Annotated in this window: 111 protein-coding genes and 1 tRNA gene (2 of these 112 only partly in view); 50 read left to right on the top strand and 62 right to left on the bottom strand. The window is 42.3% G+C overall.

What is annotated here, in order from left to right; all coding sequences use genetic code 11:
• Together F955_RS06575 and F955_RS06570 are read right to left on the bottom strand one after the other, a co-directional pair.
• Positions 1-115, bottom strand: partial view of an acylphosphatase gene (locus F955_RS06575; RefSeq protein WP_004892703.1) — the beginning only. It extends 176 nt beyond the left edge of the window; only the first 115 of its 291 coding nucleotides appear in the window; its start codon is at positions 113-115; the stop codon falls past the left edge of the window.
• A gap of 7 nt (positions 116-122) precedes the next feature.
• Positions 123-1,595 (bottom strand): bifunctional ADP-dependent NAD(P)H-hydrate dehydratase/NAD(P)H-hydrate epimerase, encoded by a 1,473-nt coding sequence (locus tag F955_RS06570; RefSeq protein ID WP_004892700.1) that lies wholly within the window; start codon positions 1,593-1,595, stop codon positions 123-125.
• A gap of 23 nt (positions 1,596-1,618) precedes the next feature.
• Between F955_RS06570 and queG the strand changes: the two genes are divergently transcribed.
• Both queG and F955_RS06560 read left to right on the top strand, forming a co-directional pair.
• Positions 1,619-2,713: a tRNA epoxyqueuosine(34) reductase QueG gene (queG, locus tag F955_RS06565; protein WP_004892697.1), complete on the top strand. Its 1,095-nt coding sequence runs from the start codon at positions 1,619-1,621 to the stop codon at positions 2,711-2,713.
• A gap of 106 nt (positions 2,714-2,819) precedes the next feature.
• On the top strand, positions 2,820-3,029 hold the full coding sequence (locus tag F955_RS06560; protein ID WP_004892694.1) for a hypothetical protein: 210 nt from the start codon (positions 2,820-2,822) through the stop codon (positions 3,027-3,029).
• Positions 3,030-3,178: 149 nt separating this feature from the next.
• On the opposite strand, the gene F955_RS06555 is transcribed toward F955_RS06560, so the two are convergent.
• Positions 3,179-3,424 carry a hypothetical protein gene (locus tag F955_RS06555; protein WP_004892692.1) on the bottom strand — a complete coding sequence of 82 codons (246 nt, stop codon included), beginning with the start codon at positions 3,422-3,424 and terminating at the stop codon, positions 3,179-3,181.
• Positions 3,425-3,910: 486 nt separating this feature from the next.
• Positions 3,911-5,422, bottom strand: coding sequence for an acetaldehyde dehydrogenase ExaC (gene exaC, locus F955_RS06550; protein ID WP_004892689.1), 1,512 nt, complete (start codon positions 5,420-5,422; stop codon positions 3,911-3,913).
• Between the two features lie 206 nt (positions 5,423-5,628).
• On the opposite strand from exaC, the gene F955_RS06545 reads away from it, so the two are divergent.
• Positions 5,629-6,810: a hypothetical protein gene (locus tag F955_RS06545; RefSeq protein ID WP_004892686.1), complete on the top strand. Its 1,182-nt coding sequence runs from the start codon at positions 5,629-5,631 to the stop codon at positions 6,808-6,810.
• 428 nt (positions 6,811-7,238) lie between these two features.
• Here F955_RS06545 and mdh read toward each other — a convergent pair whose 3' ends face one another.
• Together mdh and F955_RS06535 are read right to left on the bottom strand one after the other, a co-directional pair.
• Entirely contained in the window at positions 7,239-8,411 is a 1,173-nt protein-coding gene (gene mdh, locus F955_RS06540; protein ID WP_004892680.1) for an iron-dependent methanol dehydrogenase, read from the bottom strand.
• 211 nt (positions 8,412-8,622) lie between these two features.
• Positions 8,623-8,699 (bottom strand) — tRNA-Ile (locus F955_RS06535).
• A 778-nt stretch (positions 8,700-9,477) separates the two neighbouring features.
• On the opposite strand from F955_RS06535, the gene F955_RS06530 reads away from it, so the two are divergent.
• Together F955_RS06530 and F955_RS06525 are read left to right on the top strand one after the other, a co-directional pair.
• Positions 9,478-10,038 (top strand): 1-acyl-sn-glycerol-3-phosphate acyltransferase, encoded by a 561-nt coding sequence (locus F955_RS06530; protein ID WP_004815491.1) that lies wholly within the window; start codon positions 9,478-9,480, stop codon positions 10,036-10,038.
• Between the two features lie 256 nt (positions 10,039-10,294).
• On the top strand, positions 10,295-11,044 hold the full coding sequence (locus F955_RS06525; RefSeq protein ID WP_004815488.1) for a YebC/PmpR family DNA-binding transcriptional regulator: 750 nt from the start codon (positions 10,295-10,297) through the stop codon (positions 11,042-11,044).
• 135 nt (positions 11,045-11,179) lie between these two features.
• Here F955_RS06525 and F955_RS06520 read toward each other — a convergent pair whose 3' ends face one another.
• Positions 11,180-11,650: an Lrp/AsnC family transcriptional regulator gene (locus F955_RS06520; RefSeq protein ID WP_004815486.1), complete on the bottom strand. Its 471-nt coding sequence runs from the start codon at positions 11,648-11,650 to the stop codon at positions 11,180-11,182.
• 359 nt (positions 11,651-12,009) lie between these two features.
• Between F955_RS06520 and F955_RS06510 the strand changes: the two genes are divergently transcribed.
• A complete protein-coding gene (locus tag F955_RS06510; RefSeq protein ID WP_004892671.1) occupies positions 12,010-13,341 on the top strand; it encodes an autotransporter outer membrane beta-barrel domain-containing protein in 1,332 nt (443 codons plus the stop codon).
• A 53-nt stretch (positions 13,342-13,394) separates the two neighbouring features.
• Here F955_RS06510 and F955_RS06505 read toward each other — a convergent pair whose 3' ends face one another.
• Positions 13,395-14,159, bottom strand: a complete 765-nt coding sequence (locus tag F955_RS06505; RefSeq protein ID WP_004892670.1) for a glutathione S-transferase family protein — start codon at positions 14,157-14,159, stop codon at positions 13,395-13,397.
• 537 nt (positions 14,160-14,696) lie between these two features.
• Between F955_RS06505 and F955_RS06500 the strand changes: the two genes are divergently transcribed.
• From F955_RS06500 to ychF, 7 genes are all read left to right on the top strand, one after another.
• Positions 14,697-15,899 carry an SfnB family sulfur acquisition oxidoreductase gene (locus F955_RS06500; protein WP_004892667.1) on the top strand — a complete coding sequence of 401 codons (1,203 nt, stop codon included), beginning with the start codon at positions 14,697-14,699 and terminating at the stop codon, positions 15,897-15,899.
• A gap of 11 nt (positions 15,900-15,910) precedes the next feature.
• Positions 15,911-17,134 carry an SfnB family sulfur acquisition oxidoreductase gene (locus F955_RS06495; protein ID WP_004892664.1) on the top strand — a complete coding sequence of 408 codons (1,224 nt, stop codon included), beginning with the start codon at positions 15,911-15,913 and terminating at the stop codon, positions 17,132-17,134.
• On the top strand, positions 17,134-18,558 hold the full coding sequence (locus tag F955_RS06490; protein ID WP_004892661.1) for an LLM class flavin-dependent oxidoreductase: 1,425 nt from the start codon (positions 17,134-17,136) through the stop codon (positions 18,556-18,558). Before F955_RS06495 ends, F955_RS06490 begins: the two co-directional genes overlap by 1 nt.
• 19 nt (positions 18,559-18,577) lie before the next feature.
• The gene (locus F955_RS06485; RefSeq protein ID WP_004892658.1) at positions 18,578-19,408 is read left to right on the top strand and encodes a MetQ/NlpA family ABC transporter substrate-binding protein; all 831 of its coding nucleotides are present in this window, start codon (positions 18,578-18,580) and stop codon (positions 19,406-19,408) included.
• A 10-nt stretch (positions 19,409-19,418) separates the two neighbouring features.
• Positions 19,419-20,489 (top strand): methionine ABC transporter ATP-binding protein, encoded by a 1,071-nt coding sequence (locus F955_RS06480; RefSeq protein ID WP_017401426.1) that lies wholly within the window; start codon positions 19,419-19,421, stop codon positions 20,487-20,489.
• The gene (locus tag F955_RS06475) at positions 20,470-21,129 is read left to right on the top strand and encodes a methionine ABC transporter permease (protein WP_004892652.1); all 660 of its coding nucleotides are present in this window, start codon (positions 20,470-20,472) and stop codon (positions 21,127-21,129) included. The genes F955_RS06480 and F955_RS06475 overlap by 20 nt, the downstream gene beginning before the upstream one ends.
• 112 nt (positions 21,130-21,241) lie before the next feature.
• Entirely contained in the window at positions 21,242-22,333 is a 1,092-nt protein-coding gene (gene ychF, locus F955_RS06470; protein WP_004892650.1) for a redox-regulated ATPase YchF, read from the top strand.
• Positions 22,334-22,390: 57 nt separating this feature from the next.
• Here ychF and F955_RS06465 read toward each other — a convergent pair whose 3' ends face one another.
• The gene (locus F955_RS06465) at positions 22,391-22,936 is read right to left on the bottom strand and encodes an Mpo1 family 2-hydroxy fatty acid dioxygenase (protein WP_004892648.1); all 546 of its coding nucleotides are present in this window, start codon (positions 22,934-22,936) and stop codon (positions 22,391-22,393) included.
• A 102-nt stretch (positions 22,937-23,038) separates the two neighbouring features.
• Between F955_RS06465 and F955_RS06460 the strand changes: the two genes are divergently transcribed.
• Positions 23,039-23,734 carry a Crp/Fnr family transcriptional regulator gene (locus F955_RS06460; protein ID WP_004892645.1) on the top strand — a complete coding sequence of 232 codons (696 nt, stop codon included), beginning with the start codon at positions 23,039-23,041 and terminating at the stop codon, positions 23,732-23,734.
• Between the two features lie 68 nt (positions 23,735-23,802).
• Here the strand turns inward: F955_RS06460 and F955_RS06455 are convergent, their stop codons facing one another.
• Complete coding sequence (locus F955_RS06455) at positions 23,803-24,288, bottom strand: hypothetical protein (protein ID WP_004892643.1); 486 nt, start codon at positions 24,286-24,288, stop codon at positions 23,803-23,805.
• A gap of 105 nt (positions 24,289-24,393) precedes the next feature.
• On the opposite strand from F955_RS06455, the gene F955_RS06450 reads away from it, so the two are divergent.
• The 6 genes from F955_RS06450 (at position 24,394) to dapC (ending at position 31,098) form a co-directional block, all read left to right on the top strand.
• On the top strand, positions 24,394-25,146 hold the full coding sequence (locus F955_RS06450) for an AzlC family ABC transporter permease (protein ID WP_004892640.1): 753 nt from the start codon (positions 24,394-24,396) through the stop codon (positions 25,144-25,146).
• Positions 25,143-25,490, top strand: coding sequence for an L-valine transporter subunit YgaH (ygaH, locus tag F955_RS06445; protein WP_004892637.1), 348 nt, complete (start codon positions 25,143-25,145; stop codon positions 25,488-25,490). The genes F955_RS06450 and ygaH overlap by 4 nt, the downstream gene beginning before the upstream one ends.
• Before the next feature lie 77 nt (positions 25,491-25,567).
• Positions 25,568-25,732, top strand: a complete 165-nt coding sequence (locus tag F955_RS16580) for a hypothetical protein (RefSeq protein ID WP_017401425.1) — start codon at positions 25,568-25,570, stop codon at positions 25,730-25,732.
• Positions 25,733-25,996: 264 nt separating this feature from the next.
• Positions 25,997-27,211: a formate-dependent phosphoribosylglycinamide formyltransferase gene (purT, locus tag F955_RS06440; RefSeq protein ID WP_171058620.1), complete on the top strand. Its 1,215-nt coding sequence runs from the start codon at positions 25,997-25,999 to the stop codon at positions 27,209-27,211.
• A 27-nt stretch (positions 27,212-27,238) separates the two neighbouring features.
• Positions 27,239-29,911: a [protein-PII] uridylyltransferase gene (gene glnD / locus F955_RS06435; RefSeq protein WP_004892631.1), complete on the top strand. Its 2,673-nt coding sequence runs from the start codon at positions 27,239-27,241 to the stop codon at positions 29,909-29,911.
• Between the two features lie 17 nt (positions 29,912-29,928).
• A complete protein-coding gene (dapC, locus tag F955_RS06430) occupies positions 29,929-31,098 on the top strand; it encodes a succinyldiaminopimelate transaminase (RefSeq protein WP_004892628.1) in 1,170 nt (389 codons plus the stop codon).
• A gap of 31 nt (positions 31,099-31,129) precedes the next feature.
• On the opposite strand, the gene F955_RS06425 is transcribed toward dapC, so the two are convergent.
• From F955_RS06425 to msrB, 3 genes are read right to left on the bottom strand one after another with little or no spacing between them, the layout of a single operon-like run.
• Positions 31,130-31,582, bottom strand: a complete 453-nt coding sequence (locus tag F955_RS06425) for an energy transducer TonB family protein (protein ID WP_004892625.1) — start codon at positions 31,580-31,582, stop codon at positions 31,130-31,132.
• A 40-nt stretch (positions 31,583-31,622) separates the two neighbouring features.
• Positions 31,623-32,099 carry a glutathione peroxidase gene (locus tag F955_RS06420; protein WP_004892622.1) on the bottom strand — a complete coding sequence of 159 codons (477 nt, stop codon included), beginning with the start codon at positions 32,097-32,099 and terminating at the stop codon, positions 31,623-31,625.
• Entirely contained in the window at positions 32,096-32,515 is a 420-nt protein-coding gene (gene msrB, locus F955_RS06415; RefSeq protein ID WP_004892617.1) for a peptide-methionine (R)-S-oxide reductase MsrB, read from the bottom strand. The genes F955_RS06420 and msrB overlap by 4 nt, the downstream gene beginning before the upstream one ends.
• A 229-nt stretch (positions 32,516-32,744) precedes the next feature.
• Here msrB and F955_RS06410 point away from each other — a divergent pair, with 229 nt between their 5' ends.
• A complete protein-coding gene (locus F955_RS06410) occupies positions 32,745-34,175 on the top strand; it encodes a pyridoxal phosphate-dependent aminotransferase (RefSeq protein ID WP_004892614.1) in 1,431 nt (476 codons plus the stop codon).
• A gap of 41 nt (positions 34,176-34,216) precedes the next feature.
• Here the strand turns inward: F955_RS06410 and F955_RS06405 are convergent, their stop codons facing one another.
• From F955_RS06405 to F955_RS16975, 3 genes are all read right to left on the bottom strand, one after another.
• Positions 34,217-36,205, bottom strand: a complete 1,989-nt coding sequence (locus tag F955_RS06405) for an acyltransferase family protein (protein ID WP_004892611.1) — start codon at positions 36,203-36,205, stop codon at positions 34,217-34,219.
• An 86-nt stretch (positions 36,206-36,291) separates the two neighbouring features.
• Positions 36,292-36,843, bottom strand: a complete 552-nt coding sequence (locus F955_RS06400) for a M23 family metallopeptidase (RefSeq protein WP_004892610.1) — start codon at positions 36,841-36,843, stop codon at positions 36,292-36,294.
• Positions 36,844-37,018: 175 nt separating this feature from the next.
• Positions 37,019-37,153, bottom strand: a complete 135-nt coding sequence (locus tag F955_RS16975; protein ID WP_004892608.1) for a hypothetical protein — start codon at positions 37,151-37,153, stop codon at positions 37,019-37,021.
• Between the two features lie 245 nt (positions 37,154-37,398).
• On the opposite strand from F955_RS16975, the gene F955_RS06395 reads away from it, so the two are divergent.
• The 3 genes from F955_RS06395 to uraH all read left to right on the top strand — a co-directional run bounded on the left by F955_RS06395 (position 37,399) and on the right by uraH (position 39,672).
• On the top strand, positions 37,399-38,133 hold the full coding sequence (locus tag F955_RS06395) for a 3'-5' exonuclease (RefSeq protein ID WP_004892604.1): 735 nt from the start codon (positions 37,399-37,401) through the stop codon (positions 38,131-38,133).
• A gap of 233 nt (positions 38,134-38,366) precedes the next feature.
• Positions 38,367-39,158 carry a pseudouridine synthase gene (locus F955_RS06390; protein WP_004815429.1) on the top strand — a complete coding sequence of 264 codons (792 nt, stop codon included), beginning with the start codon at positions 38,367-38,369 and terminating at the stop codon, positions 39,156-39,158.
• Positions 39,159-39,276: 118 nt separating this feature from the next.
• Complete coding sequence (uraH, locus tag F955_RS06385; protein ID WP_004892601.1) at positions 39,277-39,672, top strand: hydroxyisourate hydrolase; 396 nt, start codon at positions 39,277-39,279, stop codon at positions 39,670-39,672.
• A 7-nt stretch (positions 39,673-39,679) separates the two neighbouring features.
• On the opposite strand, the gene F955_RS06380 is transcribed toward uraH, so the two are convergent.
• Both F955_RS06380 and F955_RS06375 read right to left on the bottom strand, forming a co-directional pair.
• Positions 39,680-40,399, bottom strand: a complete 720-nt coding sequence (locus F955_RS06380; protein ID WP_017401422.1) for a hypothetical protein — start codon at positions 40,397-40,399, stop codon at positions 39,680-39,682.
• Between the two features lie 62 nt (positions 40,400-40,461).
• Positions 40,462-42,165 carry a M61 family metallopeptidase gene (locus tag F955_RS06375; protein WP_004892595.1) on the bottom strand — a complete coding sequence of 568 codons (1,704 nt, stop codon included), beginning with the start codon at positions 42,163-42,165 and terminating at the stop codon, positions 40,462-40,464.
• Between the two features lie 175 nt (positions 42,166-42,340).
• Here F955_RS06375 and F955_RS06370 point away from each other — a divergent pair, with 175 nt between their 5' ends.
• The 3 genes from F955_RS06370 to slyD all read left to right on the top strand — a co-directional run bounded on the left by F955_RS06370 (position 42,341) and on the right by slyD (position 45,786).
• A complete protein-coding gene (locus F955_RS06370; RefSeq protein ID WP_004892590.1) occupies positions 42,341-43,645 on the top strand; it encodes a D-alanyl-D-alanine carboxypeptidase PBP6B in 1,305 nt (434 codons plus the stop codon).
• 233 nt (positions 43,646-43,878) lie between these two features.
• The gene (locus tag F955_RS06365; protein ID WP_004892588.1) at positions 43,879-45,165 is read left to right on the top strand and encodes an NAD(P)/FAD-dependent oxidoreductase; all 1,287 of its coding nucleotides are present in this window, start codon (positions 43,879-43,881) and stop codon (positions 45,163-45,165) included.
• Positions 45,166-45,303: 138 nt separating this feature from the next.
• Positions 45,304-45,786 (top strand): peptidylprolyl isomerase, encoded by a 483-nt coding sequence (slyD, locus tag F955_RS06360; RefSeq protein WP_004892585.1) that lies wholly within the window; start codon positions 45,304-45,306, stop codon positions 45,784-45,786.
• Positions 45,787-45,907: 121 nt separating this feature from the next.
• Here the strand turns inward: slyD and F955_RS06355 are convergent, their stop codons facing one another.
• The 6 genes from F955_RS06355 to F955_RS06330 all read right to left on the bottom strand — a co-directional run bounded on the left by F955_RS06355 (position 45,908) and on the right by F955_RS06330 (position 51,910).
• On the bottom strand, positions 45,908-46,678 hold the full coding sequence (locus F955_RS06355; RefSeq protein ID WP_004892583.1) for a M48 family metallopeptidase: 771 nt from the start codon (positions 46,676-46,678) through the stop codon (positions 45,908-45,910).
• A 113-nt stretch (positions 46,679-46,791) separates the two neighbouring features.
• Positions 46,792-47,100, bottom strand: coding sequence for a hypothetical protein (locus F955_RS06350; RefSeq protein ID WP_004892580.1), 309 nt, complete (start codon positions 47,098-47,100; stop codon positions 46,792-46,794).
• 164 nt (positions 47,101-47,264) lie between these two features.
• Positions 47,265-48,584 carry an adenylosuccinate synthase gene (locus F955_RS06345; RefSeq protein WP_004892578.1) on the bottom strand — a complete coding sequence of 440 codons (1,320 nt, stop codon included), beginning with the start codon at positions 48,582-48,584 and terminating at the stop codon, positions 47,265-47,267.
• 71 nt (positions 48,585-48,655) lie between these two features.
• Entirely contained in the window at positions 48,656-49,822 is a 1,167-nt protein-coding gene (locus F955_RS06340) for an ATP phosphoribosyltransferase regulatory subunit (protein ID WP_004892575.1), read from the bottom strand.
• A 589-nt stretch (positions 49,823-50,411) separates the two neighbouring features.
• Positions 50,412-50,708 carry a hypothetical protein gene (locus F955_RS06335; protein ID WP_004892573.1) on the bottom strand — a complete coding sequence of 99 codons (297 nt, stop codon included), beginning with the start codon at positions 50,706-50,708 and terminating at the stop codon, positions 50,412-50,414.
• Positions 50,709-50,884: 176 nt separating this feature from the next.
• A complete protein-coding gene (locus tag F955_RS06330) occupies positions 50,885-51,910 on the bottom strand; it encodes a type I glyceraldehyde-3-phosphate dehydrogenase (protein ID WP_004892570.1) in 1,026 nt (341 codons plus the stop codon).
• Positions 51,911-52,320: 410 nt separating this feature from the next.
• Between F955_RS06330 and alaS the strand changes: the two genes are divergently transcribed.
• From alaS to csrA, 3 genes are all read left to right on the top strand, one after another.
• On the top strand, positions 52,321-55,014 hold the full coding sequence (gene alaS, locus F955_RS06325) for an alanine--tRNA ligase (RefSeq protein WP_171058619.1): 2,694 nt from the start codon (positions 52,321-52,323) through the stop codon (positions 55,012-55,014).
• A gap of 64 nt (positions 55,015-55,078) precedes the next feature.
• Complete coding sequence (locus F955_RS06320) at positions 55,079-56,359, top strand: aspartate kinase (RefSeq protein WP_004892566.1); 1,281 nt, start codon at positions 55,079-55,081, stop codon at positions 56,357-56,359.
• A gap of 253 nt (positions 56,360-56,612) precedes the next feature.
• Positions 56,613-56,867, top strand: coding sequence for a carbon storage regulator CsrA (csrA, locus tag F955_RS06315; protein ID WP_004892562.1), 255 nt, complete (start codon positions 56,613-56,615; stop codon positions 56,865-56,867).
• Between the two features lie 109 nt (positions 56,868-56,976).
• Here the strand turns inward: csrA and rnhB are convergent, their stop codons facing one another.
• The 7 genes from rnhB to yaaA all read right to left on the bottom strand — a co-directional run bounded on the left by rnhB (position 56,977) and on the right by yaaA (position 63,129).
• Positions 56,977-57,570 carry a ribonuclease HII gene (rnhB, locus tag F955_RS06310; RefSeq protein ID WP_004892558.1) on the bottom strand — a complete coding sequence of 198 codons (594 nt, stop codon included), beginning with the start codon at positions 57,568-57,570 and terminating at the stop codon, positions 56,977-56,979.
• Positions 57,571-57,641: 71 nt separating this feature from the next.
• Positions 57,642-58,025: a hypothetical protein gene (locus tag F955_RS06305; RefSeq protein ID WP_004892554.1), complete on the bottom strand. Its 384-nt coding sequence runs from the start codon at positions 58,023-58,025 to the stop codon at positions 57,642-57,644.
• A gap of 123 nt (positions 58,026-58,148) precedes the next feature.
• Positions 58,149-58,496 carry a hypothetical protein gene (locus F955_RS06300; RefSeq protein WP_004892551.1) on the bottom strand — a complete coding sequence of 116 codons (348 nt, stop codon included), beginning with the start codon at positions 58,494-58,496 and terminating at the stop codon, positions 58,149-58,151.
• Between the two features lie 60 nt (positions 58,497-58,556).
• Positions 58,557-59,558 (bottom strand): adenosine deaminase, encoded by a 1,002-nt coding sequence (locus F955_RS06295; protein ID WP_004892547.1) that lies wholly within the window; start codon positions 59,556-59,558, stop codon positions 58,557-58,559.
• Between the two features lie 77 nt (positions 59,559-59,635).
• The gene (locus F955_RS06290) at positions 59,636-60,958 is read right to left on the bottom strand and encodes an NCS2 family permease (protein ID WP_004892544.1); all 1,323 of its coding nucleotides are present in this window, start codon (positions 60,956-60,958) and stop codon (positions 59,636-59,638) included.
• Between the two features lie 404 nt (positions 60,959-61,362).
• The gene (locus F955_RS16575; RefSeq protein WP_155756525.1) at positions 61,363-61,524 is read right to left on the bottom strand and encodes a hypothetical protein; all 162 of its coding nucleotides are present in this window, start codon (positions 61,522-61,524) and stop codon (positions 61,363-61,365) included.
• Positions 61,525-62,346: 822 nt separating this feature from the next.
• Positions 62,347-63,129 (bottom strand): peroxide stress protein YaaA, encoded by a 783-nt coding sequence (gene yaaA, locus F955_RS06285; RefSeq protein ID WP_004892538.1) that lies wholly within the window; start codon positions 63,127-63,129, stop codon positions 62,347-62,349.
• A gap of 124 nt (positions 63,130-63,253) precedes the next feature.
• Here yaaA and F955_RS06280 point away from each other — a divergent pair, with 124 nt between their 5' ends.
• Entirely contained in the window at positions 63,254-63,883 is a 630-nt protein-coding gene (locus F955_RS06280; protein WP_004892534.1) for an alpha/beta hydrolase, read from the top strand.
• A gap of 42 nt (positions 63,884-63,925) precedes the next feature.
• Here F955_RS06280 and F955_RS06275 read toward each other — a convergent pair whose 3' ends face one another.
• From F955_RS06275 to pheA, 4 genes are all read right to left on the bottom strand, one after another.
• A complete protein-coding gene (locus F955_RS06275) occupies positions 63,926-64,291 on the bottom strand; it encodes a hypothetical protein (RefSeq protein ID WP_004892531.1) in 366 nt (121 codons plus the stop codon).
• Between the two features lie 100 nt (positions 64,292-64,391).
• Positions 64,392-66,638 (bottom strand): bifunctional prephenate dehydrogenase/3-phosphoshikimate 1-carboxyvinyltransferase, encoded by a 2,247-nt coding sequence (locus tag F955_RS06270; protein WP_004892528.1) that lies wholly within the window; start codon positions 66,636-66,638, stop codon positions 64,392-64,394.
• 3 nt (positions 66,639-66,641) lie between these two features.
• A complete protein-coding gene (gene hisC / locus F955_RS06265) occupies positions 66,642-67,733 on the bottom strand; it encodes a histidinol-phosphate transaminase (RefSeq protein ID WP_004892525.1) in 1,092 nt (363 codons plus the stop codon).
• Positions 67,734-67,798: 65 nt separating this feature from the next.
• Positions 67,799-68,908, bottom strand: coding sequence for a prephenate dehydratase (pheA, locus tag F955_RS06260; RefSeq protein ID WP_004892523.1), 1,110 nt, complete (start codon positions 68,906-68,908; stop codon positions 67,799-67,801).
• 485 nt (positions 68,909-69,393) lie between these two features.
• Here pheA and F955_RS06255 point away from each other — a divergent pair, with 485 nt between their 5' ends.
• Positions 69,394-69,912 carry a DJ-1/PfpI family protein gene (locus tag F955_RS06255; RefSeq protein WP_004892519.1) on the top strand — a complete coding sequence of 173 codons (519 nt, stop codon included), beginning with the start codon at positions 69,394-69,396 and terminating at the stop codon, positions 69,910-69,912.
• Between the two features lie 82 nt (positions 69,913-69,994).
• On the opposite strand, the gene F955_RS06250 is transcribed toward F955_RS06255, so the two are convergent.
• Positions 69,995-71,137, bottom strand: a complete 1,143-nt coding sequence (locus tag F955_RS06250; protein ID WP_004815368.1) for an acyl-CoA dehydrogenase family protein — start codon at positions 71,135-71,137, stop codon at positions 69,995-69,997.
• A 168-nt stretch (positions 71,138-71,305) separates the two neighbouring features.
• The gene (locus tag F955_RS06245) at positions 71,306-72,649 is read right to left on the bottom strand and encodes a dicarboxylate/amino acid:cation symporter (protein WP_004892515.1); all 1,344 of its coding nucleotides are present in this window, start codon (positions 72,647-72,649) and stop codon (positions 71,306-71,308) included.
• Positions 72,650-73,063: 414 nt separating this feature from the next.
• Here F955_RS06245 and F955_RS06240 point away from each other — a divergent pair, with 414 nt between their 5' ends.
• On the top strand, positions 73,064-74,065 hold the full coding sequence (locus tag F955_RS06240; protein WP_004892512.1) for a glycosyl transferase family protein: 1,002 nt from the start codon (positions 73,064-73,066) through the stop codon (positions 74,063-74,065).
• A 58-nt stretch (positions 74,066-74,123) separates the two neighbouring features.
• Here F955_RS06240 and F955_RS06235 read toward each other — a convergent pair whose 3' ends face one another.
• On the bottom strand, positions 74,124-74,396 hold the full coding sequence (locus F955_RS06235) for a YeaC family protein (RefSeq protein WP_004892509.1): 273 nt from the start codon (positions 74,394-74,396) through the stop codon (positions 74,124-74,126).
• Positions 74,397-74,399: 3 nt separating this feature from the next.
• The gene (locus F955_RS06230) at positions 74,400-75,302 is read right to left on the bottom strand and encodes an NAD(+) kinase (RefSeq protein WP_004892505.1); all 903 of its coding nucleotides are present in this window, start codon (positions 75,300-75,302) and stop codon (positions 74,400-74,402) included.
• Between the two features lie 226 nt (positions 75,303-75,528).
• On the opposite strand from F955_RS06230, the gene mrcB reads away from it, so the two are divergent.
• Both mrcB and F955_RS06220 read left to right on the top strand, forming a co-directional pair.
• Positions 75,529-77,922, top strand: a complete 2,394-nt coding sequence (gene mrcB, locus F955_RS06225) for a penicillin-binding protein 1B (protein ID WP_004892502.1) — start codon at positions 75,529-75,531, stop codon at positions 77,920-77,922.
• 13 nt (positions 77,923-77,935) lie between these two features.
• Entirely contained in the window at positions 77,936-78,475 is a 540-nt protein-coding gene (locus F955_RS06220; RefSeq protein WP_004892500.1) for a tetratricopeptide repeat protein, read from the top strand.
• A 29-nt stretch (positions 78,476-78,504) separates the two neighbouring features.
• On the opposite strand, the gene F955_RS06215 is transcribed toward F955_RS06220, so the two are convergent.
• On the bottom strand, positions 78,505-79,404 hold the full coding sequence (locus F955_RS06215) for a thiamine phosphate synthase (protein WP_004892496.1): 900 nt from the start codon (positions 79,402-79,404) through the stop codon (positions 78,505-78,507).
• Positions 79,405-79,546: 142 nt separating this feature from the next.
• Between F955_RS06215 and hemP the strand changes: the two genes are divergently transcribed.
• Positions 79,547-79,717 (top strand): hemin uptake protein HemP, encoded by a 171-nt coding sequence (hemP, locus tag F955_RS06210; protein ID WP_004815360.1) that lies wholly within the window; start codon positions 79,547-79,549, stop codon positions 79,715-79,717.
• A 96-nt stretch (positions 79,718-79,813) separates the two neighbouring features.
• Here the strand turns inward: hemP and F955_RS06205 are convergent, their stop codons facing one another.
• The 4 genes from F955_RS06205 to F955_RS06190 form a co-directional block, all read right to left on the bottom strand.
• The gene (locus tag F955_RS06205; protein WP_004892493.1) at positions 79,814-81,124 is read right to left on the bottom strand and encodes a sensor histidine kinase; all 1,311 of its coding nucleotides are present in this window, start codon (positions 81,122-81,124) and stop codon (positions 79,814-79,816) included.
• A 7-nt stretch (positions 81,125-81,131) separates the two neighbouring features.
• Complete coding sequence (locus tag F955_RS06200; RefSeq protein WP_004892490.1) at positions 81,132-81,797, bottom strand: response regulator transcription factor; 666 nt, start codon at positions 81,795-81,797, stop codon at positions 81,132-81,134.
• A gap of 119 nt (positions 81,798-81,916) precedes the next feature.
• Positions 81,917-82,279 carry a NirD/YgiW/YdeI family stress tolerance protein gene (locus tag F955_RS06195; protein WP_004892488.1) on the bottom strand — a complete coding sequence of 121 codons (363 nt, stop codon included), beginning with the start codon at positions 82,277-82,279 and terminating at the stop codon, positions 81,917-81,919.
• A gap of 103 nt (positions 82,280-82,382) precedes the next feature.
• Complete coding sequence (locus tag F955_RS06190; RefSeq protein WP_004892485.1) at positions 82,383-84,140, bottom strand: type IV pilus assembly ATPase TfpB; 1,758 nt, start codon at positions 84,138-84,140, stop codon at positions 82,383-82,385.
• Between the two features lie 210 nt (positions 84,141-84,350).
• Between F955_RS06190 and F955_RS06185 the strand changes: the two genes are divergently transcribed.
• On the top strand, positions 84,351-85,610 hold the full coding sequence (locus tag F955_RS06185) for an MgtC/SapB family protein (RefSeq protein ID WP_004892481.1): 1,260 nt from the start codon (positions 84,351-84,353) through the stop codon (positions 85,608-85,610).
• 43 nt (positions 85,611-85,653) lie between these two features.
• Here the strand turns inward: F955_RS06185 and tsaA are convergent, their stop codons facing one another.
• Entirely contained in the window at positions 85,654-86,361 is a 708-nt protein-coding gene (gene tsaA / locus F955_RS06180; protein WP_004892479.1) for a tRNA (N6-threonylcarbamoyladenosine(37)-N6)-methyltransferase TrmO, read from the bottom strand.
• Between the two features lie 105 nt (positions 86,362-86,466).
• On the opposite strand from tsaA, the gene F955_RS06175 reads away from it, so the two are divergent.
• Entirely contained in the window at positions 86,467-87,246 is a 780-nt protein-coding gene (locus tag F955_RS06175; RefSeq protein WP_004892477.1) for a ferredoxin--NADP reductase, read from the top strand.
• 62 nt (positions 87,247-87,308) lie between these two features.
• Here the strand turns inward: F955_RS06175 and F955_RS06170 are convergent, their stop codons facing one another.
• Positions 87,309-87,923, bottom strand: a complete 615-nt coding sequence (locus tag F955_RS06170; protein WP_004892475.1) for a cation efflux transmembrane domain-containing protein — start codon at positions 87,921-87,923, stop codon at positions 87,309-87,311.
• Between the two features lie 85 nt (positions 87,924-88,008).
• Here F955_RS06170 and F955_RS06165 point away from each other — a divergent pair, with 85 nt between their 5' ends.
• The 3 genes from F955_RS06165 (at position 88,009) to F955_RS16310 (ending at position 90,220) form a co-directional block, all read left to right on the top strand.
• Positions 88,009-88,425 carry a Cd(II)/Pb(II)-responsive transcriptional regulator gene (locus F955_RS06165; RefSeq protein ID WP_004892473.1) on the top strand — a complete coding sequence of 139 codons (417 nt, stop codon included), beginning with the start codon at positions 88,009-88,011 and terminating at the stop codon, positions 88,423-88,425.
• 128 nt (positions 88,426-88,553) lie between these two features.
• Complete coding sequence (gene trhP / locus F955_RS06160; RefSeq protein WP_004892471.1) at positions 88,554-89,963, top strand: prephenate-dependent tRNA uridine(34) hydroxylase TrhP; 1,410 nt, start codon at positions 88,554-88,556, stop codon at positions 89,961-89,963.
• Positions 89,964-89,965: 2 nt separating this feature from the next.
• Positions 89,966-90,220 carry a YfhL family 4Fe-4S dicluster ferredoxin gene (locus F955_RS16310; protein WP_004892469.1) on the top strand — a complete coding sequence of 85 codons (255 nt, stop codon included), beginning with the start codon at positions 89,966-89,968 and terminating at the stop codon, positions 90,218-90,220.
• 268 nt (positions 90,221-90,488) lie between these two features.
• Here F955_RS16310 and ahpF read toward each other — a convergent pair whose 3' ends face one another.
• From ahpF to rnk, 5 genes are all read right to left on the bottom strand, one after another.
• Entirely contained in the window at positions 90,489-92,054 is a 1,566-nt protein-coding gene (gene ahpF, locus F955_RS06150) for an alkyl hydroperoxide reductase subunit F (protein ID WP_004892467.1), read from the bottom strand.
• A gap of 238 nt (positions 92,055-92,292) precedes the next feature.
• The gene (locus F955_RS06145; protein ID WP_004892465.1) at positions 92,293-93,213 is read right to left on the bottom strand and encodes a hypothetical protein; all 921 of its coding nucleotides are present in this window, start codon (positions 93,211-93,213) and stop codon (positions 92,293-92,295) included.
• A gap of 40 nt (positions 93,214-93,253) precedes the next feature.
• Entirely contained in the window at positions 93,254-94,381 is a 1,128-nt protein-coding gene (locus tag F955_RS06140; protein ID WP_004892463.1) for a toxic anion resistance protein, read from the bottom strand.
• Positions 94,382-94,397: 16 nt separating this feature from the next.
• Positions 94,398-95,189 (bottom strand): hypothetical protein, encoded by a 792-nt coding sequence (locus tag F955_RS06135; RefSeq protein WP_004892461.1) that lies wholly within the window; start codon positions 95,187-95,189, stop codon positions 94,398-94,400.
• A gap of 228 nt (positions 95,190-95,417) precedes the next feature.
• Positions 95,418-95,816, bottom strand: a complete 399-nt coding sequence (rnk, locus tag F955_RS06130) for a nucleoside diphosphate kinase regulator (RefSeq protein ID WP_004892459.1) — start codon at positions 95,814-95,816, stop codon at positions 95,418-95,420.
• Between the two features lie 122 nt (positions 95,817-95,938).
• Here rnk and F955_RS06125 point away from each other — a divergent pair, with 122 nt between their 5' ends.
• Positions 95,939-96,487: a hypothetical protein gene (locus F955_RS06125; protein ID WP_004892456.1), complete on the top strand. Its 549-nt coding sequence runs from the start codon at positions 95,939-95,941 to the stop codon at positions 96,485-96,487.
• Positions 96,488-96,623: 136 nt separating this feature from the next.
• Here the strand turns inward: F955_RS06125 and glyA are convergent, their stop codons facing one another.
• Both glyA and F955_RS06115 read right to left on the bottom strand, forming a co-directional pair.
• A complete protein-coding gene (gene glyA, locus F955_RS06120; protein WP_004815326.1) occupies positions 96,624-97,877 on the bottom strand; it encodes a serine hydroxymethyltransferase in 1,254 nt (417 codons plus the stop codon).
• 153 nt (positions 97,878-98,030) lie between these two features.
• Positions 98,031-99,260 carry an alpha/beta hydrolase gene (locus tag F955_RS06115; protein ID WP_004892452.1) on the bottom strand — a complete coding sequence of 410 codons (1,230 nt, stop codon included), beginning with the start codon at positions 99,258-99,260 and terminating at the stop codon, positions 98,031-98,033.
• A gap of 345 nt (positions 99,261-99,605) precedes the next feature.
• Here F955_RS06115 and F955_RS06110 point away from each other — a divergent pair, with 345 nt between their 5' ends.
• The 3 genes from F955_RS06110 (at position 99,606) to F955_RS06100 (ending at position 101,602) form a co-directional block, all read left to right on the top strand.
• Complete coding sequence (locus F955_RS06110) at positions 99,606-100,304, top strand: putative quorum-sensing-regulated virulence factor (protein ID WP_004892450.1); 699 nt, start codon at positions 99,606-99,608, stop codon at positions 100,302-100,304.
• A gap of 87 nt (positions 100,305-100,391) precedes the next feature.
• Positions 100,392-101,045 carry a hypothetical protein gene (locus tag F955_RS06105; RefSeq protein WP_004892448.1) on the top strand — a complete coding sequence of 218 codons (654 nt, stop codon included), beginning with the start codon at positions 100,392-100,394 and terminating at the stop codon, positions 101,043-101,045.
• A 206-nt stretch (positions 101,046-101,251) separates the two neighbouring features.
• Positions 101,252-101,602, top strand: coding sequence for a hypothetical protein (locus tag F955_RS06100; RefSeq protein WP_004892445.1), 351 nt, complete (start codon positions 101,252-101,254; stop codon positions 101,600-101,602).
• A 471-nt stretch (positions 101,603-102,073) separates the two neighbouring features.
• On the opposite strand, the gene F955_RS06090 is transcribed toward F955_RS06100, so the two are convergent.
• On the bottom strand, positions 102,074-102,298 hold the full coding sequence (locus F955_RS06090; RefSeq protein ID WP_004892440.1) for a hypothetical protein: 225 nt from the start codon (positions 102,296-102,298) through the stop codon (positions 102,074-102,076).
• A gap of 505 nt (positions 102,299-102,803) precedes the next feature.
• On the opposite strand from F955_RS06090, the gene F955_RS06085 reads away from it, so the two are divergent.
• Positions 102,804-103,349: a serine O-acetyltransferase gene (locus tag F955_RS06085; RefSeq protein ID WP_004892438.1), complete on the top strand. Its 546-nt coding sequence runs from the start codon at positions 102,804-102,806 to the stop codon at positions 103,347-103,349.
• A 16-nt stretch (positions 103,350-103,365) separates the two neighbouring features.
• Here the strand turns inward: F955_RS06085 and F955_RS06080 are convergent, their stop codons facing one another.
• Complete coding sequence (locus tag F955_RS06080) at positions 103,366-104,268, bottom strand: LysR family transcriptional regulator (protein ID WP_004892435.1); 903 nt, start codon at positions 104,266-104,268, stop codon at positions 103,366-103,368.
• A gap of 101 nt (positions 104,269-104,369) precedes the next feature.
• On the opposite strand from F955_RS06080, the gene F955_RS06075 reads away from it, so the two are divergent.
• Both F955_RS06075 and F955_RS06070 read left to right on the top strand, forming a co-directional pair.
• The gene (locus F955_RS06075; protein WP_004892433.1) at positions 104,370-104,795 is read left to right on the top strand and encodes a CidA/LrgA family protein; all 426 of its coding nucleotides are present in this window, start codon (positions 104,370-104,372) and stop codon (positions 104,793-104,795) included.
• The gene (locus F955_RS06070) at positions 104,792-105,484 is read left to right on the top strand and encodes an LrgB family protein (protein ID WP_004892430.1); all 693 of its coding nucleotides are present in this window, start codon (positions 104,792-104,794) and stop codon (positions 105,482-105,484) included. The genes F955_RS06075 and F955_RS06070 overlap by 4 nt, the downstream gene beginning before the upstream one ends.
• A 60-nt stretch (positions 105,485-105,544) precedes the next feature.
• Here F955_RS06070 and katE read toward each other — a convergent pair whose 3' ends face one another.
• The gene (gene katE, locus F955_RS06065; RefSeq protein ID WP_004892427.1) at positions 105,545-107,665 is read right to left on the bottom strand and encodes a catalase HPII; all 2,121 of its coding nucleotides are present in this window, start codon (positions 107,663-107,665) and stop codon (positions 105,545-105,547) included.
• A gap of 527 nt (positions 107,666-108,192) precedes the next feature.
• On the opposite strand from katE, the gene F955_RS06060 reads away from it, so the two are divergent.
• Positions 108,193-108,402 carry a cold-shock protein gene (locus tag F955_RS06060; RefSeq protein WP_004815299.1) on the top strand — a complete coding sequence of 70 codons (210 nt, stop codon included), beginning with the start codon at positions 108,193-108,195 and terminating at the stop codon, positions 108,400-108,402.
• 114 nt (positions 108,403-108,516) lie between these two features.
• Complete coding sequence (locus F955_RS06055; RefSeq protein WP_004815297.1) at positions 108,517-108,744, top strand: hypothetical protein; 228 nt, start codon at positions 108,517-108,519, stop codon at positions 108,742-108,744.
• 416 nt (positions 108,745-109,160) lie between these two features.
• On the opposite strand, the gene F955_RS06050 is transcribed toward F955_RS06055, so the two are convergent.
• The 6 genes from F955_RS06050 to F955_RS06020 form a co-directional block, all read right to left on the bottom strand.
• A protein-coding gene (locus F955_RS06050) for an IS3 family transposase (RefSeq protein ID WP_087835735.1) occupies positions 109,161-110,236 on the bottom strand; the annotation gives its coding sequence in 2 pieces (ribosomal slippage) (positions 109,161-109,984 and positions 109,984-110,236; 1,077 coding nt in all).
• 224 nt (positions 110,237-110,460) lie between these two features.
• Entirely contained in the window at positions 110,461-111,672 is a 1,212-nt protein-coding gene (locus tag F955_RS06040) for a DcaP family trimeric outer membrane transporter (protein ID WP_004892419.1), read from the bottom strand.
• A gap of 337 nt (positions 111,673-112,009) precedes the next feature.
• Entirely contained in the window at positions 112,010-112,672 is a 663-nt protein-coding gene (locus F955_RS06035; RefSeq protein WP_004892416.1) for a DUF4116 domain-containing protein, read from the bottom strand.
• Positions 112,672-113,739 (bottom strand): AbrB family transcriptional regulator, encoded by a 1,068-nt coding sequence (locus F955_RS06030; RefSeq protein ID WP_026056739.1) that lies wholly within the window; start codon positions 113,737-113,739, stop codon positions 112,672-112,674. The genes F955_RS06035 and F955_RS06030 overlap by 1 nt, the downstream gene beginning before the upstream one ends.
• Before the next feature lie 49 nt (positions 113,740-113,788).
• A complete protein-coding gene (locus tag F955_RS06025) occupies positions 113,789-115,288 on the bottom strand; it encodes a tripartite tricarboxylate transporter permease (RefSeq protein ID WP_004892411.1) in 1,500 nt (499 codons plus the stop codon).
• A gap of 13 nt (positions 115,289-115,301) precedes the next feature.
• A protein-coding gene (locus F955_RS06020; RefSeq protein WP_100222411.1) for a tripartite tricarboxylate transporter TctB family protein crosses the window boundary here: on the bottom strand, positions 115,302-115,343 show its end. It continues 405 nt past the right edge of the window; the window shows 42 of its 447 coding nt (coding positions 406-447); its start codon lies off the right edge, out of view; its stop codon occupies positions 115,302-115,304.

The raw sequence follows: 115,343 nt of genomic DNA, 5'->3' as shown, positions 1-115,343 counted from the left end.
GCAGATTTTGTACATAGCCTTTTAATTCCAGTTCTACTGCCTGAACTGCAAACCAGTTTCGATAGCCTACTTTCTGCACTTTTCCTGAAATCATCAGTTTCACAGCCTGCATCATGACTTCCCTAAAGATTAACTATTTTATAAATGGCCTGTTTCATATCCTGTGCCTGTAAACCACGCTGACCATATTTTGCCAACTCATCTCCGGCCAAGGCATGTAAAGTCACAATTTCATGCAGATGAATATCGTCATGCAACTGGGCTTTCAGACTGGCAATCATGCCAGCCAGTACATCGCCCATCCCTCCAGTGCCCATACCCGGATTACCCGCAGTACAGATATACAGCTGATCTTCCAGAATCAGACTGCCCGAGCCTTTCAAGACCCACTGTCCTTGGAATTTCTGCTGTAAGGTATGAATGGCAGCGATTCGGTCAGCTTCGATTTCTTGAGTTTTAGATTTCAATAAAGTCGCGGCTTCGCCCGGATGAGGGGTGCAATAGGTTCGTGGATTTAATTGTTCTGGTTGTGTTGATAGAAACCAGAGTGCATCTGCATCTAATATGATTTCCAGTTCTGATTGCTGAAGTGCAGAAAACCAGAACTGATACTGCTGTTCAGCCCAGAGATCACGTCCTAAGCCCATACCAAAACAAACGGCATCTACTTGCTGCAACAGATTGTCACGCTGATTTTCATCTAGGGCATTCATATCCCGGAGCATGATATTTGGTGCCCGTGAAAGGATTGCCGTATGATGTTTGGCATCACAAATAACAGTCACTTTACCCGCTCCTGCTGCAAATGCAGCTTCAGCTGACATGATTACTGCACCACCCATATCAGCATGACCGCCAATCACCAGTACATGTCCATAGCTGCCCTTATGTCCAAAGGCCTGACGTTTGGGTAAATGGATGTGAGTACCAGATAATTGAGCAACAGGTTTCAATTCAGCATCGGTTGGAATTGCAGATATACATTCTACCTGCCCAGCGTAGGCTTTCCCCTGCCCGGTAAATAAGCCTGCCTTAAATCCAAGTACCGTGTAAGTATAATCAGCCTGAATAGCGACTGGCAAAGGTTGCCCAGTATTAGCATGGAGACCACTTGGAATGTCGATTGCGATCTTTAAGCCCTTTTGAGCATTAATACTTAGAATCATCTGTTGCCATGTGCCATTCAGATCACGGTTAAGACCTATCCCAAATAACGCATCAATATAGGCATCATATTCAGTCTGAAAATCAAAATGCGGATAGACTTTTATGCCTGCATCAAGTGCTCCCTGACTCGCCGAAGCCAGATCCTGTGAACCACCCTTTTCTGCTGCATAAATCTCTATCTCAAAACCAGCCTGCTGTAAGTACTTCCCGACCAGATAGCCATCTCCGGCATTATTACCCTGCCCACAACAGACCGCGACCTTTTGAACATTTTCTTCAACAAATAAAGGAATCAGGCGCTGTACAATGCTCCAGGCCACTTGCTGCATCAGACCATAAGAACTGTTTTTTCGGGCAAACCAGCGCTGCTCCCAGGCTTGAATACTTTGGCTATGATAAACGGGGCTATGGTAAACTTGTTGCTGCATTTTTTATTCCCTGTTCCCGGTTTATGACTACACCCGATTCTCCCGCGCAAATTCAGGTTTTTCAAGAGGATCCAGAAGCCCTCAAAGCATGGATCAAAGTACAAGCGCTGGAATTGGGTTTTTCTGATTGTGTCATTGCCCGGCCGGATGCTCAAGCAGAATTGCCCCGTCTGCAGGAATATCTGGAGCGTGGTTATCATGGCGATATGAAATTTCTGGAAGAAAATCTGGAAAAACGCGCTGATCCAACGCTATTAATTCCGAATACTAGATCAATTATCTGTGTTCGTATGGATTATCTGGTCGAAACACCTAAACCGAGAATGGTCCCAGATGCGCCAAACTCCGCGATTATTGCCCGCTATGCCCGTGGTCGTGATTATCACAAGACCATGCGTGGTCGGCTAAAAATGCTATCGGCTAAAATCAAAGAAAAAATCGGAGAATTTGAATCACGTCCTTTTGCCGATTCAGCACCCGTTTTTGAAAAGTCTCTGGCTGAAAATGCCGGTATGGGCTGGACTGGTAAACATACGCTGCTGATTCATAAAAAATCCGGTTCCTTCTTTGTACTCGGCGAACTGTTTACTTCACTGGAACTGCCATTTGATGAACCGACGACCAAACACTGTGGTTCTTGTACGGCCTGTATCGATATCTGCCCGACACAGGCGATTGTTGAGCCGTATATGCTGGATGCACGGCGCTGTATTGCCTATCTAACCATTGAGTATAAAGGCATTATTCCTGGAGATCTTCGTCGTGGCATTGGTAATCGGGTATTTGGTTGTGATGACTGTCAGTTGATTTGTCCTTGGAACAGCTTTGCCAAGACGACGACCATTGCAGACTTTCATCCACGGAATGGACTGGATCAGGCCAGCCTGCTGGATTTATGGCAATGGGATGAGCCCACCTTTTTAGCTTCAACAGAAGGTAGTCCGCTACGGCGTACCGGTTATCAAAGCTTTATGCGCAATATTGCTATTGGTTTAGGCAATGCGCCATTAAATCCAGCGATTATTCAGGCCTTGCAAAACTCTCGCGCTCAACATGATGAAGTTGTACAGGTACATATCGATTGGTCGATTCAGGAACAACTTTCTAAATCCAGATAATTGTCTATTTTTACCTGGTGTCACAGATTCCCTTAAAAGCCTTACACACCTTATTTTCAGACTGTGGCATAAATTTAAATAGTCTCAGAACTGAAATGGAGGGACGATGATGTCATCAAAAAATCCAAATCAAGAGTTGCTGGAACAGCTGCAAAATGAACACCAGAATCAAATTCAGCAACAGCAGCAACCTCAGCAGCATGGGCCAGTCAATTCGCCCAAGAACAATCAGCACGAGCAGGATGAACGGGTTTTAAACAAACAGCATCGAGCAGATCTGCAAAATCAGAATATTCATGGCAATCACCGTGAATAGGAATAACTCGCTCCTGAAGTTAATAAAGCCCACCTTAGGTGGGCTTTATGATATGAGTTTAAAATTTATTTATTTTTCACTTGATAAATCTTTTTAATTAAAGATTTTCCATTTATCAGCTCAGATTCAACTACAGTCACGTAAATCGATTATTTTTGATCCAAGTTAGAAGTGTCAGCAAAATTGTGTGCCGTGATCAGGATGCCATATTTCGCATTGAGGTAATCTCCTATCCGAATGACATCACTGCCATTGGCATGTTCTACTGTAAGTGTCTGAGTAATAGCATCATAATGCAGTGACTCGAAACTTTCCTGATGCAGACTAAGCCAATGTAAGGTATCTGCGAGATTTTCATCAACAATATAAGTTTCAGCCTGAAAGTCTTTACTCATTCTGCCCCCATTGACGTTTTAACAATGCCATATTTTAACGGAATATTCTTAATTTCAGGCATAAAAAAGTGAGCAGATGCTCACTTTTCTGGGGGTAGGTATTAATCTTTACTGATGCCACACTTGCGACATTCTCGCTGTGTGCCAATTTCTTCCATGTGTTGATATTCATAAATGTGCAAGCAAAATATTTTTTTCAAAAGCTGAAGCATTGTCAAAACTCCCATTTCATCATTATTTAAATACGCTTCTGTAGCCCACTCTTCCTGAGTGTCTATTATTTTGATTAAAAAACCACCCCTTACTTATAATCATCTTTTTTGAAAATGTAAAATCAATTTCATGCATTTTTTCGACTTTCCGATAAAGTTAAATTTCAATTGATTCATCCTTTTAATCAGCTAAAGTGATGCATATCGCAATTTCATCATCTTAAATAATGTTATCTATAAAAAAAGCGAACCGGGGTTCGCTTTTTGAATCATTTTAAAAGAATCCGGCTGGTTTGGTTGAGTAGCTGACTAACAGGTTTTTGGTCTGCTGGTAATGGTCCAGCATCATCTTGTGGTTCTCACGGCCAATGCCTGATTTCTTATAACCACCGAAGGCCGCATGTGCCGGATAGATGTGATAACAGTTGGTCCAGACACGCCCTGCCTCAATCGCACGGCCAGCACGATAAGCGGTATGGGTAGAACGTGACCAGACACCAGCGCCCAGACCATAGATGGTATCGTTGGCAATCTTGATCGCATCATCAAAGTCTTTGAAGGTGGTCACGGCCAATACCGGTCCAAAAATTTCTTCCTGGAAAGTACGCATGTTGTTGGTACCTTTAAAGATGGTCGGTTCAATATAGTACCCCTGACCAACTTCATGACGTGCACCACCACCAACGAGCACTTCTGCACCCTCGCCTCGACCGGTTGCGATACAACCGAGAATTTTGTCCTGCTGTTCCTGCGATGCCTGCGCGCCAATCATGGTTTCGGTATCCAGTGGATGACCTGTTTTGATTCGTTTAACCCGTTCAACCGCCAGTTTCAGGAATTGATCGGCAATACTTTCTTGTACCAAGGCACGTGATGGACAGGTACAGATTTCTCCCTGGTTCAGGGCAAACATAGTGAAGCCTTCCAGTGCTTTTTCCAGGTAATCATCCTGCTGTGCCATGACATCTTCAAAGAAAATATTCGGTGATTTACCACCGAGTTCCAGGGTAACAGGAATAATATTTTCAGTGGCATATTGCATGATCTGCTGGCCCACAGAAGTCGAACCGGTAAAGGCTATCTTGGCGATACGCGGATTCACTGCGAGTGGACGTCCCACTTCAACGCCATAACCATTGACGATGTTTAATACGCCTTCCGGTAACAGATCCTGAATCAGTTCCACCAACACCAGAATACTAACCGGTGTCTGTTCTGCAGGTTTCAAGACAATACAGTTACCTGCTGCCAAAGCCGGTGCCAGTTTCCAGGTTGCCATCAGAATCGGGAAGTTCCATGGAATAATTTGCCCCACCACGCCCAAAGGTTCATGGAAGTGGTAGGCAATGGTATCTTCATCGATTTCTGAAATGCCGCCTTCCTGTGCACGGATACAACCAGCAAAGTAACGAAAATGGTCAATTGCTAAAGGAATATCAGCCGCTAAGGTTTCACGGATCGGCTTGCCGTTGTCCCAGGTTTCAGCCACTGCCAGAAGCTCCAGATTGGCTTCCAGACGGTCAGCAATTTTTAACAGAATATTAGAACGAGTTGTTGGAGAAGATTTACTCCATTGTGCTTTGGCTTTATGCGCAGCATCTAGTGCCAGCTCAATATCTTCTACGCTGGAACGCGGCACCCGGGTAAATACTTTACCGTCCACAGGTGAGAGATTATCAAAATATTCGCCTTTGACTGGCACTATCCATTGCCCGCCAATAAAATTTTCATACTGGGCTTTGAAATGAACTTTTGAGCCAGGCTGATTCGGATCGATATAACGCATATGTATTTCCTTTGCTTATTTTAATCTATAAAAAAGCCGCATCTACAGCTTTGGTATAAGGTACACCCGTACATTATTTGATTAACATAACCTGCATAAGGTTGGAGAAAGGTTGGAACTCAGCAGGTTTACATTTCTTTTGATTCTTCATAAAAACAATAATAATTACATCGGATGTAAATCATGAATTATTGTGAGGATAAGGAATGATGACAGAACAAAGTTTGATACAACACAGGCAGAAAATTGACCAACTGCGTCAAAGTAGCAGTTTATCGCCATTGCATGCTGCACAGTTAGAACAGAGCATTGTCAGCTCCTGGCAACGCTCATCTTCAGCAGATATACCGAAGGATCGTTTGGCAGCCCCGCTGATCGATATCCAGAAAGTCTGTTCATCCTCGGCTTTAAGCCATGCTTTACAATATTGTGCTGAAAATCTAAGGCATATTGCTGAACAGTCTTCTATGGTATTGGCTGTAGGAGATATTGGTAGCACCGTTCTCTGGACAGCATCCTGTCCTGAAATGCGTAAAGTTGCTGAAAATGTGCATCTGATTGAAGGCGGACAATGGCGGGAGGAACTGGTCGGTACCAATGCCCTCGCGCTGTCGATCAAAACCCAGCAGTCGAGTTGTGTATTTTCAAGTGAACATTACATGTCATCAGCACATGACCTGGTCTGTTATGCCGCGCCGATTATTGATCCTTATTCGAAACAAATCCTGGGTGTGATTGATCTGTCAACAACCTGGCATAAGCATAACAATTTAGGGCTGCTTGCTGCTGAGCATTGCTCCACACTCATTCAATCGGCTCTATTGGAATATCAGAAACAGCGTTTGTATATTCGCGCTTTTTCCGTCCCAAATGTAATTTTCAATGGCAAGGCACTGGTTCTGACACCACGCCAGATTGAAATTCTGGCAATTCTGGCTTTATGTCCGCAAGGCCTAAGTCTGGATAATCTACATCAGGCCCTCTATGGCGAACGCAAAGTCAGTATCGGCACCTTAAAAGCGGAAATGTCACAGCTACGTGATATCTTGGGTGGTATGCTCGGTTCCCGACCTTATCGTTTACTCGCTCATGTGGAAGCAGACTTTTTACAGACAGAACAGTCCCTGGATGCGGGTTATATCGATTCTGCCTTGAAGTTATATACGGGTATATTTCTGGCAAAAACAGAGAGTCCATTTTTATGCGCCTGGCGGGATTGTCTGGAATCACGACTTAGTGATGCCATTTTTAAAGCCAATGAAACTGATGTACTACTCAAGCATGTGGCACGTTTCCCGGAAGCCATTGATGCTGTAGAACGCCTGATTGAGCTGATGCCAAAGAACCATCCGGTGCATCAGACCTTACTTAAGTTTCACGATATTTAAGCCTTAGGAGCTTTTGACTTTCAAGTTGATAATAGGCTTGATTTATCTAACAATAATTTTTAATTGAATCGAATATAAAAAGTTATTCAGCACTTTAAAATTATAATTTTTATAAAACTTTTTCACTGCATCCATGACAAGAATCACCTTGTAATAAGGTATATGATTTAATCATTCTTATAGAACTCATTCACCCCCTATTAATCAGTGATTCCAAGATGGAAAAACACTCTATATATCTTTTTGAGTTAACTAAATTTTAGTTAAAAAAAAGAGCAACGCCTGCTCTTTATCCTTATCAAGGGTGTAAGGATAAGCCAAGACAATCATATGGGGATACACTTGTCTTGGCACACTTCATAAGAAGTGCGAGCAGGGTTGCAAAAAATGTAAGTCTGCCGAGTGGAGAGATGACTTACATTGAGGCATTACATTGCCGCTTTAAAAATGTCGACTACTTGCGCATGACTGGCCTTACGAGGGTTGGTCAGCATGCAGGCATCTTTTTGCGCATTTTCTGCCATGATGCCAAGGTCTGTTTCTTTTACACCGAGTCCTGTCAGACCAGATGGAATTCCAATGGAAGCTGAAAGCTGGCGAATGGCATTGATTGCTTCATAGGCTGCTTCAGTGACTGTTAGTCCTTCTGTATTTACACCCATCAACTGAGCGATTTTTGCATAACGATCTGGACAGGCAATCAGGTTAAATTCGCATACATGCGGGAGTAAAATGGCATTACATACACCATGCGGCAGGTTATAGAATCCGCCAAGCTGGTGTGCCATGGCATGCACATATCCTAAGGATGCATTGTTAAATGCCATACCTGCCAGATACTGTGCATAACTCATCGCATCACGCGCTTCGATATTATCGCCATTCGCTACTGCTTGGCTCAGCCATTCACTGATCATGGTAATGGCCTTTTCAGCGCAGGCATCGGTAATCGGATTGGCCGCAGTCGACACATAAGCTTCTACCGCATGTGTCAAGGCATCCATACCGGTTGCTGCAGTTAAGCCTGCTGGTTTGGCAACCATCAGTTTAGGATCATCAATTGCGATTAACGGTGTACAACGCCAGTCCACAATCGCCATCTTTACATGGGTATCAGTATTGGTGATGATACAGAAGCGGGTCATTTCCGATGCTGTACCAGCTGTGGTATTGATGGCGATCAGTGGTGTCATCGGTACTGTACTTTTATCAATACCTTCGTAATCGCGGATATGACCACCACCTGCTGTGACCAGACCAATACCCTTGGCACAGTCATGCGATGAACCACCGCCTAGCGAGACAATGAAATCACAGCCATTGTCATTGTAGGCTTGCACGCCATTATGGACGTTAATATCGGTTGGGTTTGGCTCTGCGCCCGGGAAGATATAGCTGTCGACACCCGCCTCTTTTAAATAAGTTGCGATGGTATCTGCGACACCAAATTTGTATAAGCCGTCATCGGTCACAATCAGGGCTTTTTTTGCACCTAGATTTTGGGCTTTAGCACCAATTTCTTTGGCACAGCCTGGACCGAAAAGTGAAACACAAGGGATATAAAAACCGTTGGTTTGATCTGCAATATTCTTAAAAGCCATGGTGTGATTCCTTCTACCATTCATCTTATTATCGGTGACCCTCACCGTCATTAGAGTATTGAATGAAGCTAAAAAGAATCCTACCTACCAAAATCCTACCTTTGATAAAGTTTTGAATTTTCATTATTTTCTAATTATTTTAGATATTTATTTTTATGAAAGGGATAAATAAAAAAGCACTTAGACGTTTACTTCTAAGTGCTTAATAATTTGGTGGGCCCAGACAGACTTGAACTGTCGACCAACGGATTATGAGTCCGCTGCTCTAACCAACTGAGCTATAGGCCCTATATGCCGAAAACCTTATTTATCAATAGGTTTAGGCGACAAGAATACTAGCTAAGATTTTTTTAAAAGACAAGCCTTTTTATGCCCACTTGCACACTTCATCAGCAATTATAAATTAGAAAAAATAGACACTTTGTAAATTCCTCATACTTTAGAAGGCTCTCATAGTCATTCAGAAGGAAAATTTCCATTTCTTTACAAAACATAGCTGCTATCAAAATATATTTAAAAATTAACTTTCGACTATGCTTTTATACTTTTTATATATAATTATTTAAATACTTTGAATGGCTGAATTAATTTTTATATCCGGATCAATTCAGCTATGAAATTAATTAAAAGCTTAAGCTTCGTGCTCCAAATTCTCTTCTTTGCGCATATCCAGATAAATTTCGATCAAAGACCATACAACAATGAGTGCAAAAATGAACAATGAGAGCACCAAAGCCGTTAAGTAAGTCATTCTTTATCCTCTCTCGCGAACATGATTGGAAGTGTCTTAAAGCCGAAACATATCCTTGGGCTTCGACAAAAGTCTAATAACTATTTTTTGTACTGAACAGCCATTTTTTAGCATTTTTAAGAGTATTTTTATCTATTATAAGACGTTTAACTAATTAAAATTAATTTTGTTATTGTTTTTAAATCTTAATTAACCATTACTCAATATATTTATTCACTTGCTTTTTGAATGTATTTAAGACTTTTAAATCAATTCCACTTGACGAAATATAAGAACAAGCACAAATTATGTTTTTTTTCACACACTCCATCCCCTATGTTTAAGAAATTCATTGGCGAATCTGCGTTTAAACTTGCAGGCTGGCAATATCACGTTGAACCAAATGTGCTTGAAGACAAGCAAGTGATTGTGGGCTTTGAGCATACTTCAATGATGGATGCCGTGCTTTCTCTGGCCTTATTTCAGATATACGACATCAAAATTCATACTTTGATTAAAAAAGAATTATTTAAAGGTCCATTTAAGCCATTATTAGAAAACATTGGCGGTATTCCGGTAGATCGTAAATCGAGCAAGGATATTGTGACCCAGATGGTTGAACTTTTTCAGAGTAATGAAAAATTCAATTTGGTGATTGCACCTGAAGCGACTCGTGCCAAAAATGGTGAAGAGCGTCGACCAATTCGTACCGGTTTTTGGCATATTGCCAAAGCAGCGAATGTGCCGATTGTACTCATGTATGCCAATTCTAAAACCAAACAGGGTGGCATTTTCGGAAAAATTTATCCAACAGACCTTGAACATGACCTGGCTTTAATGAAACAGCTTTATAAAGACAATGTCGGTCTGGATATCGTGATCCCTGAAAAAAAATAATGTATGTCCATGAGATGTTATGCATGACCTAGCATCTCATTTCTTCTTCTCCTTCTATACTCTTTTCCACAATAAATATTTTTTATTTTTAAACTAAATTATTACCTTTAATCCCCGAATAAATTTCTCAGTGCGTCTATTTTTTTGTCATTATCGTTAAATCTAAAAACCAGGCTCTTTTTTTAAAAAAAGCCCTTATGGTAGAATTTGCCCAATTCGATAGGCATACAGCCAATCTACAAGGAGCATATTTCGCATGGCGGGTCATTCCAAGTGGGCCAATATTAAGCATCGTAAAGCAAAACAAGATGCTAGCCGCGGTAAACTTTTTACCAAATATATTCGTGAATTAACTACTGCTGCAAAACTCGGCGGACCAGATGCGGGTAGCAACCCACGTTTACGTGCTGTTGTCGAAAAAGCATTGTCTGTAAACATGACACGTGATGTGATCAACCGTGCGATTCAACGTGGCGCAGGCGGCGAAGATAACGACGATCTTAAAGAAGTAACTTACGAAGGCTATGGCGTAGGTGGTGTTGCCGTAATTGTAGAAACAATGACAGACAACCTGAACCGCACTGTACCTGACGTACGTCACTGCTTCTCTAAAACTGATGGTAACTTAGGGACTAATGGTTCAGTTGCATTCCTGTTCACCAAACGTGGTGAGATTACTTTTGAAGATGTATCTTTAGAAGATCAAATCATGGAAGTCGCTCTTGAAGCTGGTGCTGAAGACATCGAAGTTAATGAAGATGAAATCCTGGTCATTACTACACCAGAAAGCTTCGGTACAGTTCAGGATGCTTTAGCTGCTGCAGGTTTAAAATCTGATAATGCTGAAGTTGTAATGAGCCCTTCCACCAAAGCTGAAATCACGGATATAGATCAAGCGAAAAAAATCATGAAAATGATTGATATGCTTGAAGATCTGGACGATGTTCAAAACGTTTATACCAACGTTGAATTCTCTGAAGAAGTATTGGCTCAGCTAGACGCTTAATCTTCAGGAAAACAAAAACGCACTTTTGGGTGCGTTTTTTATTTTGATCTATCTTATTAAATCATTTTGTAGGTGATTTCAATCAATTTACTTAGTTATTCGGAGACAAATATTTAGATAGTGCTATCTCTTCAATTAAACTTTATTGAGTAAGCCACTGCAGTTAAAAACATTATATTCCTTGATCACGAAGCTGGAATGCAGTGCGACCACATGTTCAATCTTGCCGATCTTGTTAAGCAGGATCTCACTATAGTTTTCCATATCACGTGCAACTACTTCGACAATAAAATCTGCCGACTGCCCTGTTACCAGAAAGGCATTAATCACTTCAGGAATACTTTCCAGCTCACCCAGAAATTTGGCAAAAGTGTCACTATCATGTTTGCTTAAGGAAACCTGCAAAAGTACATGCAGACTGAAACCAAGCTTTTGATAATTAATTTCCCGTTTTAGACCACTAATAATATTATGGTCAATCAACTGTTTAATACGGCGATGAACCGAGCTGACCGAAAGATTCACCCGTTCAGAGAGTTCATTCAAATTGACATCTTCATGGGTCAAAATTTCAAGAATGTGCTTATCAAAACGATCTAATTCCATCTTTAGTCTCTTGCCACTTTATTAAAATACCTCATTATTTTACGCATAATATTGATATTTTTTTCATAAATTACCAGATATTTGCAAAAAAATACCAGATGATGATCTAGAGGAAATTTAAGTCCTTTCGATAGCCATTCATCGCATAAAATATATTTTAGATAAACGCAAATATCTAATAAACCATTATTATTTATCATAAATTAATCTGTTTAAAGCTTTATCCAGGCAAATAATACTATGTTCAAAACGTGATTATTCATGCTTAGATTTACACTTGTATAGAAATTGAATAAAAATTAGTCGTTTTATTTACAACGCAAAATAATCAAAACAAGACAAAAACGCAAGGAACGGTTATGGCTTTCAGTATTTTTAGTTCAATTAAAAGTAAACTCAGCCCGGTGCTCACGACAGAGACGCAAAACAAGAGTTTACTTAGCGGTTTTTTAGGTGGCAGTCTTTCTGGCATTATTGGTTCTATCACGGGTTCTACTCCCGCTACTCCTTCCCTAGATTCCCTCTTAAATAGCTTACTTTCAGGTAAGAGTTTAAGTTCAAGCTCCCTGACTGATTTAATTACTCAATTTACCGGTTCGAATGCTACAAAACTCGATATTAACAGTTTAATTAGCAAACTCACTCAAGCCAACGGCGGCAGTTTTGATCTGGGTTCGATCAGTAATCTGCTGGGTAGTTTAATGGGTAGCAATACATCAAATTTAGATTTAAATGCTGTGATTAAATTGGTCAGTGGGTTAATTGGTGGTAGTTCAGGTAATTTAGATCTCAGTAAAATTGCTGACCTGGCTGGTAACCTTCTGCAAGGCGGTGACATTGATATCGCGCAAATTGCTCAGCTCGTCGGTGGCCTAATTGGTGGTTCTGGCGGTCTTGAAGGTGTTGATATTGGCGCAATCGCAGGTCTTGTTAGCGGCTTAATCCAAGGTGGCGACATCGACATTGCACAGATCGCTCAGCTTGTCGGTGGTCTAATTGGTGGTTCTGGCGGTCTTGAAGGTGTTGATATTGGCGCAATTGCAGGACTAGTCGGCAATCTGATTGGCGGGAATGGCGATATTGATATCGCGCAGATCGCTCAGCTTGTCGGTGGCTTAATCGGTGGCTCTGGTGGTCTTGAAGGTATCGACATCGGGGCAATTGCAGGCTTGGTTGGCGGCTTAATTGAAGGCAATGGTGACATCGATATCGGTCAGATCGCTCAACTGGTCGGTGGCTTAATTGGTGGTTCAGGTGGTCTTGGTGACTTCGACCTAGGTGCGATTACCGATATTATTTCTGGCTTCAGCAATAATGGCGGTGACTTCGACCTTTCACAATTGACCAATTTACTTGGTGGTCTCGTGAGTGCAAATGATAGCTCTGATCTGAGTGGCTTACTGGGTGGTTTAGGCGACCTAGGCAATGGTTTAGGTTCAAATGCATTTGAAAGCTTACTTGATGGAAGTCTAGGCGACTTAGGTTCGAGCATTATTCCAGAATTAGGTGATCTTATTTCAGGTGGTAGCTCAGTTGATAACAATATCAGTATTACTGAAATTATTCCGACCATCAAAGAAACAATTTCCAATATCTCGAGCGGTAGTCCATTACCGAAGTTTGACTTTAGCTCACTTCTCAGTGGCTTTAATAAACAGAGTGATATTGATCTCACAAACCCTTGGGGCTAAGTATCAAATAAAAAAACGCGCTTTAAGCGCGTTTTTTTATTTCACTATTTAACTTATACACCGCGCCAATCAATACGAGCATTACGTTCATGACGATAGATGTTTTTAATATATTGGCCTAAAGGCAATTTCGAGAGATAGGTCTGATAATCCCGATATTCATCTGACATTGATTCAAAACTCTCACGCTCCCACGGCGTACCGGAAATTGCCAACAAAGGTGCCAACATTGAACAGACTGCAATATCAGCCAGACTAAAACGCGATCCCGCAAAATAAGCTCCCTTATTCTCGATCAGTGTCTGGTTCAGCTGTTCAACTGTCTCTTTAATATATTCACGGGACTGAGCAAGTGTATCTTCAGTAAGTGCATAACCTTTGCTGAGAAGGGTTTTAAGCAAAGGCTTGGAAAATTTTTCGAACTGACGCAGATACCCTTTTTCACCGATCAGGATCTCCATCGATTCATGATCATGGGATAAAGCCTGGGCCAGCATCCAGCGACGGATATGACGTCCCAGTTCCTGAGTCATTTCATCAATCTCCAGCACCTTTTGGCGTAAGCGTGCTTCTACTGGTAATAAACGATGCTCAGGATAATGTTCATCCAGATACAAGGCGATCTGGGTTGAATCTGCAATCCATTGTTCCTTGTCACGCAAAATTGGCAGACGGTTCTGTCCCGTTTTAAGACGAGCAAAGGCACGATGCGCACCTGGCATGAGGTTTTGTGCGACATAATCCAGTTCTTTATGATCAAGCATCCAACGTGCTTTTTCACAAAAATGTGATAAAGGAAACTGGTATAAGGTGCGCATAAAATCTCCATGTTGATTATTAAATTCGGTCGCATTAAAACCATCTATTTCAGTTGGATACTTTAGACACCCTTCATTGGAAATACAATGTGCTTTTAATTCAAAATTAAGATGTTACTTATTCAACTCCACAATAGGGCTCTTTCATAAATCATTTTTGCATCACTACACGGAAAGGTTCTTTCTAAAAACTCCCCTCATCCTAACCTTCTCCCAGAGGGAGAAGGAACTTTCAATATCCATTTAAATATAAATATAACGATCATTTTTTGACTTATGAAAGATATCTAATGTTTATTTTTATACAATTTTTTGTCTTGTTTATCTTTAAAGCAGATATGTCTTTTTAAAATCCATACTTATAGATTGAAAAACAAATTAAATCCTGTTGTTTTTTAACTATTTACTATATTCAAAATTGATAAAAACCTAGCAATTTTTGTCCTAAATAGGTTTTTTCATAAGCTTTGCGAAAGCAATTACTTAATCTCATAAAGCTTAGCCTGTAACGTTTTGATATCGATTTAGGATGTCATTATGTCTCGTTTAACTTTTGAAAAAGTTCATATTATTGAAAATGATCATGACGCGATTAATGCTGCCTACCATGTTGCAGACTTTGCTCTGGAAGGCCGAAATCAGCGTGATCAGCAACGTGTACTTCCTCTTGCTGAAATTGACCTGTTCAGCCAAAGCGGTCTGGGCGGTATACGTATTCCAAAACAGTACGGCGGTGCCTTCGTTTCCAATAAAGCCCTGGCGCATGTATTCCGTATTGTGAATAAAGCTGACTCGAGTGTCGGGCAAATCCCTCAGAACCAGATCGCATTACTCAACATGATCCAGATCATGGGTACAGAACAACAAAAAAAGTTTCTTTATAGTGAAATTTTAAAGGGTAAACGTCTGGCCAATGGCGGTCCGGAACGTCATACCAAAGATACTAAAACTCTGGCGACCACGCTTACAATCGAAAATGGTCGCTATTTTGTCGATGGCGAAAAATTCTATTCAACTGGTAGCAGCTTCGCGCACTGGCTGGCAATTAAAGCGATTCATCCTGAAGGGCATGTGGTGCTCACTATTGTCGACCGGACTGCTGACAGTGTTGAAGTGATTGATAACTGGAATGGTTTTGGTCAACGCACCACCTCTAGCGGTACCGTTAAACTGCAACATGTCGAAGTCGATCCACTACTGATTTTTGATGAGCGTCTGTTAGGGAATCAACCAAGTTACCGTGGTGCCTATTCTCAACTGATGCAGGTGGCAATTGATGTCGGGATTGCTGAAGCGGCTTTTGCCGATACACTGACAGCCATACATAAGGCTCGTCCGGTTGTGGATGCACAAGTCGAAAAAGCCAGCTTTGAGCATTACACCCTGCAGGAAGTGGGTAAGTCATCTGTGTTTTTAGATGCCGCGATTTTACTGCTGGATGAAGCTGCTGAATATCTGGATGAACTGGATCAACTGGAAGCAGTGACCGATGAGCAGGCAGCCAAAGCCTCAATTCTGGTGGCTGAAGCCAAGGTCTATGCCAATGATGCAGCTTTGCATATCTCGGAAAAATTACTGGAATTGGGTGGTAGCCGCTCCAGCCTGAGTCAGCACAATCTGGATCAGCATTGGCGCAATGCCCGGGTACATACCCTGCATGACCCAATCCGCTGGAAGCTGCATGCACTCGGGGATTATTACCTGAATCATAAACTCCCTGCCCGCCACGCCTGGATTTAAGGAGATTTGCCATGACTTCATTTCAACACATTATTCCATTTCAATCCGAGCAGCAGGCGCAAGCTTATATCATCCAGTCTGATAAGGAAGCCTTAGAAATTGCCTATAATCTGGCAGATCAATTCAAGGCGGGTGCGGTACAGCGTGATGCTGAACGTATTCTGCCGTTCGAGAAAATCGAAGCTTATAGTCAGTCTGGACTCTGGGCAATTACCGTGCCTAAAGAATATGGCGGCGCAGAAGTGTCTAGCTATACCGTAGCACAAGTCATTGCCCTGATGAGCGGTGTAGATGGCTCAATTGGCCAGATTCCACAAAATCATTTTTATGGTCTGGAAATTCTGCGCAATAACGGTACTGAGCAACAAAAACATAAACTCTATGCCGAAGTGCTAAAAGGCGCCCGTTTCGGTAATGCCCTGGCTGAGTTCAAAACCAAGACTGCCGCACAACGCCAGACTGCAATCCGCAAGACCGAGCAAGGATATGTAATTAATGGAGAGAAGTTCTATTGTACCGGTAGCCTATTCGCACACCGCATTCCGACACTGGTCGTAGATGAAAATGAGCAGCAATTTCTGGCTTTCGTCCCACGTGACAGCGCCGGTCTGACGCTGATTGATGACTGGAGCGGTTTTGGTCAGCGCACGACTGGCAGTGGTACAGTAAAATTTGACAATGTTCCAGTGCTTGAAGAAGATGTCGTACGTTTTGATACTGCCTACCCTCGTCCCACCATTTCTGGTCCTTTCGCACAATTGCTGCATGCTTCTATTGAAACTGGTATTGCCCGTGCTGCCTTTGAAGAAACCTTAAACCGCGTGCGTCAGGCACGTCCGTGGATTGATTCTGGTGTGGACCAAGCCAGAGATGATCCACTGACCAAATTTGAACTCGGCCGCGTAGTTGCTGATGTACGTGCTTCTGAAGTTTTACTCAAACAGGCTGCGTACGCTGTCGATGCTGCCAAAGCCAATCCGACTGAAACCAGTGTTGCCAAAGCCTCTCTAGATGTGGCTAAAGCGCGTGCGCACAGTACCGAAACTGCATTAAAAGCATCTTCCAAACTTATTGAACTGGCTGGCAGCCGTGGTAGCCAGCGTGAAGATGGTCTGGACCGCTTCTGGCGCAATGCTCGCGTGCATACCCTGCATGATGCTTCACGCTGGAAATATTATTTCATTGCTAATTATTTGCTGAATGGTGTTCTGCCTCCACGCCGGGGGACATTGTAATGACAATTACAACGACTAATCCAAAAACAAAAAAAATCCTGCTGAACGCTTTTGATATGAACTGCGTGGGTCATATCAATCATGGCTTATGGGCTCATCCGCGGGATGAATCACATCGTTTTAATGAGCTGAGCTACTGGACTGATCTGGCGAAAACTCTGGAAAAAGGCCTGTTTGATGGCCTGTTCATTGCCGACATCACCGGGGTCTATGACGTCTATCAAAATGGCATTGATCTGACTTTAAAAGAATCAATTCAGTTACCCAGCCATGATCCAAGCACACTGGTATCTGCCATGGCAGCTGTCACTAAAAATCTCGGTTTTGGGGTCACGGTGAATCTCAGCTATGAGTCGCCATATCAGTTCGCCCGCCGTTTTGCCAGTCTGGATCACCTGACTAATGGTCGTATCGGCTGGAATATCGTGACAGGTTATCTGGACAGTGCCCAGCGCCTGATTGGTGAAAATGGTCTGAAAGACCATGATCTACGCTATGAACAGGCCGAAGAATTTTTGCAGCTGTGCTACAAGTTCTGGGAAGGCTCTTGGGAAGATGATGCTGTGCTGAAAGACAAACAGCAGCGGATCTTTACCGATCCAGCCAAAGTGCATCAGGTTAATCATCAAGGTCAGTTCTACCGCAGTCAGGGCGTATTTCAGGTTTCTCCTTCTGTTCAACGTACTCCGGTACTGTTCCAGGCTGGTGCTTCACCACGTGGTATGGCCTTTGCCACCCAGCATGCGGAAGGCATATTTATTGGTGGTGATCATCCGGACAAAATCAAGAAACAGGTAGATCAGATCCGTCGTCAGGCCACTGAACAAGGACGTGATCCTGAAGCGATCAAGATTTTTGTTGGTATCACTGTGGTAACCGCAGAAACGGATGAACTGGCGCAGCAAAAGCTGGAAGAATATCGTTTTTATGCCAGCCCTGAAGCTGGTCTTGCACATTTCTCCAGTTCAGTCGGAATTGACCTGTCCACATTTGCCGATGATGAGCCAATTCCTTACCAGCCAACCAACAGCATTGCTTCAGTCAATAACAAGTTTAAAGAACAACAGCTTACACCAACTGATCTGAAAGCACAGCATGTACTGGGTGGGCGTTATCCACTGATCGTGGGCAGTGGTGCAACGGTGGCAGAAAAACTGATTCAGCTGGTCGATGAAACCGGGATAGATGGCTTCAACCTGACCCGTACGGTGGCTCCAGAATCGCATCTGGATTTTATCCGTTTTGTTATTCCTGAATTACAGCAGCGCGGACGCTATAAGACTGAATATAAACAAGGCAGTTTCAGACACAAGCTATTCCAGCAAGGAGATCGCTTATCCAGCGTTCATCCAGTGCAGCAATTTCGATGTCAAAACTCCGCCTCAACCGCGAATACCGACCTAAAGCAAAAACAATCAGCATAAATTTATTTTGAGGTGCAACATGGCACAAACTGCTAAAACAAAATTCAGCATTATTGGGGTAATTATTGCCGCCGTGATTATCGGACTGGTGGTATGGAACCAACAAAAAAAATCTGGTTCGGATGAACTGGTCATTGGTATCAGTCCGTCTTTTGCCAAACCTTTACAGGTCGCAGCAGAAGAAGCCAAACAGCAAGGTGTCAATGTCAAACTGGTCGAGTTCTCGGACTGGAATACGCCAAATATCACCCTGAATCATGGCGATATTGATGCCAATTTCTTCCAGCATCAGCCGTTTTTGGATAATGCCAAGAAAGAAACCGACTTTAAGATCAAAGCCTTTGCTAAAGGTGCAGCCACTCATGTTGGCCTTTATTCCAAGAAAATTAAAAGCTTTGATGAACTAAATGATGGCGCGAAAGTTGTGGTGCCAAACGATCCAGTCAACCAGGGTCGTGCCCTACTGTTATTGCAACAGGCCAAACTGGTAACACTCAAAGATTCAAATAACCACTTATCTAGCCTGAAAGATATTGCAGCCAATCCAAAAAACCTGCAGTTTGTTGAAGTTGAAGGTCCACAAACTGCACTTGCCATTGATGACGTTGATCTGGCATTCGGCTATCCACACTATCTACGTCTGGCAAAAACAGCTGATCCTGAAAGAGCACTGTTATTTGATTCTAATAAGGACAACCGTTATGCAATTCTGTTTGCAGTGCGTGAGGACTATCAGGACAAGAATGACAAGCTGAAGAGATTTGTCGACATCTATCAGAATTCACCTCGCGTAAAGGAAGCTCTTGATGCTGACTTTGGTGCGAAGCTCTGGTTCCCAGGCTGGAAATAAGGAAAATACTATGGTGAGTTTTGGTTCTCAGGTGGCGTTTTCCGTCCCACATATCAAAATCCGCAACCTGAATAAATATTATAAAGTTCAAGGCAAATCAGTTCATGCATTGAAAAACATTAACCTGGATATTCCTGAAAGCAAAATTTTCGGAATTATCGGTAAAAGTGGCGCGGGAAAATCCTCGCTGCTACGTACCTTGAATGGTCTGGAACAGATCAGTGAAGGTCATATCCATATCCATCAACAGGATCTAGCTGGACTCTCACACGCTGAACTCATTCAACTGCGCCAGCGCATTGGCATGATCTTCCAGCATTTTAATTTGATGTCTGCCAAAACCGTCTGGGAAAATGTCGCTCTGCCGCTCAAAGTTTCAAACTATAAAAAGTCAGATATCAATGCACGTGTCAATGAAGTACTGCAACTGGTGGGCTTAAGCAAAAAAGCGCAGAATTATCCTTCGCAGCTCTCTGGTGGACAAAAACAGCGTGTCGGCATTGCCCGCGCGTTGGTACATCATCCGGAAATTTTACTCTGTGATGAAGCCACTTCTGCACTAGATCCAGAAAGTACCTCAGTGGTGCTGTCTTTACTGAAAGAAATCAACCAGAAACTTGGTATTACCATTGTGCTGATTACGCATGAAATGCAGGTGATCCGTGAAATCTGCGATCAGGTGGTAGTGATCGATAAAGGTGAAATTGTCGAAGCGGGTGAAGTCTGGTCAGTATTTTCCAATCCTCAGCAGCAGATTACTCAGGAACTGCTGAATCTGGAACAACTGGAACTCCCATTTGCCATTAGTCCTGAAGTAACCGCGGAGACCACGCATAGTATTGTCAAACTGCGCTATACCTCCAGTGTTCAGTATTCACCAGATTTAAAGGTGATTTTTGAGCAGTTTGATCATCCGGTTTACCTCTATCAGAGCCATATCGACAGTATCCAGAATCATCTGGTCGGCAGCCTGATTGTCGCGGTGGCTGACTTGAATCTGGATACCAACTTGCTCCAGCAAAAACTCAAACAATATATTGCACAAATTGAGGTGATTGGCTATGCACGACCAACTCATTGATTTATTACTAACGGGAACTACCGATACCTTAATCATGGTAGGCGTTTCTGCCATCGTTGCTTTTCTGATTGGGTTACCAATGGCAGTGGTTTTGGTCAGTACCTCGGAGCATGGCATTTATCCATCCAAACCAATTAATCAAGCTTTAGGCTGGATTGTAAATATCACCCGTTCTGTGCCTTTCCTGATTCTGATGGTCGCGCTGATTCCAATTACCCGCTGGATTGTCGGCACCAGTTATGGGGTCTGGGCCGCAGTTGTGCCTTTAACCTTGGCAGCTACCCCTTTCTTTGCGCGGATTGCTGAAGTCAGTTTACGTGAAGTGGATCAGGGACTGATCGAAGCTGCACAAGCCATTGGCTGTAACCGTAAGCAGATCATCTGGCATGTGTTATTGCCTGAAGCTTTACCAGGAATTGTGGCTGGCTTTACCGTGACCTTGGTGACCATGATCAACTCATCAGCCATTGCTGGTGCGATTGGTGCCGGTGGTTTAGGTGATATTGCATATCGTTATGGTTATCAGCGTTTTGATATGCAGATCATGCTGGCCGTGATTGTAGTACTGGTTATTCTGGTGATGCTGGTTCAGGCCACTGGTGACACCCTGTCCAATCAGCTCGACAAACGCAAAATTTAAAAACCTCTCTTTTCATAAGTTTTCAACAAAGCCCTCAGCCATGACCTGACTTTGTCATGGCTTTCATGTAAAATCACTAGCAATTTTTATATAACGCTTTGTGAGTTATTTCATGGGTTTTAATTGTGGTATTGTAGGCCTGCCTAACGTTGGTAAATCTACGCTTTTCAATGCATTAACCAAAGCTGCAATTGCTGCGGAAAACTTCCCATTCTGTACCATTGAACCAAACACCGGTATCGTGCCTGTACCAGATCCACGCCTGGACAAACTTGCTGAAATCGTAAAACCACAACGCGTGATCCCGACAACTATGGAATTCGTGGACATCGCGGGCCTTGTCGCTGGTGCATCTAAAGGTGAAGGTCTGGGTAACCAGTTCCTGGCAAACATCCGTGAAACAGATGCGATTGCTCACGTGGTGCGTTGTTTCGAAGATGAAAACGTGATTCATGTGAACGGTAAAATCGATCCGCTTGATGACATCGCAACCATTAATACCGAGCTTGCATTGGCTGACCTGGAAACTGTGACTAAAGCTGTGACTCGTTTAGCGAAATCTGCAAAAGGTGGCGATAAAGAAGCGATCGCGACTAAAGCAGTTCTAGATAAGATTCTGCCTCTTTTAGATGAAGGCAAACCTGCTCGTGCTGCAACCTTAGATGATGACGAACGTAAACTGGTACGTGGTTTTGGTCTGTTAACACTTAAACCAACCATGTATATCGCCAACGTGGCTGAAGACGGTTTTGAAAATAACCCGCATTTAGATACTGTACGTGAACTGGCTGCTGCTGAAAATGCAATCGTGGTTCCACTTTGTAACCAGATCGAAGCAGAAATTTCATTACTTGAAGATGAAGACCGTGCTGAATTCCTGGAAGCTATGGGCATGGAAGAACCAGGTCTGAACGTGGTGATTCGTGCAGGTTATTCATTGCTTGGTCTACAAACTTACTTTACTGCTGGCGTACAGGAAGTTCGTGCCTGGACAGTAAAAGTGGGTGCGACTGCTCCTCAAGCTGCGGGTGTAATCCACACTGACTTCGAAAAAGGCTTTATCCGTGCTGAATGTATTGCTTACGATGACTTTGTACAGTACAACGGCGAAGCTGGCGCCAAAGAAGCAGGTAAATGGCGTCTGGAAGGTAAAACTTATATCGTTCAGGACGGCGATGTTCTGCACTTCCGCTTCAACGTATAAGTTGAAGATAAAAATGCCCCGATAATTCGGGGCATTTTTTATGTATTTTAAAAAGGATTAATCAGCTGCTATTTCCGCATATGGGGTGTCTTGTTCCATTAGCAAGCGTTGCTTACGTGCTTCAAGTAACATTTTTGCTTCTAGTTCCTTGCGAAAGCCGAACAGGAAAATTAATTCCGCAAGAACAAATAAAGGTCCGATCGCCAGGCCAATCAGATCATCCATAAATGCCGGTTTTTTCTTTTCGTAGAAATGACCTACAAACTGGAATGCCCATCCAATGGCAAAAATTCCAACGCTGGTACTCAGCCAGGTTCCAGTATCCCACTGTGCCACATTATAGGCATAAGGATAAACAAACATAAAAATGAAGGCCATGATCAATGCAAAAAATACATCAATAGTTAAATAATAAAGAATTGAAACAATGAGAAGTCCCAAGGCGAGAGTCACCTCAAAGCCGGACATCATCAGTGATACACGTGTAGTAAGACAAATAATAGAAAAAACAATTAATGGGACCCCAATAAAATGTGTCATGACATTCTTACGGTCTAAATGATAAGCTGCATACTGGCTTAATAGTCGTTCTACTCTGGTCATATTATTCTTCCTTGACTGGCCATAGAATTTGACTATAGCGCAACAATAAAAGATAAGTTGTCAGCTGGACGACAACTCATAAAACTTGGAGCAATAAAGCGAGTGGAAGAAAAACATCTTGTTGAATTAGAAAAAAATTCCTGGTTCTCAAAATTACCTTCTCATTTCCAGAACGTCCTGCTGAAACATGCAGTTACCTTATCCGTCGATAAAGACCAGACCGTATTTTATTCAGGTGATGTGTTTGATGGAATTTATGCTGTGTTAGAAGGTGCAATTGGTTTAGGGTCTATCAATATTGAGGGTAAAGAGGCAGTTTCTGCAATTGTAGAACCCATTGTCTGGTTTGGTGAAATCTCATTAGTGGATGAGCAGCCGCGTTCTCATCACGCCATCGCCTGCAAGAAATCCCTGCTCTTGCATATTCCCGCGCAATTTATTTATAAGCTGGTGGCTGAACACCCTGCATTCTGGTTTCACATCTCCCAGCTCATGAGCCAGAAATTACGTTATGTGTTTCTGGAATTATTTTCTATTCAGACCCAAACCATGCAACAACGCCTAGCGCAGCGTTTACTGTTTATTTTACAAGGCTATGGCAATCACCTGGTCATTAAAAACCGTACCATTCAATTGTCGCAGGAACAATTGTCACAAATGCTGATGTGTTCCCGCCAGACTATTAATCAGGAACTGCAACAGCTGGAAAAAATGAATATCCTGAAAATTGCCTTTAAACAGATTGAAATTCTGGATGTGCAACGACTACATCAATTGACTGGCGTCCCGCTCCACTGATTCCGAACCAAGAAAATCAAAAAGGCTGGGCATATGACTCAGCCTTTTTGATACGAATAAAATATCGATCAGCTTGCGACACCCACCTGTTTCGGATCAGTATTGCCCAGTTGTGGATGAGCAATTGCACTTTCACACTGTTTTTTGTCACGTTCATAATCGGCTTGCTTCTGTGCCAGACTATTCCCATCTTCAAGTGTGGTACGTGCCCAGATTTCCAGACTGGTTAAAGCCTTACGACATAATGCATATTTTCCTTCAGTCACGGAATCAGTCATTTTCACATTAATGCGCCAATCCGTGCTCAACTTGCGCGCAGGCTGACGAACGCGTTTTTCAATCTGATCAATCTGCTTGTTGTAGACCAGCGGATCTACTTCATTCATAAATGTCCAAGCTTCATGGGCATAAGTGGTCGCATCATTGCTCAGTTTCGGGGCTGGCTTAATTTCCGGTGCTTGATTGCCTGAACCCTCATTTCCGCATGCCTGTAACAACAATGCTGTGCTGACTAAAGCAACACTCAGAATATAACGTGTCTTGAACATGAACATTATCAGGCTCGCCATCTTAAACAATTCGGCACTATGCTATTAAATTCACGTACAATACTCAATTACCATTTGACCCCTTGTTCAACTCTCCCTCCAAGGTGTGCTGTGTCCGAACTGAATCAACACGCTGTAAAACCTGCCAGTTTTTGGCAAGGTGCCAAAGACAGCCAGGCGATTATTTTTACCTATTTGCCCGTTTCTTTTGCCTTTGGGGTTTCTGCGACCCAGTTTGGCTTTACCGCATGGGAAGCATTATTCCTGTCCTGCTCCATGTATGCAGGTGCCAGTCAATTCCTGGTTGTTGCACTCTTAGGGAGTGGCACTTCCATCTGGATGACTGCACTAACCGTAATTGCTCTGGATATCCGTCATCTACTTTATGGCCCTGCGCTACAGAATTTGATCCAGGATCGGCTCAATTTGAAAAAAACCGCAGTCTGGGCTTGGGGACTCACCGATGAGGTATTTGCCTCTGGCATGATCAAACTGTCGCAACGGCGTCAGGAATGGTCTGAATCCTGGATGTTGGGGCTGAGTTTATTCAGCTGGTTGTCTTGGGCAACAGGTTCTTTTCTCGGTGGCTTATTTGCAGATCAGGTCAGCAATTTACCGCAATTTTTACAGGCCGCCTTAGACTTCCTGTTACCTGCGCTATTCCTAAGCTTCCTGCTGGCAGCCTTTGAAAAGAAACATACTTTTGTTGTCGCTGTGACGATTTTCGTATCAGCCATAGCCTGCTACATGATCGACCTGTCTGCTGCAATCTTTATCGGCATCAGTTCCGGTATTCTGGCAGGCCTGTTCAAGCACTATGTACTCAAACGTCCCGATCCTGAGCATATGGGAGAAGAACTATGAATTTAGAAATTATTCTGGTTGGTATTCTGGTCGGGATTGCCAATTTCGCTTCCCGTTTCGGACCTTTTTTTGTGATTCAGAAATCGCAGCAAGGTTCACAAAAGCGTGGTGCGCTATGGTTGAAAATTGCCTTAGGTGCAATTGGAATTTCTGCAATTAGCTCAATGTTGGTCGTGGCGACACTACCGCCTTTGCTGGAAACTCCCGATAAAAGTTTGGCGATGCTGGTCGGTTTTATTGTATTAACAGTGCTGTATTTCAAGTTTAAACGCATTGTGATGGCCACCCTGACGGCAGCCCTCACCTATGGCCTGATTTATACTTACCTGCCGATTCATTTTTAAAGATTAAATCAATGAATATAAGAGGCTTATGCTACGTTCCAGTATAAGCCTCTTTTAATGATAATAAGAAAATTGACATGTTTGAGCCAAAACAGATTATTGAAGGAAAGATCTTTATTCATCAGCGCTGGGCTGAAGCATTACAATATTCCCAAAACTGTTTCCCTGCCGGATTTCGAATGCTTTACTCAGTCTTTTCTATTGGCTTTGTTTTCCCCTTTGCTGCTCCCTATCTTTATTAGCAACGCAATCAAACCATGAAACTCCTACCTTAGCTGGATTTAAGTCCGGGCCAGCTTCTGAAAATGAAAAAACTCAATCCGCAAAATCATATTTATTATTTAGATCCTCAAATCGATCCAATGAAAGTATCCTTCTGATTTCTTAATCTAAATTTTGCGAACTTTATAAATAAAATTGTTGGTCAATATCACAATTTTGTATGAAACTTGGCTTATCTCCGCAGAGAGTTCTGCTATGCTAAAAGCCCATAAAATCAAGCATGGATGATTTACATGAGCGTGACGATTGGTACCCCACTACAGGCTTCTGCCTTCAAGGTCTTATTACTGGGTTCAGGCGAACTGGGCAAGGAAGTGGTGATTTCCCTGCAACGGTTAGGTGTCGAGGTTCACGCTGCTGACCGCTATGACCATGCACCTGCCATGCAAGTTGCCCATCAGTCGCATACCCTGAATATGGCTGATCCAGCAGAGCTCAGACAGCTGATTGATCAGGTGAAACCAAATCTGATTGTTCCGGAAATTGAAGCGATTGCCACCCAGGTGCTGGTTGAAATTGAAGAGCAGAATATCGCAACGGTAATTCCATCCGCGAAAGCAGTGAATCTGACCATGAACCGTGAAGGCATCCGTCGTCTGGCCGCTGAAGAACTGGGCCTGCCAACATCTGCTTACCGTTTTGCCGATACTTTAGAATCTTTCCGTGCCGCTTGTGATGATATCGGTTATCCAAACTTTGTGAAGCCTGTGATGTCCTCTTCAGGAAAAGGGCAATCTCGCGTAAAAAGCTTCGATGAAGTTGATGCTGCCTGGGAATATGCGCAAACGGGTGGTCGTGTAAATCAAGGTACCGTCATTGTTGAGTCACAGATTGATTTTGATTTTGAAATCACCCTGCTCACTGTTCGTGCCAAAAATCCAAAAACAGGTGAAATCGAAACCTCTTATTGCGACCCGATTGGTCACCGTCAGGACTCTGGGGACTATGTTGAAAGCTGGCAACCTCAGCCAATGACACCTGCTGCATTGGAAGAAGCCAAGCGAATTGCCAATAAAGTAACCGTTGCGCTCGGTGGTTGCGGTATTTTTGGGGTAGAACTCTTTGTCAAAGGCGACAAAGTATGGTTTAGTGAAGTGTCACCACGTCCACACGACACCGGCTTAGTCACTTTAGCTTCCCAGTTCCAAAGTGAATTTGAGTTGCATGCGCGTGCAATCCTGGGCCTTCCGGTAAATACCACTCGTCATAGCGTTGCAGCCAGTGCTGTGATTTACGCCGGTGTAGATGATCAGAATCTTTCTTATTCTGGTCTGGATCTTGCTTTAGCAGATGGCAATACAGACTTGCGCCTGTTTGGCAAGCCTGAAGGCTTCAAACGACGTCGTATGGGTGTAGCAACTGCACGTGCTGAAACAACAGATCAGGCACGTGAACTTGCGCAACAGGTGGCTCAACAAGTCAGTGTCAACCAAAACTAAGCTGAAAAACGAAACGGACGACTGTTCATGATCAATACCCTGCCATTGCTGAATTACACCAAAAGTAACCATGACATTAAAGCCATTAACGAATGGCGCAGTGATGTCGAGCACCAGCTGCAGGAATGTTTTGAAAATGGTGAGTCAATCCGTGACATTATTCTGACCCGATCAAATCTGATTGATGAAGCGCTACAGTTCCTGTGGAAGCATGCTGAACTCGATCAGACTGATCTGGGGCTATTTGCTGTCGGTGGCTACGGCCGCCGCGAAATGTTGCCCTATTCTGATGTCGATATCATGATCCTGTCAGAAGATGAAATTACGTCTGAACAGGAACAGCTGATTTCGACCTTTATTTCATCCTTATGGGATGTCGGCAATTTCAAGCCAGGTATTAGCGTCCGCACCATTAGTGAATGTGTCAATCAGGCCAGCAGTGACCTGACTGTAGCCACGACCCTGATTGAGTCCCGTCTGATTACCGGTAATGAAAGCCTGGCCAAATGGCCACGTCGTATCGTGTCTCAATCCTGGACCGACAAGACCTTTTTTGATGCGAAAATGGAAGAACAGCATAAACGCTATGCTCAACATAACAATACCGAAAGTAATCTCGAACCAGACATTAAAAATGCCCCCGGCGGTATTCGTGATATTAACCAGATCGGCTGGATTGCCAAACGCCATTTTCGCGTAAACCGTATTTATGATCTGGTACATCTTGGTTTTATTTCAGAATTTGAACTGGCCGTTTTAGAAGAAGCCGAAAGCTTCCTCTGGGAAATCCGTCATCATCTGCATCGCATCACCAAACGCGATGAAAACCGCCTGTTATTCGACTATCAGCGTGATATCGCCGCGAAGTTCGGCTATGTACGCGAAGAAGGCCAGCCGCAGAACTATCCGATTGAACAATTTATGAAGCGCTATTACCGCAATGCCCAGCAGGTATCGACGCTGAACGAAATGCTGTTGGCTTATTTTAATGAATCGGTAATTACCCCGCGTCTGCCAAACTATGAGCGTAACATCGAAGAAATTAACCAGAACTTTAAACTGGTTGATGGCAAACTTGCGGTACAGCACCATAAAACTTTCTCGGAAAATCCAAGCGCGATTCTGGAAATTTTTTATCTTCTGGCAAACCGTCCGGAGATTGAAGGCATCCGTGCCCGTACTTTGCGTCTATTAACGCTCGCAGCAAAACGGATTGATCAGGATTATCGCAATAATCCCATTCATCAAGCGCTGTTCATGGCGATTATCCGTTCACCACATCGTTTATATGAAACCTTGGTAGCAATGAAACGCTACGGCGTATTAGGGAATTATATTCCGGCCTTTGGCCAGATTATGGGGCTGATGCAGTATGACCTGTTCCATATCTATACCGTAGATGCGCATACCCTACTGCTATTACGCAACCTGAACCGCTTTAAAGAACCGGAATTCGCCAAAGAATTCCCAGTAGTCAGTTCAGTGTTCCAGCGTCTGGCCCGTCGTGACATCGTCTATCTGGCTGCCCTGTTCCATGACATTGCCAAAGGTCGTGGTGGTGACCATAGCGAACTCGGTGCCACTGATGCGATTGCATTTTGCCGCACGCATGGCTTTACCGAGCGTGAATGCAATCTGGTTGCATGGCTGATTCAGAATCACCTCATCATGTCAGTGACTTCACAGAAAAAAGATATTTCTGATCCGGATGTGGTCCGTGAATTCGCAGAACAAATGGGTGATATGGAGCACTTGGACTATCTGTATACCCTGACCGTTGCCGACATTAATGCCACCAATCCCAAACTGTGGAATACCTGGCGTGCATCTTTAATGCGTCAGCTATATACGCATGCGCGCGATGTGATCCGTTCTGGTCTGGGTCGTCCGGTGGATTATCAGATGCTGATTGAAGACACCAAGTTTGCTGCCAGCGAATTACTGGTACAGGACTTCTCTTTATATGATGTGGAAACCATCTGGCAGGAACTCGGTGATGACTACTTCTTGAAAGAATCGCCAGATGAAATCGCCTGGCATACCCGTGCCATTTTACAGCATGGTGATAATTCTGAACCGCTGGTGCTGATGCGTCCGCATCGTAAATATGCGCAAGATGCAGTGCAGATCTTTATTTATACGCAAGATAAACCAAACCTGTTTGCCACCACAGTGGCCGTTCTGGACCGCATGGACCTGGATGTACAGGATGCGCGGATTATCACAGCAACCAAGGCGTTCAGTCTGGACACTTATGTCGTGCTTGACCGTTTCGGTACACTCCTCACCGATCCGGAACGCGAGCTGAAAGTGATTGATGCACTTAAAGATGCTTTAAGTCACTCCGATAAATACCCAGGCCTGATGCAGCGCCGTATTCCACGCCAGCTCCGTCATTTTGATATTGAAAATACGGTAGATATCAGCCTAAATCCTGTTTTGAACCAGAATATGGTAGAAATTGCCACGCTCGACCAACCGGGTCTACTTGCCAAAGTAGGTGGATTATTTATGATGCGTGGTCTGGATATCCATTCTGCTAAAATTGCCACACTTGGCGAACGTGCCGAAGACATTTTCTTTGTCACCAAAAAAGATGGCATGCCGTTGAACCCTGAAGAATCTTCTGAATTTGCCTGTGCTTTAAAAGCAGCGCTGGATGAAGCCTCTAATCAGGTCAACAGTCAACACTCACATTAAAACGCGGTAACTTATTCATGAACTCTAGCTTGTCTTTATTGCATCCTTATCCATTTGAAAAGTTGAATAAACTTTTTGCGGATATTAAGCCTGCGAATATGCCACTCATTCCCCTATCGATTGGTGAACCAAAGCATCCAGCTCCTGAGTTCGTGAAACAGGCGATTATTGATAATTTTCAGCATCTTTCGACTTATCCAAACTCGAAAGGTTTACCTGAACTGCGTACCAGTATCGCCAACTGGCTGACTCGCCGTTTTAAACTGAACAACATCAGCGCAGACAGCAATATCTTGCCAGTATCGGGTACCCGTGAAGCAATCTTCTCTTTTGTACAGGCACTGATTAATCGTGAAGATGCACCTTATGTGGTGATGCCAAATCCTTTTTATCAGATTTATGAAGGTGCAACGCTACTTGCAGGTGCAAAACCCTACTTTATCAACTGCACTGAGGAAAATAATTATCTTGGTGATTTTGATGCAGTCCCTGCTGAAGTCTGGGAAAAAACCGCCCTCCTATTTGTCTGCACACCGGGTAACCCGACAGGCGCAGTCCTGTCTAAAGAACAGTTTAAAAAGCTAATTGCACTTTCTGATCAATATGATTTTGTGATTGCTTCAGATGAATGCTACTCAGAGCTATGGTTTGATGAAGCACCGGTTGGCTTACTGGAAGTCTGTGCAGAAATCGGTCGTGATGACTACAAAAACTGCGTAGTATTCCATTCGCTCTCTAAACGCTCGAATCTTCCAGGCATGCGTTCAGGCTTTGTTGCGGGTGATGCGGATTTGCTTAAACCTTATCTGCAATATCGTACTTACCACGGTGCAGCGATGCCGGTTCAACATCAGCTGGCTTCAATTGCTGCCTGGGATGATGAAGCACATGTTGAAGAAAACCGCGTACAGTACCGTGCCAAGTTTGATCTATTCCAGAAAGAACTCGGTCATGTACTGCCACTGAAAAAACCGGATGCGGGTTTCTACTACTGGTTGAAAGTAGACAATGACGAAGAATTTGCCAAACGCTTAATGGAACAGGCACATATCAAAGTACTTCCTGGCCGCTACCTGTCTCGTGATACTGAGCAAGGCAATCCAGGTGAAAACCATGTACGTCTAGCGCTGGTTGCTGATCTGGCACAATGTGAGCAGGTCATTGAGCGGTTAAAAGCCATTCTTTAACCTAAAATTTTTAATAAAAAATCCACTATATTTATAGTGGATTTTTTATTTCAATCTTATATTCCAGAATATAAACCAGATTGTGGTCTACACCCTTAATCGGCTCCAGCTTGGCAGCCAGTACCGCTTCTTTAACTTTAGCATCGACAACTCTCAAGCCAGAACTCTGAATGATCTCAACGTCGGTAATCCGCCCTGTATTGGCGATGACCGTCATTTGCACGATTACTGTCTTGGCACGTTGCAGTTCTGCATCATTAAATCTCAGATACGGTGCTTTTAGCCAGCTGACTTCATAGCCCTGCTTCGCCAGCAAATGTGGCGGAACAGCATTTTTGACAGTAGGCGGCTGATACGCTGGAACAGGCTGCTTCAGCCTTTTTAGTAATTGCCGGGTTTTTTCATCCTGTGCATAAGCAGGAGCTAAAAACAGCCCGATACATGCGCTAAATAGCAGGCTCTGAACGAGGATTCTGAATGGCATGGCAATGACTTGAAGAGAGTAAAGGCGGCCAATAAGCGCCTTACAGCGCTTTTTCGATCTCAGCTTCCAGGTCTTCCGGCTTGGTGGTTGGCGCAAAACGGTTCAGCACCTTGCCATCACGTCCAATCAGGAACTTGGTAAAGTTCCACTTGATACCATTACCCAGAATTCCTTTAGAATTATTAGTCAAGTAACGAAAAATAGCATGTGCCTCAGGACCTTTCACATCAATCTTGGAGAACATTGGGAAGGTTACCCCATAGTTCTTCTGGCAATATTCGCCAATTTGCTCATTACTACCCGGATCCTGCCCGCCAAACTGGTTACAGGGAAAGCCTAAAACTTCCAGACCACGATCTTTGTATTTCTCATAAAGCTTTTCTAAGCCGGCAAACTGTGGCGTAAAACCGCACTTACTCGCAGTGTTTACGATCAGCAGTACCTTTCCCTCGTAGTCTGCAAATTGTTTATTTTTTCCATCTAACAATTCAGCTTCAAACTGATATATGTTGGTCATGGATAAGTTTCCTCATCGGTTTTTTCTTGTGTTTTTAATTCTAATGAAGCGGAGTTCACACAGTAACGCAAGCCTGTTGGTTGCGGTCCGTCAGTGAACACATGCCCTAAGTGTGCATCACAATGGTGGCAAACAATTTCTGTTCTGACCATACCATGAGATGTATCTAAATGCTCTTCAATCGCAGAACCGTTAATCGCCTTGTAGAAGCTTGGCCAACCACAGCCACTGTCAAATTTGGTTTCTGAAGTAAATAAAGGTTCACCACAGCAACGGCATACATACGTACCATCTTGTTTCGTGTTCCAGTATTTACCGGTAAATGCTGGCTCAGTTCCCTTTTGACGTGTAATACGGAATTCTTCAGGTGATAACTCTCTTTGCCATTCTCTGTCTGATTTACTGAGTTTTCCCATGATGACCGTCCTTTCTATCTTGCTATTTTAAATAGGATAATTCTATATTTACGTGATTCATTTTAAAAATTCTAGTGTTTGTTTAACATTTTACAAAAGACATATAATTCCCAAAAAAGCAAAAAGTAAGCAAATTTAGAAGATAAAAGTAAGCAATTTATGTATTAAGTGCTTTTTTGTGAGCAATTTTAGTAGTAGACTTAGTCCTAAATTTGCTCAGGATTAAAAAATGTCGCAAAAAAAAAGCGTAATTTTTAAAAATCTACTGCCGGTGATCAAACAATATCAACAGCTTGGATTTACGCATGAAAAAATTGTTGCATTACTCCGAGATGAGCATGATCTCGATCTAGTCACAACTGAGACATTTAAAAGTTATTTATATCGTTATGCAAAAGTGACCTCCACTCTTTCAGAGAACATCAAAATGCCGAACACTTTCCAAAAACCTCGCGAAATCAAAAAATCGTCTAAGCTCGAGCATGTATGCTACGACATTCGCGGACCTGTGTTACGAGCGGCCAACGAGATGGAGGAAGCAGGACATAAGATTATCAAACTGAATATTGGTAACCCTGCCCCATTTGGCTTTGAGGCTCCACAAGAAATCATCAATGATGTGGCACTGAATCTGCCAAATGCGATTGGTTATACCGACTCTAAAGGTATTTTCCCGGCACGTAAGGCCATCTGCCAGTACTACCAGCAAAAAGGTATTCTGAATATGCATGTGAATGACGTGTATGTCGGTAATGGCGTGTCAGAACTGATTGTAATGGCAATGCAAGGCTTGCTGGATGACGGCGATGAAATGCTGATTCCAATGCCAGATTATCCGCTTTGGACTGCAGCAGTAAACTTGTCTGGTGGTACTGCGATTCACTATAAATGTGATGAAGAAAATTACTGGTATCCAGATATCGTGGATATGGAAAGCAAGATCACGCCAAATACCCGCGGTATCGTGATCATTAACCCGAATAACCCGACAGGTTCAGTTTATCCACGTCATGTATTACAACAAATCGTGGATCTGGCGAAAAAACATGACCTGATTTTGTTTGCTGACGAAATCTACGACAAGATCGTTTATGACGGTATTGAGCATGTTGCCGTTGCATCACTTGCCGGTGATCAGCTATGTATCTCTTTCAATGGCCTGTCTAAAGCTTACCGTATTGCAGGTTACCGTTCTGGCTGGATGGCTATTACGGGTGATAAGTCTCGTGCAGCAGATTACATCGAAGGCTTGGATATGCTGGCCTCGATGCGCCTTTGTGCCAACCATCAGGCACAATATGCAATTCAGACTGCTCTCGGGGGTTACCAGTCAATTAATGATCTGATCCGCCCAGGTGGTCGCCTGTATGAGCAGCGCAATATTGCATGGGAAATGCTCAATGAAGTTCCTGGTGTCACTTGTGTGAAACCAGAAGGTGCAATGTACTGCTTCCCGCGTCTGGATCCGGAAATTTACCCGATTGAAGATGATGAAAAACTGATGCTGGATCTGCTGCGTGCCGAGAAAGTATTGCTGGTTCAAGGTACAGGCTTTAACTGGCCAACTCCGGATCATTTCCGTGTGGTATTTCTGCCAGCAGAAAATGAATTGCGTGAAGCCATTAACCGTTTGGGCCGTTTCCTGGCAAAAATTCGTTAATAGCACCGATAAAAAAACCGCGTTTAATAACGCGGTTTTTTCTACTCATTTGCTTTTAAGTCTTTTAGTGGATTACCAAATTGTTTCAGATATTCAATCCCTAATTGGCGTGAACCCTGATCATTAATATGGTTATCATCTTTTAAGCGATATAAAGGCACATCATTCACGATGATCTTACATACTTGCTGATCACAGATCAATTTGGTCGGATCAATGATTTTCAAATCAGGGTATTTCAGTTTGGCTTCAGTCAATATTTGGTTAAATGGTTTTAAATGGGTTTCGTAACTCCTTCTGGAAACCGTACATTGTGCATGTCGATTTAGAATTTCATTACGGATATTACAGTCTGAAGATATCCCATCCCAATCCAATCGTGGTACATCGTTCAGTATTACCACTTGATCACTCGCTTTGTGGGCAATTTCTAGCGCTTTCATCAAGCCGGCTTTAAAGATTTCATTATTACGCTGATGAATCCCATCTTTAAGTTTCACCTCATCTCCAAAATATGGCGCATAAGAACCGGCTAAAATAATCATTGGATAATGAGTTTTAGACAGATGTTCGGTAAGAGCATTATTACGTTGCTGAAACTTAATGAGTTCTTCCCAACGTCCGAGCTTTAACTCAGAACGCTGTATACCAGGCAAATAAAAAGTTGAACTCTGGGCAATATCATAACCACGTAAATTGGCATCTTTGGCCCATTCATCCAGCATTGCAGTATAGGCATTGGCATGTGAATCACCGATCAATAAGAAATCAATATCATCCTTCGTGTGTCCTAATATGCAATCTTTGGGATCAGGTAAGGTTTTCGGATTCGTATCCATACACTGGCTACGAATCACATGCGCATAAGCCTGCAATGCTTCCTGCTTGACATATACGGAGGGTGGAAAACGATCAGGAAAACCTTCATTAGTTTTAATGATCTGGGCAATCACAATAAAGATGATCGCAGGAATTACAAATCCGAGAAGAATCACCTTGCAATTGGCAGCCATTACAAAGCGTTTTAGGGGTTTTTCTGCCAGCTGATAGGTAAGAAATGCCAAAAGCACTGACAGCAGGAGAATGATGATCTGATTTTCTGTATTGAGTGGCAGCATATAAATGCCAAATAGCATGATAATCGGCCAGTGCCATAAATACAGCGGATATGAAATTTTTCCGATCCAGGTGCTCAGCTGATTACTGAGTAACAGATTGGTTGCGGATACAGATTGGCCCAGATAAATAATTACTGCTGTTGCCAGACACGGAATCAGCGCCATAAGACCGGGAAATGGTGTCTGTTGATCAAAATAAATCGCTGCTGCAAATAAAACAAGAACCCCAAGCCACACCAGAATTTGTAATAATTTTTTAGGGAGTTTTGGTCGTGGCAAACAGGTAATCAATGCGCCAATCAGTAACTCAAAAGCCCGGACCGGCATGCTGTAATAGGCCTTGGCTGGATTTTGCGTGAGTTGGTATTGAGCATAAGCCAGTAGAACAATAATCAATGTACTGATCATCAACCAGAGATATTTACGCGATGCTCTGGCAAGAAATAGCCATAATATTAAAGGCCAGAAAATATAGAACTGTTCTTCCACCCCCAATGACCATAAGTGCAATAGCGGTACATTTTCCACGCTCGGGCTAAAGTAATCCCCCACTTCATTGCGCATATAGAGATTCGCAATGAGCACAGTGGCATACATGACACTCTTAAAGTATTCAGTCAGTTCACCCGGCAGCATCACCTGCCAGGCAATCAGGCTAACCACAGCGAGTACGGTAAAATACGCTGGTGCCAAACGAACTACACGCTTTTTATAGAATCGCGCAATTGAAAATTGTTGGGCCTGAATATCGCGTGTGAGAATAATAGTGATCAGATAGCCTGAAATCACAAAAAAGATATCTACGCCAATATAGCCACCAGAAAATAGTGACCAGCCTAAATGATTGAAAATAACCAGAGATACCGCAATAGCACGTAGGCCATCGATATCTGGTCTGTAGGCAATACTCATAAAAACAGGAAAAGCGGGAGATAAGCTATTTTATGCCTTTCCAATTTCAGAATAAATTCTTTTACATTTATTTTACATTATGACATTTATTCCAATTCCTCAGCTTTCAAATAAGGATAAGGATTAGTCGCGCCCTGCCCGCTAAAATAAATTCCATAATGCAGATGTGGTGGTGTTGATTTAGCATTACCGGTGTTGCCCACATAGGCAATGACTTCACCAGCTTCCACCCAGTCACCTTCCTGAATATGCTCAGCATACTCCTCCAGATGTGCATAATAATGCTGGCTCAGCTCCGGTCCTGTTACCCAGATCACTTTACCACCGAGATTATTTGTTCCAATATTTCTGATGATACCCTGGGTTGCACTCAGCACAGGTGTACCTCGTTTAGCAAAGATATCAATTCCTTCATGCTTACGGCCTGCACTTCGTGAAGCACCCCAAGTATCATTGAGCTGTCTTTGGGTTATACCTTCGACTGGAATGGTTAAAGGTTGTGATAAAGTTTCTTTTCTTAATTGCCAATACAGATAAGGACTTTTCCAGCCCGCTGACTCACCAGACGGTGGTGGCTGACAGCCACTCAGAAGTATTAATACAGTAATCAGTAACAAGGAAGCGCTTAAATTCGGCACTGTAATTTCTCATTCATTCTTCTTAAAATAATCTTATTCAATTCAATCTGATTACACGTGCTGTTCTTGTAATTTTTATTGATGATTCCTTTGAAAATTATTTTTTCTCTTCTAAACAATAAAACCCTCTTATAGAGGGTTTTATCATTGATTATCACCGATTCGAAATCATGGACTATTTACGTTTTTTCGCCCGTGATGGTTTAGATTTTTGAGGTTGTTGCTGTTGCTGCTGTTGATCCTCATCCTGCATGGAATCCTTTTTGTCCTTTTGCTGAACCTGCTTATGTTTTGCCTGAGATCTAGCCATTTTTGACTCCTACTCATCTCGATCAAAAAGATTGTTTTTCTACTCTAACCACTATAAATAAATAACCAATCCCAGAGTCGTATCTAATTGCTTCAATGTAATTACATTTTAGCTAAGTTATTCTGTTTTAAGGGGACATGGTTTTTTGTTATTACAAGTCTTACAGATGTTTGCACGCTGAAACATGAGATTACTCAGCGTATAATTTATATATTGAGGTTTATAATTATGAAGCCAGAATTTTAGTGTCAGTTCCGACTGTAAAGATCATAGATTATGATGACTTCAACTCGGTCATTTTAACCCTGTGTTGTTTATCTAAGATATTGGAAGAGTCCCTTCTCTGCCACAATAGTGATTTTAGTCTGTATGTTCAGAAAACCTGGCAAGCAAGATTAAAATTTTTACAGATAGATGAGAGTGATCAAACAAAAATGGCTAAAAAAGAAGTATTTATTTCCGTCGACATTGAAGCTTCCGGCCCGATTCCTGGGGAATGTGATTTGCTATCTATAGGCATGTGTCTCGTCGATCAACCTGAGATCCAGTTTTATTGTGAATTAAAGCCGGTCTCCCATAAAGCTGACCCGAAAGCCTTGGCCGTTAGCGGTTTCAATTTAGAAGATTTAACAAAAAATGGGATAGATCCCGCCACTGCGATGCAGAATTGCACTGCGTGGATTGAGCAACATCTTTCCAAATCTGAAACACCAATTTTTGTCGGATTAAATGCCGGTTTTGACTGGTCTTTTATGAATTATTATTTCCATAAATTTATCGGACACAATCCTTTTGGTGTTTCCTCACTCGATATTAAATCTCTTTATATGGGTGCATTTGGCGGACGTTGGTCAGAAACACGGGCAAAGAATATTATTGAAATTTTAAAGCCACAAAGCAGAGGCAATCATAATGCATTACAGGATGCGATTTTTCAGGCTGAGCTGTTCCGTTTAATTTTAAAACAGATCCAAGTTTGATTTTATTAACACTTATAGCTGCACTTTACCCTTTTTACAAGATACTATTCACAGGTTCCACTGCCAGCGGTTTCAAAAATATTTCGAGATAAGCAACACTTTAAGGCCGTCTTCCCTCATAATACCCATATATAAATCCACCGCTTTTTAGATTTCAATGGGAGATCACGACTATCCCCACGCGAAGAAATCTGCTCATTTTCAAATTTTTGTAATTATAGAAGTCTTTTCCTATGAAAATCGTCATTCTAAATAAACCTTATGACGTCCTCTCCCAGTTTCGTAAAGACGAAGCACACATGACGATGTCTGATTTCGTAGATGATCCTACACTGCGTCTGGCAGGTCGTCTCGATATGGACTCGGAAGGCCTGGTATTCCTGACCGATCATGGTGGTTTAAACCAGTTCATTACCAATCCTGCCAATAAAAAATTCAAGACTTACCTGGTTCAGGTTGAAGGCGACGTGACTGAAGAAGCACTTGAGCAGTTACGTAAAGGTGTAGAGCTGAAAGATGGTATGACCTTACCTGCAAAAGCAATCAAGGTTCAGCAACCTGAATGGTTATGGGATCGCGATCCTCCGGTTCGTTACCGTGCTTCTGTGCCAACTTCATGGGTAGAAATCTCAATTTGTGAAGGCCGTAACCGTCAGGTACGTCGTATGACTGCTGCCGTAGGTTTCCCTACTTTACGTTTGATCCGTACCAAAATCGGTTCTATTGATCTGGTTCAATTGGGTCTGCAACCGGGTGAAACCAAAGAAATTGAACCTTTGCTTTACCCTGACTTTAAAGATGTACCCGCAGAAGAGCCATACCGTTCACGTTCTTATGTGAAAAAACCAGGTGGTACGGGCGGCAAACCACTCAATAAAAAAGTGAATAAAGACGGTACCAAGAAGAAAACCGGTACACCACGTGTTTGGCAACTGGAAGAAGGTGAAAAACCACGTCGTAAGACCAATGGTACGACACGTCCAAATACCAAAGCACCACGTGGTCGCGGACGCGGTCGTGGATAATATTTAAATGAATCAATGAAAGCTCACGAATGTGGGCTTTTTTTATTACATAACTTTAATATTTTTTATTTTTCAGTCTATTAGAATAATTATAAGTATTCATTTTGCAATAGGTCTCATGAAAAAAATCATTTTTGCTTTAGCTGCGACTTCCCTTTCAACTTTTGGCTTTGCCAATCCACTCAGTGTGCATGTGCTAAATCAGGAAACAGGCTTGCCTTCTGCCAATATCACGGTAACTTTAGAAGCCCAGCAAGGTGAGAAATGGGTCAAGCTGAATGAAGCCAAAACCGATAGTAATGGCCGGATTAAAGAACTATATCCCAAAGATACCAATCTGCAGAAAGGAATTTATAAAGTGACTTTTAAAACGGGTGACTGGTTTAAGACCAATAATCAACGCACCTTTTTCCCAGAAATTCCGGTTGTGTTTGTGATTGATGGCTCTTTGGAGCATTACCATATTCCACTGTTGTTAAGTTCTTATGGATATTCAACGTATCGGGGGAATTGAATGTTTACTAATTAATTTTATTAATTTTAATTTCATCAGGATTATCTATATCAAAATCTTTAAGATCATCAAACAGTATTTCTACTTTAAAAATTTGAGATAGCTCTTGTCCATATAGATTTAAATATGTAATAGTAAATTCACTTACAAGTGTATTTTTATTCCATTCAAAATTATCTACTTCTATCTCAATTTTCTGACTGTTATCCTTGCTCAGAACCTCAAACTTATTGATAAGTTGTTTCAGATTGTTTGTAACATAAACAGTTTTAACTTCAGATCCAATATTTTTGATAATGAATGACAATAAATAATCAGGTCCTTCGTGCCCATCATTTTCATAACCATAGCCTATCAAGTTGACTTGGGAATCAAAAAATAAGAATAGGGGCTCTACCGATTTCATTCTTTGCTCATGTTCAAATTGATGCAAACTCACTAATTGCTGTTGTTGTTTAACACTTTCCTTCATTTCATCAATTTGAAGCTGTAATGCTTTTTCCTGCTGTTCTAAAGCTTTGGTATTTTGCTCTAGTTGCTTTCCTTGCTGAACATAACCCAACACTAACCAAAGAAAAGCTACAGGTGCAAAAATTCCTGCCAGAAAATCACCTAATTCATTTAAAGATATTGGACTTTTCAAATCTCCGAAAAACCAAAATATAAAAATTATGGCTAACCAGACAACCGTAATTCCCATTCCCCAATTTAAACTCTTCTTATTCATATTCACATAAAAAAACCGATGCCTAAGCACCGGTTTTACATGGTTTATTTAAACTATGCAAATCAAGCTTTCAACCATTTCTCAGCTTTAGTTTGATCTTCAATTTTAAGTTCGACTTCAGTCAATTCAGAACCCGCTGCTTGAATATCAAAGGCCATTAACTCATCACGACGGAATGCATGAACAGTATAAATTCCTTCCTGCTTCGCATATTTCTCGGCAAGCTTTGTCGTCGCTTTCAAGCCATCAATTGCAATGATCACATCATTGGCTGACAGGCCTGCCTTCGCCGCAGCACTGTCACGACGAGCGGATTGAACGAATACACCTTCAGGCTTATCTACCAATTTCAAACCAAATGGCAGAGACTTGTCATTTTTCAGGGTATAGCTTACCCCAAACTCAGGGAATAACTGATCCAGTGGTAATTCTTCTGTGGTATTGATCAGATGGTTGATCTGTTCTAACCAGTTATCGCCAGTCAATTCTTCACATAACTCGAAGATAGTACGCTCGTTCACCTGAATGCCATTTTGCGCATTTTCATACAACTTGCGCATCAAGGCATCCAGGCTTGAACCACGTAGACGCAAACCTAAGTCTAAGCAAAGTGCCACTAAACAACCTTTGTTGTAATAGCTGGTGCCAGCATTATTCGAGTTTTCATCCTGACGATAGAATTTCACCCAGGCATCAAAGCTTGATTCAGACACACTTTGAATAAAGCGACCTGGGTTTTGCAAATAACGGTCAATCTGTGCTTTCAGTAAAGCAATATATGATTCCTGGTTAATCACATCACTACGAAGCAGAATCAGGTCATCATAATAAGAAGTAAATCCTTCAAAGATCCAAAGTAAAGAGGTGTAGCCTTCTTTGTTTAAATCGTAATTCACAAAGTTTTCAGGGCGAATAAATTTCACTAACCAAGAGTGGAAATATTCATGGCTACATAAACCTAAGAAACGCTGATAATCCTTCGATGGCTCTTCCGGCTCGTTGGCTTTCGGCAGATCGTCACGTGGAGTAATCAGACTGGTTGAATTTGGATGTTCCAGACCACCATAACTGTTGCCTGTTGCCATGGTCATAAAGGTATAGTTACTAAATGGCGCCGAACCAAACATAGAAATTTCGGTACTACAGATCTTTTCCAGATCCTGCTGCATACGTTCAGCATTCATCTCATGTTTGCCAGAAACCACGAACTCATGCGGAATACCATTGGCTTCAAAGCTAAAACGGGTCTGTTCTGCCAGTTCAAATGGTGAATCGATCAGCTCGGCATAATTTTCTGCTTTAAGCGTATAGCGGCCTTTGACCAGGCTCTTGGATGCCATACCGGTTGCTAACTGGAAATGTTTCAGTTCATCTGGCAGGAAGATTTCAACTTCAATCGCTTTATTTTCTTGCCCTTCCAGCCCCAGACAAGTACAGGCCGGGTTCACATATAGACGTGTTCCATCGACATATGCACCGCGTACGGACAGATCATAGGCATAGACATCATATTCAACCGTAATCAGCTCATGGTCGGTATTAAACAAGCGCCATTTATTCTTTTCAAATTTCTGGATTTTCAGCTGGCGTCCTGCTTCATCAAAGGCTTTCACCCCTTCAATGTGCTTGGAAAATTCACGAATCAGGTAACTGCCCGGAATCCACGTTGGCAAAGACAACACCTGTGTAGGGTCTGCTAAAAAGCGAACAGTCACGTGAACAAGATGCTGACGATAATCGTCAAATTCGATTTGATAATGCAACATAATGGGCGATTCAAAAGAAATTAGAATGTGTTAAGTCTAAGCTTAACATTTTTTTCCAATACATTGCGGAAGTGTCTTAAATGTCTACAATGAGTACTAGCCATGACAAAAAAAAAGGCTTAGCATGCCTAAAATTTTTTTGCTCGCCAACGGATTGGTCGAATAAGGAACCCCCTTGAAATTTATCGTCTCACTGATTGCGACATTGTGCTTTTTTATGTCCGCAATCTCGCATGCTGCCCTACTGAATATTAATCCTGAAAGTGTTGAGGCAGAAGCCTGGACTATTCTGGACAGCCAGACCGGTCAGACTATTGCTTCACATAATGAAGACCTGCAACGTGCTCCGGCTTCCCTGACCAAAATGATGGTAGCTTATATCACGCTCAAGGAAATTCAGGCCGGAAAATTAGATAAAAATGAAGTAATAACTGCGACATCTGTAGTCAATATGGTGATGTGGGATGAATCCCAGATGTACCTAAAAGAAGGTGAGCAGATTTCAGTAGATCAGTTATTGGCAGGCTTAATTGTAATGTCTGCCAATGATGCCGCAGTGACGTTGGCGGAAAAAATTTCTGGAAGCGTACCCAAATTTGTGGAGCGTATGAATAAGGAAGCACAGGCTTTAGGAATGACCCATTCTCATTTCCAGAATCCAGCTGGTATCACCATGCCTGAGCACTATTCCACGGCAGCCGACCTGGCCAAACTGTCTCAGGCTTTGGTCAATGAAACGCCAAACTATCTGTTCTATTCCAAGCAACAGAGCTTCAGTTATAACCAGCGTTTCCACCGTGCCACCAATCTATTGCTAAAAATAGACCCAACAGTAGACGGCTTGAAAACCGGTTTTACCCGTGCTGCAGGTTATAATCTGGCTGCCACCGCGATCCGTCCAAGCATGGACATGAGTCTATCTAACCGTCGTTTAATCGTCGTGGTGATGGGGAGCAAAAGTGCTGTAAAACGTGCGGAAGTCGCTCATAAGCTAATGAACCTGGCCTATACCTATACCCGCAATGAGGTAGCACTCAAGGACAAGCAAGTGCTGGCTGAACTGCCTGTGGTTCAATCCACCCTAAAAATGTTTAAGGTAGCGACCAAAAAACCTGAATTAATTACTACTTCACTCTATGATCAGAGCTATAGCATTGACCTGAACCAGTTTGATCAAAGTACTCAACGCGTGATGTTAGATACAGGGAATGGTACTCTACAAAGCATTGAGCCATTACGCGAAACTCAGACCCACTTAAATATTGAAGTGAATGAGACCCAACTGACCGCGCCACTGGCAAAAGTCATGCAATTGGTAACGGTAAACGTCTATCAGAATAATCAGTTGATTCGTACCATCCTGATTGAAGATCAGGTCGATATTGAAGAAGCGAATTTCTTTGAAAAGTTCCTGCAATGGTTATTTGGCCTATTCTCAAGTACGAATGCAGACGTTATATTGTATCCGATTGGCAAATAAAATCTGAGACAGACAAAGGATGGCAATTATATTAATTAGCCTTCCTTTTTTTATTGCCTACATTTATTTTTAATTTTACCAATAACGACCTCCATAAAAGACATTATTAATTTATATCCTTGAATTGCTACAATTTGTAAGCTGTATAACAATTCTTATCAAGACCTTATTTTAAGCCTGTCATAGTATGTTTTCTTTCTATTTCATTAAAAAAATAAATAGGTTAATAAGGTATGACAGCCCATAAAATTGTGATTGTAGGTGGTGGTGCAGGTGGTCTGGAACTGGCTACCCAGTTAGGACAAAGCTTAGGCAGAAATGGTAAGGCCCAGATTACCCTGATCGATCAGAAGCTGACCCATATCTGGAAACCTCTTCTTCACGAAATTGCAGCCGGCACACTCAATCCGCATGAAGAAGAAACCAATTATTTTGCCCATGCCGCAGCGAATCATTATGAATTTGTCTTAGGCACGTTTAAAAATATTGACCGTGAAACCAAACAGATTCTGGTTGAAACCAAATACTTTTCTAAAAAAGTCCAACCTACCAAGAATAGAAATATTGACTATGACACCTTGGTGCTTGCTTTAGGCTCCACTTCAAATGACTTCAATACCGAAGGTGTCAAACAATTCTGTCATTTCCTCGACAGTCGCGAACAGGCGGATATTTTTCAGCAAGACCTGCTGCATCTTTACTTAAATGCCCAGAATGAAGCAGATAGCCGTGAACTGAAAATTGCCATTATTGGTGCAGGTGCTACAGGCGTTGAACTGGCAGCAGAACTGGTTTCTGCCAAGAATAATTTTCATAAATATGGTCTGAACAAGATCGATCCGAATAAGGTCAAAATTACCCTGATTGAAGCTGCAGATCGTATTCTTCCTGCCCTGTCTCCCAAAGTTGCTGAGCACACGATGAAGCAGCTGAAACAGCTAGGTATTGAAGTACTGACTCAACATCGTGTGGCTAAAGTCGATGAAGAGCATATTTATTTTGCAGATGGTTCAAGTCTGGAAGCAGAAGTAAAAGTCTGGGCAGCCGGGATCAAGGCACCTGAGGTACTCACGCAACTTGAAGGACTGGAAAGAGACAATATTCATCGCCTTAAAGTTTATGCGACATTGCAGACGACCGCAGATCCGAATATTTTTGCCTTTGGGGATTGTGCACATTGCAAGCCTAGAGCTGATGAACCCGTCTTGGGACCACGTGCACAGGTTGCCAGCCAGCAGGCCAGTTTCCTTGCCAATTCTTTACGATTACGTGCGAATGGTCAGACACAGTTACCGATGTTCGTCTTCTCGGATAAAGGTTCTCTGGTATCCTTAAGTGAAAATAAAGCCGTAGGTGAATTACTCGGTCAGGTCAATGTACAGGGCTCTGTCGCCAAGTCGATGTATGTTTCATTATACCGGCTGCATCAGGCCACGATCTTGGGCTATACTCAGGCTGGGGTAATGACGGTAAAAGACTTCGTTACAAGAAAAATCTCGCCGAAGATAAAATTGCATTGAAATTTACAGATGCGCCCCCATCAATGAAAAAATCAGCATTTATATAGGGAAATTGCATTTTTTTTGCTAATTTTAGTCTACAAAAACTCAATTTCACTTTATGATGTATCTCTTAAAAAATTTGATTGGATCAATATCATGACTGCAGTTGCAAATGACCTCGTGGTTTCTTTCCACTACACATTGACTAACGCAGAGGGTGAAACTCTCGATAAATCTCAAGGTGAACCACTTGCATATTTGCATGGTGCAGGCAACATCATTCCTGGCCTTGAAAATGCACTACTTGGTAAAACTGTAGGCGACAAATTCACTGTAACTGTTCCAGCAGCTGAAGGCTATGGCGAATACAACCCAGAGCTAGTACAAGAAGTTCCTGCGAAAATGTTCCAGGGTGTGGACAACATCCAACCTGGTATGCAATTCCAGGCACAAACTGATGACGGCGTTCAAATCGTAACTGTTAAAGCAGTTGAAGGCGAAAACGTTGTTGTTGATGCGAACTTCCCACTTGCTGGCCAAGACCTGACTTTCGACGTTGAAATCGTTGAAATCCGTGAAGCTTCTCAAGAAGAACTTGACCATGGTCACGTACATGGTGCAGGCGGTCACCACCACTAAGATCGATTGATCTTAAGTGCAAAAGGCAAAGTGAAAACTTTGCCTTTTTTGTTGCCTATATATTTTATTCAGGCATAAAAAAGCAGAGCCTCTGCCCTGCTTTTTATAATTCAAGCAATGATTATTTACGTTGGTTATAAATCTGCATTGCGGCTGGCAGGTTTTGACGCATTGCGGCAATACGCTGACTGCTTGATGGGTGAGTCGATAAGAACGCGACACCACTACTGGTTTGCTTACTCATTTTTTCCCACAGGGTAATTGCAGCATTCGGGTTATAACCTGCACGAGCCATCAACATTAAGCCACCTTGGTCAGCACGGCTTTCCAGGTTACGTGAGTATGGCAGACCAATACCAATCTGGCTGCCCAGCTGTGCAGCTGCTGCACCACCCTGCCCTACACCTGCCGCACTCAAGCCAATACCTAAAGCTAAGTCAGTCAATGCCTGGGCACCAATCTTCTGTTTAGAATGCTCTTCTAGCGCATGCACCATTTCATGACCCATAATTGCTGCAATTTCAGCATCAGTTAAGTTCAATTTATTGACGATACCCGTATAGAACACCACCTTACCGCCTGGGGCAACATAAGCATTGACCTGATCGCTCTTCAGTACAGCCAGCTGCCAGTCAAATCGGGTGCCTGTCTGGTTCAGCTGGTCTGCATAAGGACGCAATTTGTTAAATACGGTGTTGATACGCTTATAGGTAGCAGAAGACGTATCCAGTGTATTGGCAGAACGTGCTTCCTGAACGGTCTTGTTAAAGCCTTGTGTCGCTACAGCGTTTAAGGTTGATGTATCCGCGCCCGCTATATCAGCGACAGTGGTACAACCTGACAAAGTGACGACTGTTGCCGCACACATGCTGAACAAAAATTTATTTTTCATTATAGATTCTCCACCCCAGTTTCAAGGCACAATACTTGATAAAAATTATAATTGAAACATCGCTATACCTGAAACGTGTAATTACTTCATCTTTTTAGCATTTATGTAATATTTCAGGTGATGAATTGTATGCCAAGCCAATAAATTAGACAAAGTACATTTAAAACCAGATAAAACTGGCTCAAAGGTTGGATCTTCATTTCCAGGCTTTCACTTTTGCGCTTGGCAAACAGGATAGCGTTCTGGATCAGGATCACTGGCACCAATACACAGGCAATAATGACACTTAAGCCCACCAGCGCATTATAGATAATTTCAGGATTACTGGTTTGAGCACGAATAATCAGCATGGCAATAGTCGGTGCCCCGCCCATGGCAAACAGCAACGAATAGAACATGGTTGCCGAGATATTTTTTTGCATCCTGCAAGCTCTTATAATTTCTTTAATATTTATTCTAACAAGCACAGCAGCATTACACATCACTCTGTGATGCAACTTTAGTCGTGCGCCCGTATTCCTTACTCGATACGTTATAAAAAAACCCTGTGAAATTCACAGGGTTTTTCTCATTTCAGCTTAAAGGATTAAGCATCAAACGGATGACGAAGAACAATTGTTTCTTCACGGTCTGGACCAGTTGAAATGATGTCGATTGGACATTCAATCAATTGCTCAAGACGTTTCACATAATTAATTGCAGCTTGTGGTAATTGATCTAATGATTTGGCACCGAAAGTAGACTCAGACCAGCCTGGCATCGTTTCGTAGATCGGTTTTAAAGTTTCGAATGCAAGTGCATCAGAAGAACCTACACAGCCAGAATCAGCAGCTTCGTAACCTACACAGATTTTTACTTCTTCTAAACCGTCAAGAACGTCAAGTTTAGTCAGGCAAATACCAGAAAGTGAGTTTACTTCTACTGAACGGCGCAGGATTTCCGCATCGAACCAGCCACAACGACGTTGACGGCCAGTAGACGCACCAAATTCTGAACCTACAGTACCCAAGTGTTTGCCGATTGCATCGCCAACATCATTTGCAGCATCGTACACAAGTTCAGTTGGGAATGGACCAGCACCTACACGTGTTGTGTATGCTTTGGTAATACCCAATACATAATCGAGGTGTAATGGACCAAGACCTGAACCTGAGCTTACGCCGCCCGCAGTCGTATTTGAAGAAGTCACGTACGGATATGTACCGTGGTCAACGTCAAGAAGTGAACCTTGCGCACCTTCAAACATGATGTTATCACCGTTTTTACGGTATTTATGCAACTCACCTGTTACGTCGATAACAAGCGGCGCAACCACTTCACGCCATTGGTCGCAAAGTGCAAGTACTTCTTCAAGCTTAACTGCTTCTACACCGTAGAATTGAGTTAACTGGAAGTTATGGTATTCAAGAAGCTCTGTTAACTGTGCTTTAAGATGTTCACCACCACGTACCAGATCAGCAACACGGATTGCACGACGAGCCACTTTATCTTCGTAAGCTGGGCCAATACCACGACCAGTCGTACCAATTTTCGCATTACCACGTTTGATTTCACGTGCTTGATCAAGCGCAATGTGGTTTGGAAGAATCAAAGGGCAGTTTGGCGAAATACGCAGACGCTCTTTAACAGGCACGCCTTCTTTTTCAAGAATATCCATCTCTTTGATGAGCGCTTCAGGTGAAAGAACCACACCGTTACCAATTAAGCACAGTACGTTTTCACGTAAAATACCTGATGGAATGAGGTGAAGAACTGTCTTTTTACCACCAACTACAAGAGTATGGCCTGCGTTGTGACCGCCTTGATAACGTACAACTGCTGCCGCTTGATCTGTGAGCAGGTCGACGATTTTACCTTTACCTTCGTCGCCCCATTGGGTACCAAGTACCACAACATTCTTGCCCATAATAGCCTCATTACATCATGCTGTTAAAGTTGAAAAGCCTGGCCCAGCGACATGAATACTGAGCCTGACCATTAAATTGTTTTGACTGTCCACTCACCGTCAACATTCACCAGCTGGTGAGTTGCATACGGCACCGAGTTTAAACCATCATTACCTAATAACTGAATTACACTTAAGCCTTGTGCACGTGTTGCCTGAATCGCATCAAGCAAAGCAGCATCATTACCTTTAGGTGCAACAATAATCTGTGCAGTTTCAAATTTGCCTGCACTTAAGCTATACAAGTCACAAGAGAAACCGGTTGCAGGACGGGCACGACCAAAGTGTTGACCAATACCGTCATAACGGCCACCTTGTGCCAGTGGTGCAGCACGGTTTGGTGCATACACGGCATACATCAGGCCAGTGTGGTAATGGTAAGAACGCAATTCAACCACATCGACACCAATTTCCAGATTCGGCCAGCGTGCCTGAATTTCCTGTTGAGTGTTGATCAATGCATCCAGTGCCTGTTTAAAGTCTGGATTTGCGAGTACTTCAGTACTCAATTGTGTTTGTAATGCATTCAAATCACTTGCATAGCGACCCAATACGTAGAAATCATGGCCCTGGTTCAGTGTCGCAGTAAACTCTTGCAATTCCGGCAACGCTTTACGCTGATATAGGTCAGACAATTGACGTTCAGCTGCCTTACTTAAGCCCGCTTGAGCTACAAGACTACGGAACAGACCGACATGACCCAAGTCAAGGTGAATACCATCTGCCAGACCAGATTCCTGAATCAGACTCACCATCAGGTCAATCATTTCTACATCGGCATCAATACTGTCTGAACCGAATAATTCTGCACCCAACTGCAGCGGTGCACGCGTGGTGTTAAAACCCTGGGGTTTGGTATGTAAAACCGTACCTGCGTAGCAGTAACGAGCTACACCTTCCACTGGATGTACATGCGCATCGATACGAGCCACTTGTGGTGTCATATCGGCACGCACACCAAGCAAACGACCAGAAAGCTGGTCGATCACTTTAAAAGTGGCTAAGTCTAAATCCTGATTCGATTCTGAGAGAGAAGATAAAGATTCAATGTATTCAATGAATGGCGTGTACACCAACTGATAACCTCGAGATGCGAGGAAATCCAGTGATTTACGACGCAAATGCTCAATGACTTGCGCTTGTTCTGGTAATACATCAGCTACACCATCAGGTAATAACCATGTCTCTGAAATGGGCATGTTGTAAACCTAAATTCTTGTCAGCGCGGAACAAATCCGCATAAAAAAATCGGGAGCACACCCGATTTCTCCTAGTCTAGCACGATCATTTAGGCTGTGCATCGCAATTTTTATAATTTTCTCTGACTGATCAAATGACTAACATTGATAATGAAAATCCAGCGGTGAAGACTTGGGCCAAGTCAATTAAAAAGATATCAAAAGCTAAACTATCAACATGATTTTAAAAAATTTATTCCTTAAAAAAACTTTAAGGTTTTATCTTGAACTCTATACTTTCCAAAATAACCAGCAAATACTTCAGAAAAATTAATTTTTAAATGTTTAAAAAAATCCCGCATAAATACAAACTGCACGGATTTGAACACCTAAGAAAACAGCACTATTCAGGCAAATTTGAAGTTAACAGGACAACACGCTGCACTTCTTATAAAAATACAGTTCGTTATTAGATTAAATTTAGCCTACATCTATATGTAATACATCAGGTTTCAGCATGCTGTCTACCATTATGATGAGGGTAATTTCGGCATGAGTTTTACGCAGCCTGCTCTTTTAGACTGCTTAATCAGAAAAGCATTTTCGAGGATTATTGTTTTGGTTCAACTACTTTTGCCAGCAGATGCACCAGCTCGGCATTCTGTAATTCGACCTGTTTTAGTTTGGTCGTGGTCTGGTCCAGTACTTCTTGCTGTACATGCATCTTTTTAGCCAGATCCTGCATAATCTCTAAGGTCTTTTTTAGATTATCTTCCAGATTCGCGACCTTTTGCTCGACCGCAACACCCTCCAATTCAGGACCAGTTTCAACCTGATTGAACTGCAGCCAGATCAGGAAAATCACCGCCAGTGTCAGGAGTGTAATAAAGCCCCACATTAATAACATTGCTTTTGCTCTTCTAGTTGGTCGCCTGAGTTTTATCATAATCAAAAAAACAGGCGATATTGTAACGATTTTATCGGAATGCCAGCACCAGATATCGACTGGCAAAGTAGATTAATTTTCTTTATACATCAATATACTTGAGAATAAAATTTACTTAAGCCATAGATTAGAGCGCTTTATGCATTAAAGGAATGACATAAATCTAGTAACCGGTTGGCATAACCCCATTCATTGTCATACCAGGCAAATACTTTGGCCTGCTTGCCTACGACTATGGTCTGGGTCATATCCACAATCAATGAATACGGCGAATGATTAAAATCGGAAGAGACCAAAGGTTCATCCGTAATCGACATAATTTCAGTATAGTCCTGAGCTGCTGCTTTGATTAGGACGTCATTCAGTTGATGATCGCTAATATTGGCTTGAGTCACAAAAGTTAAATCAATCGCTGCCACATTAATGGTCGGTACACGAATCGAATAACCATCAATCCGGTTTTCCATTTTCGGCATGACCTGCTTGAGTGCGCCTAAAGCAGATGACGTCGTCGGAATAATATTTTGCCCTGAAGCTCGGGCACGACGTAAGTCACGATGTGCATGGTCTAGGACTGATTGATCCGCAGTGACCGCATGAATTTCAGTCATTAGCGCGGTATCAATACCGAAAGCATCATCTATGATTTTAACCAGCGGCACTAATGCCTGCGTGGTACAAGATACGCTGGAAATGATCTGGTCACTGTTTTTCACATCACGATGGTTCACCCCATAAACAATCGCAGCATCTACACTGTCAAACGGCGCTGCACCAATGATCACACGTTTGGCACCGGCAGTAATATGCTGGGTCGCTGCTTCACGGGAACGGAACAGACCGGTACATTCCAGTACCACATCAACATTCAGCTCCTGCCATGGCATCTGAGCTGGGCTGGCTTGACGCAGGACTTCGACTTTTAAACTGGCATCCTGATAAGACACATGCAGATAAACACGTTCCTGTTCATAGCTGAGGTCGACCTGCCCTGGAAAGCGGCCATGAGTGGTGTCGTATTTGAACAGATGCAGTAAAGTTTCCACATCGGCAATGTCATTAATGGCAACGATGTCAAAATTAAAATCTTTCGGATTTTCAAACCATGCACGTAACACATTGCGTCCGATTCGCCCAAAACCATTAATTGCGATACGTTGCATCGACATTCCCTTAAGCAGCATAAAACTTTGAGTGCCCTATATTAATAGAATTATGCAGCTGACTGATAACTATTCAGCTAAATCCACTAAAAATTACACAGAATGTCCAATATTTCATCGAAAAATTCATGCTTTAATGAAGGCAATCCGAAGTTTCTGTTACTGAGATTTGAAATAAATTACTGTAATGACAATAGCTTTTGATTTTGAAGGGCATTTTTCTGATTTTTCCAATATTCATTCCTTATAGTTTTATGATCTATAAATATGAAAATCATTGGTTGAACAGGCATTTTCCGTTATAATTTGGCGTTTTTAAATATTTAAGCCCCGCATTGCAGCAAAGAACCAACCTTCTTGTCAGACTGTGATGTTTTTAGCCAAATCGGAAATTATGGAGTGACTTGGTTGTGAGTACTCGTTTTATGACATCAGCTGAAATTCGCGAAGCTTTTTTAAGCTACTTTGAATCGCAAGGGCATACACGTGTCGCGTCGAGTTCTCTGGTTCCTGCCAACGACCCAACATTATTGTTTACCAATGCTGGTATGAACCAGTTTAAAGACTGCTTCTTAGGTCTAGAAAAACGCGATTATGTCCGTGCAACATCTTCACAAAAATGCGTACGTGCAGGCGGTAAGCACAACGACTTAGATAACGTTGGCTACACAGCGCGTCACCACACATTCTTTGAAATGTTGGGTAACTTCTCGTTTGGTGACTACTTTAAACGTGATGCGATTAAATTTGCTTGGGATTTCTTAACTTCTGAGCAATGGTTAGGTCTTCCTAAAGATAAACTTTATGCCACGGTTTACCACACCGATGACGAAGCTTTTGACATCTGGAACAAAGAAATCGGTCTGGATGCATCTCGCATTATCCGTATTGGTGATAACAAAGGCGGTCAATACGCATCAGATAACTTCTGGGCAATGGGCGATACAGGTCCTTGTGGTCCATGTTCTGAAATTTTCTATGACCATGGCGATCACATTTGGGGTGGTTTACCGGGCACACCTGAAGAAGATGGCGACCGTTTCATCGAGATCTGGAACAACGTATTCATGCAGTTCAACCGTACTGCAGATGGCGTACTCCACCCTCTTCCAGCGCCTTCTGTAGATACAGGCATGGGCTTAGAGCGTATTTCTGCAGTTCTACAACATGTGAACTCAAACTACGAAATCGACCTATTCCAGCACTTGTTAAAAGCAGCTGCTGAAATCATTGGTTTAGATACGGCTGAACTTGAAGCGAAAGCACAAGCTGAAGGCAAGCCAGTTGAATACCCTGCATCACTTAAAGTGGTTGCTGACCATGCACGTTCATGTTCATTCCTCATTGCTGATGGCGTAAATCCATCAAATGAAGGTCGTGGTTATGTCCTACGTCGTATCATCCGCCGTGCAGTTCGTCACGGTAACAAATTGGGTGCAACAGGTTCATTCTTCCACAAAATGTTGAAGCCTTTGATTGAAGTGATGGGTGCTGCGTATCCTGAACTTGAAGCACAACAAGCTCGTATCGAAGCGCAACTTCTGAAAGAAGAAGAGCAATTTGCAAAAACACTTGAGCAAGGTTTGAAATTGCTTGAAGGTGAATTAGCTCAACTGAAAGGTTCTGTGATTCCAGGTGAAGTTGTATTCAAACTTTATGATACCTATGGCTTCCCAACTGACCTTACAGCGGACATCGCACGTGAACGTGATTTAACAATCGACGAAGCAGGCTTTGAAACTGAAATGGCTGCTCAGCGTCAACGTGCACGTGATGCCGGTAAATTCGCGATCGACTACAACTCTGTTGTGAAAGTTGAAGGTGAAACTCAATTTGACGGCTACGATGCAACTGCGGGTAAAGGTCAAATCATCGCAATCTATAAAGATGGCGAGCAAGTCGATGAAGTGGTTGAAGGTGATGAAGCACTGATCGTTCTCAACCAAACACCTTTCTATGCAGAAAGCGGCGGTCAAATCGGTGATACAGGTATTTTCAAAAACGATACCGGTATTTTCGAAGTTCAAGATACGAAAAAATCTGGTGGTGCGTTCGTTCACCAAGGTATTGTGACCATGGGTAACTTAAAAGTTACTCAAAATGTAGAAGCAACAGTAAAAGCAGACATTCGCGCAGCAACAGCTCGTAACCACTCTGCAACGCATCTTCTACATGCTGCACTTCGTCAAATTTTAGGTTCACACGTACAGCAAAAAGGCTCATTGGTTGCGTCTGACGTATTACGTTTCGACTTTGCCAACGACCAACCTGTGACATTTGAACAACTTCAAGAAATTGAACGTCTTGTAAATGCTGAAGTGATTGCCAACACCCCTGTAACCACTGAACTGCTTGATATCGAATCTGCGAAAGCAAAAGGTGCGATGATGTTGTTTGGTGAGAAATACGGTGACGAAGTTCGCGTACTGTCTATGGGTTCAGTGATTGAAGAGAAAAACTTCTCAATCGAACTGTGTGGTGGTATTCACGTAAAACGTACAGGTGACATCGGCCTGTTCAAGATCACCTCTGAAGGTGGTGTTGCAGCAGGTGTGCGCCGTATTGAAGCTGTGACAGGCACTAAAGCCATTGAAGTTGCTCAAAAAGCGGATCGTGACATCAACACGATTAATGGCTTATTGAAAGCACAAAAAGACCAAACTTTAGAGAAAGTTGAAGCGATTGTTGACACAGCATCAAGCTTGCAAAAACAAATCGAACAACTGAATCAAAAATTGGCAAGCCTACAAGCGGGTGAACTGTTAAGCCAAGTTCAAACGATTGCAGGTCGTCAAACACTGATCACAACCGTTCAAGGCATGGATGCAAAAGCACTTCGCAACTTGCATGATGGTGTGAAATCTAAATTAGAAAATGCAGTGATTGTTCTTGCAGGTGTAGAGGGTGACAAGGTGAGCTTGATCGCATCTGTGGCGAAAGACTTTACTGCTTCTATTAAAGCGGGTGACATCATCAAACACTTGGCAACTGAGCTTGGTGGTAAAGGTGGTGGTAAACCTGACTTGGCACAAGGTGGCGCGCCACTTAACGAGAAGTTTGCAACAGTGATGGCTGATCTAGCAGCTTGGCTTGAAGCAAAATAAAAACTTCATTTTGTGTAACTGACCCTGATTGGAACATCAGGGTCATGGTTTGAATGGAACAACTATGGCATTAATCGTTCAAAAATATGGCGGTACCTCAATGGGTACTCCCGAGCGCATTTTAAATGTTGCTCGTCGTGTGAAGCGCTGGCATGACCACGGCCACAAGGTGGTTGTTGTTGTATCAGCGATGAGTGGTGAAACCAACCGCTTACTTGCTTTAGCGAAAGCCATTACCGAAACCCCTGACCCGCGTGAACTTGACCAAATGGTTTCTACCGGTGAACAGGTAACGATTTCGATGTTAGCAATGGCATTGAACTCGATCGGTGTTGAAGCTAAATCTTTGACTGGTCGCCAGGTTGGGATTAAAACCGACAGCGCTTTCACCAAGGCTCGTATTGAAGCGATTGATACCGATGTTTTGACTGAAAACCTAGATGCTGGCCGTGTCATTGTGGTGGCAGGTTTCCAAGGCTTTGATGCCAATGGCAACACAACGACTCTAGGTCGTGGTGGTTCAGATACTTCTGGTGTTGCACTTGCCGCTGCATTAAAAGCTGATGAATGCCAAATTTACACAGATGTAGATGGTGTTTATACAACTGATCCGCGTGTTGCACCAAAAGCGAAAAAAGTTGACCGTATTTCGTTTGAAGAAATGCTGGAAATGGCATCCCTTGGTTCTAAAGTTCTTCAAATTCGTTCAGTTGAATTTGCAGGTAAATACCAAGTGCCATTACGCGTACTTTCAAGCTTCGACAACGACAACGATGGCGCGTTTGATGAAGACTTCAAAAACAACGTCGGAACCCTTATCACTACTGAATTGGAAGACAACATGGAACAGCCAATTATCTCTGGTATCGCGTTTAACCGTGACGAAGCTAAACTGACTATTCTGGGTGTTCCAGACGAACCAGGTATTGCCTCTAAAATTTTAAAACCAATTGGTGATGCCAATATCGAAGTCGATATGATCATCCAAAACGTTGAAGAAGATGGCACCACCGACTTCACGTTCACAGTCAACCGTGGCGAGCTTGCAAAAGCGAAAAAAATCCTTGAAGAAACCGCGCAAGCGATTGGTGCACGTGAAGTAGCGACTCGTGATGACATCGTAAAAGTGTCAATCGTGGGTGTAGGTATGCGTTCACATGCAGGTGTAGCGAGCAAAATGTTTACTGCTCTTGCAGACGAAGGCATTAACATTCTGATGATCTCGACTTCTGAAATTAAAATTTCAGTGATCATTGAAGAAAACTACCTGGAACTTGCGGTACGTTCGCTTCACACTGCATTTGGCTTGGACCGTGAGTCTGGCGAATCAAGCGCACGTGCTTAATGATTGATTTGTAATTTATTGTCGTTGTCTGACATTATTTTGCAAAACTTCATAAAAAATCAGAGCCACTATAGTTTTTTTTATAGTGGCTCTGTTATATTAAGGGCGAGGATTTATAGAAAATTTAAATAGATGATAATCCCAACCAAGATGGTGCGTGGTGATCTGTTCGATTTTCTCTTGTGATTTCAAGTTGTGTTTCAACATACATTCTAAATTGAATGCACGTTTAGCGTTTTGCAAGGAGATAAACATGCTGATTCTGACTCGCCGTGTCGGAGAAACTTTGATGATTGGAGACCAAGTCAGCGTGACTGTGCTTGGCGTAAAGGGCAACCAGGTACGTATTGGGGTGAATGCGCCAAAGGAAGTTTCTGTCCACCGTGAAGAAATTTACCAGCGTATTCAGCATGAACGTGCAATGCATGAGCATCTTCAACATATTGACCAGGACTATCAGCCTTCATTTGAAGATGATACCTCTTCTCAGAATAACTTTAATCGTTAATTTCTGCGAAAAATAATAAAGCGGCTCTAGGCCGCTTTTATTTTTTTCTACACTTTTACCGCACTTCACTTAGACATTCTATGTATTTATAAAATATTCTATAAATGTCTTATAGCTCCAGTTCACTCTGTTCCTGCATAGCTGCAATGGCTTTACGCACAGGACCAAAACTGCGTCGATGCTCTTCAATTACCCCATGCAAGGCAATTGCTTCAAAATGTGCTTTGGTTGGATAACCTTTGTGCTTGGCAAAACCAAAGTGTGGGAATTTATGATCCATTTCAACCATCTGATGATCACGAGTTACCTTAGCCAGAATACTTGCTGCTGAAATCTCGGCATGCAGTGCATCCCCACCAATGACAGCATCACAACTCATCGCCAAACCTCGAGGAATCTTGTTGCCATCAACCAGTACATGATCTGGTTGAATATCAAGTGCTTCTATCGCACGACGCATCGCCAGCAATGAAGCCTGCAAAATATTATGTTCATCAATTTCTGCTGCAGATGCTTCGGCAATTGCCCAAGCCAATGCTTTTTCCTGAATTTCAATAAATAACTTCTCACGTTTCTTTTCAGTGAGTTTTTTCGAGTCATTCAGGCCTTCAATCGGATTATTCGGATCAAGAATAACTGCAGCCGCCACCACTGAACCCACCAATGGACCACGCCCTGCCTCATCTACACCTGCAATTCGCATCATATTTCCTTCAATTATTCAGCCCAAATATAAAAGCGGCCAAAGTGGCCGCTCATTTAAGCAAATCTTGCTTAGTTTTTCAAAGTTTCTACAACACAGGCATTCAATGTGCTACTTACCACTTTAGTTACCAAGGTTGCTTGAGAAGTTTTGTCCATTGCAGCAATAACCAGGTCAGCTGCTGTTACGCTAGTAGTCGCTTTCTCAGCTACACATGAACATACTTCGTTTTGTAATTCAGTCTGCTGAGTTTCAGTCATCAACTTAGATGCTGTTTTCCAGTAGGTATTATTGTTGATTTCAGTGACGCATTTTGCTTGCACGCCTACTTTGACTGCAGCCATTGCCAAGCCGTTCGCTGTAGTTGCAGCAGTTGAACCTGTTGTACCATCAGTGGTAACACAAGCAGTTAAAACAAAAGCCATGGGTGCAAGTACAGCTGCTAATTTTTTCACTGTAAATCCTATGTTGTGAATTAAAGATGCACTATTTTGCCGAAAATTAAAGCGTGAATAAATCACTATTTCAGCCCATGGAGTCAGTTGTGCAATTAAACGACGCCCATTGAAAACCCTGACCTATTTCACTAATTCCTGTACACAGCCTTTCAGACTATTCGCTACAGCTTGACGTGCCAACTGGTTTTTCGCTTCTTCATTTACTGTTGCTTTAAGCAAAGTTGATGCCGGCACATCTTTTAAAGCATGTTCACCCACACAATCACAGACATTGTGTTCCAGTTTGGCTTTATTAGTGTCCTGCATCAGATAGGTCGAAACTTTCCAGACTTTGGAGTCTTTGAGTTCTTGCCCACATTGATAGACAATCACTGGCTTTAAAGCTTTTTGAGTCAAACTTATATCGGCATGACTATGTGTCCAGAAAGCCAAAACAGCCATAGATATCGCGATAATATATTTTTTCATGAATTTACTCATTCAACAGAAAAAAGGCGGAGCGAACTCCACCTCTTATATATAGTTTACTTAGACCAATACTTTGATCTTGCTAATCCAGTTGGCCTTGTCTGCTTCACTGATAAATGAGGCTTCAAAAGAATTGATCGCTAACTGTTTTAACTCATCATTGCTTAAATCCAAAGCTTCAGCAATAGCAATGAAATTGTCATTCATATAACCACCGAAATAGGATGGATCATCCGAATTCACAGTGACATGCACGCCCTGCTGTAACAGGCGACGAATATTATGTTGCTGCATATCATCTACCACACAAAGCTTTAAGTTTGACAGTGGGCATACTGTCAGCGGCATTTTTTCTGCAATCAAACGCTGCATCAATGCCGGGTCTTCCTCAGAACGTACACCATGATCAATACGGTTCACTTTCAACAGATCTAAAGCTTCCCAGACATATTCTGCCGGACCTTCTTCACCCGCATGTGCCACAATCAGGAAACCTGCTTCACGCGCTTTAGCAAAGACATATTCAAATTTAGAGGGCGGATGTCCAACTTCACTTGAATCCAGCCCCACCCCAATAATTTGATCTTTATATGGCAAAGCCTGTTCTAGAGTTTCAAATGCTGCTGCTTCACTGAGATGACGCAAAAAACACATGATCAGATGTGAAGTAATACCGAGTTTTTCTGCGGCATCATCACACGCACGTTGCAGACCATTCAGTACCGTTTCGAAAGCAATTCCACGATCGGTATGGGTTTGTGGATCGAAGAACATTTCGGTATGTACAACATTGTCTTCGGCACATTTTTCAAAATATGCCCAGGCCAGATCGTAAAAATCCTGTTCATGAATCAGAACATTGGCACCAGCATAATAAATATCTAAAAAGGATTGCAGATTATGGAAATTATAGGCCTGCCTAACTTCCTCAACCGACTGGTAAGGAATGGCAATCTCATTACGTTGTGCAATTGCAAACATTAACTCAGGTTCAAAAGTACCTTCAATATGCACGTGCAGCTCTGCTTTTGGCATCGCCTGTATTAATTCAAGACGGTTCATCACTACTCCTGATTAAACCTGAGAAAAATAAAAAAGGGCGCAAACTGAGTTTACACCCTTTCTGAATTTGACAAAAATCAGCCACCGAATAGCGCGAATTTCAATGCCCAAAGCACAGCAACAATCCACACCATATACGGTACAGTTGAAGCCTTACCTGTGAGTAATTTAATCAAAGCATAGCTGATAAAACCCATCGCGATACCATCAGCAATTGAATACGTGAATGGCATGAACACGATAGTCAAGAATGCTGGAACAGCTTCTGTGATATCGTCCCAATCAATATGTACGATGCCTTGAATCATCAACACACCCACAAACAAAAGGGCTGGTGCTGTTGCAAAGCTTGGTACAGATTGAGCAAGAGGTGCCAAGAATAAGCAGGCAATAAACAAGAAACCGACAATCACTGCGGTTAAGCCTGTACGACCACCTGCAGCTACACCTGCTGAAGACTCAATATATGGTGTAGTTGAAGACGTACCTAATGCTGCACCTGCCACAATTGCAGATGAGTCAGCAAATAGTGCTTTTTTCAAGCGAGGTAATTTACCATCTTTTAATAAACCTGCGCGGTGAGAAACACCAACAAGAGTACCTGTTGAGTCGAATAAATCGACCAAGAAGAATACGAAGATGACACCGATCAAGCTTGCAGTAAACAAACCCTCAAAGTCCATTTGCATAAAAGTTGGCGCAATTGAAGGTACAGCACCGACCACACCTTTAAATTCGCTCAGGCCCATGGCAGCCGAAATGCCCGTCAGTACTAAAATACTGATGATAATTGCACCACGAACTTTAAAATGATGCATCACAACAACCATTAAGAAACCAAGCAATGCAAGCAATACCGATGGCTGTTTAAGGTCGCCTAGACCAACTAAAGTTGCTGGGTTATCGACAATAATTCCTGCATTTTTCAGCGCAATAAGCGCAAGGAACAAACCAATACCACCACCAATCGCCAGTTTTAAGGACATTGGAATAGCATTGACGATTGCCTCACGTATTTTGAACATACTGATGGCAATAAATACCAGACCTGACACAAAAACGGCGCCCAATGCAGTTTGCCATGGCACACCCATTCCCAGACATACAGAATAGGTAAAGAAAGCGTTCAAGCCCATGCCAGGTGCAAGCGCAATTGGATAGTTTGCTACAAGACCCATCACCAGACAGCCAATTGCGGCTGCAAGACAGGTTGCAACGAAGACAGCCCCATGATCCATCCCTGTTTCGGATAAAATCATTGGATTGACAATAATGATGTAACACATCGTTAAGAATGTCGTTACACCTGCAAGAACTTCTGTACGGAAACTGGTTTTGTTTTCACTCAGTTTGAACAAACGTTCCAGCATGTTTTCGGAAGATGGATTAGGAGTCGTCATGACCTAGCCCCTATTGAGTAAACTTTATGCCTGAGCATTCCATAAAATCCCTATACTTATTAGGTAAAGGATTTTGCGGATGAGTTAGCAACGAATATGCCAGCATCGCTATTCGACGGGTCAAGTAATCTTAAAGCACAGCAAAACAGTAACTATGCACTAAGTACAAAAAAACTAAACAAAAAAGCTGCATAACCTTATGCAGCTCATTAATAAATGAATTGAATCAATTGGTTACAATAACTCAAATCTGATCCAATATTTTGTTTTCAGAATTATAACACATTGATTTTTTATTGTTTCTAAAATTTAACTTTAATTCTCTATTCAATTTTCAACTGTTCAGTCATTTGAAAAGTTCATTGATTTTATGCAGTTAATAGCTCACTCAAGTAGATATCGTCTTAATGACGAATATGCTTACCCTCAATTGCCTGTAAAGAAATCTTGGCATCGGTAATGATGCGGCTTATTTCCTGCTGGCGCCTGTTTTCACTTTGCTTATACACATAGTATCCCAGTACCCCGACCAATAAAGCGCAAACTGGAATTACATAACTTTTCATAATTATAGGCATTCTTTTACATTTTTAAGATTGTATGAATAAATTATCAACTAATCATGTGACAAAGTAGGTGAAATTCTATATAAATTGTAATCAATATTATTAATTTGTAACCTAATTGACTCAGTTTAGCTTTATCAATATCAGTAATTCTGCAATAAAAAAATTATGCTTTTATTGTTAATACAAAGCATTAATCTGCTTAAATATTTTTATTAAAATACACTTCTTTCATAAATCAAAAAATGATTGTTTTATTCATATTTATAGATATTAAAAGCCCTTTCTCCCTTTGGGATGAGAAATATTACTTCGAACAGGGTGAGGAGATTTATTAGAAAAAATCTCTCTCTGAGGAGCATGCTCCGCAAGCCTCCTTGTAGGAGAGGTAATTCCCTTTATAGGGATTCAAAAATGATTTATAAAAAAATCCTATAATTAAAATTAATTATGAAAATCTTAAATAAATATCTATTTCTAGTGAATATTTAATTTAAATAAACTTTAATTGTTTTGAAATAAAGAATGGGGAAAATTGAGTTTCTTACAGCCTTATCTATAAATTTTTCTAAATCAATTTTTCTGACCCATTGTCAAAATCATCGATTAAAACTTGTATATTTTAACTGCTAACTCTCCCATATTTGCCGTTCTACTTTGAAATAGAATAAATTTTATCCTTTAAAATTAATGCTTCTTTTTGTAGCAGAATTCTTATCTGTAAAAAGAAAAAACTTATTTTATGCGCCTTTTTAATGCTTAATTATTCATATATAAAAAAAGATCACCCACAGATGATCTTTTTTTATTAAATAAGACTACCTAAGCAGCGAGTTGTTCATCACGCTTGAATACCAGCTCACCTTTAAGAGAACTCTCTGAATCAAAGTAGTACCCATCAGTATTAAAACCTTTCAGTCCCTCTACGCGATCGATCTGGTTTTCAATAATAAAGCGTGCCATCAGGCCACGTGCTTTCTTGGCATAAAAGCTAATCACTTTATATTTGCCATTTTTCTGATCCAGAAACACAGGCTTGATGATTTCTGCCTGGATTTTACTTTCCTTCACAGATTTATAGTATTCATCAGAAGCAATATTCACCAAAAGTTCTGAATTCGCCGCTGCGAGATCATAATTGATCAGCTCAGTAATGGTATGTCCCCAGAATTCATACAGGTTATGACCACGAGAATTGGCAAGTTTTGTTCCCATCTCTAATCGATATGGCATCATCAGATCCAATGGACGTAACAAACCATATAAGCCGGACAGCATACGCAAATGTTCCTGGGCATAGCTAATATCATGATCTTTTAGATTATAGGCATCCAGACCTGTATAAACATCGCCCTTAAAGGCAAAAATCGCCTGTCGTGCATTTGACAGATCAAACTCTGGCTGCCAGTCACGGAAACGCTCAACATTAAGATTGGCAATTTTTTCACTTACTGACATCAGACTGGAAATTTCTGTTGCTGATAACTTGCTGGCAACTTCTATCAATTCCTGGGAATGTTCCAGCAATCTTGCTTGCGTATGCTGATCTGTTGGTAACGATGATTCGTAGTCGAGGGTCTTTGCAGGGGAAATTAATGCGAGCATAGCCAACCTGGTTAAAAAGTGATTAATCAAACTATATCAGTCGAGTTATTTTAATTCCAATTCATGTTTTTACTTAATACAATCGTTAAAATACGCCTTTCTCCCCTCATTTATCGATTTTCCTATGTCCGAGCAAATTTTCCTTCAGGGTCCTGTGGGACAAATTGAAGTTTTTGTGGATTATCCTCAGGGTGAAGTGAAAGGATTCGCGGTTGTTTGTCACCCCCATCCATTACAAGGCGGTACACCACAACATAAAGTTCCAGTATTGCTGGCACAAATGTTTTTAGAGCGTGGTTGTGTTGTCTATCGTCCAAGTTTCCGTGGTTCTGGTCAAAGTGATGGAATACATGACGAAGGCTATGGTGAAACTGATGATGTACTTGAAGTGATTAAATTCGCTCGTACTCAACATATTGGCTTGCCATTCTATGCAGGTGGCTTTAGTTTCGGTGCGCATGTCATGGCCAAAAGCTATGCCACGCTACCTATAGAATTACAGCCTAAACAGACTGTTTTATGCGGTTTGCCAACCGCCACCGTAGCAGGTTTACGCCACTATGTAACACCGCATATTAAAGGTGACATTCTGTTCCTACATGGTGAAGCCGATGATGTAACCCTGTTGTCGGATCTGATTGAATGGGCTAAACCACAGCGTCATTTGTTGACCATTTTACCAGGTGCCAATCATTTCTTTACTGGTTACCTCAAACAGTTGCGTATTGCGATTACGCGCTTTTTAATGCTGTAAAAATTCCATAATTAAAAAAAAGCGGCTCAATGGCCGCTTTTTTTAATTTTTCCATTCGAATTCACTAAAGCTTTCTTGCTCTTTGAGTGAAGCTTCTACGGCCTGTGCCAGTTGATTAAGAAGGCTTTGTTCTGTAATCCGATCCAGCCAGTCTTGTTCTTCATCTGGATAAGATACAATCTCACAGACAAAATGCCCTTCACTGTCACGACTTTCACAACTCACCGAAAGTGGCAATGCGTGTTCATCTACTGCAACAGCAACCTGTCCACCACTTTGTGGCAGGGTTTGAAAGCCATATTTTCCTAGTTCATCAGCAAGAAATTGCGCGACATACTCTTGGGTCTCACGACTATCCTGTAATTGCTGTTGGCTTTGAGTATTGGCAATAAATTTTAATTTTCGCATCGCTACATCCAAATGGCTTTTTTCTTGTATGGGTTTAGCATAAGCCAATATAAACAAAACAGCCAAGCAAAAGCTTGGCTGTTTCACATAAATTTAAGGATTATTCTGTCACTTTAATCGCCAGACCAGCCTGAGATGTCAGTGCAGTAAAGGTTGGGAAGCTGGTCGCGACTGTTTCAGTCCCGACAATCTTGATTTCACCTGAGTTACGCAGACCTGCAATCGAGAAACTCATTGCGATACGGTGATCATGATGCGATTCAATTTCACCACCGGTAAAGATTGGTGACCAGTCACCTGCCTTGCCTTTACCTTCAATGATGATGCCATCTTCAGTTGGGGTACAGTCAATACCCATGGTTTTTAAACCATCCGCCATGACCTGAATACGGTCTGACTCTTTCACGCGAAGCTCTGCAGCACCGGTCAAAATCGTCTGACCTTCGGCACATGCCGCTGCAATGAATAATGCAGGGAATTCATCAATGGCCAATGGCACCTGATCTTCTGGCATATGAATACCTTTTAAGGTACGAGTACCACGAATACGAATGTCTGCAATTGGCTCACCGCCCGCAATACGCTCGTTTTCAACCGTAATGTCCGCACCCATTTGCTTCAGAATTTCAATGACACCAGTACGGGTTGGGTTAATACCTACAGCTTCTAAAGTCACGTCTGCATTTTCAGTGATTGCCGCACCCACCATAAAGAAGGCAGCAGATGAAATGTCTGATGGGACCTGGATATTGGTGCCGACCAATTTTCCGCCACCTTGTAATGAAATCCGGTTACCTTCAGTTTTCACTTCATAACCAAAGGCACGCAGCATACGTTCAGTATGGTCACGTGTTGGTTCAGGCTCAGTCACCGAAGTTTCACCCTCAGCCCAAAGACCTGCCAGTAAAATCCCTGATTTCACCTGAGCTGATGCCATTGGCAAGTCGTACTGGATCCCTTTCAGGTTTTGATTGCCTGTAATGGATACCGGCGGGGTACCACGTTCACCTGTAGTCTGAATCTGTGCACCCATTTCACGCAAAGGCTTGGCAATACGCTCCATTGGACGCTTGGACAATGATGCATCGCCTGTCATTACTGAATCAAATTTTTGTGCAGCCAGCATACCGGACAGCAAACGCATTGATGTACCTGAGTTGCCCATATACAGCGCAGACTGTGGTACTTTAAGGCCGTGCATCCCCACACCATGAATCGTCACTTCACCATTTTTAGGACCTTCAATACTCACGCCCATATCACGGAAAGCTTGCAGAGTCGCTAAAGCATCTTCCCCTTCAAGGAAACCGGTCACATGCGTAGTGCCTTCAGCGATGGCACCAAACATGATGGAACGGTGTGACACAGATTTGTCACCTGGCACGGTAAATTTGCCCTGGAATTTCTTGGCGCCCGGCTGAATGGTAAATTGTTGTGTCACTTGATTTTTCTCCATGAAAGGTTTCTTGGCAAGCATATGGTTGAAATGCTGGCGAGCTGCCTGCGCATGTCCCAGTAAGCCCATCAATGCTTGGGAATCTTCGTCTTCAATCAGCTTGCGGATAATTTCTAGCTGAGCCTCAAAGCCATCTACAGCATTCAGAATTGCTTTTTTGTTGGCAAAAAAGATGTCATGCCACATTTGTGGATCACTGGCTGCAATTCGGGAAAAGTCCCGAAAGCCGCCCGCAGCATAACGAAAAATATCTAAATTGTCTTCACGCTTGGCCAGTTGTTCGACCAGGTTAAAGGCCATCAGATGCGGAAGATGACTGGTATGCGCCAGCACTTCATCATGCTTTTCCACATCCATGCAAATCACTTCCGCTTTTGCCGCCTGCCACAGTTGAATCAGTTTATCGACTGCCCACGCTGCACTGGTCGGCAACGGCGTCAAAATCACTTTATGATTGGCAAACAGATCAACTTTGCCTGCATGCACACCCGTATGTTCTGCACCGGCAATCGGATGACCCGGTACAAAACCTGCAGGTAATGCATCACCAAAAACCGCTTTGGCCGCCTCAACTACATTGCCCTTTGTGCTACCCACATCGGTAATAATGGCACCTTCAGCCAGATAAGGCTGAATCGTTTCCAATACTTTTTGCGTAGCACGTACGGGTAAAGCCAGGACGATCAGGTCTGCACCTTTGACAGCTTCTACAGGATCTGCATAGCCTTCGGAAATTAATCCCAAGGCTTTGGCATCTTCCAGCGTTTTTTGCGAGCGGGTCGATGCCACGATGTCATTGGCTAAATGTTCAGCCTCAATCACACGTGCCAGACTTGAACCAATCAGTCCAAGTCCAATAAAGGCAACTTTTTCAAACAGTGGCTGCGACATAACTTAAGCTTTTGCCTCTAAGCCAAGTACTTTGCCGAGTGCAGCAAGGAATTTGGCATTTTCAGCTTCGGTACCAATCGATACGCGCAAGTGGTTAGCAATACCCACTGGACGCACAATCACACCTTGCTTTAATAAACCATTAAAGGTTTCAGCAGGATCTGCTTGAACATCGACCAGGATGAAGTTGGCACGAGATGGCACATAGTTTAGACCTAGAGCTTTAAAACCCGCTTCAAGCTGTGCCATACCTGCCTTGTTCACTTCACGAGATTTTTCGATGAAGGCTTCATCTTTCAGTGCAGCAACTGCAGCCACCATCGCCAAATGGTTAACGTTAAATGGCTGACGGATACGGTTTAAATAGTCCGTTACTTCAACCGATGCCAATGCAAAACCAACACGCAGTGCAGCCAGACCATAACACTTAGACAAAGTACGGCTGACAATCAGGTTAGGATACTGCTTCAGGAATTTCAGGCTATTGAAGTTTTCCGGGAAATATTCCACATACGCTTCATCCAGCACTACGATCACATTTGCCGGCACTTTCTGCATGAACGCTTCAAATTCAGCTTCTTCAAACCAGGTGCCTGTCGGATTATTTGGATTGGCAATAAAGATCAGCTTGGTATTGTCTTTAATTGCAGCCGCCATGGCCTCAAGATCATGCGAGAAGCCTTTTGCTGGTACTTCAATCGCTTCAGCATGGATCGCTTGAGTTACCAGAGCATATACTGCAAATGCATGCTGGCTGTAAATCACAGAATCGCTTGAAGAAACGAATGCGCGGGCAAACATTTCCAGTAAGTCGTTTGAACCGTTGCCCAAAGTAATCTGGTCATGATTAAAACCAAATTGCTCTTTGATCTGGTCTTTCAGGATAAAACCACCACCATCTGGATAACGACCAATTTCTGCCAGTTCTGCAGTGACTGCTTCTTTGACTTTATCTGAACAGCCCAACGGGTTTTCATTTGAAGCAAGTTTCACGATATCGGTGATCCCTAACTCACGTTCAAGTTCACTGATTGGCTTACCTGGCTGGTATGGCTTTAACTTTGAGATGCCTTGATTGGCTGGCACGAACGACATTTTATACTTCCGATTTACGTGTGAAACAGTGGTCAGCACCCTCGCACTGACCACAAATGGCTGACTTAAAGTACAGCTTGAGGATATGAACCCAATACGCGAACTTCTTTCACCAATGGGCGAATTTCTTCAATCGCAGCTTTAACATGTTCCTGATCGATATGACCTTCCAGATCGATAAAGAATACATAAGCCCATTTTTCAGGAAGTGCAGGACGAGTTTCAATACTTGTTAGACTAATGTTGTGCTTGGCAAATGGTGCCAGAATTTCTAGCAATGCACCGGCGCGGTCATGCGCTGATACCAGCAGTGAAGTTTTGTCATTACCGCTTTGTGGCACTTTCTCGCGACCAATCACCAGGAAACGTGTCGTATTTTCCGGATTGTCCTCGATATTGCTGTGCATAATCTCAAGATTATAGATGTTTGCAGCAATTTCAGAGGCAATTGCGGCAGAATGCCATTCATTCTGAATACGGCGCGCTGCTTCGGCATTTGAACTCAGTGCGACACGCTCAACACCTGGATAATGGGCATCTAACCATTTACGGCATTGTGCCAAAGTTTGCTGATGCGCATAAATCTGCTTGATACTGTCTTTACGGGTATTTTCAGAGATCAGGAACTGATGATGAATTGGCAATTCCACTTCACCAATCACATTCAAATGCGAAGTTTTGAAACAGTCTAAAGTATGGTTCACCACACCTTCAGACGAGTTTTCAACTGGTACCAGACCATAATGCGCACTTCCCGCTTCTACTTCACGGAACACTTCATCAATGGTGGGCAATGGACGTACTACAGCATCATGCCCAAAATGTTTCAATACTGCTGAATGCGTATAGGTACCCACAGGCCCCAGGAAAGCAATACTTTGTGGTGCTTCGAGCGCTAAACATGCCGACATGATTTCACGGAACAGACGTGCCATGGTGGTATCAGACAGTGGCCCCTCATTACGTTCCATAACATTACGCAAAACCTGCGCTTCACGTTCAGGACGGTAAAACAGTGGATTCTCTTCTGAAGCAAACTTTGCTTTTGCTACAGCTTCTGCCAAACGCGCACGGCGATTAATCAATTGCTGAATTTGCTGATCAACTGAATCGATATCTTCACGAATCTTAGCCAAATCAAGAGAAGTCGTAGTGTTTTGATCGTCGTTGATCATTGTTATGTCGCCCTTCATAAACCGTAACTGTTTCAGTATAACAATAGTAAGCTTTCAAATGTTACGCAATATGACTTTGTCTTTTAAAAGTCAGTTATTTATGCGTTGCCTAACCACTCATCGCATCTGCAATGTTTGGTAACATTTTCCACAGCGTATTCAGCAAAAGTTACATTATCAAATTGTAAAGTTTGCGTTTGCATCTTAACTGATTTTAGGATGGATGAATTATCATTATTTCTTAATCTATATAACGATTTTAACCATAAGAAAAATCATGCAAAGACTTAAAATTCAGCAATAGAAAGACGTTGCTAGATAATCAATAGTTCATTTTAAAATTACCGCTTAACCTCCTGCACATATGCTTTTTTTACTTGTTTTAACAGAGATTTTTACATTTAACATGTATTTATTTACAAAGCAGGGACGATTTTTAAACCTTATCCCGCTAGTCTGTTCAAAACTTAGGCAGGAGCAAATACATGCCAAAAAGAATAGCTGTGCTCGTCACTCATAACTTTGATGATCAGGAATATTTTGAACCTGTAGAAGCCTTTCGTGCTGCCAGTCACAGTATCTGCAATATTGACCATGGAGTTGGAAAGGTTATATATGGTCAGAAACATACAGCTTCAGTGACCATAGATGAAAGTATTGACCAGATCTGTGTCGATGATTTTGACGCCCTACTGATTCCAGGTGGAGAATCTCCCCTGACCTTCACTTCAGATGCTGTCGTTCTAAAGTTGATTCAGGAATTTAATGCAGCCAATAAAACCATCTTTAGCATCTGCGATGCTTCATTATTACTCGGTGCAGCTGACGTGCTGAAGGACCGGATTATTACCAGTATTCGTGACCATGCGCACTGGCTGCAAGATGCAGGCGGTCGTTATTATGATGCAGAACTGGTCAATGATAATAACCAGTTGATCTCTTCACGTGCACCAGACGATTTACCTGTGTTTATTGATGAGTGCCTAGAAGTATTAAGGTCTTAAAATATGAAAAATGTCATTTGCTCCCTTACATAAAAATGAGCCCTTATAGGCTCACTTTTACTTTATAGCGAATAAAATACTTTTAGCGACCTAATAGGCTACGTGCCACGATTTCTTTCATGATCTCGTTCGTACCACCATAAATCCTTTGGATACGCGCATCGACAAAGAAACGGGAAATCGGATATTCAGTCATATAGCCATAGCCCCCAAACAGCTGGAGCAAATTGTCCGCAATTTTCATCTGCATGTCAGTTGAAAAACTTTTTAAGGCTGCTGCAGTTTCAACATTCAGCTTGCCCTGCATATATAACTCAACATTCTGGTTATAAAATGCCGCTGTTGCCAGTTCATCAATCTTGGCCTGTGCCAGTACAAAGCGAGTGTTCTGGAATTGGCCCACTGCCTGACCAAAGGCTTGACGTTCTTTGACATAGGTCGTGGTGATATCAATTGAACCACGAATCGCGCCCAAAGCCGTAGCCGCAATCGCAGTGCGCTCACGTGGCAGTTCTTGCATCAGATATGCAAAGCCTTGGCCTGGTTGACCGAGTAACTGATCTTTTGGCACTTTGACATTATCAAAAAACAGCTCAGAGGTATCTTGCGAGTGCAGGCCAATCTTGTCCAGATTGGTGCCTTTCTTGAAACCTTCCAGATGAGTATCTACTAAAAGCAGTGAAACACCTTTGGCACGTGCCTGTGGATCGGTTTTTACAGCCAGCACCACCAGATCGGCATGCTGACCATTCGAAATAAAAGTTTTGGAACCATTTAACAGATAATGGTCGTCCTGCAAAATGGCACTGGTTCGAATTGCCTGCAAGTCAGAACCCGCACCTGGTTCAGTCATACCGATGGCACCGACCACCTCACCGGTTACCATTTTAGGCAGCCAGTATTTCTTCTGTTCTTCAGTGGCGATATGCAGGATATAGGGTGCAGCAATATCCGAGTGACATGACAAACCAATAGAGAGTGCACTAAATCCTGCACGTGCAGACTCTTCGAGTAACATTAAGGAGTAATGGGTTGGCACACCATAGCCCCCATATTCTTCTGGAACATCCACACAAAGAAAGCCATTTTCACCCAGCGCATTCCATACCGAACGTGGAATCTTGCCCTCACGTTCCCATTGCTCATAGTGCGGTGCAATCTGTTCGCTCATAAAGCGTTTAAAGTTATCGCGGAATAATTCCAGGTCTGCATCATATGCCAGCATTGTTCTATCCTTGTGGTGTTTATCATTATATTTCCACAGACAGGCTAGCGATTTTTAAGGTCAGTGTCATGCGCTAATACGATTTTTTTTCAAACTTTATAGTCAATTTATTTTAATAAAAATTTAAAAAAAGGAAGCCGAAGCTTCCTTTTTTTAAACAGACTGAAATCAGTGAGATTTAACGCCTTCTTGCTGCATTAATTCATCAATTTCTGCCGGATTGTTTAATGCATAATCCAGTTTTTCTTTGTCCAGCTGACCGACCCATTTTGCAACAACCAGAGTCGCCAATGAGTTACCAATCAGGTTAGTCAAAGCACGTGCTTCAGACATGAAACGGTCGATACCCAGAATCAGTGCCAAGCCCGCTACCGGAATATGACCTACTGCAGACAGGGTTGCAGCCATTACGATAAAGCCAGAACCTGTTACACCTGCTGCACCTTTAGATGAAATCAATAGCACAAGAAGCAAGGTAATCTGATGAGATAGATCTAGCTGGGTATTGGTTGCCTGAGCGATGAAGACTGCCGCCATGGTCAGGTAAATAGAAGTCCCGTCCAGGTTGAAAGAATAACCTGTTGGAATAACCAGACCGACTACCGATTTTTCTGCACCTGCCAGTTCCAGCTTTTTCAGCATACGCGGCAATACAGATTCAGAGGATGAAGTACCCAGTACAATCAGCAATTCTTCGCGGATCAGACGGATCATTTTCATGATACTAAAACCGGTGAAACGTGCAATCGAACCGAGAATAATGAAAATAAACAGGATACAGGTGATATAGAAGCACAGAATCAATTGACCCAGCTGCGCCAGTGTACCGATACCATATTTACCGATCGTAAATGCCATGGCACCGAACGCACCGATAGGTGCAAGTTTCATGATCATGTTCACGATGTTAAAGAATACATGTGAAATCTGGTCAATGAACTTCAATACTGGCTTACCATTATCACCCAGCTGATGCAGGGCAAAACCAAACAGGAGAGCAAATAGCAGTACCTGAAGGATTTCCCCTTCAGCAAATGCACCCACTACCGTATTTGGAATGATATTCATGAAGAAATCGATGGTCGATTGTGACTCACCTGATGCAACATATTTCGAGATACCTTCCGTATCCAGAGTTGCTGGATCAACGTTCATACCAACACCAGGTTTGGCAATATTGATCACGAGCAGACCGATCACCAAGGCAATCGTCGATACGATTTCAAAGTATAGTAAAGCAATACCACCTGTCTTGCCGACAGATTTCATGCTTTCCATACCTGCAATACCACTCACTACCGTACAGAAAATTACTGGTGCGATAATCATTTTGATCAGGCGGATAAAGCCATCACCCAATGGTTTCAGCTGTTCGCCCAAACCAGGAACATATTGCTCAGCACCATTGATAATTTGCGTACCGCTTGGTGAGAAGTGACCCACGAGGATACCGGCAATAATGGCAACAATCACTTGAAAATAAAGTGACTTATAAATAGGTTTTTTAGCCATGACCTTAGTTCACAATATACTTCTAACAAGAAGCAATATTCAGTTTTCACTTATTTAAGAAAATAAGCATCCAATACTTCATTGCCTTAAACAAAAAAGTGCTTACGTATCAAGAAATTAATCTGATACTGAAAATAGATTGTGTATGTACTTTTAACAATTACAGGAACACCGCTCTTCAGCAGAAGTTAGTGCATTGATCAGGAGATGAAGCAAACACAAAGAATCAAGAGAAATTTTAACCGCTTTTTAGACTTTTGTTTAACCCAAAATGTTAAATTTGTCTAAATAATAAACAATATTCCTTAGACTATAGTCTTATAAAACCATAATTCTTCTGCAAAATAAGAAGGTGAAATACCAATATCAGCGTAAAATATGCCAATACTTGATGAACATGATTGATCTATCCCTATGACCACAAAGCGAAATATTTATAAAGATGCTGAACATCCTTTTGCCCAGTTTATTCGTATTATTGGTAAAGGAAAGAATGGTGCACGCTCGCTCAGTTATGATGAAGCCTATCAAGCTTTTAGTATGATCCTGAAAAATGAAGTGTTGGATGTGCAGCTAGGTGCATTCCTGATGCTACTGCGCGTAAAAGAAGAATCCGTCGAAGAACTGGCAGGTTTTGTTCAGGCAACCCGAGATCAGCTTAATTTTAAAGCTCTGGATGTAGACTTGGACTGGTCATCTTATGCTGGCAAGCGCAAGCATTACCCATGGTTTATCCTGTCTGCCCTCACCTTGGCCAAGCATGGTTATAATATTGTCATGCATGGTGCAGCTGGGCATACTTTGAATCGGGTTTATACTGAGCAAGTATTAGAATACTTAGGCTATTCTATTTGCCACAGTGAAGTTGAAGTCGAACAGCAGCTGCAAGAAAGACATTTTGCTTATCTGCCTTTAGATGTGATTTCACCTATCCTGGCTGAGCTGATCGGACTGCGGAATGTTATGGGTTTACGTTCTCCTATTCATACATTGGCGCGCCTGATTAATCCATTCAATGCCAAAGCGACTTTACAGGCCATTTTCCATCCGGCTTATCGTGGTTCACACCAGCGCGCTGCTTTTCAGCTCGGTTATCAAAATAGTGCTGTGATTAAAGGTGAAGGTGGCGAGTTTGAACGTAACCCTGATGCCAAAACCTTAATTTGTGGTATCAAGAATGGCGAACTGTATGAACACGAACTGCCTAAACTGACGGACAATCGCAGTCCGATTGAAGAAGAGCTGAATCTGGCCGTATTTAAAGAAGTCTGGGATGGTCAACGTTCGCATGAGTATGGCGAAACCGCAGTGGTTGAAACTATCGGTATTGCGCTATATACCATGGGCAAATGTGAGAGCTATGAAGCAGCGATGCAGAAAGCTAAAGAACTCTGGAATACTCGTCTTTCGGTTTGAACAAAATCATTTATTTCAGACATTAAAAAGACCACGTTTGTGGTCTTTTTGGTTTCAATTAAACGAAACGAATGGGCCTGAATTCCGATTCATTCTTGTAATGATCATCATCACACTCTTCACCTTCTTCTTTGGTACCGCGGTCGATATAACCACTACGTTCAGTTTCAGGCAAATGTTTAATTTCCCAGGCATATACGGCTTGCATACACGTCTGACGCTGCTCTTCCGTCAATGCCACACCGTTCGGCCATTTACCAATTTCAATCGCAGTACGCAGTCGGTCTACAATCTCAGGATTGAGCATAGAAAGCATTTGTTCAATATTCATGATTTAATCCCGATTCTGATAATCAAAGTCTTGGTTCCAGCCGAGCTTGGTCCGACACGCCATATAGAAATCATAACCCGGTGGATGTAAAAGTTGCAGTTTAAATGGGTGTTTACGAATGTGAACCGTATCTCCCACATTCAAAGAGATGCTGTGCTGTCCATCTGCGCTGACCATCGGCATCACGCGATTTTTGCGGATCACCAGCTTTATTTCACTATGTCCTCCAACCACAATCGGTCGGGATGACAGGGTATGCGGATGCATGGGTACCAGCACAATCGCATCCATACTTGGATGTACAATTGGTCCACCACCAGAAAGTGCATAGGCAGTTGAGCCTGTTGGTGTCGACACGATCAGACCATCACTATGCTGACGATAGACATATTGTCCATCAATATTCAGCTCAAAGTCGATCATGTGCACGGATTTACCAGAATGAAGTACGACATCATTCAGGGCAATCGCATCATGGATAATTTCGCCTTTAGACCGGATTTCCAGTTCTAACAGGAAACGTCGCTCAAGCTGGAATTCACCTTTAAGGACCTGATCCAGCTTGAAGATGACTTCTGTCGGCTTGATATCCGTCAGGAAGCCCAAGCGGCCACGGTTCACACCGATGACAGGAATATTATATTTGACCAGTGCCCGGGCAGCATGCAGCAATGAACCATCCCCTCCGACCACAATGACCAGATCGACCACCTCACCCAGCAAGGCGCGGCTCACTGTCTGGGTATTTTCATAAGGTACCAGCGCAGCGGTATCTGCATCAAACACTGGATGCAGGCCCACGTTCAACAAATGATCATGAATAAGACATAAGGTTTCAACTACTGAAGATTTATCAGGACGTCCTATTAACCCGATATTTCGGAATGTCTTATGTGAAATTAGCACCAGTCTCGTCGCTCCGCTACGAATCGCTCCTATAATAGCATTAAGCTCTGGCTCGTTGACAATTTTCCCTGGTTTTTATGTATAAGTAGAGCAAGTTAGAAATAATATTATGCAGACTAAGTGTATTTTTTAATTGATATTTTTTAACCAATTTCTCTTTAAATATTGCAAATTCCCTAAAAGCTTCGCATGATTAGCAGAATTTTACAGACGCTTATCATCATTTATGAAGTATGAACGTGGTTTGGGGTTTATTGCCTTAATCTTTTCCGTTTTGGTCATTTCAGCCTTTGTTGCCTTTAGTATCTATCTGATTCGTCTGGATAATATTGTACGTGACAAATTTGAAGGCCAGCGCTGGGACATTCCTGCGAAAGTCTTTGCACGTCCGATGGAAATCTATGTCAATGCACCTGTCAGCCAACAGGATCTTCAGGAAGAGCTTAAACTGCTCGGATATAAGAGTGCTGAAAGCTATACCAAGTCCGGAAGTTATGTGACTTCTGGTGATACTTTATATGTACATACCCGTGGTTTTGACTTTGGTGACCGAGTTGAGCCTGAGCAGATTTTAAAAGTCAGCTTCAATGGTGAAGAGATTAATGACGTAAGTGCCACCAAGCCTTCGACGTCCGGAATTGCCCGTTTGGAACCTTTATTAATTGGCGGGATTTACCCCCAACATAATGAAGACCGGGTACTGATCAAGCTGAATAAAGTACCTAAACCTTTGATTGAAGCACTGATCGCCACTGAAGACCGTAATTTCTATCACCATCATGGCGTATCCCCGCGCGGGATTGCACGTGCAGTGGTCAGCAATATTACCGGTGGTAAACGTCAGGGCGGCTCGACTTTAACCCAGCAGCTGGTCAAAAACTTCTATTTAAGTCCAGAGCGTACCTTAAAACGTAAGGTCAATGAAGCCTTTATGGCGATGTTGATTGAATTGCATTATGACAAGGATGAAATCCTTGAAGCCTATTTAAATGAAGTGAATCTAGGCCAGAATGGCAATTATTCTATTAATGGTTACGGTCTGGCGTCCCAATTCTATTTTGGTCTGCCGTTGCGCGAATTAAATATTTCCCAACAGGCATTTCTAGTTGGTCTGGTACAAGGTCCTTCCCTCTACAATCCATGGCGTAACCCTGAAACGGCGAAAAGACGTCGTGATATTGTGCTGAACAATATGCTGGTCATGGGTTATCTGACCCAAGAGCAATACGAAACCGAGAAGGCACGCCCTCTCAATGTCATTACAAAACCAACCCTAGGTCCGGCACGTTTTCCTGACTTCCTGGATATTGTGCGTCGTCAGCTGCGTACCGAATATCAGGAGGGTGACATTACTAATCAGGGCCTTCGCATCTTTACCACGTTGGATCCATTGGCACAGACCCGTATTCAGCAAAGCTTCAAAAATACAGTGGCGAACTTAAGCAGATCAAATCCGAAACGTTTAAAAGATTTGCAAGGTGCGGTGCTGGTCACTCATCCAGAAAATGGTGAACTGGTTGCTGCAGTTGGTTCGACCCAAGACTTTACCGGCTTTAACCGTGCCCTGGATGCCAAGCGTCAGGTGGGTTCGTTATTAAAACCTGTGATTTACCTGACCGCAATTGAATCGAACCGTTACCATTGGGGTAGCCCGATCGAAGACAGCGAGCTGAGCGTTAAAACTGATGGCAAGACCTGGACACCCAAGAACTATAGTGGCCGCCCACATGGTGTGGTTCCAATGTCTCAAGCACTGGCAAATTCCTATAACCTGTCCGCGGTACGTTTGGCGCAGGAATTCGGTATGTCAACCTTTATCAATCACCTGAAGAAATTTGGTGTGACTTCTGATATTCCGTCCTACCCTTCCATTTATCTGGGTGCGGTAGATATGTCACCTATGGAAGTGATGAGTCTGTATGGCAATTTTGCAACTGGCGGTTTTAAATATCCGGTCAAAGCTATTCGTTCCGTGGTGGATACCAATGGTCGTCTGGTCGATCGCTATGGCCTGACGGTTCAGCCAACCATTGATCCGGCTTATGCCTATATCCTGAACAACGGTTTACAGCAGGTCATGAGCAGCGGTACCGGTCAATCTGCTTATAGTACCCTGCCACGCAATCTTGGTCTGGCTGGCAAATCAGGGACCACCAATGATACCCGTGACTCATGGTTCGCAGGCTATTCTGGTAATTACCTAGCTGTGGTCTGGTTAGGTCTGGATGACAATAAGATTACTGGTTTGACCGGATCATCTGGTGCGCTACCGGTATGGACCAGTGTCATGAAGCAGCTACGCCAGAAGCCAGTGAATCTGCATCAACCAGGTGAGGTACAATGGCAATGGGTCGATCGCGCGACAGGTCATTTGTCTGCTCAAGGCTGTGAAGGTGCCATGTATATTCCGTTGACTCGTCACAGCATGCCAAATCAGGCTACTGCTTGTGGCGCATCGCATTATGCCCCTGCCCCACATACGATTGATTCAGAAGAACCTCAAGGTTCTGACGATCCAAGCGATGAAATTGGGATCTGGATTGAAGAAACTGAAACGGAAAACCAACGTGATTCTTTACAAGATACACGTATTATCTCAAGCGGTAGTTATTCACCCTAATTGAGTGAGATATATGTTTCAAAAAATCCTGATTGGTTCAATTTTAGTTGCTTTAGTCGGTTGTCAGTCCATACAGCAGGAACCATCTGCTCCAGCCAAGCCTGCACCTGAAAAACCACGGGTGCAGAAATCTGATGGTGTAGTGATTACTCCTTATGATCATCCTGAAATCAAACGTCAAAAAGTGGTCGTGCCGCAGCAGAAACCTAAACCACAGCAGTTTGATGATGGCCGTCAGTTACCTGCTTTCAAGAAATTGATGCAGCAGACTCAAACAGCGTATAAAGCACAAAAGTTTGATCAGGCTGAAGCCTATGTCACCCAGGCGCAGCGACTGGCACCGCAGTCTCCTGAAACCTATCTGTATTTAGGGATGCTGGCGAATCGCAAGAATAAACCCGCCAATGCGCAAGCGTTTGCGCAGCGCGGCCTTAGCTACGCCCAAAGTAATGCCATGAAAAAGCAGCTCTGGCAGGTGATTCTTAAAGCTGGTCAGCTGCAAAAAAATCCACAAACCATTCAAAAAGCACAGAAGGCATTAAGCGCTCTTTAAGCTATAATTACTTTTAGTAATGAACTTACTTATATCCCACGAATGCCTGCGATCCCGTAGGCATGATGGGATTGAGCCTGACTCAAATCTTCTTTGTTGATTCCACCAAGTGCATACACAGGAATCTGAATCTGTTTGGCAATCTGCTCAAAGGTAATCCATCCCAGTGGCTCTACTTCTGTATGAGTCGCTGTTGGAAGCACAGGACTCAGAAAAATTGCTTCACAGCCCAGCTGTTCTGCCCGTTGTGTAGACGCATGATCATGACACGCAGCAATATAGCGTTTCCCTATAACCAGATCACTGGTACTTAGTTGATTCAACTGTGCCTGCTTAAGATGTAAAGTCTGAATACTCTGTTGCTGTTGTTCATCCAGCAGCAGATATAAGTCATGATTAATTATCAATTGAGATAATTTTTCTAACGGCAGGATTGCCAATTTCTCGGCCTGTTCTGCGTTGGCGTCAACTCGCCAATACAGCATTTGCGCTTTGTCGAGCTGATGCAGATCTGCCAGATCACTGCTGATTTTAATCATCTGTGGCCATAACAGTTTTTCTAAAATCACCGCATTGGCTTTCGGAAAATTCAGCTGCTGTAACTGCTCGCGGCTATACCACTTCCAGGGTTGCTGAATCTGGGCTAACTGTGCTTCAGCTACACTGGCATGGAATAAATGCAGATGCACAATCACATCTTCATATTCATGACGAATAAAATCGAAAGAATGCCAAAGCTCGATATCAATACCGACTTCTTCCTGGATCTCACGACGGCAGGCTTGCAGCGGTTTTTCACCTTCTTCTACTTTGCCGCCAGGGAATTCATGTTTATTTCCCTGATGCTGTTTCGCTTCCCGCCAGCCAACCAGAACCTGATTTTGGTGAAATAACAAGGCAATCGCGACATGAATATTTGCTTTGGACATACGAAGATAAACTGGCTGGAAATATTACGAATTGTAAGTGATAGCGGATTTTTTAGGAATTGCAAAATTTAGGCGTTGACAGCTCTATTCGATAATGATTATCATTTAAATCAATCCAAGCACATACCACGGAGTCGATGGAATGAACGCACCTTTTAGCCTGTTTACACGTAACAATGACGCTCATCATGCATTACCAATGCTGCATTCAAATAACCTGTTTGCTCTCGGACGCGAAATTCGCATCATGCATGCCGGTGAAGAATACCGCCTACGCTTGACCCGAAATAATCGTCTCATTCTCACTAAATAAATAAAATAACTCACACAATAATAAACGTGGTCATCAGCAGTATGAATCAGCGCGTACTGCTTTTTTTCTTATTTGGTCTCTTTCCTGATTCTAGATCTAAAAGCGCAATACGACTTTTAACCCGCCAAGATCAGAAGCCATAAATTGAATATCACCATGATGCAATTGCATGATTTTCTGGCAGATAGATAATCCCAGGCCTGATCCTTGGGTTTTAGTGCCCAAAGCGCGATAAAAACGCTCGCCAAGTCGCTGTAAAGTTTCCTCAGAGATTCCCTCTCCTGAATTCTCAATTACCACTTCTATTTTATCCGCCTGATGCTGGCACTGGATCAAAATTGTACCTGCAGACGGCGTATATTTGATGGCATTGTCGATCAGGTTTCGCAGGCAACTGAAAATGAGTTCTGTGTTTCCTGAAATATCAGCAGGATTTAGCTCAAGTTTTAGGTCCAGCTGTTTTTCTTCTACGAACGGCGTGAGTGTTTTTAAAGCATCCTGAATAAGCTCAGGCAAATCCACCTTTTGTTGTGGCAGGTTATGATTTTGTTCAGGGTCCAGTCGAGCTAGTAACAAGAGGTTTTCCAGAATCTGAGTACCACGACTGACATCTTTCTGAATCTGCGCCAGATCCTGAGACAATGTCTCATGAGTCTGATATTTGCGTTTTAACACCTGCAGGCGCATTTGAATCGCTGATAAGGGTGAGCGGAGTTCATGCGAAGCATCTGCAGTAAAGCGCTGTTCTGCACTTAAGGACTGCTCTACCCGAGCCAGCATCCGGTTTAGTTGACTGACGATGGGTTGTAGCTCAGCAATTTGCGGTTCGGGTGATTGAACCGGACTTAGATCCTGGGCGGACTTAGAGGCAATATCCTGTGAAATCCGGTTAAGTGGCTTTAACTGACGCTTAATCAATAGATGTAGTAACAACCATTTCACCAGCCATAATATTAGAAGGATTAAACCAAAACCCAGAATACTATTCCAAATTTGTTCAAAGCGTATGGATACTGGCTGTATGACCTGAACTTTAAGCCCGTTATCTTCAACTATCAAAGTTCGTAATAACTGTCCATTTCCAAACTGAAAGTGCAGCCCTGATTGATGACGTAACTGATGTTGCAACAGATTGTTATTTTCGGAAGTGGTTAGCTGGTCCTGATCCAGCCAAAGTCGATACTGGATCTCAAACTCTTCACTGATATCATCCACATTGTGACCTTGGGACTGAGTCACATCGCCAAGTAACAGTTCCGCAATATCTTCCATCAGTTCATCATGAATCTGCATAGACTGATAGCCAGAAATGCCCAGTAATAACAACCAGGCCAGACAACCCGCCAGAATGGAACTATACATAGCATTCTTGATCAGCTTGTGTTGCAGTGAAATCACCTGAGCCATGATTGATCTACCCTTCAGCTTTATGCATACGATAACCCAGCCCACGTATGGTCTTGATCATCTGACTTCCAATTTTCTTGCGCAGTTGATAAATAAAAACCTCGATGGCATTACTCTCAATTTCATCCCCCCAGGCATAGAGAGATTCTTCCAGCTGTTCCCGGGTCACTACATGCTCTGGCTTTTGCATCAATTTATGCAAAATCTGAAATTCTTTGGCCGTTAAGTTCACCACTTCACCTGCTTTAGTCAGAGTTTTAGCCTGTATATCCAGCTGCAGGTCTTCCCAGGTCAGCACATGGCTCAGATTTTTTTGCTGCAAGCGGATCTGGGCACGAATTCGTGCAGACAATTCTTCCAGGCTAAAAGGTTTGACCAGATAATCATTGGCACCTAAATCAAGTCCTTCTACCCGGTCATCAATACTGTCTCGAGCGGTAATAAAAATAACTGGCGTATCTTTCTGCAGTTTACGTAGCGTCGTCAGAATCTGATCTCCACTGGCTCGCGGTAAACCACGATCCAGTAACACACAGTCATACTGATGCTGTTCAAGCGCCAGAATGGCATGGTCCCCACGCTCAACCCAGTCAATTACATAGCCATCCATTTCCAGCCAGGTCTGAATGCTTTCTGCCTGTGAAGCATCATCTTCCGCCAAAAGAATACGCATGCTGAATTCCCCCTTATTTTCAACATATAATCATGAATTTTAAACAAAAAAAACCACATGCTTTTTGTAATATTGCATGTGGTTTTCTCTAGTCAGGTCATTCGGCTATCGCCAATGCCTTAATTGAAACGCACTTCATCAACATCAATTTCAACACGTTTCGCTGGTTTGTAATCGATATCTACTTCACCAATAATGGTTACTGGTGTTTTGGCAGAAATCGGTTTGCCTTGCCATAACTCATCATCAATTTCGACATTGATGCTGCCTGTGTTGTCACGGAACTGATATTTTTCGTCGCCTACTGATTTCACCACATGACCTTTGATTTGTACCTTGCTGTCATCTTTCATGGTGAGTGCTTGTTTTACAGTTACAGTTTTGGCAAAAGCGCTTTGGTTTACTGTACTTTCTGCCATAGTCACAGTTGTTGCTGAGCCAATAAGTGCCACTGCTACAAATGCTTTGGTCATATTTTTCATATTCAGTACCTTTTAAGCTGTCTTGTTTCGATGAAACTATTAAAACAGCTAAAGATGAATTGAATCTTAAGAAAACTTCATTTTCAAAAATGGGTTTTAAAAGTTAATTCAGTGGCACTACACGTAGTACTTCCTCTAGCGTGGTGACACCTTCAATGACTTTTCGTGCGCCCGCAATTCTAAGTGGCTCTACACCTTCTTTTTTCGCCTGAGCACGTAACTGGTTCAAGTTGGCATCTGCGCCAATCAGCTGTTTGGTTGCCAAACTCAGTGGCATAAATTCATAGATCCCTATACGCCCTTTATAACCCGTATGACGACATTCCTCACAACCTACTGGACGGAACACAAATTCTGGACGGGCCAATGGATAATCTGCTGCTAAATGCTGCCATTCCTGCTCATCCATAAAGCCTTCTACTTTGCAGTGTGGACACAATTTACGCACCAGACGCTGAGCCAATACACCCAGAATCGTTGCAGCAGTCAGGAATGGTTGTACACCCAGATCATGCAGACGGGTTAAACTCGACGGTGCATCATTGATATGTAATGTGGATAAAACCAGGTGACCGGTCAATGCTGCCTGAATCGCCATATTGGCAGTATCCTGATCACGAATCTCACCGACCATGATGATATCTGGATCCTGACGCATTAATGCCCGTACACCATCGGCAAAACCCAGATCAATCCCGGTATTTACCTGCATCTGGTTAAAGCTTGGCTCTAGCATCTCGATTGGATCTTCAATGGTACAGACATTGACCTCTTCGGTCGCCAGCTGCTTTAAAGTTGAATACAGCGTAGTCGTTTTACCCGAGCCTGTAGGTCCAGTCACCAGAATAATGCCATGACTATGACTGGTCAGCGTGTTCCATTCATTCAGCAAATGCCCTTCAAAACCCAGTTGCTGGAAGCTGCGTACCAATACCTCTGGATCGAAAATACGCATTACCAGTTTTTCACCAAAAGCGGTGGGTAAGGTCGATAAACGCAGTTCCGTTTCCTGCCCTTTAGGCGTACGGGTTTTTAGACGGCCATCCTGTGGCTTGCGCTTTTCTGCCACATTCATCCGGCCCAGAATTTTAATACGTGAAATCACTGCAGTAAGCGTATTGGCTGGCATTTTATAAATGGTATGCAGCACGCCATCAATACGGAAACGGATTTTCCCGGTATCTTTGCGTGGTTCCATATGAATATCACTGGCACCCTGTTCAAAGGCAAACTGCAATACCCAGTCCACCAGTTTAACAATATGCTGGTCATTGGCATCTGGATTTTGCGAATCACCGAGCTGTAAAAGTGCTTCTACACCCTTATTTTCACGGTCATAAGCCGAGGATTTTTGTGATCCACTGACAGCACGACTAACCTGATAATACTCGACAATATATCGCTGCAACTGTTCCGGATTCAGTAGCACCCGTTCAATACGGCGCGGGCTGATATTCTGCTGTAGATTCGACACCCATTCCATTTTATAAGGCTGATCTGTAGCAATCAGGATTTTGTCTGGCTGGATTTCAACGGCGAGAATACGGTTACGGAGCGCATATTCTTGCGACATTACTGCGGTAAGTGCCTGAACATCTGCTTTTAAAGGATCAATAATATAAAATGGCAGATTTGTTTTTTCTGACAGCCATTGACATAAACGGTTTAGGGTAAGTGTACTTTGGGGATGAGAACGGTCGACCAGATTAAAATTGGCAATCCACTGTAAAGGATGCCATTTCAGCTGTTCACGCTGACGATGCGTCGTCTGTACCAGCATACGGTCTCTATCAGTGATCTTACCGTCTTTAAAAAGTTGCTCCAGACACCACGCGGTATCAATTTCAAAGTCAAATTTCATTGTTATAGGCCCCTAAACTTGCCTTCACTATAACAAGTTTTTGCTATTTTTCGCATTCTCCTGCTGTGTCTTCTGGCTGTTTCTGCTAGCTGATGCCAATCTTTAGCGTTACCAATCTTTTCACCCTGTCTTATCTCTCACATTTCTCTCTTGTTCATCCTCTAGCTTATGACCTATATTTTAGAGATACCTTTGAAAATAAGGCCGGATATGGATTTTAGCGCAGTGCCCATGAATGACAGCTCCTTTCAGGAACTGCTCACTATCCTGACTTCAGCATTGGGCTGTGGCTTATTGATAGGCCTGGAACGAGAACGGCATAAACAGCGGGAGCAACAGCCAAGCTTTGCAGGCTTACGTTCTTTTGCTATCTGCGCCCTATTGGGAGCTATCTGTTTTTTATTCGGAATAATCACTGGCCTGGTGGGCGCACTAATTATTGGTGGCATGGTCATTTCCTCTATCCGAAATCAGCCGGATGATCCTGGAATTATCACCGAACTTGCTTTTGTGATGGCCTATTTTATTGGGGCAATCTGTCTATGGAATATTCCGCTGGCTGCCGGACTTGCAGTACTCATTACCGTCATTCTGATGGCCAAACATTCCATGCATAACATTGCTGGAAAATGGATTACTGAAGCTGAATTCCGGGATGGTTTACTGTTACTGGCATTGGTCTTGATTGGTTTACCTTTGACACCCGATACACCGCTATGGGGCAAGGTGCTTAATCCCTACCTGATTCTGAAACTCTTAACTTTAATTTTGGTGGTACAGGCGCTAGCGCATATTGCCAAACGTTTACTTTCTACAAAAAATGCCCTGATGCTTTCTTCGATTGCCTCTGGTTTTGTTTCCAGCACAGCCACAGTAGCCCAACTGGGCCTACAGGTCCGTAAAGGTGAGATGGATGCTCGATCCAATGCGGGTGCCGCACTCATGTCCTGTATCTCGACTTTAGTACTGCTGTTCATTGTGGTCGGAGGCGTATCTTTTAGCTGGCTTAAAATTATTTTGCTTCCTTCCTTAGTGGCAATGGCCATTCTGGCTGCCTGTGCATTTCTATTGCTGCGTAAAGCCAAACCGCCAGAAAATTGTGAAAAAGAAGAAGATAGCCGGATGTTTAGCTTGAAAGAAGCGGTCATCATTGCAGTCACTTTGACACTGATTCAGGCTGCGATTTATGGGCTGGAACTCTTACTCGGCGATGCCGGCTTGCTGGCAGGTACCCTGCTGGCTTCACTATTCGAGATTCATGCAGCCATGGCCAGTGTGGTCATTCAGGGTGACCCGAGCAATACACGGCTAATTCAGGCCCTGCTCATAGGCCTTGCAGCCCATGCTTTAGCAAAATCTGTAAATTCCGGCCTGTCAGGCGGATTCAAATATGCGATGTATTTTGTACCTGTACAGATTCTACATATGGCAGTTTTGATCGGAATTTTGTGGTGGACGCTGAAACTTTAGAATGATTTGAGCAGAAAGTATAAGTACCCTAACCCTTTAGCCATCACTCAATCTCTACAATCAGGACAGACGTTTCATTTACAATAAATTTGATATTGAAATCTGCAAAGTGCATACCATAAATTCGCTCCGGATCCTCCTGATAGGCTGGACGTGGATCAAGGGATAAAACCTCTGCCAGTTCCCGAATGACTTGTTCCGAAAGACCTTTCGTTTGGACTAACTGCTCTCTTTCCAGCTCTGCCTGTTCCGACCAGACCACATATTTGCGCACTGGCTCCTCCTGAGCATAACCGCTTTGCGCTTCCATCACAGCATCAGAATAATGAATATAAGGTTTAATATCGACAATCGGAGTACCATCTAAAAGATCACTGCCCGTCACATAAACACGGACTGTTTTGCCAACTTTTTTCACTTCTTTCAGCTTGACCACGGATAAACCAATCGGCGAAGGACGATACATACTACGTGTCGCGAACACCCCTATTTTCTGGTTTCCACCTAAACGTGGTGGGCGTACCTGTGGACGAAACTTGCTGTTTTCCTGATTTTTATTGTCATGGAACTGCCAGAGCAGCCATAAATGGCTAAACTCCTCAATTCCCTCAAAAGCCAGCAGATCATTATAAGGCGCCTGCATTTCAATATAGGATTCCACTTCCACCAGATTAGGCTGACGTGGAATACCAAATTTTTCTTTATAGGGAGATTTTATTATACCGATTACAGGTATAGTCAGTTTAGTCATAATCACTTTTTTTGATAAGCTCAATTAAATATATTCAGTTTATCGAGAATGAATTTGGTTTAGAATAGCAACCTGTTCTAATTTGATAACTTATTGAGACCTTTAATGGCTGCTTTTAACGTCGAAAAGATTACTCACGTCCACCATTGGAATGACACATTATTCTCTTTTAAAACGACTCGTGATACTGCATTACGTTTTAAAAACGGTCAGTTTGTGATGATCGGCCTTGAGGTCAATGGTAAGCCTTTAATGCGTGCATATTCAATTGCAAGTGCAAACTATGAAGAAGAACTGGAATTCTTCTCGATTAAAGTTCCAGATGGTCCACTGACTTCTATTCTGCAAAAAGTAAAAGTTGGCGATGAAATCCTGGTTTCTAAAAAACCGACAGGTACACTGGTTCTGGATGACCTGAATCCTGGTAAGAATCTGTACTTGTTGTCTTCAGGTACTGGTCTTGCACCTTTCCTGTCGACTATTCGCGATCCTGAAACTTATGAACGTTTTGAGAAAATTATCGTGGTTCACGGTACGCGTTTCATTTCAGAACTGGCTTATCAAGATTTAATCCTGAATGAAGTACCAAACCATGAGTTCTTCTCAGAATTGGGCGCTAAAGAAAAATTAGTGTATTACCCGACGGTAACTCGTGAAGAATATCCAAATCAAGGCCGTGTAACGACTGCAATTGAAACTGGTGAACTGTTTGAAAAAATCGGTCTGCCACGTTTTAACCCTGAAACTGACCGCGCAATGCTATGCGGTAGCCCAGCCTTCCTTGATGACGTTGCTGCGCTTCTTGACCAACACGGTCTGAAAGAATCTCCACGTATGGGTGTTCTAGGCGATTATGTAATTGAACGTGCGTTCGTTGAAAAATAAGATTCCTTGAATCTAAAAAACCGGGCAAAATTGCCCGGTTTTTTATTTAGTATTAATTTTTATCATGCAGGTGTACGACGTTCTTGTAATGCCTGCTTCACCACCTGATATCCTGCAGTTAATCCCAGACTGGCCATAATCACCGCCACAATCATATCGGGCCATAAACTACCGGTTCCAAATACACCAATGGCCGCAAAAATAACTGCTACGTTGCCAATTGCATCATTTCGGCTACACAGCCACACAGACTTCATGTTTGAGTCTCCATCACGGAAAGCATAAAGAATCACAGCCGTGATCACATTGGCCAGTAAAGCGATTGCGCCGATGATACCCATCGTGATGGCTTCAGGAGGAATACCGAGCAGATAGGCATAGATGACTTTAGCCATCACCACCAGACCAAAGGCTGCCATAGTCAGGCCTTTAATTAAGGCTACAGTGGCTCGCCAGTACAGGCTTGCGCCTAATACAGCCAGTGAAATCCCATAATTCACTGCATCCCCAAAGAAATCTAGCGAGTCGGCCCATAAAGCTGAAGAATGAGCATAGGCTCCCCCGATCAGCTCTACCAGAAACATACTGAGGTTAATCCATAAGGCAATCCATAAAGCCATTCTAAACTTGCTGTTTGGCTTGATGGGTGCCGGTTCATGACTACAGCTACAGGCCATATTCTTCTCCGATGTATTTTTATACGAAATGCGATACAGTGATTAGAAACTATGGAGTAACTCCAAGGTCAAGCCTGAGGTATATATGTCTTTGTATCTAATTTCAGAAATCGCAAAAAAGTCACATTTAACTACTGAAACGGTGCGTTTTTATGAGAAAAAAGGATTCATCACGCCGAATTTTCGAGCAAATAATCAATATCGTTATTTTGATGATGAAGCGCTTAAAAGACTGATTTTTATCAAGCGTTGTCGTGATCTGGATATGTCCTTAAAGGAAATCGAGACCTTAATCGAACTGGAGCAAAATCCCGAGCAGAACTGTACAGCAGTCAACAATATTATTGACCAGCATCTACAGGATATCACCAGTAAAATGAAAGAATTAGCAGTTTTTGAAACTCAGCTTACCGAGCTAAGAAATAGCTGTAATACGCCGACTACGGTTGACCATTGTCAAATCCTGAAAACCCTGGAACGGTCTGAAATCGAAGATCAATAGTCTGTATATTTATTTCAGTTTTACTTATTTGATAATGTTGAAAATATCAACAAAAACCATGATTTCCGAGTGATTTACTTGGTTGAATCTTGTTTTTAGATGAATAAAATAAAAGCCGTACTTTTTATATGTCTTTCGATTTCGTCATGAGCATAATCCCTGTTACTGAACTTCTCTCACCTGCTGGCTCACTGAAAAATATGCGCTATGCTTTTGCCTATGGTGCAGATGCAGTCTATGCCGGCCAGCCGCGTTATAGCTTGCGGGTTCGGAATAATGAATTTGACCATGACAATCTGGCTATAGGCATCAAAGAAGCACATGATCTTGGCAAAAAATTCTATGTGGTGGTGAATATCCAGCCACATAACTCCAAGTTGAAAAACTTTATCCGTGACCTTGAACCTGTGGTCGCGATGCAACCGGATGCACTGATCATGTCCGATCCAGGTCTGATTATGATGGTGCGTGAACATTTCCCGCATATGGATATTCACCTGTCTGTACAGGCCAATGCCGTGAACTGGGCAACGGTGAAGTTCTGGAAAAATATGGGGCTTACTCGTGTGATTCTGTCACGTGAACTATCCATTGAAGAAATTGCAGAAATCAAACAGCAAGTACCAAATATGGAGATTGAAGTCTTCGTGCATGGCGCACTGTGCATGGCCTACTCCGGACGTTGCATGTTGTCTGGCTACATGAATAAACGTGATGCCAACCAAGGTGCCTGCACCAATGCTTGCCGCTGGGAATACAAAGTTCTGGATGCCAAAGAAGATGTGACCGGTGATGTGATACCGGTGAAAAATCTGGATTCAGGCTGCTGCTCCCAAGATATGGATGAAGCTCATAAAGTAGCTCAACATCAATTTGACGAGCCGGTCCTACTTCAGCGTAACGATGAAGATATGTTTGCTGCCGAAGAAGATGAACATGGCACTTACTTCATGAACTCAAAAGATTTGCGTGCAGTCCAGCATGTAGAACGATTAACCAAAGTCGGTGTGCATTCGCTAAAAATCGAAGGTCGGACTAAATCCTATTTCTACTGTGCACGTACTGCACAGATTTACCGCAAAGCCATTGATGATGCTTTAGCTGGCAAGCCATTTGACCCATCACTGATGACCCAACTGGAAGGTTTGGCAAATCGAGGTTATACCGAAGGCTTCCTGCGTCGCCATGTTCATAGTGAATATCAAAACTATGAACATGGTTCTTCCAGTTTTGATCATCAAATTTTCTGTGGTGAAATATTAGAGCGAAATGGAGATTACATCAAGATCGATGTGAAAAACCGTTTTGTAGTCGGTGACTCACTGGAGCTGATGACGCCTAAAGGCAACATTAGCTTCACCTTGACGGAGATCAAAGACTGTAAAGGCAATCTGATTGAAAATGCCAAAGGTTCGGGGCATATCGTCGAAATTCCGATTCCGGCAGATATTGATATGCAATATGCCCTGCTCATTCGCAACCTGCCGACATCGACTGCAGATATTTCTGCATCTTCACTGGCTTATCTGGCAGGCTAAGCATGGCACTCTTGATTACCAATAAATGCATCAACTGCGACATGTGTCTGCCGGAGTGTCCTAATGATGCCATTTATGAAGGCGACAAAATCTATGAAATCGATGTCAATCGCTGTACGGAATGCGTCGGTTTCTATGATCATCAAACCTGTGTATCCGTGTGTCCAATTGAGTGCATTGTGCCCCATCCGGAGCATGTGGAGACCAAAGAACAATTGATGGAGAAATTTAAGGGACTGAATCTATTCAACTCTTAATGAAATCTTAAAGATGGCATATTTTATGCTGATCTAAAGAACAACCTTGGTGAAGGCATAATAATAAATTAAAACAAAAACAGCGCAGAGGAAAGGAACAGTCAGAAGCAATTGGGGATGCTTCTGACTGATCTAAAACGAAGGAAAGTAAATATAAAAAAAGGAACTCTGGTGTTAGCGTCCGGAGTTCCTGTAAAAAGGGAATAAGAAATAGAGTCGATTGATGTTTTAGCACCTGGGTTTTGGGGAACCCAGGTGCTTTCCTTTATTACTGACCCGAACGGATGATGTAATCAAATGCAGACAGTGATGCTTTCGCGCCTTCACCTGTAGCAATGATGATCTGCTTGTAAGGTACTGTGGTGCAGTCACCCGCTGCAAATACACCTTTCACATTGGTTTCATTGCGCTCGTTAATCACTATCTCACCGCGGTTGCTTAACTCAACTTTGGTTTCTTTCAGGAAGTCGGTATTCGGCAACAAACCGATCTGCACGAAGATCCCTGCAAGCTCAACCGTATGTTCTTCATCGGTCGCACGGTCTTTATATTTCAGTGCAGTTACCTGTGAACCATCACCCACTACTTCTGTTGAAAGCGCATTCTTGATCACCGTGGTGTTCGGCAAGCTGTTCAGTTTGTCCTGAAGTACCTGATCCGCACGTAGTTTGGTATCAAACTCAACCAGGGTGACATGCTCAACAATACCAGCAAGGTCGATTGCAGCTTCTACACCCGAGTTACCCCCACCAATCACCGCAACACGTTTGCCCTTGAACAGTGGACCATCACAGTGTGGGCAGTAGGCAACACCACGGGTTTTGTATTCCTGCTCACCCGGAACATTCATCTCTCTCCAGCGCGCACCTGTCGACAGGATTACGGTTTTCGATTCCAGTTTAGCACCATTTTCTAAAGTCACTTCAACCAGACCATTGGCTGTTTCATCTGCACCTTTGATGTCAGAGACACGTTGCAGGTTCATGATGTCTACGCCATATTCACGTACATGTGCTTCCATCTCGGCAGCAAATTTTGGACCTTGGGTCTTTTGCACTGAAGTGAAGTTTTCGATGTCCATGGTATCCATGACCTGACCGCCCATACGTTCAGCCACGATGCCGGTTTTGATGCCTTTACGCGCTGCGTAGATTGCAGAGGTATTGCCTGCAGGACCACCACCAATCACAAGAACATCAAACGCTTCTTTGGCATTGAGCTTTTCCGCATCTTTGGCAGCAGAATTGGTATCCAGTTTGGCAATGATTTCTTCCAAAGTCATACGACCCTGGCCAATATGGTTGTTGTCCTGGAACACCATTGGTACGGCCATGATTTTGCGTTCTTCAACTTCTTCCTGGAAGAAAGCACCATCGATCATGGTTGCTGTTGTACCCGGGTTATAGATAGCAATCAGGTTGAGTGCCTGAACCACATCCGGACAGTTATGACAGCTTAAAGAGACAAACACATCAAAGTCAGACTTGATCCCTAAACCTTTGATCGACTCAAGAACTTCATCCGATACTTTCGGTGCATAACCCGAAGTTTGCAGCAATGCCAGAATCAGCGATGTGAACTCATGACCCATTGGCAGGCCTGCGAAGAACACACGAGGCTGTTCACCGGCTTTAGCCACACCAAAGCTTGGTGCACGTTTGTTGGTACCATCAAAACGGGCAGTCACTAAATCAGACAGTGCAGCGATTTCTTCTACAAGTTCTTTGATTTTTGCAGATTTATCCGAAGCATCTAAAGTGGCTACCAGTTCGATTGGTCCTTCAAGGCGTTCTAAAAGGGTTTTTAATTGGGCTGCTGTATTTTGATCTAACATTGCTAACGTCTCCAAAGGAGTAATAATTTATTCGATGAAAGAATAATAGGATAAATCAAAACACAGGTAAAACAGTTTGTTTTTATACAAATGATCGTTTTTTCAGATTATTAAATAATTTTTATCATAATTTCAATACATTGGCATATGGCTATTTCATTAAACAACCATATTTTGTCTGCTCCCAACAAAGAGAAAGCAATAAAAAGAAAAGCTCCATGACTGGAGCTTTATTCGTTTAGTTCAAGCGTTGTTCAATCCGCAATGAACGTTTTTTAATGGCATTGGCCAATGCAAAGAAAATCAAACTCATCACTACAGATACGGCCAATATAATACTGATAACTACCTGAACAATATCGGCCAACTGATTGGCTTGTTGTACCTGGGTACTGACCGATTCAGCTGCCGGTGTCAGGGTCTTGCCGTATACCTGCTGTTGCATGGTCCACAGCTGCTCTGCCTTAAAACCATATTGATCAAACTGATTGTCGCTTTTCTCCGCCTCAATTAGTCGCAGTACATGCGGTCGGGCGGCTGATAAATCGGCTGGTTCATGCAATAAAGCGGTCTGGGCAAGCAAATAGGACTTCACCGGTGTTTTAATATCTTCCGAATCCACTAAATAATGGGCAATATCACTGTCATTGATATTGCTATCGTAATATACCGCCTTTTGATATGCATCATCATGATCACCATTCAGGTCGTGTTGCCAGTAGCTCAGTCCGCCCCAGATCAGGATAAAAGCAATCAACCAGCCCACAAATTTCATTACAAAGGACTGAAAGCGAACATAAAAATAACGGATTTTTTTCAGGAAGTGCACGACAAAGAATGCACCAATAAAAGAAGCAAACAATTTCAGAATCAGCCAGCCAAACCAGCTTAATAGACTAAAGAAATAGTCTGGGCTGTCACCAATACTGGCTAAATTGGCATCGACACTAACCGGTAGATGCAATTGCTGCACTTCGGTACTGAGTCCGAAAAACCCATAGACCAGTTCCTGATGCAGAAACAGGCCAATTAAGGATGCAATAGCGACGGTGGCCGTCGTGACACTAAGTAAGGTCAGGCGATTCTGACGCTTTTTCAGTGCAACGACACCCTGCTCAATCTCACGAGGATTTACAGCATACTCATCTAATGGTGGCAAACCTGACTCCTCTAATAAATCCGGGGACAGGTGCTCGATATTATTCCGACCTGTCCGTACTTGATTCAATGACCAGATAATTCAGATTATCCTGCAAGGCTTTTAAACGTGCTGTTGCTTCAGTACGTTTCTGCATGCCTTCTTTCTGAATCTGAATCACATCATTTACTGTATTAATAAGGGTATTTTGGACATGTTCAAGTGTTTCTATGTCAATGACTGAACGCTGGTTGGCACGAGCCGTGTCGACAGAGTTCTGATGTAGCAGGTCAGCATTGCGACGTAACAGCTCATTGGTCGCATCATCAATACTATTGGCAAGCTGGACACTATTCTTTTGTTCATGCAGGGAAATCGCCAGGCTGATCTGGTTCTTCCAAGCCGGTAAGGTAATGTTTTTAATCGCATAGAACTTGTCGAGCAGCATCAGATTATTAGATTGAATAATGCGAATCATGGGCAAGGTCTGCATCGCGGATTGCTGCAATACCTGCAAATCACTGATACGTTTTTCCAGATTATTGGCCAGATGATTCAGGTCATAAATTTTCTGGGTAGTGGTCTGATCTTGTGGTAATGCTGTCAATGCAGCAATATCCTGCTGTAATTCATGTTCACGGATGCGCCCTGCAGCAATATGAATGCCCAGCTGCCTGTATTCATCCTGCACACCATCGAACATTTTATCTAAAGTCGACACACGTGCTTTCAAGCCAGATTGTGAAGTCTCAATTTCTTTGACCAGTACATCAATCTGTTCTTTGGTGGTATTAAAATGAGTATCAAAATTCTGTTTGGCACCTTTGAATTTATTAAGCAGATTACCAAAGAAACCTGAGGTTTTATTTTTGCTCAGAATACTGGAAGCATTCAGCTGCTGTGCCACCTGAACCACCTGATTCAGTTTCTGACCTGCTGTATCCAGATCCCGGTTTTGAACCAGATTGAGCAGTTCATCAGTATAGGTCGCAGTCTTGCTGGCAATATTCTTGCCGTATTCTGCAACAGCATTATGACTCATTTCCTGCAATTCCTTGCGCACTGCCAGCACTTCCTGAAAATCCTCAGGCTGTAAACCCAGTTCTTTCAGGTCCATTTGCTGAAATTTTTGTTCAGCAATTTCATTGTCTTTTTTGACAGGCAGATTCACAGTATCAGGATTGGTCATAGTTCACCTTATCTTGTTATATTTTCGAGGGTTTCTCGAGCGATTTTCTTAACGTTTTAATCAGATTTTCCCGACTATTATCAAGTTTTTCCAGATCACTTGTCGAGTGTTTACTGTTGCTTTGTTTGACATGATATTGCCAGGCTGGAATCAATACCTGCTGTGCTTCCTTAAACCGGTCCAGCAGACTAAAGGAAAGCTGTTGGGACAGCTGCATCTGGGTAATGGCAATATCATTACTGGCTTGCAGGGTTTTTAAGGTATGGATTTTCTTAGATAAACGTTCTGAAAAATTATCCAGCGGATGCTGGTTTTTCACAAACTGTGGATATTCCTGCAGAAATTCTTCTGCAGCCAGAATATGTTTAGCCATCTGTTCACGTAAACCTGTGAGCTGTTGAAATCGTGACTGGGATTTCTGGATTTCAATCTGTAGTTTACGGCTGAGATGACTGGCCTGATCCAGCAAGCGATCCAGATTTTTATAATACTCAACCTGACTGGAGCCATAATCCAGATCAATTCCTAGCCATTTTTGCAAGGCATTAAACTTGCGCTGTTTCAGATATTTTCTAGAATCTGCCAGCGCCTGAATAATTTTTTCAATGGTCTGGCTGAGCTGTTGGGTCAGTTGCGGATCAACCCCATTTAACAGGACTGCCTGGGCCTGAATCAACTGATCGGCATAATGATTCAACCTGTACTGATCACTGAGCAAAGGGACAAGCTCATTACGCTTGATGCTTAAAATCTCACTCGGATCTGCTGCAATATCCTGGATCGGGATCAAAACATCTATCTGTGACATAGCCCTTTAAACTCAGTTGAACCGATTTTTATAGTACGTGGTTTCCTTCAACATAACATGTAGCCTTTTGCAAAGGAAAGCCTTTAAGGCATAGAATTTTTTATATAAGTTAAAGATATTGTTGGATTTAAGCTTTAGTTATCTTAAAAAAATTACAAAATACTAAAGCCAAATTGAAAAGCCCCACTGATATGAGGCTTTTCAATTATGCAAGAGATCAGAACGACTTTATAAATAGTCCCCTTCACGTTCTGGCTGATACAGTACCTTTTCTATTTTGACTTTCATCATTTCACCGTCTGGCTGCGGCCATTCAATTGTTTCCCCCTCCGCCAGCCCAAGGATCGCGGCACCGACAGGCGCTACAATATTCAGCTGTCCCGGCTCACCTTTGAACTCATGCGGATAGACCAGCGTAATTTCTTTGGTCTGGTTAGCAATTGTGACCAAGGCGCGTGCATGCATGGTAACGATATTGGCAGGAATATCTTGAGGTTTAACTACCTCTGCCCGTGCCAGTTCATCCTCTAGCTGCTGCATGGTTGGAGTCAGCTTGGGTTGATTTTCAAGCATAGTCTCCAGACGGTTCAGATCCTGTTCCGACAAAATAAGCTTGGTTTTTTGCATGCACTCTCTCCTGATCGAGCATTTCAATGAATCTTCGTAAACAGATTAAAATTAAATTCTTGATTTAAAAAATATTTGCAATATATTTAAAACTAAAATAACGAAATAAAAAGAAGAATAAGATGGCATTTGCACAATCTACTTCAACATACAGTAGCACGGATTTCATGCAAGGTCTGCGTGCTCAGCTGCATCATCCGGATTCGGAACGTACCTTTTATGTCAGTCAGGTATTAAAGACCATTAACTTTGATAATAGTCCAGAAAGCCTGCTTCGTCTTGATCAATTTTTTCAGGCATTTAAGAAGCATTTAGGAATTTTGACAGCTGACTTTAACAAGACCATTCAAAAGCTGAATACTGTGCTCTTGATCACCAGCCAGATCGGTTATTTTATCAGTTCTGAATTGAACTGTACTGAACATTGGCTAAGCCTTGAAGAACTCCAGATGGTGGCGTTAATACCAGGTACCGAGTTTGCCAATTCACAATGTTACTATGGCTTGGAGCTTCATGGGCAGATCGTATTTCCGATTGATTATGTTTTGAAGCATTTTTCAAGTATGGAAATGAAGACCAGTATCAGTGCAGATATTCAGAGCTTTATTTTTAATTATCGACATCCGCAAGCCATAGATCAATACGATTACTCTACTGTATTCCGAATTTAAAGCATAAGCTGTAAAAGCAGATTTTTTGAGCTTGTTGATCGCGATTGATTATTAAGTAAACAAGCTATTTAGTTGATTGAAATAAAAAATAAAAAAAGCCCCCAGATCGGGAGCTTTTTTTCTGCTTCAAGTACAATTATTTAGCATATACAGGGAATTTTGCACATACAGCTGCAACTTTTTCTTTAACCGCAGCGATCACAGCTTCTTCGCCTTTACTGTCCAGGATGTCAGCGATCCAGCCAGCAAGTTCACGTACTTCAGCTTCGCCAAAACCACGAGTGGTTACTGCAGGTGTACCAATACGGATACCAGAAGTGACGAATGGAGAACGTGGATCGTTTGGTACAGAGTTTTTGTTCACAGTGATGTGAGCAGCACCTAACCAAGCATCAGCATCTTTACCAGTAATGTCTTGTTTGATTAGAGATAACAAGAACAGGTGGTTCTTTGTACCGCCAGAAACAACGTCATAACCGCGTTCAATCAGAACTTCAGCCATTGCTTGCGCATTCTTCACAACTTGTTGCTGGTAAGCTTTGTATTCAGGTGCCATTGCTTCTTTGAAGCAGATCGCTTTAGCAGCAACCGCGTGAACCAGAGGACCACCTTGGTTACCTGGGAATACAGCTGATTGAAGTTTTTTCTCGATTTCTTCGTTTGCTTTCGCAAGGATCAAACCTGAACGTGGACCACGAAGTGTTTTGTGAGTCGTTGTCGTTGTTACATCAGCGATTTGAACTGGGCTTGGGTAAACGCCAGCAGCAACCAGGCCAGCCACGTGAGCCATATCAACAAACAGGTAAGCGCCTACTTTGTCCGCGATTTCACGGAAACGTTGCCAATCTACAATTTGGCTGTACGCAGAGAAACCAGCCACGATCATACGTGGTTTATGTTCAACTGCCAGACGTTCAACTTCTTCGTAATCAATCTCACCAGTTTCCGGGTTTAGACCGTATTGAATTGCGTTATAGGTTTTACCAGAGAAGCTTACTTTCGCACCGTGAGTCAAGTGACCACCGTGAGCCAGGCTCATACCCAATACTGTATCGCCTGGGTTAAGAAGCGCTAGGTAAACTGCAGAGTTTGCCTGAGAACCAGCATGTGGCTGAACGTTAGCGTAATCAGCACCAAATAATTCTTTAGCACGGTCAATTGCCAATTGTTCAATGACATCTACATATTCACAACCGCCATAGTAGCGTTTGCCTGGGTAGCCTTCTGCATATTTGTTAGTGAGTTTTGATCCTTGAGCTTCCATTACTGCTGGTGAGCAATAGTTTTCAGAAGCGATCAACTCGATGTGCGCTTCTTGGCGAGCATCTTCGTTAGAGATTGCTTGAGCGATTTCTGGATCAAATTCAGCAATAGAGATATTGGCAAACATTAGCGAGGTCCTATTAAATTAGGGCTTTTAAGCCGTGCTAAGATTGGCGCGTATTGTAGCATGAACTTTGCTATTTTCGACTAGGAACTTTATCCAGTTTGCAATAAAAATAGCTCATGCTTAAAAAACATGAGCTATATAGATAAAAATAAGTTATTGAATTGGCATTAGAGATTTTACATCTTCAATAATATTAAGAATATTCGATGTATAGACACTGCCGTGATCCCATGAATTGTTCGTAATATATCCTAATGAGGTTTGTTTCTGATTTGCTGATCTAACTAAAACATCTGTTGCAGCTTTTGGAACAGTCTTATCTGCCCCTCCCTGATAAATAATTACTGGTGTAGTTACTTTTACCTGTAAAGGCTGAGAATCTTTTTCCAGGAAGGTTTTGACCACTGGAATAGTCATAAAATTAGCTTGAGTACGTGGATACCCTTCCAGATTTTCATTGGTTCGAGCATAAGTTCCCATTGCGTTACCGAATTTTCCACCCAATACTTCATAACAATCTGATTCAGCATTCTTGGCAATGTCGTCCGTTGGATTTTGAAATACTTGGCTATATTGCAGATTCGGGTTCGGATTACGCAATCCAGCTACAATCAGTGCAGTAAAAGTATCTAAAGAGGCTAAAGTTTCAATTTTTTTATTCAGATTTGTTTCCTGTCCAGCTTGAGCCTCACCACCTGCCAAAATCAAACTGAAATTAGAAGCAGGTGCTAAAGCTACCGTACCTTTATAAGTCATTTGAGATGCACGTGCTGCATATTGAGCAGCACCTAAAGCCGCTTGACCACCTTGAGAATGTCCGACAGCCATCCATTGATTAGAAGCTTCCGATCCTAAATATTTTTTTGCAGCTACCACTGCATCAGTAATTGAATAGGCTTCACTTTTAAGATTAAGGAAAGGATGAAGTTCTGTGCCACTCGGCTCTCCTAAGCCTTCATAATCAGGTGCAACGACCATGTATCCAGCTTGAAGGAATCCGGCAATCATATCTTTGATATCAGGATTTAGTTCATTGCGACTTGGTGCACACTGATCAGCCACACCGGTCGTACCATGTGCCCATGCAACTATCGGCCAACCTTTCGCGGGAGGTGTTCCTTTTGGAGTAAAAACCAGTGCCGTTGCCTGGGTTTCGTTATTATTGATACCTAACATCTTATAAGTCATAACCACGCTTTCATCGGCAACAGCTGTCAGGTCCGTTTCGGTATAAGCCACAGGCGTTGCTACAACCGGATTGGCAATATTATTTACCGGAATAGCGGGTTTGGACTCATAATTACCATCATCATCGCTATCATTACATGCAGTTAAAGCTACGCTTAGGGCGAGTAGAGAACCAGTCAATACATGACGTTTCATCGATCTTATCCTTGTCTTAATTATTGTCTCTTATGATTTTTATAGTTTTATCAAATGATAAAACTAGAGATTAATTTCCCAAGTTATTGTATTAATGGCAAGAGATTATTTTGTTATTTATCTAACAAATACAGTCCAAGTTTAGCTTGATTTCGGCATAATAAACTTAAGCTGTGGAAATAATTACAGAAACTACAAAAACCTTTATTTATTAGTTCAGTTTAAAAATATTCTGTATCAGTCAAAAAGCCTTCAATTAAAAGTAAAAATCAGGCATTCCAATTGTCAGTAGTGAAATAATAATGTTAGATTTTAATCCTCACCTTTTTCAGGCAAATTTTCGTCATGCAGGCCATCATTCTCGACACTGAAACCCATACACTAAACGGTCAGCCGATTGAAATTGCGTATGCGCCTGTGGACATTCTGGACCATAAAATCAGCTTGGATAAAAGCCGACTGTTTGATCAGCTCTATAGCTGTGATGAACCGATTTCTTTTGCAGCCATGGCCGTGCACCATATTCTGGAATCAGATCTGGAAGGACAACCACATTACAGCAGTTTCGAACTTCCACAGGAAACCACTTATATCATTGGTCATAATATTGATTACGATATTCGAGCCTTAGAAAAATGCGGTGTAAATTCATCTAATATTAAAGCGATTTGTACGCTCGCTTTGGCTCGTCGCGTATGGCCAGATGCTGAGGCCCACAATATCTCCGCCCTGATTTATATGATTACCCGTGGCAGTGACCGTGCCCGTGAAATGATCCGTAAAGCGCATCGTGCCGATATGGATATTATTCTGACCGCAAATATCCTGATGCATATTGTGCATCACCTGAAAATCAGCAGTATTGAAGAACTATATGAGGCATCTGAAGATGCGCGTATTCCACGTACCATCAATTTTGGTAAGCACCGTGGCACTGTGATTGCCGATCTTCCTGCTGACTATGTTCAGTGGTTACTTCGCCAAGAGGACTTAGATCCTTATCTGCGTAAGGCTTTAGAAAATATTGCAATTACAACACTTTAATTTTAAGTAAATTTAACAGCCTCTTCATATTAGTGTAATTTTCTCATATTAGCATCTACTTGAACTCTGTATATAAGGCATTCAGGTATGATGCGCTATTCAAAAACTGCAAAGGGTCTACATGTTCTTCAACATCGCAATGTCGAGCTTAATGCACGTCAAAGACGTCTTTTGGTTTTAATTGGCACTGAAGATTTTGATTTACTCACACCTCAGTTTAAAGCGCGTATTGCACCACATGATTTGCTGCAACAATTATGTGATATAGGATTGATTGAAGTACAAGAGTTAGAGACTTCAAATGCAGCATTCGGTACAGAGTCAGTACATACTTCAGCCCCTGCTAGTAACTCAGCAAAAGCATCAACTTCACACTTTCCTGAATCAAATATTCAGACTTCAATCACTAGTCTTGCTCCATCTGCTGATCTTGAAGCGCCGATTACCACGACATTAGTTGCCACGCCCCACGTGCCTGACGTACCTGCTGACATCCCCTATATAACACTCAACCAAGAACAAATACGCAGCTTAATGCTAGACAGTTTAAAAAAATACTGTGGCTTATTGGCCAAACAACACATTCAAAATATTGCTCAGGCACCAGATGTTAATGCCTTAAGAGTCTGTCAGGTGCAATGGTTGACACTCCTCCAGGAAAGCCGCATGCCTTCACAAGAGTTAAACCAACTGTTCAAGCAAATTAGCCATGCTTTATCCATGCTGCGTGCTCAGGCTTAAAACTCTACATAGATTCAGTCTTTTTAAGTCTATCTTAAGTTTAAAGATGAATAAATCCGGCGAAAAAATTTTTCTATTTAATTGAAAAATATAATTTTAATTCGTACAAAAGTAGTTGTATTCATTTACTTTCGACTATAGATGCATAGCTATATTAAGGATTTAAAGCCATATAGAATGTATTACTTTTTATTCTTCCCACGCTTATGCAACACTATCTTGAATTCGATGCCTTTGATAATCCCATGCAACTGAGCAAGGTGGGAAACTGGGTCATTACTTTTGTCAGTGCTGCCGATGAACTAGAACATATTCAGTTGGCGATCACGTATGTCTTGCCTCGCCAGATCAGTGATGCGCTGCAACCACGTCGCATACTGATTAAGAAAACTGAATATGAACATCAATGGCTGATTCAGACGATTGAATGCTTTGACAGTAAGACCAATCAGGAAGTACAAATTGCAGCTGCAGATGCATTGGGACAACAAACGCTTCAGCAGATTCTGGAAGAATTTGGTCATTATGATGTGAATGTCACTCTAAAAAGTTTTTAAGTTTAAGCTCGTTGGCAAGTTATTAATTAAATGCCTGAACTATCTACTATTCAGGTATTGAGTTAAAAATCGCGTTAAGCTAAGTGCATAATAATAGATAAGAATAGAATCTAAATTATGCGATATGCTCATCAACATAACACTCAAGCCCTTGTCCTATTTCAGCTTCACCAAAATATAGAAGAATGCCTGAATGCTTTTAATTTAAAGTCTCAAAATCGCCAGCTCAGGCTTCAACCCGATCCTCTGTCTCAAGAATATCTCCTTGCACAGAAACATGACTTAGGACAGGTATGCCAACAAATCCGTATAAACCGTAGCGAAGTATCCGATCCTCATCCCTTGGTTCGTTATCATCTGCTGGCATTTATTTTTAATCAGTTAATCTGAAATAATAGGATTTAAAAAAATAGCCCATCCTTAGATGAGCTATAGATTCTATATTGCCAGGCTTAACTAAAAAATAGTTTCCTATTTTGGTTCCATAACACGATAAATACAGTCTGTTTGCTCACTGGCAAATAGCAATTCAATCGTAGGCCGAATAATTTCATCGTCCACCACAATGTATTCAACTTGCTGTTCTAAACGTTGGGAAGGATCTCTATGCTGGGCACTGGCGCGCAATAATGCTTTTACATCAAGGATTTTTCCATACTGGTTTTTGACTTGCACATCAATCATCTCTTTTGTCATTGCGGTGCCCTCCTTTTAATTTGGATTTATTAATTCTCATCTTCTAAATTCTTATAACATATTTATTTAAAAGGCTTTCAAACGAATATGTAAGATTTTTTAGCAGGATATTATTCCGGCATAAGATGGATTGCAAAACCAAATGAATAGTTTGTTGCTACTCCCTTTAATCGCACAGACAAAACTAAAAACCAGACATTAAAAAGCCCGCATCGCTGCGGGCTCTGTGTTGGATGGCTAGTGCTAGATCTATTGTCTGAACCGAAGTTCTGACTCAACTAACTGTCATTGATCCGTCCAACTAAATGGTAGCCGTTTGGTTTTTGACCTACCGTGAGTACAATATAGATCGCATTAACTAAGGGAACAATACCCTTTTACATTTCTAAAAGTAGATTTATACAAATTTTAAATTGAGTTTTTTATTAAATCCGCTAGTCTTTCAGACTTCCGAAATCAAGCATTTCAGCGCAAAATAGCCTGTCTTTTCTTTTTGCTTTTCCTCATGACCTGGCAACTGATATTAAGTGATCTGTATCGCTATTGCGGTAACACTTCAGCAAAATCTTTGATTAAGAATTATCTGTTTAACCGAGGCTTTAACTTTAGCTTCTGGTTACGTCTGGCTGCGTCAAAATCATGGATTGCCAAACTGGCTTATCCGATTTTTTATTATAAGAAAAAGAAATACGGCATCGACATTCATTGCACCACGCAAATTGGTTATGGACTGTATATCGGTCATGGCGGGCCACTGGTGGTCAATCCAACCACGATTATTGGCAATAACGTGAACCTGTCCCAGTTCACTACCATTGGGGCGAATGGTGGCCGGCAGGCAGCAACTATTGGCGACAATGTCTATATCGGCCCAAATGTCTGTATTATTGATGACGTCAAGATTGGCAATAATGCCACCATCGGCGCTGGTAGTGTCGTGACCAAGGATATTCCAGAGAATGCTACGGCGGTCGGTAACTACGCCAAAGTGATTCATTACAATAATGCTGGCACTTCAGTAAACCGTCGCTGGTCAGTTACAGAAAAATAAGTTTTAAGATATTGAATTAGAAAAAGCTGATCTGGTCCAGATTCTCTTCCACAATCTGTAACCAAGCCCGTGCGGCTGGAGTCATCGCGACCGTTGTATTCCAGGCCATGCCGATGGTCCAGCGCATGGATGGATTTTCCAGCATACTGATACTGAATTTTTCCTGATCCAGCTTTTCGCAATAAATTTTGGGCAACAGAGTAATCCCGACATCCAGATCCACCATTTTGGCAATAAAATCCCACTGACTGCTTTTACAGACAATATTAGGCTCAAAACCCACCTGATGGGCTGCTTGAATAATCATCGGATTAAGTCGAAAGGTATCATTAAACAGTAAAAAAGATTCTTCTTTCAGTTCAATCAAGGAAACCATTTTCCGGTTTTTCCAGGCTGAAGTCTTGCGTGACAGCAGACACATCGGTGAATCAATGATCGGAATACTGTTTAAATTCGGCGGTAAATGTCCGAGCAAAATCCCCACATCAACCTTTTTCGCCAGAATCGCATCTTCAATCGCATTCGCGCCGACTTCAAAAAAGCTCAGTTCGATATTCGGATACTGTTTATGGAATTGCGCGATCAGCCGGCTAAATAAGGTCGAACCGATCGGTGGCAAACCAATAGTCAGTTTGCCCTGTTTAAGTTGCTGGATTCTCGTGACTGTTTCAAATATCCGTTGCTGTTCATCTAGAATTGTCAGTGCATGCTGATAGACCTGCTCGCCGATATAGGTCAATGCCGTATCACGCTTCCGTCCGGCCTGTCCCTTATGAAATAGTGGTGCGCCAATTTCTTCTTCCAGGCTATCAATCGCCTTGGAAATGGTCGGTTGTGTCACCGAGATTTCTTCAGCTGCCAGGCTAAAGCTTTGTAGCTGCACAATCTTCACAAAAATGTTCAGGCTTTTAAGATCCACCGATTATTCCAATTCAGCATAATTTTAATTTTATTATTCATAATATAAGCAACTGGTCAATTTTAAAATATAACTATAGTTTCAAGATATTGTGATTCATTATGCTGAACAAAACAAAATGGGCCCGGATTGGCCTGATTATTTTTCAGCTTCTCCTGCTGATTGCTATTTGGGAAATAGGCGCGCTTATCCAGCAATGGCTGGATTTGCCGATTTCTGGCGGCCTGATTGGTCTGTTTCTGGTATTGGCTGCCCTGCTGAGTGGCGTGTTTAAACTGCAGTGGATTAAAGCAGGTTCCAGCTTTATTCTCGGTGATCTGGTACTGCTGTTTGTACCTTGTGTGGTCGGTGTCATTAAATATAAAAACCTGTTCCTGACCCAAGGCTGGCAGCTAGTACTGGCTGTTACTCTTGGCACAATCCTGGTCATGGTCATCACTGCCTATACCGTGTTCTGGGGCTTTAAGCTGGAAGCAGCCTGGAAAGCCAAACGTCAAGTTAGCTTGCGGGAGGCTGAACAGAAATGAATACTGCTTCCCTGCTCTGTGTCATAGCCACCATTGTTAGCTATATCCTGGCGAAAAAGCTGTACCGTAAATTTCCCTATTCACTGCTGAATCCAGGTCTGTTTGTGCCATGTGTGATTATTGTCGGCATGAGCCTGTTTCATGTCTCCTATGAAACCTATATGCAAGATAGCAAATGGATTATGTGGATGTTGGGACCGGCAACCGTAGCTTTTGCCGTACCGATTTATGAATATCGCAAAGTGATCCGGCAACATGCTTTTTCAATCAGCCTCGGCATTGTAGTAGGTATGATTGTGAGCGTGATCAGTTCCTACTACCTGGCTAGACTGTTCCAGTTTGATCAGGAAACGACTTATAGCCTGATGGCCCGTTCGATTTCAACACCTTTTGCCATGGAACTGACATCCAATATTGGCGGTTCAGTTGAACTGGTGATTTTATTTACTATGATTACCGGAACAGCAGGTGTGGTATTTGGTGATTTACTATTAATGGCGATGAAACTGAATTCCCGTTTTGCCCAGGGTGCCGCTTTTGGTAATGCCGCCCACGGTTTTGGTACCAGTAAGGCCTTTGCCCGACATGAAGAAGAAGGTGTTGCTGCCTGTCTGACCATGGTGCTTGCCGGGGTGTTTATGGTGCTGGTTGGACCTTATCTGATCCGTTTGACAGTTGCCATTCTCTAGCATATTTCTTTAAAAAACCGGCTTATCAAAGCCGGTTTTTTAATTCAGGATATACAGGAATTAGCCCGGAATCATTTCCGAGATTTCTTCACGCGCCCAAACACGATGTTTCATAATTAGTTGCTTTAATTCCATAGCGACGGATTTGAAATCTTGATGTGAAAGCGTGCCTTCATCAGCGACCAAACCTAAAGTATTGATCAGATCAGCTTTTTCACCCAAGAGTACAATTGGCTTTAAGTGTACGTAAGCTTCAATGATGTAGTGTTTTGCCGTGCCGTCTTTCAACACCTGGTCATAATTATCACCATCGACCATAACAACGGCATCATAAAGTACTGATGGCTCACCTCGTTGCATACCATCTGCCATTACTTCTGCACCATTGCTGCTCAATACAGGTGCAGGTGTCGGAGCGAGTACCTCAGCAATGGCACTTTCCTCCTTGGCCCAAGCCAATACCGCATCCACATTCGCCTGATTAACCTTGTCATGCACTAGAACAGCAATTTTCTTGCCCTTAATATCGGGTGCCGGGAAGGCTTCCAGAGAAATGCGTTTAGATGGCGTTACTTCCGGCAATTCCACATTCAGTTTTTCTGGCGGAATTGCAATCCCCAGTTTGGTTGCCACTTGCTGAGCCAGATCCAGATCGATATTGCACAGAATTTCTAGCACTTCACGTTCACGGATATACAAACGTTGCACCTTGCTCAGCTCAAAAACATAAGCATTCACCACATGACATTGTTCATATGGCGTCAGACTGCGGTAATACAATCGTGCCTGGGTAAAGTGGTCGCTAAATGATGGACTACGCTCACGAATCTTACGTCCGTCAATACGCTCGGCATAACTTTCGAAACCACCATTCGACGCTGCCGGTGTGGTTTCCGTTGGCCAGTTATTATCGATAGAATTTGGTTCATAAGAGGCCTGTCCACGATGGATCGCACGCTGATGATAACCATCACGCTGATTATTATGGAATGGGCAAACTGGCTGATTAATTGGAATCTGGTGGAAGTTTGGTCCACCTAGACGAATCAACTGTGTATCGGTATAGGAGAACACACGTGCCTGTAGTAATGGGTCATTCGAGAAATCAATCCCCGGTACAATATGTGCCGGACAGAAGGCCACCTGCTCGGTTTCTGCAAAGAAGTTTTCCACATTACGGTTAAGTACAAAGCTACCAATTGGTGTAACCGGTACAAGCTCTTCAGGAATGAGTTTAGTCGCATCCAGCAGGTCAAAATCAAACTTGTGCTCATCTGCTTCAGGTACGATCTGTACACCTAGTTCCCATTCCGGATAATTGCCTGACTCAATTGCATCATACAAATCACGACGGTGAAAATCTGGGTCACGACCTGCCAGTTTTTGTGCCTCATCCCAAGTCAGCTGGGTCAGACCTTGTTTTGGTGTCCAGTGGAATTTAACAAAAACTGCTTCACCATCCGCATTGATCATACGGAAAGTATTGACACCGAAGCCTTGAATTGAACGGAAGTTACGTGGAATAGCACGGTCAGACATTGCCCACATCACCGCATGGGCAGTTTCAGGCACGAGAGAAACGAAATCCCAGAATGTATCATGCGCAGTCTGTGCAGTAGGAATCTCGGTATGTGGTTCAGGCTTCATCGCATGCACGAAATCCGGGAACTTGATTCCATCCTGGATAAAGAATACTGGCGCATTATTTCCCACCAGGTCATATACCCCTTCCTGAGTATAGAACTTCATCGCAAACCCGCGAATATCACGTACTGTATCCGCTGAACCTCGTGGACCCTGTACGGTAGAAAAGCGGACAAACATGGGAGTTTCGCGCTCAGTATCGGTCAAGAATCCAGCCTTGGTAAAACGCTCATTGCCAGGATAAGCCTTAAATACACCATGTGCTGCCACACCACGGGCATGCACAATACGTTCAGGAATACGCTCATGGTCAAAATGCGTCATTTTTTCCTGAAAGATAAAGTCTTCCAGTAAAGTTCCACCACGGGTACCAGCTTTCAGGCTATTCTGGTTATCAGAAATTTTCACCCCCTGGTTGGTGGTCAGAGCCTGCCCAGTTGCATCACGACGGTATGCATCAAGCTGGGCATTCTTCTCATTATGATTTTTCAAATCCGGACGATCAGTACCTGCTAGCTCACTCTTGGTCTCTTTCATGTGACTTCCTTATTATTACCCTTTTGATAAAAAACAAATTTGGCTTTAAGCTTTTGTTTTTTATCTTCTATTATTTAAATGACGGCGATTGTTCACTCACATTCAAAGGAGTTATATCGCTTATTAGGCGCCTTTCTAAAATACTATGGGGCATACGTGGAAGTTGTAGCGCTTTGTGACACCGTGTATAGATCAATTAATGTTTAAGGAGAAGTCTGTATTCAGCAAATGCTAAATAGCGACTTAAAATAGTTTCAAGTAGGACTTAAGACGATTAATAATCTGTGCATGAACAGTCTCTTATAAATTATTTGTATAATAATTTAATTTTTTATTGAATATTTTGATATATCATGTATGATGACTATCAAATACAAAGTGTTGTTATTCTATTTTCTTTAAGTATCGTCGTTTTTAATTATTTTATAAGCATTCGTTTTTTCAGATCATCATTTCAATTCTTTCCTATTCTCAGCATATTTTCGTTTATTTAATTCGAAAAATACTAAAAATCAAAAGGTTATTTTATGTCTAATACAGTTACTGGCACAGTAAAATGGTTCAACGAAACTAAAGGTTTTGGCTTTATTCAACAAGAATCAGGTCCAGACGTTTTTGCTCATTTCCGAGAAATTAGCAGTTCAGGTTTCAAAACTTTATTTGAAGGCCAACAGGTTTCTTTCAGCATTGTTGAAGGTCAAAAAGGTCCTAATGCTGTGAATATTGTCGCTCTTTAATCGACAACATTCATTAGAGGGAGCCTGCACATCAGGCTCCCTCTCATTTTTTGAAATCCCTAGTTTTATTCTATTTTCAAAAATAGAAGAAACATTAAAATAATAGGTAACACAATGAATCAATTTAATAATTTAATTGCTAAAGCAGCCAATGGCACTGAAATCCTGGTTTCTCTTATCCCATTAAATAAACAGCAAAATACCCGCCAAGGCTTTAAATGGGTCGAAGTTGGCAAGAAAGTTCTTTTACAGTCAGGTCTTGAAGTTGACTTAAATATGGACGGTCGGTCTTTCTATGCTCAAAGTAATGAGCTATTTAAGTTTAAAGAGAGAATCATGTAATCCTTTACTTGCATTAAAAAAAGATGCATTTGAATCCTGATCTATTTTTAATCAAAGATAGCGATAAAATTTATTTTTTTATGAGGAAGTGTCTTATAGATGACTTCCTTTTTTTATATTTTGAATTTTAATTTATTCTGAGTCAGAACTTCATTAATGACTACTCTGTTTATTAAAAAAAAACATCTTCTATATAAGATCTATTTCATAAATCAAAAAATGATCGTTATATTCATATTTAAATGAATATTGAAAGTTCCTTCTCCCTTTAGGATGAGAAGTATTACTTCGCAAGAGGATAAAGGATTTCTTAGATATAACCTCTCCTTTGCGCAGCAGTGCTGCTCATCTCTTACAAGGAGAAAGGAATTTCATTTGGTAATCCTCCCATAAATAACCGAAGTTAAAAGTAGAGGTTAAGCAGCCATGAGAGGTGGCTTTCCTTTGTTTGCTTGGTGTGGTCTTTCATAGTTGTAATGCCACAGCCAACTCGTTGCATAATCTTGTACTTCTTCCAGTGTGTCAAATAGATGCTTGCTTAGCCAGCTATAACGTATAGTCCGATTATAACGTTCAATATACGCATTCTGCTGTGGCTTACCTGGTTGAATATATTCAATACGAATACCTTGTTCAGTTGCCCAGCGTACAAATTCATGACTGATAAACTCCGGGCCATTGTCACACCGAATAACTAACGGCTTTTCTCGCCACTCCAGCAACTGATTCAACGTACGAATAACTCGGATTGTAGGTAATGAGAATCCTGCTTCAATCGCTAAGCCTTCTCGACGGTAGTCATCAATCACATTTAATAATCGGAACTTTCGACCATCGATCAGCTGATCATGCATAAAATCTAATGACCAGACCTGATTTTCTCGGATTGGTTCTTTCAATGGTTCAGGCGCGTGCCGTTTTAGTCTTCTTCTCGGTTTAATACGCAGATTTAGTGCCAACTCACAGTAAATGCGGTAAACCCGCTTGTGATTCCAGCAGTGATTCTCAACATGTCGTAAATATGAGAAGCACAGACCAAATCCCCAATCGGAATTTTCCTCAGTGAGTTCAATGAGCTGTTTAGCAATTAATGCATTGTCATCGCAAAGTTTAGCCTGATAACGGTAGCAGGTTTCACTAATGCCAAATGCAGAGCAAGCTAAACGGATACTAACCGCATGCAGGGCAACGGCTTGTTGAGCCATCTGACGTCGGCAAGATGGCTTCACCACTTTTTTGACATTGCTTCCTGAACAATCTCTGCCTTTAATCGCTCTTCAGCATACATTTTTTTTAGTCTGGTATTTTCTGCTTCCAGCTCTTTCAGTCGAGCCATCAATGAGGTATCCATACCGCCATATTTGGCACGCCATTTATAAAACGTGGCATTACTCATGCCATGTTCACGACAAAGGGTGGCTACAGGTGTGCCAGACTCCGCCTGTTTTAAAATGGACATGATCTGGCTGTCAGTAAATTTAGATGTTTTCATGCAGAATCTCCTGCTCGTATCTTAAGAGAAAATTCTACTTTTAGATCCTTTTATTTTTAGGGGGGATTACCATTTTAATGATTAAAAAATAATTTATGAAAGAACTCTATAGGATCTTTCCTATAGATATTAAGTATGAAATAAAATAGTTCTAAGATTAAATAATCTAGCAAACTCCATTAAAAGGGATAGAGAAATCTCTCTACCCTTTTAGCCCCGCTATTTTAAAAATCATATTTCGCCATGATTTCTATACGGTTATCATTTCCTGTTCTACCTTCAACAGTCTCGCGTTCACCATAGACATATTCCATACCAAACGTAAGTGGTTTGACTGGGTTATACATAACGTTTAACCAGCCTTGCTGTAGATGATCATTTCCATTCGCATTGTTATCATCATAAATAATCGATCCATAACCTAGAGTACTTCTGATTTGAGGAGTAAATTTATAGGTTGCGCCCAACGTAAAAGCATCAAAATCAATAAGTTCTATGTCATTGCTACGCTGTATATAACGTTTATTATCAGATGTAGCTAATAAAAACTTATTATCTCCGGAGACATGTGAGTAATTCGCATTCAAAATCAGCTGATTAATAGGTTTATAGTTCATCCCTAAACCAATCCCCCAACCTAGCTCTGTTTCATCATCCAGATCACGTACTCGTACTTCTTGTAAGAGTCCTCGTGCAGTGACTAGTCCAGCACCTTCGGCAAATTTATAGCTTAATTTTGCCGTAGCTGCAGGTAATCTGTTTTCATCATTGCCTTTTTCTAATGCGACAAAATACTGGGTATTAGTGTTTAATTTATCTGTGTACCGTACCATTGGAGTACGCGTTGTACCTCCACCAAGCGGAGTATTAAAATCAAGCATTTCTGGTGAGGTTTCAGTAGACAAGAAGTTAGAGGTTGTTTGACCGATTAACCAGTTGTTATAAGTCATATATACATGACGTAACCGGACTGTATCCTTATCTGTACCACCACGAAAATCAATTTCAACTTTACCCCCGATATCAGCATTCTGAACTGGAGCCTTAAAATCCAGGCCTATACGGGTAGTTGTTAATGTCGAATCCAAGCGATCTTCTGTTGATTTTTTATTAGCATCCTCTTCTAGCGCTACGCTATTGATGCTATTAAACATACCTTTTGCGCCTTCAAATTGATAGGCAGCATCAGCACGAACAAAACCATAGAGATTAATTTCTGCACCAGATCTCGATAACCATTTATTTACTGGTTTTGATTTTTGTCCCTGCTGTATATCGCTGCTTGTCCCTGCGATTTGCTGGACTTGTAGCATTTGTCTGAGTTCGGCAACTTCTGATTTCAATTTCTCAATTTCTGTAGGTGCTGTTTGATCAGCATATGCTGTTGAAATAACCGTACTACCAAGAAACATAAAAACCAAATTATAAAATTTCATATTAATCCTTTAAAAATCAATCTATTTTCTTCCAATACATCCAAAATCAGTTTTTCTTCTATCCTCCATACAGTTCTAAATACTTGTTTTTCACAATTTCACTTTTATATTTTTGCTTAATAAAATTAATCGCATGCCTAGACTTTGAAAGCGCATATAGACACAAGCTTTCTGTCTGATATTTCACAGCTGCAATAGCTTCGTAATCCAGGGAAATAGCCAACCTGCATAAATGTTCTGGTTGTTCATCAAGATATTTAATAGAAGTTGGATTTTGCCGAATGGCATGAATTATTAATTTTTCATTTTTATTTTTATTTTTTAAGAATTTGATAAATTATGAATTTTTTCGAATTGCATCTAGCCAGACAGCTTCATGGCATTCTTTGACATATTGAATAACATAAGGTTTTTTCTTTAGCGCAAGTCTTAAAATATACTCGCTTTGATCATGAATATATTTAATTGCTTCTGGCTTTGATTTGACAGCTTCTTCATAAATTAAATCAGTGGGCTCAGGAATATATTGCAATGTATTTCCATCAGCTCGAACTGCTAATAGACATATTTCCTGAGTTTTATCGTGCACATACTTAATTGCATAAGGATTGTTAAAGACAGCTGTTTTACACAGGAATTCATTTTGTTGTTGAATAAATTTAAGAGCAAAACCATTTTGTCTAACTGCAGTTAAACACATCTCTGCTGTTGGATTATCAATATAGCGAATCGCTAATCCTTCATTTTCTAAAGCTTTTAGATATATTCGATGAGTTTTATTTTTGACATATTTGAGCGTATCACCACAGTTTGAAACAGCGAGTAAGCACATTTCATCATTTTGCACTTGTACGTACTTAAGCGCTCTAGGATTAGTTTTAACCGCCACTGTACACAACTGGATATCCTGATGAGGGATATATTTTAAAAGCAAGCCATCATGCTGTAGCTGATACACCCAATCTTTATATGAAATCCGTATATACACGTCACTATTCATCAGTGATCCATCTCCTGAGATTTATTCATAGATTTAAAAAGAAGTTGCAGGCTACGTTGATAAAAAAAACGAGTAGTTAAAATCACAAAAATCAGGCGTGAAAGCTGAAAAGCCACTACAATCGGCACAGCCAGTCCCAAGGCTTTCGCCATTAAGGACATTTCAGCAATTCCACCGGGAGATAGCCCTAGAATCAGAATCTGAGTATCGGCATGGCTTAAGCGAATCAATAGCAAGGCAAAAATAATAGACAATGCCAATGCCAATAAATTGAATAAAACAGTCAATCCGATAAATTTTTTACTGTTTTTTAAGAAACTAAATGGAAATTTGCTGCCTAACGACCAGCCAATACAGAGTTGCCCAAAGGCAATAAACCACTCTGGAAAGCGAAATTGTAAAATGCCAAAAAAAGACAAAAGACCAATGATCGTCAGTGGACCTAAAATCCAAGCATTAAGAAAATTAAAATATTGAAAGATTTTGCCTGTAAATAAAGCCAGTAAAAAAAGCAGCAGAACCTGATCAAATCCATAACGTTCAGTATCCTGCACGATCAGATCAGACCATTCGACCTGAAAATACAGTCCCATAAAAATTGGGACAAGCACTACCAAAATCACAATCCGCAGACTATGTGCAGCCACCACTTTATCGACCTGGGCATTGTATTGCTCGGCAATATTAACCATTTCACTGGCACTGCCAATTGCTGAAGAAAACCATGCAGTGGCCCAGTCCAGTTTATTGATCCGATATTGCAGCACTGCCAACATGGTACCCAGCACCAGCGACCACAGAATACCGAGCAGAATGAAGCCCCAATACGCAGAAATAGCTTGTACCAAGGCTGGGGTAAAATATAGACCGAGTGCCATACCAATAATAATCTGCCCTCCTTTACGCCAGTGAGAATGGCAGGACAATGGCTTTCCAACACTTCCCATGAATAATGCAGCCAGCAACGGCCCGAGTAGCCATGGCAAAGGAATATGCAGATATTTCGCGAGTATTGCCCCAAGCAGAGCAATGGCCAATCCTTTGGCATTTAACATTATTGTTTTCATAATCCTAAGCAATAATGATCAGCACAAACTGATCATTATTATTGTCTAGTTAAGCTTGATGCTTTTTGATGAACAGGTATTTACGTACTACTGGAAGAATCAGTAACAATGCTGACATCAACCAAAGTCCCATGCTGATATTACTGCTCCACAAGATGCTGAGTTCACCTTGAGAAATAGATAACGCACGACGTAGATTCGACTCCATTAACTCGCCTAAAACAAAGCCAAGAATTAGCGGTGCCAATGGGAAGTCAAATTTTCTTAATACATAACCCGCTACACCTAAGCCCATGCATAGCAATAGGTCGAAGATATTGGAGTGAATGGCGTAAACACCAACAAAGCTCACTGTCGCAATAATCGGAATCAGAATGTAGCTTGGCACACTTAACATACGGGCAAAGAAGCCAACCAATGGAAGGTTTAAGACCAGCAGAATAATGTTACCGATCATTAGAGATGCGATCAGTGCCCACACCAATGTTGGCTGTTCACTAAATAATTGTGGGCCAGGGGTAATGTTATACATCATTAACGCACCCATCATGACCGCAGTTGTTCCTGAACCAGGTACACCTAAAGTCAGCATTGGTACAAATGAACCACAAGCTGCTGCATTGTTAGCGCTTTCTGGCGCTGCCAGACCACGTAAATCCCCTTTACCAAACTGACTGTTGTCACGTGCCATTTTACGTTCAGTGGTATAGGCCATCGCACTTGCTACAGTTGCACCTGCGCCTGGTAAAATTCCAGAGAAGAATCCGATCAGAGAGCCACGAATAATGGTAGCCAATGCGCTAAAGAATTCTTTGACGTTAAATAATGAGCGTTTACCTTGTTTCAGCACAACTTTGCCAATCGTAGTACGTTCTAGCATCAATAAAATTTCGCTAACACTAAATAGGCCGATCACCAAAGTAGTAAAGGCGATACCATCACTAAGACCAACACTATCAAAAGTAAAGCGATATACACCGGTAATGGCATCCATCCCAACGGTTGATAGCGCTAAGCCCATCAGCGCCATGATTAGGGTTTTAAATGGCTGCGTACTCACCAGACCAGTTAAGCAGACAATGGCAAACACCATCAATGCAAAGTATTCTGCTGGTCCAAAGGCAATCGCCCATTTCGCCAATAACGGTGCAAACAATACGATTCCAATAAAAGCAATCGTACTCCCAATAAACGAACTAACGGAGGACAGTGATAATGCAATGCCTGCTTTACCTTGCTGTGCTAGCGGATAGCCATCCAGGGTGGTCATAATCGCGCCAGCATCACCCGGTACGTTGAGTAGAATTGCAGAAATACGACCACCATATTCACAACCTAAGTAAACTGCTGCCAAGAGAATTAAAGCACTGTCTACAGGTAAGCCGAGCGCATAAGCAAACGGTAACAGGATGGCTACACCATTGATTGGTCCTAAGCCCGGTAATAGACCGACAATCGTACCAATAAATGCACCGATAAAAGCAATAAGAAGATTTTGTGGTTGTAAGGCAACTTCAAATCCCATCATTAAAAAATTTAATATATCCATATCGTTGTCATCCTTAACCGAAGAATCCGAGTGGTAATGGCACGTCTAGTACACG

Source organism: Acinetobacter schindleri CIP 107287 (assembly GCF_000368625.1).
Lineage (GTDB): Bacteria > Pseudomonadota > Gammaproteobacteria > Pseudomonadales > Moraxellaceae > Acinetobacter > Acinetobacter schindleri.
This window is presented reverse-complemented; position numbering and strand designations above follow the sequence as displayed.

Bases quoted from the DNA above. Each gene is read 5' to 3' on its own strand.
- F955_RS06570 (WP_004892700.1), bottom strand. From the start codon at position 1,595: ATGCAGCAACAAGTTTACCATAGCCCCGTTTATCATAGCCAAAGTATT.
- queG (WP_004892697.1), top strand. From the start codon at position 1,619: ATGACTACACCCGATTCTCCCGCGCAAATTCAGGTTTTTCAAGAGGAT.
- F955_RS06560 (WP_004892694.1), top strand. From the start codon at position 2,820: ATGATGTCATCAAAAAATCCAAATCAAGAGTTGCTGGAACAGCTGCAA.
- F955_RS06555 (WP_004892692.1), bottom strand. From the start codon at position 3,424: ATGAGTAAAGACTTTCAGGCTGAAACTTATATTGTTGATGAAAATCTC.
- exaC (WP_004892689.1), bottom strand. From the start codon at position 5,422: ATGCGTTATATCGATCCGAATCAGCCTGGCTCAAAAGTTCATTTCAAA.
- F955_RS06545 (WP_004892686.1), top strand. From the start codon at position 5,629: ATGATGACAGAACAAAGTTTGATACAACACAGGCAGAAAATTGACCAA.
- mdh (WP_004892680.1), bottom strand. From the start codon at position 8,411: ATGGCTTTTAAGAATATTGCAGATCAAACCAACGGTTTTTATATCCCT.
- F955_RS06530 (WP_004815491.1), top strand. From the start codon at position 9,478: ATGTTTAAGAAATTCATTGGCGAATCTGCGTTTAAACTTGCAGGCTGG.
- F955_RS06525 (WP_004815488.1), top strand. From the start codon at position 10,295: ATGGCGGGTCATTCCAAGTGGGCCAATATTAAGCATCGTAAAGCAAAA.
- F955_RS06520 (WP_004815486.1), bottom strand. From the start codon at position 11,650: ATGGAATTAGATCGTTTTGATAAGCACATTCTTGAAATTTTGACCCAT.
- F955_RS06510 (WP_004892671.1), top strand. From the start codon at position 12,010: ATGGCTTTCAGTATTTTTAGTTCAATTAAAAGTAAACTCAGCCCGGTG.
- F955_RS06505 (WP_004892670.1), bottom strand. From the start codon at position 14,159: ATGCGCACCTTATACCAGTTTCCTTTATCACATTTTTGTGAAAAAGCA.
- F955_RS06500 (WP_004892667.1), top strand. From the start codon at position 14,697: ATGTCTCGTTTAACTTTTGAAAAAGTTCATATTATTGAAAATGATCAT.
- F955_RS06495 (WP_004892664.1), top strand. From the start codon at position 15,911: ATGACTTCATTTCAACACATTATTCCATTTCAATCCGAGCAGCAGGCG.
- F955_RS06490 (WP_004892661.1), top strand. From the start codon at position 17,134: ATGACAATTACAACGACTAATCCAAAAACAAAAAAAATCCTGCTGAAC.
- F955_RS06485 (WP_004892658.1), top strand. From the start codon at position 18,578: ATGGCACAAACTGCTAAAACAAAATTCAGCATTATTGGGGTAATTATT.
- F955_RS06480 (WP_017401426.1), top strand. From the start codon at position 19,419: ATGGTGAGTTTTGGTTCTCAGGTGGCGTTTTCCGTCCCACATATCAAA.
- F955_RS06475 (WP_004892652.1), top strand. From the start codon at position 20,470: ATGCACGACCAACTCATTGATTTATTACTAACGGGAACTACCGATACC.
- ychF (WP_004892650.1), top strand. From the start codon at position 21,242: ATGGGTTTTAATTGTGGTATTGTAGGCCTGCCTAACGTTGGTAAATCT.
- F955_RS06465 (WP_004892648.1), bottom strand. From the start codon at position 22,936: ATGACCAGAGTAGAACGACTATTAAGCCAGTATGCAGCTTATCATTTA.
- F955_RS06455 (WP_004892643.1), bottom strand. From the start codon at position 24,288: ATGTTCATGTTCAAGACACGTTATATTCTGAGTGTTGCTTTAGTCAGC.
- ygaH (WP_004892637.1), top strand. From the start codon at position 25,143: ATGAATTTAGAAATTATTCTGGTTGGTATTCTGGTCGGGATTGCCAAT.
- F955_RS16580 (WP_017401425.1), top strand. From the start codon at position 25,568: ATGTTTGAGCCAAAACAGATTATTGAAGGAAAGATCTTTATTCATCAG.
- purT (WP_171058620.1), top strand. From the start codon at position 25,997: ATGATTTACATGAGCGTGACGATTGGTACCCCACTACAGGCTTCTGCC.
- glnD (WP_004892631.1), top strand. From the start codon at position 27,239: ATGATCAATACCCTGCCATTGCTGAATTACACCAAAAGTAACCATGAC.
- dapC (WP_004892628.1), top strand. From the start codon at position 29,929: ATGAACTCTAGCTTGTCTTTATTGCATCCTTATCCATTTGAAAAGTTG.
- F955_RS06425 (WP_004892625.1), bottom strand. From the start codon at position 31,582: ATGCCATTCAGAATCCTCGTTCAGAGCCTGCTATTTAGCGCATGTATC.
- F955_RS06420 (WP_004892622.1), bottom strand. From the start codon at position 32,099: ATGACCAACATATATCAGTTTGAAGCTGAATTGTTAGATGGAAAAAAT.
- msrB (WP_004892617.1), bottom strand. From the start codon at position 32,515: ATGGGAAAACTCAGTAAATCAGACAGAGAATGGCAAAGAGAGTTATCA.
- F955_RS06410 (WP_004892614.1), top strand. From the start codon at position 32,745: ATGTCGCAAAAAAAAAGCGTAATTTTTAAAAATCTACTGCCGGTGATC.
- F955_RS06405 (WP_004892611.1), bottom strand. From the start codon at position 36,205: ATGAGTATTGCCTACAGACCAGATATCGATGGCCTACGTGCTATTGCG.
- F955_RS16975 (WP_004892608.1), bottom strand. From the start codon at position 37,153: ATGGCTAGATCTCAGGCAAAACATAAGCAGGTTCAGCAAAAGGACAAA.
- F955_RS06390 (WP_004815429.1), top strand. From the start codon at position 38,367: ATGAAAATCGTCATTCTAAATAAACCTTATGACGTCCTCTCCCAGTTT.
- uraH (WP_004892601.1), top strand. From the start codon at position 39,277: ATGAAAAAAATCATTTTTGCTTTAGCTGCGACTTCCCTTTCAACTTTT.
- F955_RS06380 (WP_017401422.1), bottom strand. From the start codon at position 40,399: ATGAATAAGAAGAGTTTAAATTGGGGAATGGGAATTACGGTTGTCTGG.
- F955_RS06375 (WP_004892595.1), bottom strand. From the start codon at position 42,165: ATGTTGCATTATCAAATCGAATTTGACGATTATCGTCAGCATCTTGTT.
- F955_RS06365 (WP_004892588.1), top strand. From the start codon at position 43,879: ATGACAGCCCATAAAATTGTGATTGTAGGTGGTGGTGCAGGTGGTCTG.
- slyD (WP_004892585.1), top strand. From the start codon at position 45,304: ATGACTGCAGTTGCAAATGACCTCGTGGTTTCTTTCCACTACACATTG.
- F955_RS06355 (WP_004892583.1), bottom strand. From the start codon at position 46,678: ATGAAAAATAAATTTTTGTTCAGCATGTGTGCGGCAACAGTCGTCACT.
- F955_RS06350 (WP_004892580.1), bottom strand. From the start codon at position 47,100: ATGCAAAAAAATATCTCGGCAACCATGTTCTATTCGTTGCTGTTTGCC.
- F955_RS06345 (WP_004892578.1), bottom strand. From the start codon at position 48,584: ATGGGCAAGAATGTTGTGGTACTTGGTACCCAATGGGGCGACGAAGGT.
- F955_RS06340 (WP_004892575.1), bottom strand. From the start codon at position 49,822: ATGCCCATTTCAGAGACATGGTTATTACCTGATGGTGTAGCTGATGTA.
- F955_RS06335 (WP_004892573.1), bottom strand. From the start codon at position 50,708: ATGTTATTAATGTGGGGCTTTATTACACTCCTGACACTGGCGGTGATT.
- F955_RS06330 (WP_004892570.1), bottom strand. From the start codon at position 51,910: ATGCAACGTATCGCAATTAATGGTTTTGGGCGAATCGGACGCAATGTG.
- F955_RS06320 (WP_004892566.1), top strand. From the start codon at position 55,079: ATGGCATTAATCGTTCAAAAATATGGCGGTACCTCAATGGGTACTCCC.
- csrA (WP_004892562.1), top strand. From the start codon at position 56,613: ATGCTGATTCTGACTCGCCGTGTCGGAGAAACTTTGATGATTGGAGAC.
- rnhB (WP_004892558.1), bottom strand. From the start codon at position 57,570: ATGCGAATTGCAGGTGTAGATGAGGCAGGGCGTGGTCCATTGGTGGGT.
- F955_RS06300 (WP_004892551.1), bottom strand. From the start codon at position 58,496: ATGAAAAAATATATTATCGCGATATCTATGGCTGTTTTGGCTTTCTGG.
- F955_RS06295 (WP_004892547.1), bottom strand. From the start codon at position 59,558: ATGAACCGTCTTGAATTAATACAGGCGATGCCAAAAGCAGAGCTGCAC.
- F955_RS06290 (WP_004892544.1), bottom strand. From the start codon at position 60,958: ATGACGACTCCTAATCCATCTTCCGAAAACATGCTGGAACGTTTGTTC.
- F955_RS16575 (WP_155756525.1), bottom strand. From the start codon at position 61,524: ATGAAAAGTTATGTAATTCCAGTTTGCGCTTTATTGGTCGGGGTACTG.
- yaaA (WP_004892538.1), bottom strand. From the start codon at position 63,129: ATGCTCGCATTAATTTCCCCTGCAAAGACCCTCGACTACGAATCATCG.
- F955_RS06280 (WP_004892534.1), top strand. From the start codon at position 63,254: ATGTCCGAGCAAATTTTCCTTCAGGGTCCTGTGGGACAAATTGAAGTT.
- F955_RS06275 (WP_004892531.1), bottom strand. From the start codon at position 64,291: ATGCGAAAATTAAAATTTATTGCCAATACTCAAAGCCAACAGCAATTA.
- F955_RS06270 (WP_004892528.1), bottom strand. From the start codon at position 66,638: ATGTCGCAGCCACTGTTTGAAAAAGTTGCCTTTATTGGACTTGGACTG.
- hisC (WP_004892525.1), bottom strand. From the start codon at position 67,733: ATGTCGTTCGTGCCAGCCAATCAAGGCATCTCAAAGTTAAAGCCATAC.
- pheA (WP_004892523.1), bottom strand. From the start codon at position 68,908: ATGATCAACGACGATCAAAACACTACGACTTCTCTTGATTTGGCTAAG.
- F955_RS06255 (WP_004892519.1), top strand. From the start codon at position 69,394: ATGCCAAAAAGAATAGCTGTGCTCGTCACTCATAACTTTGATGATCAG.
- F955_RS06250 (WP_004815368.1), bottom strand. From the start codon at position 71,137: ATGCTGGCATATGATGCAGACCTGGAATTATTCCGCGATAACTTTAAA.
- F955_RS06245 (WP_004892515.1), bottom strand. From the start codon at position 72,649: ATGGCTAAAAAACCTATTTATAAGTCACTTTATTTTCAAGTGATTGTT.
- F955_RS06240 (WP_004892512.1), top strand. From the start codon at position 73,064: ATGACCACAAAGCGAAATATTTATAAAGATGCTGAACATCCTTTTGCC.
- F955_RS06235 (WP_004892509.1), bottom strand. From the start codon at position 74,396: ATGAATATTGAACAAATGCTTTCTATGCTCAATCCTGAGATTGTAGAC.
- mrcB (WP_004892502.1), top strand. From the start codon at position 75,529: ATGAAGTATGAACGTGGTTTGGGGTTTATTGCCTTAATCTTTTCCGTT.
- F955_RS06220 (WP_004892500.1), top strand. From the start codon at position 77,936: ATGTTTCAAAAAATCCTGATTGGTTCAATTTTAGTTGCTTTAGTCGGT.
- F955_RS06215 (WP_004892496.1), bottom strand. From the start codon at position 79,404: ATGTCCAAAGCAAATATTCATGTCGCGATTGCCTTGTTATTTCACCAA.
- hemP (WP_004815360.1), top strand. From the start codon at position 79,547: ATGAACGCACCTTTTAGCCTGTTTACACGTAACAATGACGCTCATCAT.
- F955_RS06205 (WP_004892493.1), bottom strand. From the start codon at position 81,124: ATGGCTCAGGTGATTTCACTGCAACACAAGCTGATCAAGAATGCTATG.
- F955_RS06200 (WP_004892490.1), bottom strand. From the start codon at position 81,797: ATGCGTATTCTTTTGGCGGAAGATGATGCTTCACAGGCAGAAAGCATT.
- F955_RS06195 (WP_004892488.1), bottom strand. From the start codon at position 82,279: ATGAAAAATATGACCAAAGCATTTGTAGCAGTGGCACTTATTGGCTCA.
- F955_RS06190 (WP_004892485.1), bottom strand. From the start codon at position 84,140: ATGAAATTTGACTTTGAAATTGATACCGCGTGGTGTCTGGAGCAACTT.
- F955_RS06185 (WP_004892481.1), top strand. From the start codon at position 84,351: ATGGATTTTAGCGCAGTGCCCATGAATGACAGCTCCTTTCAGGAACTG.
- tsaA (WP_004892479.1), bottom strand. From the start codon at position 86,361: ATGACTAAACTGACTATACCTGTAATCGGTATAATAAAATCTCCCTAT.
- F955_RS06175 (WP_004892477.1), top strand. From the start codon at position 86,467: ATGGCTGCTTTTAACGTCGAAAAGATTACTCACGTCCACCATTGGAAT.
- F955_RS06170 (WP_004892475.1), bottom strand. From the start codon at position 87,923: ATGGCCTGTAGCTGTAGTCATGAACCGGCACCCATCAAGCCAAACAGC.
- F955_RS06165 (WP_004892473.1), top strand. From the start codon at position 88,009: ATGTCTTTGTATCTAATTTCAGAAATCGCAAAAAAGTCACATTTAACT.
- trhP (WP_004892471.1), top strand. From the start codon at position 88,554: ATGTCTTTCGATTTCGTCATGAGCATAATCCCTGTTACTGAACTTCTC.
- F955_RS16310 (WP_004892469.1), top strand. From the start codon at position 89,966: ATGGCACTCTTGATTACCAATAAATGCATCAACTGCGACATGTGTCTG.
- ahpF (WP_004892467.1), bottom strand. From the start codon at position 92,054: ATGTTAGATCAAAATACAGCAGCCCAATTAAAAACCCTTTTAGAACGC.
- F955_RS06140 (WP_004892463.1), bottom strand. From the start codon at position 94,381: ATGACCAATCCTGATACTGTGAATCTGCCTGTCAAAAAAGACAATGAA.
- F955_RS06135 (WP_004892461.1), bottom strand. From the start codon at position 95,189: ATGTCACAGATAGATGTTTTGATCCCGATCCAGGATATTGCAGCAGAT.
- rnk (WP_004892459.1), bottom strand. From the start codon at position 95,816: ATGCAAAAAACCAAGCTTATTTTGTCGGAACAGGATCTGAACCGTCTG.
- F955_RS06125 (WP_004892456.1), top strand. From the start codon at position 95,939: ATGGCATTTGCACAATCTACTTCAACATACAGTAGCACGGATTTCATG.
- glyA (WP_004815326.1), bottom strand. From the start codon at position 97,877: ATGTTTGCCAATATCTCTATTGCTGAATTTGATCCAGAAATCGCTCAA.
- F955_RS06115 (WP_004892452.1), bottom strand. From the start codon at position 99,260: ATGAAACGTCATGTATTGACTGGTTCTCTACTCGCCCTAAGCGTAGCT.
- F955_RS06110 (WP_004892450.1), top strand. From the start codon at position 99,606: ATGCAGGCCATCATTCTCGACACTGAAACCCATACACTAAACGGTCAG.
- F955_RS06105 (WP_004892448.1), top strand. From the start codon at position 100,392: ATGATGCGCTATTCAAAAACTGCAAAGGGTCTACATGTTCTTCAACAT.
- F955_RS06100 (WP_004892445.1), top strand. From the start codon at position 101,252: ATGCAACACTATCTTGAATTCGATGCCTTTGATAATCCCATGCAACTG.
- F955_RS06090 (WP_004892440.1), bottom strand. From the start codon at position 102,298: ATGACAAAAGAGATGATTGATGTGCAAGTCAAAAACCAGTATGGAAAA.
- F955_RS06085 (WP_004892438.1), top strand. From the start codon at position 102,804: ATGACCTGGCAACTGATATTAAGTGATCTGTATCGCTATTGCGGTAAC.
- F955_RS06075 (WP_004892433.1), top strand. From the start codon at position 104,370: ATGCTGAACAAAACAAAATGGGCCCGGATTGGCCTGATTATTTTTCAG.
- F955_RS06070 (WP_004892430.1), top strand. From the start codon at position 104,792: ATGAATACTGCTTCCCTGCTCTGTGTCATAGCCACCATTGTTAGCTAT.
- katE (WP_004892427.1), bottom strand. From the start codon at position 107,665: ATGAAAGAGACCAAGAGTGAGCTAGCAGGTACTGATCGTCCGGATTTG.
- F955_RS06060 (WP_004815299.1), top strand. From the start codon at position 108,193: ATGTCTAATACAGTTACTGGCACAGTAAAATGGTTCAACGAAACTAAA.
- F955_RS06055 (WP_004815297.1), top strand. From the start codon at position 108,517: ATGAATCAATTTAATAATTTAATTGCTAAAGCAGCCAATGGCACTGAA.
- F955_RS06040 (WP_004892419.1), bottom strand. From the start codon at position 111,672: ATGAAATTTTATAATTTGGTTTTTATGTTTCTTGGTAGTACGGTTATT.
- F955_RS06035 (WP_004892416.1), bottom strand. From the start codon at position 112,672: ATGAATAGTGACGTGTATATACGGATTTCATATAAAGATTGGGTGTAT.
- F955_RS06030 (WP_026056739.1), bottom strand. From the start codon at position 113,739: ATGAAAACAATAATGTTAAATGCCAAAGGATTGGCCATTGCTCTGCTT.
- F955_RS06025 (WP_004892411.1), bottom strand. From the start codon at position 115,288: ATGGATATATTAAATTTTTTAATGATGGGATTTGAAGTTGCCTTACAA.